Below are 90,004 nucleotides of genomic sequence, written 5' to 3'. Positions count from 1 at the left end.
AGACTTCCTCCACACCTACAACCACCACCGCTGCCACACCGCACTGGACGGACACCCGCCCATCAGCCGCGTCAACAACGCTGCGGGTCAATACACCTAGCGCGTGTCTCTTTGATGGGTTGATCAGTTGATCGCATGTGCCTGTCCGATTGATGATCACCGATGCGATGTGGGACCGTTTCGAGCCGCTGATGCTGGCGGATCCGGTCCGCGGGCGGCGATGGGCCGACCACCGCCGCACTCTTGAGGCCATCGCGTGGAAGTACCGGACCAACTCCCCCTGGCGGGACATGCCCGACGAGCTCGGCTCGTTCAAGACCGCCCACAAACGGCTGATCAGATGGGCCCTCGACGGCACCTGGGAGATGATCCTCGCTGCCGTCCTGGCCGCAGCGGACGCCGACAACGACATCGACTGGACGGTATCGGTGGACTCCACGGTCGTCCGGGCCCACCAACACGCCGCCGGAGCACGCAAAAAGGGGCGGTCCACGGCGAGCCCGCCGATCACGCGATCGGACGTTCCCGCGGCGGGCTGAGCACCAAGGTCCACTTGGCCGCAGACGGACGCGCACGGCCTCTCGCCTTCACCGTCACCGCAGGCCAGGCAGGTGATGCACCCGCCTTCGAAACGGTGATGTCTCACATCCGCGTGCCCCGAAGAGGGCCGGGCAGACCCCGGACCCAACCCCAGGCCGTCCTGGCCGACCGCGCGTACTCCTCGCGCGCCATCCGCAGCCACCTGCGGCGCCGGGGCATCCATGCGGTCATCCCGCAGCCGTCCGACCAAGTCGGCCACCGCCTGCGGCGAGGCCGGCTCGGCGGCCGTCCGCCCGGCTTCGACGCGGAGGCATACAAGCAGCGCAACGCCGTCGAGCGGTGCATCAACCGGCTCAAGCAGTGGCGCGGCCTGGCCACCCGAACCGACAAGCTCGCGATCACCTACCAGGCCGCACTCCACCTCGCGGGCATCCACATCTGGACCCGGCGCTGACCAAAGAGACAGAACCTAGGGTTCGTGCCACGGGGCCGGACTCCGTCCACCCCAGCCCCACCGCAGCAGGAGGACCCCGACATGAAGCGCCGCACCCTCGTCGGCGGGATCGCCGCGGCCGCCGCCGCAGCAGCCGCGCCCGGCACCGCATCCCCTCGCCGCATCGGCATGAGCGACGTCAACCGACTGAACAAGCGCTTCGCCGAAATCATCGCCAGCGACCACCGCCACGGCGGCCAACTCGGCATCGAACAGCGGGCCGCCGCGCTCGCAGACGAGGCCCTGAACCTCCAGAACGCCGGCAGCGCTAGCCAGCGTGTACGCAGCAGCCTCTATGCCTCCGCAGCCGCCTTCCGCTCCTCGGCGATGTGGGCAGCCATCGACGGCCGGCGCTACGACATCGCCAAGGCGCACATGCGTGAGGCCCAGGCGCTCGCCGAGATGTCCGGCGACCAGGCGATCAAGTTCCGCATCTGGAGCCACGCCGGCACCATGTACCGCCACATGGGCCGACCCGCCGATGCATTCGCCGCCAACGACGTCGCCCGCAACCTGCACCTCACCCGCCGAGACCCCCTGTTCGCATCCCTCGGCCTGGCCCACCAGGGCGCCATCCACGGCACGGCACAGGACCGACACCGGCACCCGCCGCGCCTTCGAACAGGCGCAGGACGCCATGCTGCGCGCCGACCCCGCCGACTACCGGCCGGTGTGGATGCTCGCCTTCTACGACCAGGCCGAGCTGGACTCCCTGGCCCTCTCCGCGCACTTGGCGCTCGGCGACTACTCGACCGCTGAGTACCACGCCCACCGCTGCCTGTCCGCCCTCCGCCCCCACATGGTCCGGTCCCGCGCCATCACCACCACCCGGCTCGCACACGCCCAGCTCGCCCAGGGCGCCCCCGACGCCGCCACGGCCACTGCGATGAAGGTCTCTGCCGAGGCCGCTACCCAGCACGCCCGGGTCACGCGCATGCTGCAGGAGTTCGGGGCCGCACTGCGCGCCACCGCGCCGGGCAGCTCCAGCGTGCAGACCTGGACCGAGCACACCGCCACCTGGAGGATGACCGCATGACCACGGCGCCCGCCATCGAACTGCGCACGTTCACCACCCTGGACACCGCCCGCGGCGACCTCCTCGACGTGTACGCCGACGTGCGCGCTCCACTCCTCCACCTGCCGAACTACGCGGTCACCGCGTTCGGCGAGCGCCTGGACCGGCACGGCGCCGAGCCGGGGTTCGTCGCTGTCCTCGCATACGCGGACGGACATCCGGTCGGCTACGCCTACGGCAACACCATCGAGCACGGCGACCGGTACTGGCAGCGCACCAGCCCGACGCCGGCCGAGAAGTACACAGATCGTCCGGCCGTAGCCCTGAAGGAGATCGGCGTCCGGCCGGCCTGGCGGAAGACCGGCACCGCCCGGCGTATCCACGACGCACTCCTCGCCACACGCGACGAGCCGTACGTCACGCTCATGGTCAACCCGGCCGCTGGGGACGGAAAGGTCCATGCGCTCTACCAGTCGTGGGGGTACGAGGACATCGGACGAAGCCAGCCGTCACCAGCCTCGCCAGTCCTCACCGTGATGATTCGCGCCAGCCGCTAACTGGCCCGTCCGCGAGCGCACCCCCACCCCGGCACGAGGATCACTCGCCCCTTTGTGGGTGCATGCTCTGGTCTCGGTTTTGGTCTCATTCACCCACGTCCGGCGTCGTTCGAAGCCTCCTCCATCACTCGCTCCGCCGCAGGTCAGGACGCTCCTGATCAATCCCAGACCCCCAGATGAACATCGAGGATGACGTTGGCACTGAAATTGATCTTGCGCAGGCGTCCGGCTGACTTAGCGCCGGTTTCCAGTCGGCCGTCTCTCCCCCGCCTGCAGCGATAAGTCGGTACCGTGCCTATGGGCAGAGTGATCACAGCTTGGGGGAAGCCATGGATCCGACTCAGATAGGAATTCGGCTCGCGTCGAGCGCGATCGCTCCGCTGGTCAGGAAGCTGTTCATCTCTGACGGCACCGGGGCAGGGATGGTGGACAAACCCGTGCGGCTGTCGTCGCTCGTGTCCTTTCGCGGCGAGAAACGCACCCTGTCCGAAGCTGACCTGCGCAAGGTGGCAACTGAGCTGGTAAAACGTGCAGTACGTGCTGCAGGGCCACATGATCCACTGCTTGAAGATGAGCAAGAAGCTGTCGCTGAAGCGCTGACGCTGACCCTCCACAGCCTCGGAGATCTTGATCTTGACGACTTGCAGGCTGTGCAGTTGGGCCACCAACAGCTGGCGCATGCACTGTACGCCCAGGCCCGTGGCCCTGAACTCATTCGACTTCTAAGTACAGATGCTGTGCACGTGTATTCGAATGTGTTGCAGGCGGCCTGCCTGCACATCCTCAACTTCTTCACGCAGCGCTCGACGTTCATTCCACGGACACTTGTTGCGCAGAGCCGACAACTAAGCGAGCTGGTAGAAGCTGTCGATCTACTGGTGGAGCGCGTTCCCGCCCAATCAGCCGAGGACACCGAGTTTGAGGAGCGCTATCGAGCATACGTTTGCAAGAAGCATGGGCGGCTGACCATCTACGGTGTCGACCTCAACGAAACAGCCGAATGGCAGCTGGACAGCGCCTACCTGAGCCTCGGAGCCATAGCCAGCGAGCACCGCCACGCAGCTGAGAACACGGACGAAGACCGTTCAGACGCCCTGCGGGTGGAAACGTGGCGTCCAGTGCGTCAGGCGGTCGAGCATGCACTGGCCAACCACCAGTCCATCCTCCTGCGCGGTGCGGCCGGTTCGGGCAAAACGACACTCGTGCAGTGGCTTGCCGTCACCACCGCGCGGCAGTCAGAGCTGCACGGACAGCTGGCCTACCTGCTGGGGCGGATCCCCTTCGTGCTGCCCCTGCGCACGCTAACTCGGGAGGCAACCCGGCTGCCTGCCCCAGAGCATTTCCTGGAGGCTTCCGGCTGCCCTCTCGCCGGTTCGGCACCCAACGGATGGGCCCACCGCGTCCTTTCAGCAGGCCGCGGCCTGTTGTTGGTCGACGGCGTCGATGAGATCCCTGCGCAGGAGCGCGAGCAGGTACGTCGCTGGCTGCGAGATCTGTACGAGGCGTTCCCTGACAATCGGTGGCTCGTCACCTCCAGACCCTCCGCCGTGCGTCAACACTGGCTCGCCAATGACGGCTTCTTCGAATACGACCTCGCCGCCATGACCCGCGGAGAGGTCGAGTCCTTCGTGGTCCGCTGGCACGATGCAGCGGCGGCAGATGCCTTCCTGTCGGCTGCCCTATTGCAGGCTCTGCGTACCAAGAAGGATCTCGGCCGCCTTGCGGTGAACCCGCTCATGTGCGGACTGATCTGCGCCCTGCACCGCGAACGGAGAGGGTTCCTGCCTCTGAGCCGCAAGGACCTGTACGAGGCTGCCCTGTCCATGCTCCTGGAACGCAGAGACCGAGAGCGCGCGATGCACCGCCCCGGCGCGCTACTCCTGCCCAAGGAGCCCCAGATCCAGCTTCTCCAGAAGCTGGCTTACTGGATGATCCGAAATGGTCGCTCCGAGATGAGGCGCTCAGACGCTCTTGCAGTGCTCGCTGATGCCCTTGTCGCCATGCCCTACATCCAAGCCCCCGCGGAGGAGGTGTACCAATACCTGCTTCTGCGCTCCGGGCTCCTGCGTGAACCCGTCATCGGTGCGCTCGACTTCGTCCACCGAACCTTCCAGGACTACCTTGGGGCGAAAGCAGCCATCGAATCGCGTGACATCCCGCTGCTGGTGGCTCACGCCAACCAAGACCAGTGGGAGGACGTCATCCGGCTCGCCGTCGCGCACGCTCGGATGGACGAGCGGGCTGAGATCCTCGATGGGCTTCTCGCCCGGGGAGAGCAAGAGACCGATCATCGCACCCGGATGTACCTACTCGCCGCAGCTTGTCTGGAGCACTCGACGGAACTGCATCCCAATAAGCGGCGCAAGGTAGAGGACCACGCCCAAGACCTGGTCTCGCCGGAGGCATTAAGTAAGGGCAGCCATTACGACCTCGCCCAAGCAGGCCCTGTCGTCCTGGAATTCCTTCCAGGGCCCGACCAACTCGACGACGCTACGGCAGCCCAGGTCGTCACCGTCGCAGCGGCCATCGGGACTGACGCCGCAATCGGCGTACTCACACTGTTCCGTCATCACCCGGACCACGCCGTGCGCAGTGTGCTTGCCGGGGCCTGGTCCCGCTTCGACCCCGAGGAATACGCTTCGGAGATCATCGGCCACCTGAACCCAGAGGGCATCGCCTTCCCGGTGCACTCTAATGCGGCACTCGAGGCTCTCGTCGCCCTGGGCGGCCGTTCTCGCGTGGTAATCCACGGGAACCTCAACCTGAATCTACTGTCAGCAGTCCCAGACGACGTCGTGACCGAACTGACCATCAGGCGGGACACAGACTCAGACACGGGCGACCAGGCCGACATCGACCTCCACGGCCTGGAGCACTTCCGTCGGCTTGAGCGCTTGATCATCGCTCCGTGTCCGGGCTTCGTCGATCTCAGCCCACTCGCGCGCATCCCAACCTTGCGAGAAGTGGTGATTCGCGAAGCGGCCCTTGTGACCGGGGCCAGCAAGCTTCCCTACGCCGAAATCGATTCTGAGGTCGCGTGGGGAGATTGAGCCGTGGACGTCGGCTGATCCTCGCATGACGACTCTCGGCCATGTGGCCCGACATCACCTTGAAGAGCATCGCCCGGCAGGGACAACGTGGCTCTCTCTGGTCTCAGCTTTGGTCTCATTCACCCCCGTCCGGCACCGTCCGAACCTCCCACCATCATTCGCTCCACCCAGATCAGAACGCCCCTATCCCACCCCGGACACCCAGACGAACATTTGGAAAGCGTGTTGGGGGCAACCCCTCACGGGTTCGAATCTCGTATCCTCCGCAGCCGCCCACCAGGGCAAACGAAGGTCCCGACCGCTCAGCGGTCGGGACCTTCCTTGTTCCGTGGTTGCAGTTTTGGTCGCAGTTGCCGTGATCGGACCGGCACGGACTTCCGCGAACGTCCGAGGTCCGTGGTCAACGGTGACAGGTGGCCCGCTCTTCAAAGAGATCGAAGCCGCGCCGCATCATCGCGACGGTTCGGTCCGTGGCCCAGAACAGCACCTTGGGCGAGCTCGTGATCTGTGTGAGGTTCACACGCGCCCGGGTGTCGACGACGTTGCGCTCCAGGATGCTGAGCGTGCCGTAGATGTCGCCGTGCGCCAGCGAGCTGCAGCTGCTCCATACGACCTCGGCCTCGCCGGCACCCATGGGCGTCAAAGCACCCGCTTCGCGCACGATCTCCGAGTACGGCGCGGGCTTGAGTGCCTTCTTGGCCTCGTCGGGGTCCGTTCCCGCCCTGACAACGAGGTCCGTCAGCTGCTGCATCCGCACATCCAGGGGCCGTTTGGGCTGTTGCTGGATGAGCGCTCTCATGCGGTCGGAGTTCTTGTGCTCGCCGGCCTGCATGCAGAGTCGGCGCTGCACGCGTACGAGGCGCTGGCGGGGTCCGAGCATCCATACCGCGCGGGCGCTGTTCTCGAAGGCACCGCGCAGCAGCGAGTACTGCCCGTGGGTGTGCAACGTGATCGACACCGAGTTGTCCTGCGGGTCGCCCGCGAAGGTGGAGCGGAAGCAGTGGAGGTGGTCGACGGCCACGCTCAGGGCGTTCCAGGCGTTGTGGGACAGCTGATAGGGGTCGGTCTTGGCATCGTCACCCGCCAGGGCGCTGCCGGGCTGGACGTTCCACTGCTTGGAGTCGGACTGGGTGAGGCTCTCGTACGGCCGGGCGCTGTCCAGCAGCGCCAGTATCCGTCTGAGGTATTGGTCTTCCTCAGTGGTGGTTGTCACCTCATGAGCGTAAGGATGAGGCTCGCATCGATGCGCGGCATTTACACATGATGCCGAATCGTCAAGTTCGGAGAGCCGGGGCGACCTGGCGTCGATCGCGAGCAGGTCGCCCCGCCTCTCCAAGCGGGTCAGGTCGATGCGGCGGCCGAAACCAACTCGGCGCTACCGTCAGCAAGCGCGGCGAGGTACCGCTCGGCGTCCAGTGCGGCCTGGCAGCCGCTGGCGGCGGCGGTGATGGCCTGGCGGTAGGTGTGGTCAACAACGTCGCCGGCGGCGAAGACGCCGGGGAGGTTCGTACGGGTCGACGGTGAGGCGACCTGGAGGTAGCCCTCGTCGTCCAGGTCCAGCTGGCCCGTGAACAGCTCGGTACGCGGGTCGTGGCCGATGGCGATGAACAGGCCGGTGACGTCGAACCACCGGCAGCGTCGACCGTTTCCGAGGAAGCCGCGACCGTCGGCCTTTCAACGTAAAACGGGCTTCACCCGGCTCTGTGCACGTGCGAAGGCGTTGCCAACTGGACGTCCGACCGAGCCCCGCCCAACACAGCGACCGTCCGTGCACGTGCTCTGCGCACCGGTCTTTGCGCCACGTGCCCATAGCGTGCCCGTAAGAGCGGACAACCACGGTCAACAGCGCTGTGATCAGGCCGCACGCAATGGAGCCAGCACGACGAAGCAGCGCAGGTCAGCGTTCATCCGGGCGCGCAAGCGCCATCGCTTCCCAAGCTGAGGGCGCGAGTTCGATTCTCGTCACCCGCTCCATGAAGAAGGCCCAGGTCAGAGACCCGGGCCTTTTTGCTGTGCGCGGTTGTCAGGACGGGACACCTTCCAGTCCGCCGCCAACTGCCTCTCCGACGGCACCTCGTCACCCGCTCGCGGGTCGCCCCGAAGGATCTGATCCCGGATGTGGTGAGCGATCTGGAGACACTTCGGCTGCGCCTCCTCGATCTGCGGCACGTTCCCTCCTCGTCCAAGTGGCTATGGCCTCTGGCCAATATAGGGTGAGTGGTAAATACCAGAACCCGTAATGTTGACCACATGACGCGGTTGATCGTCGCAGCAGGAGGAGGGGGCGACGCAGTCGCCGCCGCAATGCTTCACGCCGCCCTGTACGGTGACGAGGACCAGGCGGTGATCCTCACGTACGCGTGGGACCGCCTACTGATCGACCCGGTACCGGGCCCGCGCGGCGCGCACGACTTCACCGGCCTGGAAGCCGTCACCCCGTCCGTGTGGTCAGTGCCGGCGACCGCCCGCCCAGTCGCTCCGGCAGGGTCGACGCTCCCCCGCCTCGCGTCCGAACTTCCACAGACACTCGCCCTGCTGGACCCCTCCCACGGAGTCGAGGGCGTGACGCGCCAGATGGAAGAACTGCTGGCCCACCTGGCGCCCGAGTCGATCGACCTCCTGGACGTCGGCGGAGACATCCTCGCCCGCGGCGACGAACCGACCCTGAGAAGCCCGCTCGCCGGCGCGGTGACGCTTGCCGCGTGCTGCCAGGTGAACGCCTCGGTCCGGCTCCTGGTCGCCGGCCCCGGTCTCGACGGCGAGCTGTCGGCGGAGGCTCTCCGTCCGCTGCTGGGCCCTGTCGTCCACACCCTCACGGCACAGGACGTGGCCCGGGTCGACACCGTCCTGGAATGGCACCCGTCCGAAGCCACGGGGATGCTCGCGGCGACGGCCCAGGGAACGCGCGGCATCTGCGAGGTACGCGACGCCGGCCTACCGGTGCCGCTCACGGACGAAAGCCCGCGTGTCCACGAAGTCGACCTGGACGAGGCCCTGAGCCACAACACCCTCGCCCGAGCCATCATGGCGACGACGGCCCTGGACGAGGTCGAGACCCACAGCCGCGAAATCTGCGGCTTCTCGGAGATCGACTACGAACGCAACAAGGCCCTGTGGTTGAAGGACCAAACGCCGGCTCCGCTCGACGAGGGGGCGGTACTGCGCCAGGTCGACGAGTTCGAGTCGGAAGCCCGCGCCCGCGGAGTCACGCACACGACGTTCCGCCACCTCACCGAGGTCCTCAACCTCAACGGCTCCCAGCGCAGCGACCTGCGCCAACTCCTGCTCACTAGACGCTCGGAGCAGTACGCAGCCCCACTCTGGCGCATCCCAGACGCCACCTGAGTTACAACCTTCTTTACTGGTTCAAGGCCCGCGCACGGCGCGGGCGCGCGCCGCCTCTGCGGCGCGCTACGTGCAACGGGCAAAGCAGGGAAGTCACCCGCGAGCCAAGAACATGCCTCCGACGGGGGCGCTCAGACTCCGAGATGGCGGGGGCGCCACTCGCGGGTGCCGGCCGAGGGTGGCGTGCGAGGGGAGCTCCCATCCCGTCTGCCGTCGACCCAGGCAGAGCCGAGCAGACGCGGCCCAGGGCGTCAAGGTCGTTCGTACAGTGGCGCGCTCCGCCTGGACGCCAGGAACCACGCCCGCTCCACGGTGTGTGGGTCGACGGCAGACGAGATGGGAGCTGGGGTAAGTGGTGGTTTCTGTGCGGAACCCGCGATCCGGGCAACCCTGATCTGACAAGATCTGACAAGATCTGATGATCAGTGATAGCTCCTGGGGGAGGAGACATTTGCCTGTCAACGCATGGTGGAAGGGTGACCCTGCCGAACGATTTTGGCTGGAGATCACCAATAGGCAAGACATCGGACACGATCTGCTCGCGCCAAAGGTCAACGACAGTGGCGCTGATTATTGGTCATATTCGCTAGTTCAATATGCCCGACCCGGCGACTTTGTCTTGCACTGGGACAAAAATCACGGTCCCGGTATCGTCGGTTACTCGCGTGTCGTAGGGGAGCCGTTCTCTTCTACGATTACATGGCAGAGCCGCGGTACGTATGGTCGTCAGCGCACCGCGTCCGGTCCCGAACCGGCATGGCAAGCGCCTCTCGGTGGCTACCAGCGACTCAAAGTACCTCTAAATCAGGAGCGCTTGCGGGCGCTTGAGCCTGCGATACGCCGGGTGCGAGCGCTGCTCGCTGCCTCTGTCGAGGGTCCGATTTACTTCCCATTCGCCATCTCTGAAAATCGACCCGTTAGAGCGGCTCAGGGATACCTGACCAAGTGGCCCCGGGCTCTCGTAGAGGCTATTCCGGTGCTATCGGAGCTACACCAGTCCGCCGCATCCGAACCATACGAGTCAGAGTCCTCGACGCGCATCCGGGCGTCCGGAAGGAAACCGAGCAGCAGTGGGTACGGACGGCAGCAAAACACTGCGCGTCGGAGAGCTGTTGAGCGTTATGCGGTAGACCTCGTGATGAACCACTATGAGTCGCTTAGCTACGAAGTTGCTGACGTAGGTGACCGATGCCCGTGGGACGTCACAGCCCGCCGCGACGGAACAGAGCTGCACATAGAGGTGAAAGGCAGCACGACTGAGCGGGAAGTCATCGACCTGACGGAAGGCGAGGTTCGCCACGCAGAGGACAGTTCCACATGCCTCATAGTCATAGACCGTATTGAGATCGACAGTGAGCTACACTGCTCAGCCGGCCGGTGGCGAGTCTGGCAGAACTGGACGCCGGCGCGTGATGCTCTGGTCCCCACGGCCTACCGTTACCCACTACCCAACGGTGGGATATCTGGCCCACCATCAGGGTGAACCGGGCAGTATCCCAGGCCAAGGCCCCTCCAGAACCGCTTCCTATACAGCAGCGAAGTACAGCAACCACCACGACCCCAACTGACTGTCATCTACCTTAGGCGACCGGCTGACCAGCTGAGCCGACCTCAGCGATCGTCCCGCCCGTAGTTCGCATCTAGGGGCAACGTCACACAACGCCTGCACGGGGCGCCGTTCTCAACCTATGAGCGGCGCCCCACAGGCTTGACTCGGTCATTGGGACTCCACTGACCTTAGGTTCGTCGAAAACGTGTGCACGCCCCAAACTGTCAGGCAAGATCGGGTCGGCGGTAATTAAGCCCAGGGGAGGGCGTGTGAGGGCAAAGAAGAACGAGTGGTTGACGCATGAGTACTTTCGTACGTACCGGATTGCCAATGCAGTGGACACTATCATGCGCGACCCGTTCTCCTATTTGCGTCACCTGGAAGGGCTGACGATAAACAGCGGAATTTACGATTTTCTTCCGCATTGGCAGAAAGATTCCGCCCTTCATGCATTCATCCGCTACGTTGCTGATGAAATCCTGATGAATGATACTGACGGTCCAACACGGGTACCATTCGGTCCTGATCCCCTCTATCCCGATTGGATTCTTCCTGTTGATGCCGCGATGTTGCAATATGGACTCATCGGCGAGCCCTTGTTCTTCATCCCTGACGAGCCTGCCCCTGGGGGTGCCCCTGGCAGTGGAGGCGACTCGCCAGAATCCATCGATCCGCACTATGTCGTTAATGCGTGCTACGACTACCTTTTGAATCTACGATGGACTCAGGTTTACGAAGACCTCATGTCTCGCATTACCGACGAAGTTTTTTATGTGATGTTTCTGAACCGGCGAGCCTTGGCTAATTTGAACCAATTTCTTGCCGGGCATGTCGGGGAGGTCGCTAGTGACGGTTTCGATGCAGACGAAGCGTCATTGACGGACCTCTTTGCGCGTGACGGGGAACTGAAGCGAGTTCACCCCCCGATGTGGGCGCGTAGAGCCGTCTTCTATCGCGATCGCGGTAGATGTACGGCTTGCGGAACAGATTTGTCCGGGCTCATTGATACATTGAACGTTGGCAATTATGACCACATGATGCCGCTTGCGCGAGGCGGATTGAATGACGTGACCAATCTTCAGCTCCTCTGCGAGAACCGTAATGCCAAAAAATCCGACAAAGTTGAGGACCCTAGTAATCGGTATCGTCGCTGGTATTGATCCAGATGGTCAGGGTGGTGTCGATGAAACTGACGGCGAAGCATCGGGCCTGGGCCGTCCCTGGGCCGTCCGAGGCCGACCAACGTTGACAGCCAGCACCCACGGGTGACCACCCCACCCCGCTCTGGCCTGGGGTCCCGCGGATGATCTGCCACACTGGACGTGTTATGCCTGCACCCGGAGATTGCTCATCGCTAGGCATACTCAGCGACGAACTCCGGGCGGTACGTGGCTTGGTAGTCGTCGAGCGCCCGCCGAAGCATGGCGGCCCCACGGGGGACGCCGGCCGCGAGCTGCTCCCAGCCAAGGAAGCTCACATGATCCGGGATGTTGACCAGGCCGGTGACGGCGTCCCAGTTCATGCCGTAGAAGTCCGGGAAGCCCAGCTCTCGCTTCAGAAGCAGGTGCAGGGCGCGCTCGTCGGTCACCTCGCCGACGTCTATGGTGATCATGGCGCCCTGCTTGCACGTGGTTGCACCGTTCTGACATCCACGAGTGACATCAACGACGCCGCAGGCCAGCAGTCTTAGGCGGCCCTGCATGGCCAACGTGGCCCGGTGGCTCCCCGGCAACGCCGAGGAGAGCGGATGCCGCCTCTCAACGTCTCGACAGGAGCCATGCCCAGGACGAGCGGACTCAGCAGAGGCACCTCTGTCCGTCAGGTGCAGGTGACGCGGGTTACAGATCACGCTCCGCTGCCGTTCAGAATGCACCTCAGCACGTGAGCGGACCTGGGCCGAGTACGGCGGGCCGTAGCCATGAGGACGCGGCCCGCCGTACCCTTAAGTTGTCCTGACGTAGAGGGCGTCTACCTAACGAACAGGACGTAGTAGCCCACGGTTACGACGATGGCAGTCGTCGTGATCAGGGACTTCAGGCGGGCGGTCCGGGACTCGTCGGCAATTGCGAACCGGACCGTCTGCCCAACCTGCGTGAACAATTCGCGCACCAGCACCTCCATTGATTATTTAACTCCCGGGTGGAGCTTCTAACCTTCTCCGTAGCGAAACAAGAAAAGCCCGACTTCTAATCACTCCGGCACTAATGCGCCATCGTCGCGAAAAGAAATCAGGCTTGCGATTTCACGATATGGATTTATAAATCTTCGAGCTTTGATTCATCCTCTGGCGGCGTAGAGCCCACCCCCTTGATGCCACAGCTCAAGGTGCGAAGAGATCAAGCACCAGAACTGTATCACAGCCTATGACCTGCAACTTTGCCTACCTGTAGGCAAGTTCGGCACCCCGGACACCCCGCCCCAGGGACTGTTCCCGCTGACTGTAGAAGCGTCAGGCCGTGCCAGTTGCGAAACACACCGTCTACCAGCACCGGACGGGCGAATGGCGCATCGTACCGAGTGCGCGCTGCGGGCTCGGCACGCAGGAGGCTTGGGCGAAGGTACGCAGTGAGTTCGTCGCCGCTTTCACAACTGCCACCGCGGGAGCGTACGAGTGCATCGACGAACTCACCTCGCTCACCTACGGTCAAGCATTGACCACCACATCCCTGGCGGTCTACTTCCCTCACGCGTTCCTGCCGATCTTCTCCGCCGCGCATATCCGATGATTCACCGCCCTGCTGGGAGGTCGGCCCCGTAACGCCTACTCCGCCGGCGTGCCGACCTGGCGGGCCAACCGCGAGCCCTCCTGGAGGCGGGAGGTCGCCGGGTTCCGGCTCAGTGGGCGGGAACCCGGCGGGGTCAGCGGACGTCGACGTAGTCGGCCGGGGATGTGGCGGGGGCTGTGGTGGAGGTGGTGGGGGAGGCGAAGCGCCAGTAGCCGTCCGTGGTTGCCTTTGCCGTGGTTTTCAGGGTGCCGGAGCTGTTGGTGGTGGTCGTCTTGAGCGTCTTGTAGGTGGTGGTGCCCTTCTTGCGGAATTGGAGCTTCACCTTCTGGCCGGAGTAGCCGTGGTAGCCACCGCGTGTCTCCCAGTCCGCGCGGGCGAGTTTGCCGGTGATGGTGAGGGTCTTGCCCTTGGTGACCGGTTCGGGGGCCGCGTTGGCCGTGAGCGTCGCGTCCCGTACGACGGAGGCCGACGTGGCGGCGTGCAGGTCGGCGTGGCCCGTGCCGTCCGCGGACTCGGCCCAGGCGGCGAGTTTCCAGGTGCCGGCGAGGGAGTTGCGGCCCAGGGAGAAGCGCGGGTGGATGTAGGCGAAGTGCGCCTCGCAGGTGGCGGTGGTCGCGCCGGTCTTGGTGCAGGTCGCCGGCCAGGTGCCGTAGAGGACGGCGTCGGGGGTGTCGTACGAGCCCTTGTAGAGGTACATGTCCCCGCTCGCGATGCCCGACGGGTCGGTGGCGGTGAACTTCGCCTTGAAGTCCTGGAGCGGTTCGTCGGTCAGCTCGACCCGCTTGCCCCCGTTGACCACGGCGTGGGAGATACGGGTCGCCCCCGCCGTCTCGTCGCCGTGGGGTGCCGGACCCGCGAACGCCCTGGTGATGACGCGGCTGAGGCGGCCGCCCTGGTCGTCGGCGGCGGTGACGCGCAGGGAGACGAAGGAGGCGGTGGCGGGGAGGTCGAGCGTCGCCGAGCCGTCCGCCGCGACGTCGAGGTCGGTCCAGGTGGCGCCGTCGTCGGTGGAGTAGGCGAGCCCGGTGATCCGGGTGCCGGGCGTCGCCGCGTCCTGGTCGCGGGTGGTCGCGCTCGCCCGGATCTGGACCGGGCCGGTTGTCGCGCGGCCGTAGTCGTCGAGGCCGGGGACGCTCAGTCGGGCGTCGATGAGCGGGAGTTCGCCGACGTCCGCGTAGCTCGAACGGAACGTCCACACGGTGTGGACGTCCGTCGAAAGCCGGGAGTACGGGACACGGCGGTGCACGGTCTGGTCGAGGGTGTACGTCTGCTGCGCCGAAGGCAGGCTGGTCGACGTCAGCCTGTCGTACACGTCGAGGCCGTCGGCCTGGGCGTAGGTGACGCCGTCGGCGGAGGTGAGCTGGTACGCGTAGGTGGCGCGGCTGTCGACCGCCGTGTGGCCGGCCGCGTCGCCGAAGGCGTACGGCTCGGACACCCGGATCTTGCCGGAGTCGCGCTGCGAGCCGCCCCACTGCGAGCGGTGCGGCTGCGAGGGAGCCGCGCCCAGGGTCTCGCCCGCGCTGGTCCCCGCGGGCAGGGTCCGGTCCGGCAGGTCCAGGGTCAGCTCGCCGCTCCCGTAGGACAGCAGCCGGCTGTAGGTGACGCCCGGGGTGGCGTACTCGGTGACCGAACCGGTGACGGGTGCCGCGGAGCCGACGTAGACGCCCGCCGATTCGCCGAGGGCCGGGGCGGTCTGCAGGTAGGCCGTGGTCCGGGTGCCCGGGGCGCGCATCTCCGTGACGGTCCTGGCCAGGGTCGAGGCCCGGACCGTCACCACGGGGGTGGCGGGCACGGTCTTGGTGAAGCTGTGGGTGAGGTCGTAGCGGTAGGGGCTCGGCACGCTCGCCGAGGCGCCCTTCTTGACGAGCACCTCGTGCAGGCGCAGCGAGACGCCGCTGACCGAGAACGGGGTGACGTACACCTTGTCCGTCCCCCCGCCGGCGAAACCCGCCAGGTCGCCGCCCGGCACGCTGATCCACACGGCGGAATCGTCCCGGGTGGCGGTGGTGTCGTCGGTGCGGAGGGCGGTCTCCTTGGCCGCGCGCTGGTCGAAGGTGACCGTCTTGGCAGCGGAACCGACCGTGAAGGTACGGGTGAGCAGGTAGCTCGGCTGCGTCCAGTCCATGTGCAGCGCGACCGAGAAGTAGTCACCCGGCGGCAGCTTCACGGTCGACGAGGCGCCCTCGGTGTCGCTGTCGACGGCGTAGTACGTCCAGGTCTCGCGGTCCCAGACGTAGAACAGCTTGGACTGGACGTCGGCGTGCGTGATGCTCAGCTTGACCGGGTACGTCGACGCGGCGGCGGCGTACGTCGTCCGGAGGGCGCCCCGGGTGTCTTCGGCGCGCGCGGTCGGCCGCAGTTGCGCGGTCGGGCGGTCGGCGGTGGTCTCGCCGGCCGGCCGCACGGACACCGTGCCGTCCAGCGATGCGACGGAGTAGCGGGGCAGGGTGGCGCCCGCCTCGTCCGCCGTCACCCGGATGTCACGTCCGTCGACGACCTCGACGCGCCCGAGGTCCCCCAGCTCGGCGCTCTGCCCGGAGCGGGCCGCCGTGCCCTCCGCGGGCGTGACCGTCCCGGTCGTGACCGTCCCGGTCGTGGCCGGTCCGGCGTCCGACGGGGACGGCGTCGCCGTCGCCGTTCCCGTCGCCGCGGAGGTGAGCAGTGCCGAGGCGGTCAGCACCGCCCCGCACAGTCCCGCCACCGCGTGTCTTCGTATCCGGCTCATACGGACCATGGACGACATCTGTCCCCCCTCTTGGCGTTTTCCCCTGGGATCGTCCCGGGCTCATGCGTCACGGGAGACGATCGGCTCACTTTAAGGGGTGGTACCGACACTGCCGAGGGGGTTCCCGTGCACTGGAGTACACCCACCGGAGTGCACCGGAGTGCCAGGGGTGCGGTCAGACCGTGTCGAGGTCCCGGCGGTTGGTTTCGGGGAGGGCGAGGGCGCACAGGAGGGAGAGGAGGGCCATGGCGCTCATGAACCAACCGCCCACGGAGGCGCTGTAGTTCTCCGCCAGCGCGGTGACGATCAGCGGGGCCGCGGCGCCGCCGAGTACGCCGCCGAGGTTGTAGGAGAAGCCGGCGCCGGAGTAGCGCATGCGGGTGCCGAAGAGTTCGGGCAGGTAGGCGCCGGCCGGGCCGTAGATGATGCCCATGCAGAGCAGGGCGCCGCTCAGGGCGACGGCGATGAGGGCGTAGTCGCCGGTGTCGAGCAGGGGGAAGAGGACGGCACCCCAGACGACGCCGAAGGCCGCGCCGCCGATGATGAGCCGGCGGCGGCCGACCCGGTCCGACCAGCGGGCGACGAGGTAGGTGGAGACGCCGAGGACCGCCACGGCGACGAGGGTCAGCAGCAGCATGTCGTTCTTGGGGATGCCGAGGTCGTCGGTGGTGTAGGTCATGCAGTAGGTGGCCGCCGTGTAGAACATCACATACACGACGGTGATCACCCCGGCGCCGAGCAGCATCTCCCGGGGGTGCTTGCGGAACGCCTCCACCAGCGGTGCCTTGGCCGTCTCGCGCTGGGCGGTGACCTTCGCGAAGGCGGGTGTCTCGGCGATCTTGAGGCGGATCACCAGGCCCACGGCGACGAGGGCGAAGGAGATCAGGAACGGGATGCGCCAGCCCCAGCTGTCGAAGGCGTCGTCGTCCAGGAGCGACGACATGACCAGGAAGGTGAGGGTGGCGGCGAAGTAGCCGACGGGGGAGCCCATTTGGGGAGCGGCGGCGTACAGGCCCCGCTTCTCCTTCGGGGCGTGTTCGACGGCGAGGAGGGCGGCGCCGCCCCACTCGCCGCCCAGGCCGAGGCCCTGGACGACGCGCAGCAGCACCAGCAGGACCGGTGCCGCGACGCCCAGGGTGTCGTAGCCGGGCAGCAGGCCGATCAGGCCGGTGGACAGGCCCATCATCAGCAAGGAGACGATCAGGACGGCCTTGCGGCCGACCCGGTCGCCGAAGTGGCCGAAGACGGCGGCGCCGAGGGGACGGGCGGCGAAACCGACCGCGAACGTGGACAGGGTGGCCAGGGTGCCCGCGGTCTCGGAGAGTTCGGGGAAGAAGGCGTCGTTGAGGACGAGGGCGGCGGCGGTCCCGTAGATGTAGTAGTCGTAGAACTCGATGGCCGTGCCGATGAAGCTGGCGGTGGCGATGCGGCGCATGGCGGTCGGGGGTGTGGCGGGGGCGGGTGCGGGTGCGGGGGTGGTGGCGGGCGCGGAACCGGGGGCGGGGGCCGGGTCGGGGGCGGATTCCGGGTTGGGGGCGGTGGCCGGGTCCGGGGCGGTGGCCGGGTCCGGGGCGGTGGCCGGGTCCGGGGTGATGCCGGGCTGCGGGGTGCCGGGGGGCACGGATGAAGGCATGGCTGGCCTCCGGAGGGAGCGGTGCGGGACAGGGACGCCGTCGCGGAACGCGAACAGGGTGTGAACCTAAGCCGACCGGTGGGTCCCGCCTCTTGTCCGCCCGGACAGTGCTCGGGCCGCCGGTGTGTCCGTCCCGACAATGCCCCCGGCCCTCCCGGCAACGCTGCCTGCCTTCCTGGCGACGCCGGGCGTACCTGGCTAGACCTCGGGGAACGCCGTGTCGGTGTGGTCCCGGGCGTTCAGGTCCAGGCGGAGCTGGAGGGTGGCGGCCAGCCGGTGTTCGGGGTCGGCCAGGTCGAGCCCGGTCAGCGCCACCGCTCGGCGGACGCGGTACCGCAGGGTGTTGGGGTGGACGTTGAGCCGTCCGGCCACCGCGGTGACGTCGCCGAAGCCGTCGAGGTAGAGCAGCAGGGAGCGGGCCAGGTCGGTGCCCTGTTCGCGGTCGCGGGCGGCGAGGGCGGCCACCGCGGGGAAGCGGAGCCGTGGTGTCCGGTCGAGCAGGTCCAGGACGTCGTCGACGAGCAGGGCCGGGGCGAGCCGGGTGTGGGTGCCGACGGCTTCCTCGGGGGTGCGGGCGAGCAGGCGCAGGGCGTGGTGGCCGCGGAGTTTGACGGACGGTACGTCGGACAGCCGCTCGGCGCGGCCTGCGACGGCCGCCTGAACGGGGGTGCCGGTCAGGCGGCGCAGCGTGGCCACCAGTTCGCCGGCCCAGCGCACCAGGTGTCCCTCGTCGGCGGGGTCCCGCGGGCCGTCCGCCGTACGGGTCCGCGCGCTCCCCGCGGGCGTCGGCAGGATGGCGTAGAGCTGGCCGCAGGCGTGGACGACCAGGGCGTTCTCCCGGAGGGCGGCGGCGTGTACGGACATGATCCCCGCGGCCTCGGCACGCCGGGTGTCCGCGGCGGGCCGGGCGGTGCCGTCGGCCGGTTCGCGCAGGTCGACGGCGACCACGTCGGCCCCGGCGGCCGGGTCGATGCCGAGGTGGGCCGCGAGGGCGGAGGCTTCGAAACGGCCGGTCAGCAGGGAGTGGCTGAGTTCCTCGCGGGAGGCGAGCCGGGCTCCGGCGTCGCCCTGGAAGTAGTGGTCGACGAGTTGCGTCGCGGCGATCCGGGCGGCGCCGCGCAGCAGGTCAGGGGCCTGCTCGGCCAGTGGCCCGGCGCCCTCCTGCACCCAGATGGTGCCCAGCGGGCGGCGCCCGGCGTTGACCCCGATGACCAGCCGCCGGCGCGCTCCCATCTCCGGCTGCTCCGCCACGACGACCACCTCGCCGCCCTCCCGGACCCGCTGGTACACGCCGAGCCGCCGCAGCAGGGCCAGGTAGGGCTCCGGGCAGCTGCGGCCGAGGATGGAGCGGCGGCGCAGTTCGTCGGCCTCGTCGCCGGAACCGGCGTACGCCATCACGCGGTGCGCGCCGTCCTCGATGCTGACCACGCCCTGGGTGAGCGTCGCCACGGTCTGCGCCAGGGAGAACAGGTCGCCGTCGCGGGCCGCCGCGAACACGCCGGCCGGTGCGGCGAGGGCCGTGCGTATCTCGGCCTCCGCCCGGTCCCAGCGCAGCCCCCGCGGCAGGCCCAGTACGGCGACCCCGGCGTCCTGCGCCGCCGCGCGCACCTCGGGCGGCAGCCCGTCGTCGCCGACCCGCACGGCAACGGCGACGGCGCCCGCGGCCGCGGCCTCCGCCACCGTCGCCGGTGCCTGCGCCGCCCGTGTCCCGACCGCGAGCACCAGGGCGCCGGTCACCCCGTCGAGGGGTTCTCCCGGCTCGGCGATGGCCACGTCACCGATCACGCCGTCGTCGGGGCCGCAGAGGACCGGTCCCGGTGACAGGGCGTCGGCGAGCCGGCGCACCACCGCGCCGACCGTGGCACCGCCGCGGGCGGGGGCGGCGGGCTCGGCGGTTCCCAGGAGGATGTCGTTCACGGGAGCAGAGTAGGCACGCGGCGCCTGGACGGGACGGGACGGGTGCCGGTGCCCGGTCGGTGGGTGACGGCCGGGTACGTGCGGCACGTACCGTACGTGCGGTATATACGGTATGTACAGCCCGTATCCTTACATACCGTACATACGGCCGAAGTCCGCCTAGCCGTAGACCACCGACCACGGGCGCGGGGCGTCGTCCGGGGAGGGCGAGGTGCTGCCGTGTCGTGTCGTCGCCGTGTGGTCGCGGGCCAGGACGTCGGCCGCGAGTTCCGCGAAGCGGCGGGCGGCCGGGTGGGCTCCGCGGCCGATGGGCCAGGCCCCGCCGATGCGCGAGGCGAGGGGGCGGCCGGCCAGCGGGCGCCAGGCGACGCGGGGCTCCTTGCGGGCCATCGGCCCTTGGTCGAAGGCGACCGCGTGGCCCGCCGCCACCATGGCCAGCAGGAACTCGGGGTGGGACGCATGGCGCAGGCGGCCGGGGACGAAGCCCTCGGCGCGGCACACGTCGAGGATGCGGTCGTACCAGCCGGGTGCGTGGGCTCTCGGGAAGAGCACCAGGTCGTGGCCGGACAGCTCGCCGAGCGTCACCTCCGGCGATCGCGCCAGGGGCGAGGGACGGGGCAGGACGACCCCCAGGTCCAGCGAGGTCTCGGGACCGAGCCGGAGTCCGGTGGCGTCGACGGGGTGGTGCACGAGTCCTACGTCCAGCCCGCCGGAGGAGAGCAGCCGCACCTGCTCCTCGGTGGTGACCTCCCGCAGGTCGACCGAGAGCCCCGGAGCGTGGTCCGCGCAGGCGGCCAGCAGGGCGGACAGGACGGCTGCGGTGATGTCGGGCGGTACGCCCACGCGCAGGGTGCCGGTGTCGCCGGCGGCGGCGCGGCGGGCCAGTTCGCGCAGTCGCTTCTCCCGGGCGAGGAGTTCGTGCGCCTCTTCCAGCAGGGCCGCCCCGGCGACGCTCAACCGGACGCCGCGCTGGGAGCGGTCGAACAGCTCCGCGCCGAGGTCCTTCTCCAGCCTCCGTATGGCCTGGCTGAGCGGCGGCTGTGCCATGCCGAGCCGTTCGGCGGCCCGGCTGAAGTGCAGCTCGTCGGCCACGGTGACGAAGAGACGCAGGTGGCGTAGGAGGTCCACGGGCCGGATCGTACGTGAAGCCGCCGCGACCGCCGAGCCGGCGAGGGGCGGGCCGTCGGTGGCTTCCCCGGGTTCAGGGAGAATCGGCGGCATGGGGGGGCAGATGATCGAGGAGCGGATCCGGCGGGTCTTCGCCGGTGCGGGCGCCGAGGGGCAGTTGCACGCCGTGCCCGTACGTCTGGGCGCAGGGGTCCCCGGGGAGACCGGCGTCGAGCCGGAGGCCCATGAGGTCGCCGTGGGGGCCGACGATCTCGTCGTGATCGCCTCGGTCTTCAAGGTGCTGCTGGCGCTGGAATTCGCCCGGCAGGCCGTCGCGGGCCAGCTCGATCCGCGGGAGCGGGTGCGGGTGACCGCGGCCGACCGGCTCGGCGGCTGGGGCACCGCCGGCTGCCTGGACGATGTCGAACTGTCCCTGCGCGACCTGGCCCACTTCGCGCTGTCGGTCAGCGACAACACGGCGGCCGACCTGCTGCTGGCCCGGGTCGGCCTGGACACCGTACGCCTGCTCGCGGAGGAACTCGGACTGGAACGGACCCGGATCGTGGGCGGTCCGCGCGACCTGCTGGAGTCGATGCTCCGGGAGGTCGGCGCGCGCGACGAGCGGGAGTTCGCCGTCCGCTACCCCGCCCTGCCGGAGGACCGCAAGAGACGGCTGGCCGTGCTGGATCCGCACCACACCACGGCGAGCACGCCCCGCGAGATCACCCGGCTGCTCCGGCTCGTCTGGAGCGACGCCGCCGGGCCGCCGGAAGCCTGCGCGCTCGTGCGCGATCTGATGGCACGTCAGGTGTTCCGGCACCGGCTGGTGTCGGGCTTCCCGGACGACGTGACGGTCGCGGCCAAGACCGGGACCCTGCCGGGGCTGCACATGGAGGCGGGCGTGGTCCGCTACCCCGACGGCGCGCACTACGCGGTCGCCGTCTTCGCCCGCACCCGCGACCTGGCCGCCTCCCGCCCCGCGGTGGACGCCGCGATCGGCAGGACCGCCGAGATGGCGGTCGGGTTCCTCCGCGGAGACGGAGGAGGAGAAGGAGAAGGACAAGGAAACGGAGAAGGAGACGGTGACGGTGACGGTGACGGCCGGTGACCGGGGCGCATATGCGTTCACGTATCGCCAGGGCCGTGTTCCGGTCTTGGACGCGCGGTTCCGGTTCCTGTTCTCCTGACGCCATGACCCAGGACACACATGTCACGGGCGGCTCGGGCATGCCCTCCCGCCGCCGGTTCGACCGTCGTACGGTGCTGCGCGGCGCCGCGCTCGGCGCGGCTTCCCCGCTGCTCCCGGCCACCGCCGCCACCGCCTCGGCCGGGGGCGGTGACCGGGGCCGGGGCGGCCCGGGCGCCGGTTCCGTGTCGTTCCGCTGGCTCGGCACCGCCGGCTGGCGCATCGACGTGGGGGAACGGACCGTGCTCTTCGATCCGTACCTCAGCCGCTTCCCCACGGGCCTGTTCGACGGCGCCTTCGACCCGCGCACCCCGCTGCTGTCCCGGCCCACGGCCGTGGACCCGCACATCGGCCGCGCCGAACTCGTGCTGGTCAGCCACTCCCACTGGGACCACCTCGCCGACGTACCCCACATCGCCCAGGCCACCGGCGCCCGCGTCGTCGGCACGGAGACCACGTACCACCTGCTGGTCGCCCTCGGCGTCGACGCGGGGCAGATCTCCGTCGTGAAGGGCGGCGAGGTGCTGGACTTCGGGGGCATCACCGTCGAGGTCGTGCCGAGCCTGCACAGCCGTAACAAGAAGTGCTCCTACCTCGCCCCGGGCACCCTGAACAGCCCGCCCGCGACGCCCCCGAGCACCATCGGGGACCTGCCCGAGGGTGACACCCTCGCCTTCCAGGTCACCGCCGGGACGGCCGGCCCGTCGGCGTTCCTCATGGGGGCCAGCGATTTCTCCGAGCGGGCGGTGCAGGGGCTGCGCCCCGACCTCGCGATGATCGCCGTACCGGCCGGCACCGCGACCCACCGCTACGTCCCCCGGCTCCTGGGCGCGCTGGACCACCCTCGTGTGGCCGTGCCCGTGCACTGGGACAACTTCGAGGTGCCGTACGGCGGTTCCCCCGAACGGGACCCGGCCATGGACCTGGACGCGTTCGTCGCCGAGGTCCAGCGGGTGTCCCCGGCGACCCGGGTCGTCGTCCCGGACTACGGCACGGTGTACGACGGCGACCTGCGCCCGAGGAACTCGGCCACGCCGAGCACGCCGAGCACGCCACGATGAGCCGGCCTGGACAGCGGACGCTCCGTGGGTCATTGACCTGAGAACGCTCTGGGGCCTGGAGCGCGCCCGCGGGCTTCAGCCACGGCGACGGTTCGCCGCGCGCCGTATGCGGTGGCCCGCGGCGAGAGCCACGAGCAGGGCGACGCCGACGGCCGTCGCCGCGCGGCGCGCGGACGCGTCGGCCGTCGGCAGGGCGTCGCGCAGCCGGTCGAAAGCGCTCAGGGGTACGCCCGCGAGTGCGTTGCCGGGTGGCCGTCGGGGAACGGCCGGATGCGGATGGGTGGGGGCGGTGCGTCGCACGGCCTCCCAGACGGCTCCGACCCGGCGCAGTCGGCGGTCGTCCAAGGCGTCGCGCAGGCGGGGCAGGAGTTCGTCCTCCTCGTCCCGGATGTCCTGCCGTACGAGCCGGAACGCTGCCTCGGTCCATTCCTGACGCTCGGCGTCGTCCGCGCTCCTCTCGACCCGGGCGAGCAGGTCGTTGACGGCCTGGTGCTCCTCCTCGACCCGGGTGGTGAGGTCCTCTCCGTCGGGGACGAGGCGCCGGAGCAGGGGCCACAGGACGGTCTCCTCCGCGAAGGCGTGACGGAAGACGAGGTGCGTGAAGTCCCGCCAGATCTGTTCCCGGCGGGTGTCGCGGGCGTCGGCTGCCCGGTAGGCGTTCATCAGCCGGTCGAGTTCGGCGTGATCACGGCGCTGGCGGAGCAGCAGGCTGCCCGGCCCGCCCAGGTCCGCGACGCTCTGCCGGGCGATCGAGACGGTCACGGCGTCTCCCCGGTCCGCTCCGCGTGCGCCTCGGACGGCGGCCGGACTCGGTCCCGGTCCCGGTCCCGGTCCCACTCCGGGGGTACGGCGTGTGCGGCGTGTGCGGCGTGTGCGGCGGTCACCTGCTCCGGCGGACCGGTGACCCGGGTGTTGTGCTCGGACATCGTGATCTCCCTGGGGGCGGTCCGGACCGCTCTGCCCGGCGGCACCCGCCGAGTACCCGACGCCCGCCCGGCCTACCCGGCGCCCAGGGCCACGGCCCGCACCGGCCGGTCGCCGGGACGCGACACGACATCCCTCGCCGGCCGCGTCTGCCTCGGCTCGTCGTGGCCGACGCGCCCCGAGGCGCTCGTCCGGACGGACCACCGCCGGTTTCCGTGCGACGTGCGCTCCGGCCGTTCCGGCCGTCACCGTCCCCTGACCGCGCCGGGCCCTCGTCGAAGGGTGGACTGAGGGCTGAGTTCCGGCCGGCGTGCGGGCGGCGGGAAACCGGTGGGGGCTCCGCGTGCGTCCTGGCGTTCATGGCACAGGGCGGGAGCACCATGGGTGAGGAGCCGACGTGGGCGGAGCTGCTGCTCACCTTCTTCCTCGTAGCGGCCGTCCCCACCGTCGTCGGCGGGGCGGTCGTCGTCTCCCTCGTCGGTCTGACGATGTGGGTGACGGCGCCGCTGCGCAGGCGCAGGCGGGAACGGAAGGCCCGGACGGCACGGGTCCGGTGACCCGGGTGCGGACGACAAGGCGGGGCGGGTGGGTCAGAATTTCCGCAAAGGCCGGTTTCCGCCCCCGCCCGTGAGGGGTCCGACGTGCTCGATGTTCCGTTCTGGCTGTGGGCGGTGTTCGCCGTCACCGTGGTCGTGTCGCTGGCCGTGGACCTGCTGGCGCACCGGCAGGCGCATGTCATCGGGTTCAAGGAGGCCGCCGCCTGGAGCGCGGTGTGGGTCGGCCTCGCCCTCGTCTTCGGCGCGGTCGTCTTCCTGGTGCTCGGCACCACGCCGGGGGTGGAGTACACCACCGCGTGGCTGCTGGAGAAGAGCCTGTCCGTCGACAACCTGTTCGTCTTCGCGCTGATCTTCGCCTACTTCAAGGTGCCGCGCGCCTACCAGCACCGCGTGCTGTTCTTCGGCGTCATGGGCGCGCTGGTGTTCCGGGGCCTCTTCCTGGCCGCCGGTGTGGCCGTGGTCAGCCGGTTCACCGCGGTGCTCTTCGTCTTCGCGGCCATCCTCTTCTACAGCACCTACAAGATCCTCAAGGGCGAGGAGGAGAGCTTCGACCCGGGCCGGAGCATCGCCGTGCGGCTGCTGCGCAAGGCGGTGCCTGTGCGGGACGAGTACGCCGGGATGAAGTTCTTCGTGCGGGAGGCCGGCAAGCGGGTCGCCACTCCGCTGCTCGCCGTCGTGGCCGCGATCGAGGCGGCCGACCTGGTCTTCGCCGTGGACAGCGTGCCCGCCGTCCTCGCGGTCAGCGACGACGCCTTCATCGTCTACACCAGCAACGCGTTCGCCATCCTCGGCCTGCGGGCGCTGTACTTCCTGCTCGCCGGGCTGCTGGACCGGTTCCACTACCTCAGCAAGGGGCTCGCGCTGATCCTGTCGCTCATCGGCGTGAAGCTGATCCTCCAGGCGTCGCACAAGATGTTCAGCAGCAGCATCCCGGAGATCCCGTCGCTCATCAGCCTCGCGGTCATCGCCACGATCCTGGCCGTGTCCGTCGTCCTGAGCCTGTGGCGGCCCGCCCCACGGGACTCCGGTGACCGGCCGCCGGAGGACGGCTGACCCGCACCGTCGGATTCGTAAAATTTATCCCATATTTCGCTTATCGGCGTACCGTGGACCTATGGGTAGAGACAAGCATGCGAACGCGCCGCAGGCCGAGCATGAGTGCCCGGCCTGCCACCACTCCGTCGGCGAAGAGATCAAGCGGCACAAGACGATGGGCGTCTACGTCCCCGTCTGGCGGCCGGGCCACTGCCGAAACCCGAACTGCCCGGAGTACACCCGGGCCTCCGCCCCCGAGCCGCACGGTCACCACGGTCACCGCTGAGCACGACGTACCGGTCGGGGCCGCCCCGGGGCGGACGGCGGGAGCCCGGCAGAGAATCTCCCGCAGACATGTGTGAATGCCTACAAAACAGTCACTCTTCAAGAAAACCGGCTTACCGACGCGTCAGCGTGTGTCGAAGAGGAGCGGCTGATGAGTGACGCAGTGCAAGGCAACGCGACGAGGTTGCAGCAGACCGGAGAGACGGCCAGGGCGGAGGCCTCGGCCACGGCCGGGCAGGCCAAACAGGCCGCGGGCCAGGTCGCGGGTACCGCCGCCGATCAGGCCAGGGCGGTGGCGGGGGAAGCGCAGCGTCAGGCCGGCGTGGTCGCCCAAGACCTGTGGAGCCGCGCCTGGGACGAGGCCGACGCCCAGGCCAAGCGGGCCGCCGGGACGCTGCGCCACTGGGCGGACGACCTGGCGGGAATGGCCGAGAAGGCCGAGAGCGGCTCCCCTGCCCGCAGTCTCGCGACCCAGGCTGCCGACGGCGGTCACCGGGCGGCCGACTACCTGGACCGCCAGGGAGTCGAGGGCGTCATGTCCGAGGTGCAGGACTTCGCCCGCCGTCGCCCCGGCGCCTTCCTCGGCGGCGCGCTGCTGGCGGGGCTGGCCGTCGGACGCCTGGTCAAGGTGGCGGCCAAGGCGGACCAGTCCTCCGGAGACGGACAGCGGACGGCCTCCGGAGACGGGCAGCCGTCGTTCCGCGGTGACGGGCAGCCGTCGTTCTCCGGAACGCCGGGTACGGCGCGGGGCGCCACGCGGAACGTGTCGCAAGGCGCCACACAGGGGCCGCCGGTCGCGCCGCCGTCCGTCGGCACCCCCGCGCGCGAGACGCCGGGCCGTCCGTATCCGGAGGTGTGAGATGGCCTCCATCTCGCCCGACCGCGTCCGCGTCAGGACGCGTGACGACGACAGCTCGGTGGGTGAACTGCTGTCCGCCGTGACGTCGGACGTCCAGACCCTGTTCCGCCAGGAAGTCGAACTGGCCAAGACCGAGGTCCGGCAGGAGGCGACCAAGGCCGGCAAGGCGGCCGGCATGTACGGCGGCGCGGGGTTCGCGGGCTACATGGTGCTGCTGTTCCTGTCGCTGGCCGCCGTGCTGGGACTGGCCAACGTGGTGGACGGGGGCTGGGCCGCGCTGATCGTGGCAGCGGTGTGGGCCGTGGCCGCGGCCGTCCTGTACCAGCGGGGCCGTACCCGGATGCGCACCGTGGCGCCGAAGCCCGAGCAGACCGTCGAATCGATCAAGGAGAACGCGCAATGGGCACGTCACCCGACCAGATGAGGGCCGAGATCAACGCCACTCGGGAGCGGCTGTCCGCGGACGTGGACCAGCTCGCCGACCGGGCCGCCCCACGCCGCGTGGTCCGCCGCCGCGCCAGGAGGATGCGGGGCGCCGTCTCGGGCGTACGTGAACGGGTCATGGGGTCCGCCTACGACACCGCCCACGGGGTCAGGAACAGTGCCCAGTCCGCGGCCGGTTCGCTCCAGGAGGGCACCCACCAGGCGGCCGACACGGCACGCGAGGCGGCCGGAACGGCGCGTGAGGCGGCCGGGACGGCCGGGGAAGCGGTACGGCAGGCGCCCGACCAGGCGATGCGCCGGACCCAGGGCAGTCCGCTGGCCGCCGGTCTGATCTCCTTCGGCCTCGGCATGCTGGTGTCCTCGATGCTGCCCGCCTCCCAGGCGGAGCGGGAGAAGGCCGGCGACCTGATGCAGCGGGGCGGCGAGGCGCTGGAGCCGGTGAAGCAGGCGGCCGCCGACTCCGCGCAGCACCTGAAGGAGAGCGCCAGGGAGGCCACGCAGAGCGCGGCGCAGGAGGTGAAGGACACCGCCGCGGAAGGGGCCCGCGCCACGCAGGACGAAGCGCGCGACCAGTCCGCCCGGGTGACCGGCCAGGCACGCGAGTCGGGCCGGCAGGTCGCCGACGAGGCCAGGCACCGGTCCGGACCGGCCTGAACCCCGTGAGTCCGCGGACTCCGCAGAGCCCGCAGGGTTCGTGGAGTCCGCAGGGTCCGTGGAGTCCGCGGGTCCGTGGAGTCCGTGGAGTCCGCGGGTCCGTGGAGTCCGTGAGTTCGTGAGAACAGGACCGGCCCGAGCTCCGTGGGAGCCGGGCCGGTCCGGTCGCGGTGTCCGGCTGCGGATCAGACGGAGACGCTGACGCCGACGTAGGCGCACTGGCCGACCGTGGCCAGCACCTCGTCCGTGGCGGCCCCGGCCTGCGCCACCACGTCGGCGCCGACGACGACACCGGCCTGCGCGTTCAGGCCGCCGGCGACGTTGTCGAGGTCGGCGTCGGAGATCTCGGCGGTCTCGATCCCGGGGGCGGAGTTCATCATGAAACTTCCCTTCGTATGGGTCATCCACAAGGGGGGTGGCCCCGCTGGAGGCAGCCTGCGGGTCGTGCCGTGGACGCGCGGACCGGTCGCCCGGAACTCCCGCCCGCCCTTCGCGGCGCAGGGATCAAAACACGCCGTGCACCGCCGTATCCAGCCGGCCGGCCCGCACCCCGGCCCGGCCCGGCGGACACGCGGCGGGTCCGTGCAGGCAGGCACACGGCGTGGGGGCACCTTCTCCACATACCGTGCGGTACTCGGACGCGACGTCCACAGTGACCAGGTGCGCGAAGAGGACACTCCGGACCGCTCCGGATGAACGGAGCGTCACCCTTCGGTCACTTGTGGAGATCTCCCGGTGACCGGGCCGGGGTTGCGCTTTCGGTGTGCAAGTTCATGGAACGCCCGTCCGCGACCCCGCCGGTCGACCTCGCCGATCGACCCCGCCGACCGACCCCACCGACCGACCCCACCGACCGACCTCACCGGTCGACCCGGCCGGCCCACCCCACCAACCCGTGTGACGCAGCTCACCCCAGAGGGAAAACCCGCGGCCCGGACCGGGCGTCTAGCGGGTGTGAGAGCAGTCAGGAAGGCACCGGGCGAACCGGACGAGGAACGTCTCGTCCGGCGGGTGGCCAAGGGCGACCGCGCGGCGTTCGAGGAGCTGTACCGGCGCACCGCGCCGTGGCTGGCGGTGCGGTTGCGCCGTCGCTGCGCCGATGAGCAGATCGTCGCCGAGGTCATGCAGGAGACGTACCTGGCGGTGTGGCGCGCGGCGGGCGCGTTCGCGGGCGACGCGGTGGGCGGCACGGCCGTCGGCTGGCTGTGGACGATCGCGGCGCGCCGCCTCGTCGACGCCTTCCGGCGCCGGGCCCACCACGCCGAGCCGCCGTCGGCCGCCGCTCCGGCCGCCGCGGCGCCGGCCGCCGAGGAGGAGGCGCTCGCGGCCACCGTCGGCGGGGACGTCGGGGACGCGCTGCGGCGCCTGGCACCGGAACTCAGAGACGTACTGCAGGCCTTGGTGCTCGACGGGCTGTCCGTCCGGGAGACCGCGGTCCTGCTCGGGCTGCCCGAGGGCACGGTCAAGACCCGTGCCCGCCGGGCCCGGATCGCGATGCGGAAGGCGCTGGTATGAGGGTGGAACACGCGTCGTCGCGGGACCTCGACGCGTACGCGCGCGGCGGCACGGACCTCGCCGCCGACGACGTATGGGCCCTGGAAGCCCATCTGGAAGCGTGCCGGGTCTGCCGTGACCGGCTGTCGGACGCCGTCACGGCCCGGGCGCCGGCCGTGGCGGCCCTGGTCGGCACCGTGTGGTCCGGCCTCGAACCCCGGCTGGCCGCCGTCGCCCCGGCGCCGCGCCGACGGTGGTGGTCGGCGCGGCGGTCGAGCCTGCTGACGCCCGCGATGGTGCCGTGGCTGGCCATGGTCGTGAGCGTGACCGTACTGGCGCTGCTGCTCGACCTGGCCGATGCCGGCACCCGCATCGGCACCGGCACCGGCACCGGCACCGGCACCGGCACGGGTTCCGGCTCCGGCGACGTGTCCCTGGTCCTGCTGCTCGCCCCGGTCCTGCCCGTGCTCGGCGTCGCGGCGTCGTGGTCGCGCGGGCTCGACCCGGCGTACGAGCTGACGGCGTCGGTGCCCAGGGCCGGGCTCCACCTGGTGCTGCGGCGCACCGCGTCCGTGCTCGCCGTGGTCGTCCCCGCCCTGCTGGGCGCCGGCCTGCTGACGGGGGTGCCGGGCGTGACGGCCGCGCAGTGGCTGCTGCCCTGTCTGGCCTTCACGGTGACGACCCTGGCGCTCGGCGGTGTCGTCGGGGTGTCCCGGGCCGCCGCCGCGCTGGTGGCCGTATGGGCCGCCGCGGTCCTCGCGCCGACCCTCGCCGCGAGCCGCGCGACCTTCGTTCTGCAGACGGGCGGCCTGCCGGTGTGGGGGCTGGTCTGCGCGCTCGGCATCGGTGTCGTGATCGCCCGCAGAGGCGCGTACTCCGTGCTGGCAACCCATCGTTGACCCTCGTTGACCCTCGTTGACCCTCGGAAAGGACCACCACATGACGTCCGCGGTGAGCGCGGCCGACCTCGCGCCGACGCCCTACGCCTGGGAGATCCGGGCCACCGGGCTGCGGGTCAGGGCGGGCCGGAAACGGATGGCCGTCGACGGCCTCGACCTGTCGCTGGGCACCGGCGTGCACGGCCTCCTCGGCCCCAACGGGGCGGGCAAGACCACCCTCATCCGCGCGCTGGCGACCGTACTGCGGCCCGCCGGGGGCTCCTTGGAGCTGCTCGGCCGGCCCGTGAGCGGCACGAGCGGCGCGGGCGGCACCGGCGAGCAGCGTGCGCTGCGCCGCCGGATCGGCTATCTGCCGCAGGAGTTCGGGTACTACAAGCGCTTCACCGTGCGCGAGTTCGTCGAGTACATGGCGTGGCTGAAGGAGGTGCCCAAGGCGGAGATCCCGGCTGCGGTGCAACGCGCCGTGGAGCGGGTGGGCCTGGCGGACCGCGCCGATTCCCGGCTGAAGACGCTGTCGGGCGGCATGGTGCGGCGGGTGGGCATCGCCCAGGCCATCGTCAACGATCCGGCGGTCCTGCTGCTGGACGAGCCGACGGCCGGCCTCGACCCGGCGCAGCGGCTGCGCTTCCGCGAGCTGTTGCAGGAGCTGGGCACGGACACCTGTGTGGTCGTCTCGACGCACCTGGTCGAGGATGTCGCCGCCGCCTGCACCGACGTGGTGCTCTTCGCCGAGGGCCGGCTGGTCTTCCAGGGGACCCCGGACCAACTCGCCGCGGCGGGCGGCCCGGAGCACGTGGGCGACAGTCCGCTGGAGCGCGGCTACTCGGCGCTGCTGCTGGCCCCCGAGCGGGAGAGGGGCACCTGGTGACCATCCGTGTCCTGCGCACCGAGCTGCGGCGCTCCGTCGCCCCGTGGGCCGGGGCCGTGGTCCTGACGTCCGCGCTGGCGTTCCTGTACCTCGTCGACGGGGCGTGGTGGCGGGGCAGTGCGGCGTGGACGGCCCAGTGGACGTCCCTGGCCCTGTGGACCCGCGGCCTGCTGTTCTACCTGTGGCCGCTCACCGTGGGGCTCGGGGCGCTGCAGGGCCTGCGCGACCACCGCTGCAGGATGACCGAGCTGCTGACGAGCACCCCGCGGCCCGCCCGGCACCGCGCCGCCGCGCTGACCGGTGCGACGGCCCTCACCCTGGCCGCGGCCTTCGCGCTCCTCGTCCTGGTGGGCGCCGTCCAGGTGATCGCCGGCTCCGGGTACCCGCACCTCGGGTGGCTGCCGGTCTCGCTGGTGGGGGCGCTCTTCCTGGTCGCGGGTGCCGTACTGGGCATGGGCGCCGGGCGGGCCCTGCCGTCCGCGCTCACCCCGCCCGCGCTGGCCATGGGCGCCTTCGTGTTCACCGCCCTCCTCCAGTCGACGCTGGGCCGCACGGAGACGACCACGGCGGACGGGTACCCGGCCACGGAGCCGAACCGGCTCTCCCTGCTGTCACCGGCGGTGCAGGAGGTGCGCGACGTACTCGTCACGCTCTCCGTGCCCGTGCACGTCGGGCAGACGGTCTGGCTGCTCGGCATGGCCGCGACCGGCTTCGCCCTGCTGGTCGCCGCGACCCCGCGCGCCCGGCTGACCGCCCTGGTCCCCGTCGTGGCGGGCGCGGCGCTCGCCCTGCTCGTCCTGCCCTCCGACCCGCGCCGGATGTACGTCGTCGACGAGGCCGCCGCGGAGCTGGTGTGCGACGGCCCGGTGTGTGTCTCCCGGGCGCACCAGGCGCGGCTGGCCGGTCTGGTGGGTCCCGGCGAGGAGGCGCTGCGGCTGCTGCGCGGCGCCCTGGGCGACCGGGCGCCGGTCTCGGTCCGGGAGGACACCGCCGTACTGCCGGACGGCACGGTGCCGCGGTGGTCCCGCACGACCGTGCTGTTCGACTTCGACGACGACGTGGTCGCCGCCGCCTCGACGGACCGGGAGCTGACCCGGGCCCTGGTCGCCAAGGGCATGGTGCCGGGGTGCGCCCCGGCCGGCTGGAGCCGCTTCGGGCGGGAGACGTTCGCGCGGACCGCCGCGGTGGGCTGGGTCCTGGGGGATCTCCGGGCGCTTCCCGGTAGCGGCCCGGCGAGCATGCGCCACGAGGCCGACGCCGAGGCCCGCCCGGTGTGGAAGGAACTCACGGCGCTGCCGCGGGCCGAGCAGCTCTCGCGGATCGAGGCGATGCGCGCCGCCGCGTTCTCCTGCGAGGGCGACGCGTTCGACGCGCTGACCGGTGGTGCGGACCGGTGAGCCGGCTGACGGGGCCCGCGCGGTGGCTGACGCGGTACGCGGGACGGCTGACGCGGTACGCGCGACGGCCAGCCCCGTACACGCGACGGCCAGCCCCGTACACGCGACGGCCGACCCCGTACGCGGCACGGCTGACCCCGTACACGCGACGGCCGGCCCCGTACACGCGACGGCCGACCCCGTACGCCCCGTGGCCGGCGCTGTACGCGCGCTCGCGGCAGGTGCCCGCGTCGCTCGCCGTGGTGGTGACCGGTGCGGTGGCGGTGGGGGCACTGGCCCGGGGCGGGGCCGGGGAGCAGGGTGATCCCCGGCTTCCCGCGCTGGTCCTCGCCCTGGGGGTGATGGCCGCGTCGGTCGGGCTGAGCGGGCAGGACCTCGCGCTGGACCGCACGGCCGCGGTCCGCTGGGCGCCCCGCAGGGCGGCGCACGTGCTGCTGGCCGGCGCGGTGGTCGCCGCGGTCGTCGGCGTGATGGCCGCCGCCGTGCTGCCGGACGTGCGGACGGCGGGCGGGGAACAGGCCACCGCCGCGTTCGTCGTCCGGGACGCCGCCGGCCTGATGGGCCTGGCCGCCCTGGGCGCGGCGCTCGCGGGCGGACGGTACGCGTGGACACTGCCGTTCGCCTGGCTCTCGTTCGCGTTCTTCGCCCCGCCCGCCACGAGCACGCCGACGCGGGTGGCGACCTGGCTGCTGCTGCCGCCCGGCACACCCGCGGGCACCTGGACGGCCCTGGCCCTCGCGGTCACCGGCACCGCGGCCTACGCCGTCGCGGGCCCGCGGCGGTGACGTCCGGCGCCGCTGCCCCGCTGTCCGTGTCCGCGATCTCCCCCGGAACTGTCCGTGATCCGTAACGGACGCATCCCCGCGCCGCCTTCCCTCGTCCTGTCAGGTGATCACGGAACGACCGGCGATCGACGGGCACGGGGAACCACGGGAGAGCGGGGCGGGCATGGCACGGCACAACGGCGGGCGGCGCTGGTACGGCAAGGTGTTCGGGGCGGCGCTCGGGGTGACGCTGCTCGCCGCCGGCGCCTCGGTGTGGACCGCGCAGGCCGGTTCCGCGGGCGGCGCCTCCCCGAAGGCGACCGCGTCGGCCACGCCGGCCGGCGTCGAGCCGGTCTCGGTGACCATCGCGCACGCCTCGGACGCGGGGGCGCGCGGCGTCAACATCACCATCGACGACGGCCCGGACCCGGTGTGGACCCCCCAGGTCCTCGACGTCCTGCGGGAGTACGGGGTGAAGGCCACGTTCTGCATGGTGGGCACGCAGGCCGAGGCCCACCCGGACCTCGTGAAGCAGGTCGTCGCGGAAGGGCACCGGCTGTGCGACCACACCGTGTCGCACGACACCGCCATGGACCAGAAGACCCCGGCCTACCGGGCCAAGGAGATCCTCGACGCCGAACGCATGATCACCAAGGCGTCCGGGGGCGTACGGCCGCTGTACTACCGCGCCCCCGGCGGTGCCTTCACCCCCGACAGCCGCAAGCTCGCCGCCTCCCGGGGCATGCGCCCGCTGGGCTGGAACGTCGACACCAAGGACTGGGAACTGCCGGGCGCGGACGCCATCGTCGCCACCGTCGAGCAGCAGCTCTCCAACGGGCCGACGCTCCTCTTCCACGACGCCGGCGGCGACCGCGCCCAGACCGTGGAGGCCCTGCGCCGCGTCCTGCCCTGGCTCAAGGAGCAGGGGTACTCGTTCGGCTTCCCGGTGCGCTGAGCCGCGTCCCGGGGGCCTGGGTCCGGCTTCAGTGCCCGGCCGCGAGTTCCTTGAGCGCGACGTTGAGTTCGAGCACGTTCACCCGGGGCTCGCCGAGGAAGCCGAGAGTGCGGCCCTCGGTGTGCGCGGCGACCAGCTCCCGGACCCGGGCGGCGGACAGCCCGTTGCGCTCGGCGACCCGGTGGACTTGCAGCTCCGCGTACTCCGGGGAGATGTGCGGGTCCAGGCCGGAGCCGGAGGAGGTGACCGCGTCGGCGGGCACGTCGGCGGGGTCGACGGTGTAGCCGGGTACGGAATTGTCCTCGACGACGGCGGCCCGGGCGGCCCTGACCCACGCGACCAGTTCGGCGTTGTCGGCGGAGCGGTTGGTGGCGCCGGAGAGGATCAGCTCGTACTGGGTGTTGACGCTGTTGGTGCCCAGTCCGTTGGCCGGCCGGCCCTGGAACCACTGGAGGTCGGGTTCCGGAGTCTCCTGACCGTCCTTCAGCGGCAGGTTGTACGCCTGCCCGATCAGGGACGAGCCGACGACCCGGCCGCCCGACTCGGTCTCGGAGCCGTTCGCCCGGCCGGGGAACAGGCCCTGGGCGATGCCGGTGACGGCCAGCGGATAGACGATGCCGGTGACCACGGTCAGCACGAGGAGGGCGCGCAGGCCCGCCCCGAGCAGCCGGGCGGTGGCGGTGACGGAGGTGTTCATGGCGTTCAGCCGATCCCGGGGATGAGCGAGACGAGCAGGTCGATGAGCTTGATGCCGACGAACGGGGCGATCAGCCCGCCCAGCCCGTAGACGGCGAGGTTGCGGCGGAGCAGCTGGTCGGCGCCGGCCGGCCGGTAGCGCACCCCCTTGAGGGCGAGCGGCACCAGCACGACGATGATCAGCGCGTTGAAGATCACCGCCGACAGGATCGCGGAGTCCGGCGAGGACAGGCCCATGATGTTGAGCTTGTCCAGGCCCGGGTAGACGGCCGCGAACAGCGCCGGGATGATCGCGAAGTACTTGGCGACGTCGTTGGCGATGGAGAACGTGGTCAGCGCGCCCCGGGTGATCAGCAGCTGCTTGCCGATCTCGACGATCTCGATCAGCTTGGTCGGGTCGGAGTCGAGGTCGACCATGTTGCCGGCCTCCTTGGCGGCCGACGTACCGGTGTTCATGGCCACGCCGACGTCGGCCTGGGCGAGGGCCGGGGCGTCGTTGGTGCCGTCGCCGGTCATCGCGACCAGCTTGCCGCCGGCCTGCTCCCGTTTGATCAGGGCCATCTTGTCCTCGGGGGTGGCCTCGGCGAGGAAGTCGTCGACGCCCGCCTCGTCGGCGATGGCCTTGGCGGTCAGGGGGTTGTCCCCCGTGATCATCACCGTCCGGATGCCCATGCGGCGCAGTTCGGCGAACCGTTCGCGCATGCCGTCCTTGACGACGTCCTTGAGGTGGACGACGCCCAGCACGCGGGCGCCGTCAGCGTCCTCGACCGCGACGAGCAGCGGGGTGCCGCCCGCCTCGGAGATCCGGGCGACGGTCGCCTCCGCGTCCTCGGCCACCGTGCCGCCGCGCTCCTGGACCCAGGCGATGACCGAACCGGCCGCGCCCTTGCGGACCTTGCGGCCGTCCACGTCGACGCCGGACATCCGGGTCTGCGCGGTGAACTCGATCCACTCGGCGCCGGCCAGCTCCCCCTGGTGGCGTTCGCGCAGCCCGTACTTCTCCTTGGCGAGGACGACGACCGACCGGCCCTCGGGCGTCTCGTCGGCCAGCGAGGAGAGCTGGGCGGCGTCCGCCACCTCGGCCTGTGTCGTCCCGCGCACGGGCACGAACTCGGCGGCCTGCCGGTTGCCGAGGGTGATCGTGCCGGTCTTGTCCAGCAGCAGCGTGGAGACGTCTCCGGCGGCCTCGACCGCCCGCCCCGACATGGCGAGCACGTTGCGCTGCACCAGCCGGTCCATGCCCGCGATGCCGATCGCGGAGAGCAGGGCGCCGATGGTGGTCGGGATCAGGCAGACCAGCAGCGCGACCAGCACGACCATCGTCAGCCGGGTGCCGGCGTGGTCCGCGAAGGACGGGAGCGTGGCGCAGGCCAGCAGGAAGACGACGGTCAGCGAGGCCAGCAGGATGTTCAGGGCGATCTCGTTGGGCGTCTTCTGCCGGGCCGCGCCCTCCACCAGGCCGATCATCCGGTCGATGAAGGTCTCGCCGGGCCGGGTGGTGATCCGCACGACGATGCGGTCGGAGAGCACCCTCGTACCGCCGGTGACGGCGGACCGGTCGCCGCCGGACTCGCGGATGACGGGCGCCGACTCACCGGTGATCGCCGACTCGTCGACGGACGCGACGCCCTCGACGACGTCGCCGTCCCCGGGTATGACGTCCCCGGCCTCGCAGACGACCAGGTCACCGACGGTGAGGTCGGTGCCGGGGACCGTGCTGCCGTCGACCCGCCGGGCCACCGTGTCCGTCTTGGCCCGGCGCAGGGTGTCGGCCTGCGCCTTGCCGCGGCCCTCGGCGACCGCCTCCGCCAGGTTGGCGAAGAGCACGGTCAGCCAGAGCCAGGCGCTGATGGTCCAGCCGAACCAGTCGCCGGGGTCGGTGAAGGAGAACGCCGTGGTCAGCACGGACCCGACCAGGACCACGAACATGACCGGCGACTTCACCATCGCCCGCGGGTCGAGTTTGCGGAAGGCGTCCGGCAGCGAGGTGACCAGTTGCCTCGGATCGAAGAGGCCCGCGCCCGCACGGCCGGTCCCCTCGGACGTACGGCCGCCGGGGGCGTCGCGGTGCGGCGCCCGGGCCGGGGTGGTGGTGGACATCGAGTCCTCGTGCTCCTGCGTGTCGGTGGTCATGCCGCCAGCCCCTCGGCGAGCGGGCCCAGCGCCAGCGCCGGGAAGTAGGTCAGACCGGTGATGATCAGGACGGCGCCCACCAGCAACCCCGTGAACAGGGGCTTCTCGGTGCGCAGGGTGCCCGCGGTGGCCGGCACCGGCCGCTGCCCGGCCAGTGAGCCGGCGAGCGCCAGGACGAACACCATCGGCAGGAAGCGGCCCAGCAGCATGGCGAGGCCCAGGGTGGTGTTGAACCACTGGGTGTCGGCGTTCAGCCCGGCGAAGGCCGAGCCGTTGTTGTTGGCCGCGGAGGTGTAGGCGTACAGGATCTCGGAGAAGCCGTGCGCCCCGCTGTTGGTCATCGAGTCGCCCGGGGTGGGCAGGGCGACCGCCAGCGCGGTGCCGACCAGGACCAGCGCGGGGGTGACGAGGAGGTAGCAGGCGGCGTACTTGATCTCCCGGGTGCCGATCTTCCGGCCCAGGTACTCCGGCGTGCGCCCGACCATGAGCCCCGCGATGAACACCGCGATGACCGCCATGACCAGCATGCCGTACAGCCCGGAGCCGACGCCGCCGGGGGCGATCTCGCCCAGCATCATGCCGAGCAGGGTGATGCCGCCGCCGAGGCCGGTGAACGACGAGTGGAAGGAGTCCACGGCGCCGGTGGAGGTCAGGGTGGTGGACACCGCGAACAGCGACGAGCCGCCGATGCCGAAGCGCAGCTCCTTGCCCTCCATCGCCCCGCCCGCGAGCTCCAGCGCCGGGCCGTGGTGGGTGAACTCGGTCCACATCATCAGGGCGACGAAGCCGGCCCAGATGGTGCCCATGGCCGCGAGGATCGCGTACCCCTGCCGCACCGAGCCGGCCATGACGCCGAAGGTCCGGGTCAGGGCGACCGGGATCAGCAGGATCAGGAAGATCTCGAAGAGGTTGGTGAAGGGGGTGGGGTTCTCGTAGGGGTGGGCGCTGTTGGCGTTGAAGTAGCCGCCGCCGTTGGTGCCCAGCTCCTTGATGGCCTCCTGCGAGGCGACCGCGCCGCCGTTCCACTGCTGCGTGCCGCCGGTGAACTGGCCGACCTCGTGGATGCCGGCGAAGTTCTGGATGACGCCGCACGCCACCAGCACCACCGCGGCCACGGCCGCGAGCGGCACCAGGACGCGGACCACGCCGCGCACCAGGTCGGCCCAGAAGTTGCCCAGCTCACCGGTACCGGAGCGGACGAAGCCGCGTACGAGGGCCACGGCGACGGCCATGCCGACGGCCGCCGAGACGAAGTTCTGCACGGCCAGACCGGCGGTCTGCACCACGTGGCCCATGGCCTGTTCGCCGTAGTACGACTGCCAGTTGGTGTTGGTCACGAAGGAGACGGCGGTGTTGAACGCCTGGTCCGGGTCGACGGACGCGAACCCCAGCGAGCCGGACAGCACGCCCTGGAGCCGCTGGAGCAGGTAGAGGAAGAGGACACCGGCCAGGGAGAAGGCGAGGACACCGCGCAGATACGCGGGCCAGCGCATCCGCGTGTCCGGGTCGGCACCGATGCCGCGGTAGATCCACTTCTCGACCCGCAGGTGCTTGGGCGAGGAGTAGACCCGGGCCATGTGGTTGCCGAGGGGTATGTGGGCGAGCGCCAGCGCGGCGACGAGCGCGAGCGACTGGAGCACGCCGGCGAGGACGGGGCTCATGGGGCGCTCTCAGAACCTCTCCGGGTGGATCAGGGCGAGGACGAGGTAACCGAGCAGGGAGACGGCCACGATCAGGCCGACGACGTTCTCGACGGTCACAGCTTCGTCACCCCCTTGGCGACGAGAGCCACGAGCGCGAACACCGCGATCGTGGTGACGACGAAGGCCACGTCGGCCATCGCGAGCTCCTAATGAGGTGCGGAGAAGAATCTGCCACGTCGAGGAAAGCCCCTCTGTGGCCGGATTCGTACCGTCGTTGATGGCTCCCTTACGGCGGCGCGGGGACCTTTGACGCTTCCCTGACGTCGCTCACCGCCGCGTCTCCTGCGGCTGCGTCCCGTCTCCCCGGCCGACCGAGCAGCCGACTGCCGACTACCGACTACCGACTGTCGGCTGTCGGCTGTCGGCTGTCGACTACCGACTGGAACGGACGCGCCCCGCCCGCGCTACCGGACCGCCGGCATCTCGGGCCGGAACGGCGACGGGGCCCGCTCCGCCGCACGAGCTGGGACGTGCCAGGCCGCCGTACCGCTGTGTGATGAACTGTGGCCCGGTTCCGGGATGTCGATCTCGTCTCGGACAAGACAGTGGGAGTGACCGTGGGCCTTGGTGGGGGGACGTGGCAGCGGCTGACCGCCGTGGTGCTCGTCCTGGCGGTGGCGGCCGGGTGTACGGGGCGGGGCGAAGGCGCGGGCGGCGGAAGCGACGAAGACCTGCTGCGGAACCACGACTGGACGCAGATGCCGGGCACCACCGCGCGGAACGGCATCCTGCGGGTCAGCGCACTGGACCGGCGCATCGTGGAGCAGGACTCCTCCGGCGGCCGGCCCAACCCCCCGCTGAACCTGGCCGGCCCGCACCTCAGGTCCGACGGCGACTTCACCGTCACCGCGCGCATGTCCGGTGTGGGTGACGATGCCGGTGACTCGTGGCTGCGGCTGTACGGACGGGTACCGGTCATCTACGACGAGTGGCGCCAGGAGCGGCCCTCGCTCCGCGTCGGCGTGACCGCCGACGGACGCGTGAGGGTACAGATATGGGACGGCGAGGGGGATGAGCCGGCCACCTCCAAGGATTTCGACTGCGGCTGCTCCGGGACGGTGACGCTCGCCGTGTCGAGCATCGGTGACACCTTCCACGTGAAAGCCGACGGGCGGCGGCTGGGAACCGTGCGGGACCCGGGAGTGTTCGCCGAGGGCACTGTCTGGTTCGGCCTGGAGGCGGACGCGGGCGAGGACGAGCACCGCGAGGGATGGCGTCTGACGCAGCTGATCGCGCGGGCGGAGAGCGGCGACCCGCTCCGCGTGATCAAGGCGCCGCGGCTACGCCAGGAGCAGTCCGACGACTCGCTGCGCGCGCGGGCCGCAGACGTGGGGCGGCCGTTCGACGTCGGCACCGCTCTGGCCGAGAACCCGCTGCTCACCGACGCACGCTACCGGGCGCTCGCGGGGAGCCAGTTCTCCATGCTCACTCCGGAGAACGCGTTCAAGCCACAGTTCCTGCACCCGCGCCGGGACGTCTACGACTTCCGCGACGCGGACCTGCTCGTACGCTTCGCCCGCGCGAACGACATGAAGGTGCACGCGCACACCCTCGTCTGGCACGAGGCTCTGCCCGACTGGATGCGGGAGAACGACGACCCCGAAGAGGTGCGCCGGACCATGCTCCGGCACATCGCCATGGTCGCCGGACACTTCAAGGGAAAGGTCGCGGAATGGGATGTGGTCAACGAGCCCATGTCCGACGACGAGAAGAGCTACACCAACGGGGATCTCGGTCTGCGCTCCGAGCAGAGCCCGTGGTTCGAGGCCCTGGGCGAGGAGTACATCGACGAGGCGTTCAGGGCCGCCCACCGGGCCGATCCGCAGGCACGGCTGTTCCTCAACGAGTACGGCGTCGAGGAGGAGGGCGAGCGGTGGGACGCCCTTTACGCTCTGGTCGAGCGGCTCAAGGAACGCGGCGTACCGATCGACGGCGTGGGGTTCCAGAACCATGAGTACGCGCCCGGCGACCGCATCGACCCGGAGACCTTCCGCAGCCATGTGCGGGATCTGGCGGAGCTGGGGGTTCAGGCGCGGGTGTCGGAGATGGACGTCCCCATAGGTGAGGACGAGGAGGACGGGCGGCAGACCCAGGCTGACGAGATGGCGGGCAAGCTGCGGGTCTGCCTGGAGGAGCCGAACTGCACGTCGTTCTCCACATGGGGATTCACCGACCGGTACGGTTCCACCGCCGACACCGAGATCTATCCTCCGCGCACGGCCGATTCCCTGCCGTGGGACGCGGACCTGCGGCCGAAGCCGGCGTACGAGCGCCTGCTGGAGACCTTCGACGGGGCGTGAGCAAGAAGCTCACGTCGCGCTGCCATCTCGGCAACAGGTGCGCGTCGCCGGGGTTCTGCGAACCAGCAGGACGGTGTTCCGTCATCGTGCTCCCCGCCCCGGACGGCGCACCGACCGTCCCCCTACCCCGCCGGAACCAGCCGGGGCACCCGTCAAATCCCCCCGAAGGGGCCCGAGTCGACGGCTCGGGCCCCTCCGTCGTACCCGCGTCCCCCCTGCCGTCCCCCACGTGAGCCACAGGCAAGTCCGCCCCACGGGGTGACGATCCCGGGCCGCCGTTTCCCTAGATTTCAGGTGTGGCCGCCGGAGACCGGAGAGGCCGCTTCCCCCCTCCTCCCTCGGTCCTTCTTGGAGTTCCTCATGCTGCGCACGATCAAGGCAACCGCGATGGCCGCGCTGTGCTGTGCCGTGGCCGGCACCGGGCTCGTCGCCTGCGAGGAGACGCCCACGGTGGACGGGAAGGCCATCGAGGAGAGCGTCGACGCGGCCGTGGGCGACGTCCTCGACGACGCCGACGCCGTCATCGGCGCCACCTTCACCGGAACCAAGAAGATCAAGGCCGGGGGCCGTTCCGTGAACCTCTCCTGTGCCGGCGCCCCGGCCGACGGCCGGCCGGTGATCGTGCTCCTGGCCGGCGCGGGCGACGGCCTGGACAAGATGGCGGACCTGCGGAAGACGCTCGGCGAGCGGGACCGGGTCTGCTCCTACGACCGCCTCGGCGAGGGCGCCAGCGACCAGCCGGCCGGCACCCAGCGGCAGGCCGACAGCGGGAAGGTCCTGACCGCCGTGCTGAACCACGTCGCCGGTGACGGGCCGGTCGTCCTGGCCGGTCACTCGCTGGGCGGACTGATCGCCGCCCGGTACGCCCCCGACCACCAGGACCGGGTCAAGGGGCTGGTCCTGATGGACGCCACGATCCCGGCCCTCGCCGCGGGCCTCGCGAAGGCCGTCCCCGACGCGGCCACCGGCCCGGCCGCCGAGCTGCGGGACCAGACCCTCGCGGCCAACCAGGGCCAGAACCCGGAACGGTTGGTCATGGAGGACGCGAAGGTCCGCTCCGCCGGGGACATTCCCGTAGCGGTCATCCAGCACGAGACGCAGTTCGCCGAGGTCCCCGAGTACGGGCCCGCGCTGGAGAAGATGTGGTCCGCGGGCCAGCAGCAGTGGCTCGCGCTCTCCTCCCGCAGCAAGCTGACCACCGCCGCCGGGAGCGGCCACTACATCTACACCGACCGCCCCGACCTCGCCGTCGAGGCCGTCCGCGACGTCACCGCCCAGGCCGCCGCCGACCAGCGCTGACCGCCCCCCACACCCCGAGGAGAGTTCTCATGAAGTTCGTCTGGCAGCTGCTGACCGTGGTGGTCGTCTCGATGGCCGGGGGCCAGGCCCTCATGGCCGTGGAGGACAACCCCTGGCTCCAACTGGCCGCCGGAGCGGTGACCGTCTCCCTCGGGCTGTACCTCTACGGGTGGGTGGTACGCCGCACCGAGCACCGCCCCTCCACCGAAGTGTCCCTGGACGGTGCCGCGCCCGCGTTCGGGCGGGGCCTGCTGATCGGGGCCGCGGTCTTCGGCGCCGTCATCGCGAACCTCTACACCGCCGGGTACTACGAGGTCGACGGCCTGGGGTCGCCGACCGGCGCGGTCGGACTGCTCGGCTTCATGGCCGGGGCCGCCGTGACGGAGGAACTGCTGTACCGCGGCGTGCTGTTCCGCTACGTCGAGAAGCTCACCGGCACCTGGCTCGCGCTGATCCTCACCGGCCTGCTGTTCGGCGCGTCGCACCTGCTCAACCCGAACGCCAGCGTGTGGGGCGCCGTCGCCATCGCCATCGAGGCCGGCGGCATGCTCACCGCCGCCTACATCGCCACCCGCCGGCTGTGGGTCCCCATCGGCCTGCACTTCGGCTGGAACTTCGTCGCGTCCGGCGTCTTCAGCACCGAGGTCTCCGGCAACGACACCCCGCAGGGCCTGCTCGACTCCGCCACCTCCGGCCCGGCCCTGCTCACCGGCGGCGACTTCGGCCCCGAAGGCAGCGTGTACTCGGTGGTGTTCGGCGTCATGGTCACCATCGTGTTCATGGCGCTGGCCCACCGCCGGGGCCACCTGATCCCCATGCGGCGTGCCGACCGCAAGGCCGCGACCGCTACGCTCGCCCGGTGAGCGCACTGCTGAACGCCGTACCGGCCCGGCTGCGACACGCGGCCGGGCGGTGGCGCGGTGTCGACGTCACCGCCTGGTACGTCGTGCTGGGCCCGCTGCTCCTGGTCACCTCGTTCATGCCGTCCCTGCACCACCACGGCACGCAGATCGGCGGGGTGGCGGACCGGCCCTTCGACGCGCTGGCGGTGCTGGCCGTCGCCCTGCAGTGTCTCCCGCTGACGGTGTGCCGGCGCTGGCCGGCCGCCTGCCTGGCCCTGGCGTCGGCGGGCTTCGCCCTCGACCAGCTGCGCGGCTACCACTCCGTGGCGGGCACCGCGTTCGCCTTCGCGCTGCTGGGCGCCGGGTCCCAGGTGGAACGGCACCGGCGGACCACCGCACTCGCCTGCACGGTGGCGTACGTGGCGCTGGCCGTCACCCTCGCCCACCTCGGGTCGGTCGACGCGGTCAGCGAGTACGCCCTGTTCTACGTGGTGACGGCCCTGGTGTGGGGCATGGGGTCGTGGCTGCGCTCCGCCCGGCACGCGGAGGCGGAACGCCGGCTGCGGGTCGTCGAGGAGACCCGTACCGCCGAACGCACCCGGATCGCCCGCGAGTTGCACGACGTGGTCACCCACCATGTGACGGCGATGGTCGTGCAGGCCGAGGCGGCCCGCTATCTGACCGCCGCGCCCGACCGCCTCGACCAGACCCTGACCGCCGTGTCGCAGACCGGCCGGCAGGCCATCAGCGACCTGCGGCACCTGCTCGACCTGCTCAACCCCGACCACGGCACCCGGTCGCCCGAGGACCGGACCCCGCACGTCGGTACCCTCGGCTCGCTGGTCGAACAGACCCGCCGGGCGGGCCAGCCGGTGGAGTTCACCGAGGAGGGCACCGCGCCGGAGTCGACCGGCAGCGCCCACCTGGTGGCCTACCGGGTGGTGCAGGAAGCCCTGACGAACGCCCTCAAGTACGCCCACGGCATCCGCACCTCGGTCGCGGTGCGCCACGGCGAGAAGGAGATCACCGTGGAGGTCAGCACGGAGGGGGCCGGCGACCGGTCGGCGTCCCCCGGCGGCAGCGGACGCGGCCTGGCCGGTCTGCGGGAGCGGGTCGATGTGCTGGGCGGCGAGTTCAGCGCGGGCGGCCGGCCGGGCGGCGGCTTCACGGTGCGGGCCCGCATCCCCTCCGGGAGCCCGTCGTGAGCACCCCCGCCGCCAAGGGGCCGGCGGCCCCGACGCGGGTCCTGGTCTGCGACGACCAGGTACTGATCCGCACCGGCCTGGTCACCATCATCGACGCCCAGCCCGACCTCTCGGTGGCCGGCGAGTGCGGCGACGGACAGGCCGCCGTCGACCTCGCCGGCCGGCTGCGCCCGGACGTCGTGGTGATGGACATCCGCATGCCGGGGATCGACGGCATCGAGGCCACCCGGCTGCTGGCCGGGGCCGGGGTGGAGCATCCCGTCAAGGTCCTGGTGGTGACGACGTTCAACCTGGACGAGTACGTCTACGAGGCGCTGCGCGCCGGCGCCAGCGGCTTCCTGCTGAAGGACGCGCCGCCCGACCGGCTGCTGCACGGCATCCGCACCGTCGCCACGGGCGCGGCCCTGCTGGACCCCGAGGTGACCCGGCGGCTGGTGGGCCGCTACGCCACCCGCATCCGCCCCGCCGAGGAGAGCGCGGACCCGGACGTCCCGCTGACGCCCCGCGAACTGGAGGTGCTGCGCCTGATCGCGGACGGCCTGTCCAACACCGAGATCGCCGCGGCGCTGCTGATCAGCCGGGAGACCGTCAAGACGTTCGTCTCCCGCATCCTCACCAAACTGGGCCTGCGCGACCGCGTCCAGGCCGTCGTGTACGCCTACCGGCACGGACTGGTGACCTGACCGCGGCCGGCCGGCCGGTACTTTCGGCAGTGTCCGGCGGCGGCCCGGCTGCCTAGGGTCACCTCCCGTGAGGGAACTGATCAGGTCGGGGACGCCGCTGCTCGTCGTGGCGGCGGCCACCGTGCCGCTGAGCACGGTGAGCCCGTGGTGGGCGGTGGCGACAGCGGTGCTGTCGGGCGTGGGCGGCGCGCGTCCGGGCACCGCCCGTGCGGCGGCCGGGGTGCTGGCGGGCGCGGTGGCCGCGGCCGTGGCGGCGGTGGGTGCCGTCCCGTCGTGGATCGTGCACGGCGACCGGTTCGTGGCCGTACTGGCCGGGGCGGGCGTACTGCCGTGGTGCGCGGGCCGGTTCCGGCGCCAGTACCGCGCGCTGGTGCGGGCCGGCTGGGAGCGGGCCGAGCACCTGGAGCGGGAGCAGCGGCTGATCGCCGACCAGGCCCGGCTGCGCGAACGCGCCCGGATCGCCCAGGACATGCACGACCTGCTCGGCCACGACCTCAGTCTCATCGCCCTGTCGGCGGGCGCGATGAAGCTGGCGCCCGGACTGCCCGACGAGCACCGGGAGGCCGCCGCCGGCATCCGGGCCCGGGCCGCCGCCGCGGTGGACCGCCTCGGCGAGGTGATCGGCGTGCTCCGCGAGGACGACGCGGTGCCGTCCGGCGCCCACGTGGCGGACCTGGTCGAGGGCGCCCGCACGGCCGGGCTGCCGGTCACGCTGACCGTCGAGGGCGAGCCGGGCGAGCTGCCCCCGGTCACCGAGCGCGCCGTGCACCGAGTGGTGCAGGAGTCCCTGACCAACGCCGCCCGGCACGCGCCCGGCGCGACGGTGACGGTGACCGTCGGCCACACGGCCGACGAGGTCCGGGTACGGGTGGCCAACGGACCGGCACCGGCACCGAGCGCCGGGGTCTCGCCGGGCGGCGGGCGGGGGCTGACCGGGCTGGACGAGCGGGTCCGGCTGGCCGGCGGCACGCTGACGTACGGCCCGGACGGCGGCGGCTTCGCGGTCGGCGCCCGGCTGCCCCGGGTCCCGGGTCCGCCTCCGCCGCGGTCCGGTCCGGAGCCGGCGGAGGGCCGATGGCGGAACCAGGCGCCGCCGGTGGAGCCGGTGGAGCCGGTGGCGCACCGGCGCGCACGGCGGCGGCTGCGGCGCGTCGCCTGGGCCGCCGTCCTGGTGCCGACGGCCGCCGTCCTGCTGCTCACCGCGGCGCTGCGCGGCTGGGACATGTACCTGGTCCGCGCGTCCGTCCTGACACCCGGCGCCTACGCCCGCCTACAGGTGGGCCAGGACCGCGACCGGCTCACCGGCCTGCTGCCGGACCACCAGACGCCCCACCGCCCGCCGGTACCCGACGGCGACCCGCTCCCGGCGGGCGCCCGGTGCGAGTATTACGCGATGACCGCGAACCCCTTCGCCGACGACTCGGGCGACGCCTACCGCCTCTGTTTCCACGCGGGCCGGCTGGTGCGCAAGCAGGTGCTGTCCCCGTGAGCCGGACGATCCGTGTCCTGGTCGCCGACGACGAGCCCATGGTCCGCGCCGGCGTCCGGGCCGTGCTGTCCACCGCATCCGGCGTCGAGGTCGTCGCCGAGGCCGGTGACGGCCACCAGGCGGTGGAGCTGACCCGGCGTCACCGCCCCGACGTGGCCGTCCTGGACATCCGTATGCCGGGCCTGGACGGGCTGGGCGCGGCGGCGGAGATCCGCCGGGCGGTCCCCGGCACCGGCGTCCTGATGCTAACGACGTTCGGCGAGGACGAGTACATCCTGCGCGCCCTCGGCGACGGCGCCGCCGGTTTCCTCGTCAAGTCCGGCGAGCCGGAGGAACTGATCGCCGGGGTGCGGGCCGTGGCGGACGGCGCCGCCTGCCTCTCGCCCAAGGTCGCGGCCCGGGTGATCGCCCACCTCGCCGACCGGGGCGCCGGTGCCGAGGCCGGACGGCGGGCCGCCGCCCGTCGCCGGGTCGAGGCCCTCACCCCCCGGGAGCGGGAGGTGCTGTCCTTCCTCGGCGCCGGGCTGACCAACGCCCAGATCGCCCGCCGGCTACGGCTGGTCGAGGGCACGGTCAAGGCGCACGTCAGCTCCGTCCTCGCCCGGCTGGCCGTGGACAACCGGGCGGCGGCGGCCGTGGTCGCCCACGAGGCCGGCCTCGTCCCGCCGTCGGGTACGGCCGCCGAGTAGCGCGGTCGCGGCACGGGCGCCGAGCGTCGCTGTCGCCGTACGGCTGCCGATCAGCGCGGTCGCCGTACGGCTGCCGAGCAGCGCGGTCGCGGCCCTGGCGGCGGGCGGTACGCCCACCAGCACCAGCGCCGTCGCCACCGCGGCCCCGAGCGCCGCGCCCGCCACCACGTCGTGCGGGTAGTGCACGCCCGCCGCCACCCGCGCCACCGCCACCGCCGCCGCGAGCGGCAGGGTGACGGCGGCCAGGCGGGGGCGGAGCACGGCCAGGCCGACGGCGAGCCCGGCGGCCAGCGTGGCGTGGTTGCTGGGGAAGGCCCAGTCGCCCGCCCCCGGGCACTCGGCGACCGGCTCGGCACCCGGTACGGCGCGGCAGGGCCGTTCCTCGTCCACCACCAGCTTCAGCGCCTCGCTGACCGCGTACGCCACCGTCGTACCGGCGACGGCCAGGACCGTCCCCGCCGCCGTACGGACGTCACGGGCGCGCAGCGCGGTCCGGCCCAGGTACGCGGCCAGCAGCCCGAGGACGAGCAGCAGACCGTCGCCGGCCCCGTCCGCCAGCGCGCCCGCCCAGGACGGCCCGCCGGCCACCGCGTCGTTCACCTCCCGGAACACCGAGGCCGAGACACCGCCGGTCACCCGTACCGGCCCCGCCTCACCGAGCCCGCCGGGGTACAGCAGGGCGACCACGCCACCGCCCACGACCAGCGCGGCCACCGCGCCGCCGGTCCGGAACTTCCTTGCAGGGGACTTCGCTTCCATGGGACCCGACGCTAGGAACGCCGGCCCGCCGGCACCCGGGCCGAAGGGCAGGCCCGGCCCCCGACGATCGTCAGGGTCGACACGGCCGACAGGGCGGACAGGGCGGACGGGGCGGACGGGACGGGCCCGGCAGGACCGGCAGGGTGGTCATCTGATGTCGTCGGGATCGAGGTCCGCCCCCACCACGAGCGTCACCACGCCGCCTGCCGATTCCGATTCCCCCTCCCCCTCCTCCTCGTCCTTCGCCCCGGGGAGACGGGAGGCCAGGGACGCCGCCTGGCGGGACAGGGACGCGGTGTGGGTGACCGTGGTGCGGTCGGTCGCCGGGGCGTTGCCCGTCCCGACGACGGCGTAACCGGCCTCGGTCAGCTTCTCGGCGACGGCGGCGGCCCGGCCGGTGACGCCGGTGCCGTTGAGGACCTGGACGCGGACGGCGGAGGCGTACACCGGGTCCTTCGCGTCCGCCGTCAGCCGCTCCTTGTCGACCTCCTCGTCCTCGGCCAGGGCGGTGAACAGGTCGGCGGCCTGCGGGTACTGCCAGACCACGTTCGCCTTGTCGGTGGCGACGTCGGCCTCGCGGGGGTAGTTGGGGACGGTGAGGAAGGTCAGCCGGTCGCCGGGGATGCCCTTCAGCTGGGAGGCGAGGCTGTAGAGGGGTTTGATGCCGGCCAGTTCCGCGTCCGTGGTGAGCGACCCGGTGGCGGACTCCAGGAAGCCGTACAGCGCGGTCGGGCTGGTCAGTTTCGCCTGCGCCTTCTCCACCAGGGCCCGCATGAACTCCTGCTGGCGGCCTATGCGTCCGGTGTCGGAGCCGTCCCCGATGCTGTAGCGGGCGCGTACGTAGCCGAGCGCCTCCTCGTCCTCGACGGTCTGGCAGCCGGCCGCCAGGTCCAGGTGGGCCTTCTCGTCGTGGATGGCCTCCTCGGGGCAGACCTCTATCCCGCCGAGCGCGTCGACCATGCCCTTGGACCCCTGGAAGTCGACGGACATGAAGTGGTCGATGCGCAGCCCGGTGTCGGCCTCGACCGTCTTGATGGTGCAGGCCGCCGCCACGGAGACGTCGCCGCCCGTGCCGCCGATCGCGAACGCCTCGTTGATCTTGAAGTGGTGGGGGGCGGAGGTGCCGCCGTCGCCCTTCTCGCAGGCGGGTATCCCCACCCAGGAGTCGCGGGGGAAGGACACGACCGTGGCCCACTCCCCACTGGCCGGCACGTGCAGCACCATCAGCGTGTCCGACTGCATGGTGGTCAGGCCCTTGCCGTACTTCGCGTTGTCGCCGTCCCGGCTGTCGGAGCCCACGACCAGGATGTTCCGCGACCCCGGGCTGAGGTTCTCGGGCCGCTCGCCGCCGAGCTTGCCGTCGAGGTCGGCGGCGTGGATGTTGCCGTCCAGGTCGTGGTAGACCCAGGCGCCGACACCCGCCACGGCCAGCAGGAGCACCGCGCACACCCCGGCGCTCCACGCCACGACCCTGCCCCGCCGCGTCAGCCCGCCCGGCTCGCGGCCTCGCCCCCGGGAGCCTTCCGGCGGACGGCCTTCCGGCCGACGGCCTTCCGGCGGAGTACGCCGCCGCTTTCCCCTGCTACCGCTCACTGAGGGTCGCTCCTCCACAGAATCTACAGACGTGTAGAAGTTAGGCTGTCCGGAGTCGCCCCCACAAGCGGGGGCAGCGATGAGGAGCGTGGGAGAGATGAGCATCGTCGCCTGGCTGGTACTGGGCCTCCTGGCCGGAGCGATCGCCAAGGTGATCCTCCCCGGACGCGACCCCGGCGGCTGCGTCGGCACGACGGTGACCGGCATCGCGGGCGCCTTCCTGGGCGGCTGGCTCTCGGCGGCGCTGCTCGACCGCCCGGTGCAGCGCGACTTCTTCGACGCCGCGACCTGGGGCTCGGCCATCGCCGGCGCCCTGGTCCTGCTGATCGGCTACCGCCTCCTGTTCGGCGACTCGCGGGACTGAATCCGCGTATTTCTACAGCCATGTAGTTTTGAGCGGGTAGCGACGGACAACCAACTGACACCGCACGAGAAGGAGTACGTCATGGGAGTTTCCCTGGCCAAGGGTGGCAACGTCTCGCTCAGCAAGGAGGCCCCCGGCCTGACCGCGGTCCTGGTCGGCCTCGGCTGGGACGTGCGCACGACGACCGGCACCGACTACGACCTCGACGCCTCCGCGCTGCTGCTGGACGCCTCCGGCAAGGTGCTCTCCGACCGCCACTTCGTCTTCTACAACAACCTCACCAGCCCCGACGGTTCGGTCGAGCACACCGGCGACAACCTCACCGGCGAGGGCGAGGGCGACGACGAGACGGTCAAGGTGAACCTGGCCGCCGTACCGGCCGACGTGGACCGGATCGTCTTCCCGGTCTCCATCCACGACGCCGAGAACCGCGGCCAGAGCTTCGGCCAGGTGCGCAACGCGTTCATCCGGATCGTCAACCAGGCCGGCGGCGCCGAGATCGCCCGCTACGACCTGAGCGAGGACGCCTCCACCGAGACCGCGATGGTCTTCGGCGAGCTGTACCGGCACGGCACGGAGTGGAAGTTCCGCGCCGTCGGCCAGGGGTACGCCTCGGGCCTGGCGGGCATCGCCGCCGACTTCGGCGTCAACGTCTGACGCGCCCCGCCCGGCACGGCCGTCCGGGACGCGGGAGGCATACGACCGCGCTTCCCGGGCAGGCGCCCCCGGTCACCGCTCGTGAAGCCGGCAGAGGGGAAGCGTCTCCGTCCATGGCCGAGACACCGGACTCGACGACCTCGCGCACGATCGACCCCGGCACGGGTGACGCCCCCGGCAGACCCGCCGCCCCGGCGGCCCGGCCCCACCAGGCCCACGGCCACCGGGGCTTCCCGTCGGCGCTCGCGCGGCCGGGCCGGATCGACGGACTGGACGGACTGCGCACCCTCGCCGTCGCGCTGGTCGTCGTGTACCACGTCGAGCCGGGCCTCATGCCCGGCGGCTCGGTCGCCGTCGACCTGTTCTTCACCATCAGCGGCTTCGTCATCACCCGGCTGCTGCTCGCCGAGTACGTCCGCAGCGGCCGGATCGCCCTGCTCGCCTTCTACCGGCGCCGCTGGGCCCGCCTGGTCCCCGCGCTGTGGACGGTGTGCGCGGTCTGCGCGGTCCTGGGCGCGGCCACCTCGCTGTGGGCCTTCGACGGCGCGTGGCAGGCGGCCGGCCTGGCTGCCGTCTTCGTCGTCAACCTCGTACGCGCCGGCGAATCCGGCCCCTACTCCGACCTCACCGCGCCCCTCGCCCACACCTGGTCGCTCGGCGTGGAGGAGCAGTTCTACCTCCTGTGGCCCCTGCTCCTGCTCGCCCTGCTGCACCGGCTCCGCCCCCGCACCGTCCTGCTGTGCGCGGCCGCCCTGTGCGCGCTGCCGGTCCTGTGGCGGTGCGCCCTGTGGGCCCCCGACGCCGCGCACCGCGTCTACAACGGCACCGACACCCGCGCCGACCAGCTCCTGGCCGGCGCCCTGGTCGCCGTACTCCTGGCCCGGCTGCGCGCCGACGACCCCCGCCTGGCGCGGCTGCGCGCCTGGGCGGCCCGGCTGGCCTGGCCCGCCCTCGGGCTGCTCCTCCTGGCGGCCTGGCGGATGCCGGTCACCCAGGACGCCGGCGTCTGGACGGCCGCCTGGTACACCGCCGGCCTCCTCGCCGTGGCGGCCGTCTCCGCCACCCTCGTCACCGACCTGGAGCTGCGCCGCGACGGCCGCCTCGCCCGCCTGCTGTCCCTGGCCCCGCTGTCCTGGACCGGCCGCAACCTCAGCTACGGCCTCTACCTCTGGCACTACCCGGTCGTCCGCTTCCTGGCCTCCCTCGGCATGACGGAGGGCCGCCTGGCGGCCACGGTCCTGCTCACCGGCGTACTGGCCCTGCTGTCCTACTACGTCATCGAGGCGCCGGTGCTGCGGTGGGCGGCGCGGCGGCGAGGTACCGCCGGTTCTCGTCGATGAGCCGGTCGAGAACCGTCGGGAAAGGGCCTGCCCCGCCGTACGCCCACCCCCTACGGTGACGCCATGAGCGATCACCCGGAGACACCTGTCGCGCCCGTCGAGGCCTACGAACCCCCGTACTACGTCGCCGTGTTCACCACGGTGCGCACTCAGGACCAGGAGGGCTACCGCGAGACCAACGCCCGCATGGAGGAGCTGGTGAAGGACATCCCCGGGTACCTGGGGATGGACCACGCGCAGACCCCCGGCGGGCTGGGCATCACCGTCGGCTACTTCCGCGACGCCGACGCCCTCACCGCGTGGCGGACCGACGCCGAGCACCGCGCGGCACAGCGGCGCGGGCGGGACGAGTGGTACGAGCGGTACACGCTGCACGTGGCGAAGGTGGAGCGCAGCCACGGGTTCGTGCGGCGGCGGGACCGCGACGCCGAGTAGACCGGCAGCCCGACGGCCGCCCGACAGCCGAGGGCCGAGGGTCCGGGGCCGCCCGCAGCCGTCAGTTCCCCGCCACCGGCACCAACCGGTACCCCTCCCCCTCCGCCACCACCCGCCCCGCCGTCGGCGGGGGGAAGTGGGTGCCCAGGAGGAGGGTGTCCGTACCGGCGAGGGAGGCGAGCAGGGCGCGGCGGGTGGCCTCCGAGCGGGCCGGGTCGATGTCGACGCAGGCGCCGAGGGCCGGGTGGGCGAACTGCACCGGGTGGTGGACGCAGTCGCCGGTGATGAGCGCGGTGGCGCCGCCGCTGGTGAGCCGGACGGCGACATGGCCGGGCGTGTGGCCCGGCGTCGGCAGCAGGCGCAGGCCGGGGGCGAGGTCGGTGCCGTCCGGCGGGACGTCGACGAGGTCGAGCAGGCCCGCCTCCTCCACGGGAAGCACGGAGTCGGCGAACATCTGCCGCCGGGACGCGTCCAGGGCGTGCCCCGCCCAGAAGTCGCGCTCGGCGCGTGCGGTGACGTAACGGGCGTTGCGGAAGGTGGGGACCCACGCGCCGTTCACCTCGCGGGTGTTCCAGCCGACGTGGTCGGTGTGCAGGTGGGTCAGGACGACCAGGTCGACGGTGTCCGGGGCGAAGCCGGCGGCGGTGAGCCGGTCGAGGTAACCGGTGCGCAGGCCGTGCCAGGCGGGGTTGGCGCGGGTCTTGCCGTTGCCGATGCCGGTGTCGACCAGGACGCGCCGGCCGTCCGGCGCCTGGAAGGCGAAGCTGTGGCTGCCCAGGCGCAGGACGCCCGCCTCGTCGGCGAAGTCCGGGTGCAGCCAGTCCTGTTCGCGGACGAGGCCGGCGGTGGCACCGGGCAGCAGCCAGGCACCGGTCGCGGGCGGCAGCGGGGTCTCGTCGACGCGGTGGACGGTGAGGTCGCCGACGGTCCAAGTGGGGGCGCGCACGGGAGGACTTCCCTTCAAAAGCTAATCGTTTGCTTTTAGCCAGGCTAGGGCCTACGGTCAGCTAACGCAAACGCTTAGCTTTAACGTCGATGCCCAGGGAGAGACACAGGTATGTCCGCCCCCGCCCCCGATCCCGCCCCCTCCCCGGCGGCCCGCCAGGCCGCCCGGCACATCCACGCCGTCGTCTCGGTCCTGCGCGAGCTGGACCTCGGCGACACCCCGCCCGCCGCCGCCTACCGCGCCGAGGAGCCGAGCCGTGACGCCCGCTGAGCTGACCCTCGCCGCCGCCGCGGACGCGATACGGGAACGGCGGCTGTCGCCCGTGGAGTTGCTGGAGTCCGTACTCGACCGCGTCGAGGAGGTGGACCGGGACCTCGGCGCCTACGTCACCGTCACCGCCGACCGCGCGCGCCGCGCGGCGCGCGCGGCCGAGGCGGAGGCCGCCGCCGGACGCCTGCGCGGCCCGCTGCACGGCATCCCCATGGGGCTGAAGGACCTGATCGACGTGGCGGGGACGGCGACGTCCGCCAGTTCCCGGGTCCGGGACGGCCACCTGGCCGACGCCGACAGCACGGTCGCCGCGCGGCTGACGGAGGCCGGCGCGGTCCTGGTCGGCAAGACCCACACGCACGGGTTCGCCTACGGGCTGACCACCCCGCAGACCCGCAACGCCCGGGACCGGGACCGGGTGGCCGGCGGTTCGAGCGGCGGCTCGGCGGTCGCCGTGGCCTCCGGTACGGCGACCTTCGCGCTCGGCACCGACACCGGCGGCTCGATCCGCGTCCCCGCCGCGCTCAACGGCGTCGTGGGCCTGAAACCCACGTACGGCCTCGTCCCCCGCCACGGCGTGACCTCGCTGTCCTGGTCGCTGGACCACGTCGGCCCGATCACCCGCACCGTCGAGGACGCCGCCCTCGTGCTGCCCGCCCTGACCGGCCACGACCCCCGCGACCCGGCCTCCGTCCCCGCCCCGGCCCTCCACCGCCCCGGGCCGGACCCGGACCTGACGGGCCTGCGCGTCGGCGTGCCGCGGAACTTCTACTTCGACCACGTCGCCCCGGAGGTGGAGGCAGCCGTCCGCGGCGCCGTCGACCGGCTCCGCGACCTCGGCGCGCGGCTGACCGAGGTCGAGATCCCGCTGGCCCGCTACGTCCAGGCGGTCCAGTGGGGCCTGATGGTGCCGGAGGCCACCGCCTACCACGAACGCACCCTGCGCGACGTCCCCGACCGGTACGCGGACGACGTCCGGGTGCTGCTGGAGGCCGGGGAGCTGATGTCCGCCGGGGACCATCTGCGCGCCCAGCGCGCCCGGACGCTGATGCGCCGGGAGTGGGCCCGGCTGCTGACGGACGTCGACGTGATCGCCGCCCCGACGGTCCCGCTGACCGCCGTGCCCTCCGGCCGGGAGACGGTCACCTGGCCGGACGGCACGACCGAGACCGTCTCCGACGCCTACGTACGCCTGTCCGCCCCCGCCGACATCACCGGTGTCCCCGCGCTGACCTTCCCGGTCGGCCGGGACGGGGACGGACTGCCCATCGGGATGCAGCTGCTGGGACGCCCCTTCGAGGAGGCGGTGCTACTGCGGGCCGGGCACGCCTACGAGCGGTCGGCGCCGGCATGGACCTCTCTCGGCACTCCCTCCCTTGACTGACTGACCACTCTCCTACATGCTGTACACATGCCCAGGCCCAGGAGCGACGACAAGCGCGCGGCGATCATGACCGCCGCCACTCGGATCATCGCCGCTCAGGGGCTGGGTGCCGCGACGGCGGCGATCGCGAAGGAGGCCGGCGTTTCGAACGGGTCGCTGTTCACCTACTTCGCCACGAAAGCGGATCTGCTCAACCAGCTGTACCTGGAGCTGAAGGGGGAGATGGGGGCAGCCGCGCTCGGCGGCCTGCCCGCGGCCGACGCCCGCGCCCAGTTGCTGCACATGTGGTCACGCTGGATGGACTGGGCGACGGCCCATCCGTACAAGCGCCGCGCCCTGGCCCAGCTCCAGGTCTCCGACGAGATCACGGCGTCCACCCATGCGTCGGTGGGCCGGACCATGACGGGCATCGGGGAGATCCTGGAGCGCGGCCGGGCGAACGGCCCGATGCGCGACGCCCCGGCGACCTTGGTGTTCGCGCTGTGCAATGCCGTGGCCGAGGCCACCATCGACTACATCCTCGGCGACCCGGACCGCGCGGACGAGCACAAGCGGTCCGGTTTCGAAGCGCTCTGGCGCATGATCGGCTGACCCGCCCCGGCTCCGCTCCCTCCCCCACCCCTCCCCTCCCTCCCCTCCCTCCCCTCCCCTCCCCTGTCGACGCACACCCACCGATGACTGATCAGTCAGTCACCTAAGTTGCACTGAGGAGTGCCATGCCCGGCAAGGCCTACGTCATCACCGGCCCGACCTCCGGTTTCGGCCGCCGCACCGCCCTCGAACTGGCCCGGCACGGCACCGTCGTGCTGGTCGGGCGCGACGCCGCCAAGCTCGACGACGTACGCGCACGCGTCGAAGGCAGGGGCGGCGAGGCCGTGACCGTCGTCTGCGACCTCGCGGACCTGACGAGCGTGCGACGCGCCGCCGCCTGGATCACGCAGCTCGGCCTCCCGATCGCCGGCGTGCTCAACAACGCCGGCATCTTCCCCCACCGCCCCGGCACCAACGCCCTCGGCTGGGACATCGTCTACGCCACCAACCACATCGGGCCCTTCGTGTTCACCGAGACGCTCGCGCCCCACCTCGCGGACGGCACGCAGGTGGTGTTCGTCGTCTCGGCCGTGGAGGACCCGGAGCGCAAGCCCGCCACCCTGTCCGGTTTCCGCGGCGCCCGGTACATCTCGGCCGAGGCGAGCGCCCGTGGCGAGTGGCGGCCCGGCGGCTCGAAACTGCCCGGCGGAGACGCCTACGCCACGTCCAAGCAGGGCAACCTGGCGACGGTGCTCGCCTTCGCCCGCGAGACACCCCGGCTGCGGTTCAACGCCGTCGAACCCGGCTTCGCCCCCGGCACGAACCTCGGCCGTGACGCCGGCCTGTTCCTGCGGCTGCTGTCGAAGTACGTGCTCTCGCCCCTGGCCCCGCTCATCAAGTACTGGACCAACCCGGGCACCGCCGCTCGCGTGCTCACCCGGATACTCACCGACGAGTCGGACGCCACCGGTGTCTACTACGACGAGAAGGGACGTCCGATGCGGGGTTCCGCCCAGGTGCACGACCCGGCCTTCAACGCGCGGGTGGTCGCCGAGACCCGTGCGCTGCTGGAGACGGTTCCCGCCTGACCGGCCCGCCACGGCATCACTCACTAAAGCCAGACGTTTGCGTTAACGCCGTAGGATGAGCGGGTCGCCACGCGGTCGAGCAAGAGGTGGAGTCATGAGTCGCCGGCAGATGGTCCGGCCGGGCGGTCGCAGCGCCCGGGTCCAGGAGTCCGTCCACGCGGCGGTACGGGAGCTGGAGGCCGAGGTGGGCCGGGACGCCCTCACCGTGCCGCTGATCGCCCGGCGCGCGGGCGTCACCCCGTCCACGGTCTACCGCCGCTGGGGCGACCTGCGGGAACTGCTCTCGGACGTGGCCGTCGAGCGGCTGCGCCCCGAGACGGAACCGGAGGAACTCGGCGACCTCGCCGCCGACCTCACGGCCTGGGCGGAGCTGTTCCTCGACGAGATGGCCTCCCCCGCGGGCCGCGCCTACGTCCGCGACGCCCTGCTCGGCGACCCGGACGGCAGCAACGCCGGCCGGTGCTCGGCGTACGCGGCCGAACAGATCGACGTCGTCCTCGCCCGCGCGACCGCCCGCGGCGAGACCGTCCCCGACGTCGAGACGGTCGTCGACCGCGTGGTGGCCCCCCTGATGTACCGCATCCTCTTCCGCCCGACCGGCCTGGACACCGCGTACGCCCGGCGACTGGTGGCCGGGGTGCTGGGGCCGTCCGGTCACTGAGGAGGTCCTGCGCGAAACGGCCCCGGTACGGCGTGCCGGGTACCGTCGTTACCCCGTCAGAGGGCCGATCTCGACCGGGCGAGGGAACAGACTGTGCGTACCGCCACCGTGCCGGCCGACGGCGACCGGATCCGCCGGGCCGAGCGGCCGGGCCGGGCGCCGTCCCCCGTCCACGCGCACGGTCCGGCGGCGACGTCACCCGCCCGCTCCGCCGGGGCCGGGGCGTCCGTGACCGAGCGCCCGGACCGCGAGCATCCCGTCACGCTGGACCATCCGGCGGTCTTCGCCCACACCACCCCGGCGGCACTCGATGGCTGACGCACACGACTGGACCCCCGACCCGGCGAGTCACGTCTACGTGTACGTGCAGGTCGTGCACCACATCGCCGAGCAGATCCGGTCCGGGCGGTTGCCCGTGGGCGCGCGGCTGCCCGCCGAGCGCGACCTCGCCGAGCAGTACGGCGTGGCCGTCAACACCGTCCGCCGCGCCATCCGCGAGCTGCGCGACCGGGGCCTGCTCATCACCGTCCCCGTCAAGGGCACCTTCGTGCGCGCGGAGGAATCCCCCGCCGACCCGCCGCAGGACGCAGACGGCGACGCCGGCTGACTACCCGCGGCGGCCCGCCGCCGGGACTCCTGACGTCTCTTCCCGCCCCAGCTCCTCCTCCAGTTCCGCCAGCGCCCGCCGCGCCGCCTCCACGCGGCGCAGCAGCAGCCGTTGCCGTTCCTCGTCCGCCCGCTCCGGCGGCCCCGCGTCCCGGCCGTCCAGCTCCCGGGCCTCCTCCAGGGACGTGATGACGACCCCGATCAGGACGTTGACCAGCACGAACGAGGCGAGCAGCACGTAGGAGCCGTAGTAGAGGAGGCTCCAGCGGGAGATGTCCAGGCCCGCGTGGACCGCGTCGCCGATGCCGTCCAGGGTCATCAGCAGGAAGAGGGTGAGGACGGCGCGGCCGATCGAGCCGTAGTGCTCGGGGTCGTGCCGGCCGAAGAAGACCCAGCCCACCATGGCGTAGACGTAGAGAAGCAACGCGCCGACCAGCAGGAAGCTGAGCGTGCCGGGCAGGCTGCGGGCCACCGCGACGAGCACGACGCGCAGTTGCGGCAGGAAGCGGGCGGTGCGCAGCACGCGGGCCAGGCGCAGCAGCCGCAGGACGGTGGTGTTCTCGCGGACGACCGGCAGGAACGCGCACAGCACGACGGCGAGGTCGAAGAGGTTCCACGGGTCCTTGAGGAAGTCCCGGGGGCGGTCGGCGTGCGCGGCGAGCCGCAGCGCGATCTCGGCGGTGAAGGCGGCCAGGCAGACGTGCTCGGCCAGCCATAACCAGGGCCGCCACGCCGCCACCAGCCCGGAGTACGTCTCGACGCCCAGCAGTGCCGCGTTGGCGAGGATCAGGGTGAAGACGGCGACGGCGAACCACCGCGCCTCGACGACGGCACCGCACCGCCGGGCCAGGACCGTACGGGCCGCCCTGCCGGCCGGGGGAACGTACTGCTCGGACATCCTGCCGCCTTGCCTCCTCCACACGCGCTACCACCTCGCGTGATCATGCTCCGACCAGGCAATTTCTACAGCACTGTAGTGGGCGACGTAGGCGATCTTCGTCTTCCGTTCACCGGACCGTCGGCCGGAACCCGTCCCGGGGTGGCACCATCCGGCTTCCCAGTGGACGTATCTGGACGTACCGGAGGAACGATGCTGCCGAAGAGAACCTGTGCCGCGCTCGCCACGCTGGCCGTGACCGCGGGCACCCTGGCGGGTACCGCCTACGCGGGGACGGGGAAGGGCGCGGATCACGGCTCGCGGCAGCAGTCCGCCTTCGCGCGCACCGCCACCTACCCGGTCTTCCAGAACCGGCCCGCCGGTGAGGACGCCACCGCCCAGACCGTCGCCGAGATATCCGCGGTCAGCGAGGACGGCCGTACGCAGGTCTACACCGACGCCGCCGCGGGGCGCATCGGCTTCCTCGACATCTCCGACCCCGCCGCCCCCAAGGGCCTGGGCACGCTCTCCCTCGCCGAGCTGGGCGACGCCGAGGACGAGCCGACGTCGGTCACGGTCGTCGGCCCGTACGTGCTGGTCGTCGTCGACACCAGCGCGAGCTACACCGAGCCCTCCGGCCGCCTGGACGTCATCTCCCTGCGCGACCGGAAGCGGGTGGCCTCCCACGACCTGGGCGGGCAGCCCGACTCGATCGCGCTCAGCAAGGACAAGCGGTACGCCGCCATCGCCGTCGAGAACGAGCGCGACGAGGAGGCCACCCCGGCCGGCGGCGAGGAGGGCGACCTGCCGCAGGCACCCGCCGGGTTCGTGCGGATCGTCGACCTCAAGGGGGCGAAGCCCGCCGCCTGGGGCCTGCGCACGGTCCCGCTGACCAACGCCGACGGCTCCGCCCTCCCCGCCCTCACCGCCGCCGGGATCGCCGCGCCGACCGACCCCGAGCCCGAGTACGTCTCCGTCAACAGCCGCGGCCAACTCGTGGTCACCCTCCAGGAGAACAACGGGATCGTCCTCGTCGACCTCCCCACCGGCCGCGTCACCAAGGCGTTCAGCGCCGGCACGGCGACCGTCACCGGCATCGACACCGTCGAGGACGGCGTCATCGACCAGACCGGCTCGATCACCGGCGTCCCCCGCGAGCCGGACGCCGTCGGCTGGATCGACGACCGCTACCTGGCCACCGCCAACGAGGGCGACTGGAAGGGCGGCACCCGCGGCTGGACCGTCTTCGACAGCCGCACCGGCAAGGTCGTCTGGGACGCCGGCAACAGTTACGAGCACCTCGCCGCCCGCTACGGCCTGCTGAACGAGGGCCGTTCGGAGAACAAGGGCACCGAGCCGGAGGGCCTCGCCGTCGCCACGTACGACGGTGTCCGGTACGCCTTCGTCGGCTCGGAGCGCTCCAACTTCGTCGCCGTGTACGACGTCAGCAAGCCCACCGAGCCGGTCTTCAAGCAGGTCCTGGAGACCACCAACGGGCCCGAGGGCCTGCTGCCGATCCCCTCCCGCGGCCTGTTCGCCGTCTCCAGCGAGGAGGACGACGCCGACGCGGGCGTCCGCGCCACGGTCACCCTCTTCCGCCTGGGCAAGGCCACGGCCGCGAACACCGCCCCCACCCTCTCCTCCGCCACCTCCTCGGGAACCCCCGTCGGCTGGGGCGCGCTCAGCGGCCTGTCGGCCGTGCCGGGCCGCGCCGACGAGGTGTACGCGGTCACGGACGCGGCCTACGCCGACACCCGCATCCTCACCGTCGGCACCCACGGCAAGCAGGGCGCCGTGATCAAGCGCGCGCTGACCGTCAAGGACGCGGACGGCGAGGCCACCGGCTACGACGCCGAGGGCGTGTACGCCCGCCCGCGGGGCGGCTTCTGGCTGGCCGTCGAGGGCGAGACCGGTGCCGGCAACAAGCTCGTCCGCCTGGACCGCCACGGCGTCACCCGCCAGACCGTCGCCCTCCCCGCGGACGTCGCCGCCGGCCTCGGCTCGCAGGGCTTCGAGGGCGTCACCGCCACCACCGACGCGCGCGGCCACGAGATCCTCTGGACCGCCCTCCAGCGCCAGGCGAAGGGCGACCCGGAGAACGTCGTCCGCCTCGGCCGCTACGACGTGACGGCCGGCACCTGGAGTTGGTACGGCTACCGGCTCTCCACCACGACCACGGACGGCGACTGGATCGGCCTCTCCGAGATCACGGTCGTCGGCGACAAGCTCGCCGTCGTCGAGCGCGACAAGCTGAACGGCCCGGCCGCGAAGGTCAAGCGGGTCTACACCGTCCCGCTCCCCAGGACCGCCGCCCCCGCCGGCACGCTCCCCGTCCTCCCCAAGACCCTCGCCCACGACGTCCTGCCCGACCTGCGGGCGACCGACGGCTGGACCCAGGAGAAGCTGGAGGGCCTGACCGTCGCCGGCAACGGCCGCGTCTACGCCGTCACCGACAACGACGGCCTGGACGACTCCACCGGCGAGACGGTCTTCCTCGACCTCGGCAGCCGCCGCCAGGTCTTCGGCCGCTGACCTCCTGCGCCTCCCCCGGGTCGGTTAGCGTGTGGACCCGCTGATCCGGTCCGGGGGGGGACTCAGGTGAGAAGGCTGTTGCCGGCCGGCGTGCCGGTGTCCGACGTCGGCGTCGCGCTGCTGGTCCAGGCGGCGATGACGATGCCGTTCGTGGTGCCGCGCGGGCCGGAGCTGGAACCGGCGACCTGGACGGCGTACGGGGTGAGTTCGCTGAGCGTGCTGCCGCTGGTCTGGCGGCGGTACGCCCCCTTCGCCGTGCTGATCGCGGTCCTGGCGGCCGGCGGCGTCTACGGGCTGGCCGTGGAGGGCCCTGGGCAGCCGCTGCCGTACGCCGGGCTCCTCGCCGTCTACACCGTCGCCGCGCTCAGCCCGCCGGCCAAGCGGGTGGCCTGCGGGCTGGTGCTGCTGACGGCGGTACCGGTGGGCGTGTGGTTCAACACCCGCTCGGCGCGTGAACTGGGCTTCACCGCCATCGTGTTCGTGGCGGCCCACGCCTTCGGGCGGCTGACCGACGCCCGCCGCCGGGCGACCCGCGTCGAGGCCGAGCGGGCCGCCGCGCGGGAGAGGTCCCGGATCGCCCGGGAGATGCACGACATCCTCTCCCACGCGGTGAGCCTGATGATCGTCCAGGCGGAGGCCGGACCGGTGGCCGTGCGGGCGGCACCGGAGCGGGCGGAGGCCGCGTTCGAGGCCATCTCGGAGACGGGCCGCGACGCCATGACCCAACTGCGGGCCATGCTCGGCCTGTTGCGCGACGACGACGTACCTCAGGAGGACGACGACCCGCGCACCCCGCAGCCCGGTCTCGCGGACCTGCCCGCGCTCCTCGACCGCGTCCGGTCCGGCGGCCCGGCCGTGGTGTACGAGACGGCCGGAGACCTGCGCCCGGTACCGGCCGCCACCGGCACCACCGTCTTCCGGATCGTCCAGGAGGCGCTGACCAACACGGTCCGGCACGCGGCGGCCCGCACCGTGACCGTACGCGTCGCCCGTGACCGGGACGGCCTGCACGTCCGCGTGACCGACGACGGACGCGGCCCGCGCCCCGCCACCGGCCCCACCGGCTCCGGCGGCCCCACCGGCCCCGGCGGGCACGGGCTGACCGGCATCCGGGAGCGGGCGGCGGCCCACGGCGGCACGGCCGCCGCCGGACCGGGCCCGGACGGCCACGGCTTCGAGGTGAGCGTCCGGCTCCCCCTGCCCGCACCGACCCCCGTGGAGGCGACCCGGTGACGACGATCCGTGTCGTGGTCGCCGACGACCAGGAACTGGTGCGCGGCGGCTTCGCGATGATCCTGGACGTCCAGCCCGACATCGAGGTGGTCGCGGAGGCCGGCGACGGCGCCGAGGCGGTCGAGGCGGTGCGCCGACACCGGCCCGACGTGGCCCTGCTCGACATCCGCATGCCCCGCGTCGACGGCATCGAGGCATGCCGCGCGATCAGCGCCGCCGGGGGCTGCCGCACGGTGATGCTGACGACCTTCGACTCCGACCGGTACGTGTACGACGCGCTGCACGCGGGCGCCAGCGGCTTCCTGCTGAAGGACGTCCGCCGGGACGACCTCGTGCACGCGGTCCGGGTGGTGGCCCGGGGCGACGCGCTGCTCGCCCCGTCCGTCGCCCGCCGCCTGGTGGAGCAGTACACCCGCCCCGCCACCCGGCCCCGGCGCACCGACCCCCGCCTGGACCTGCTGACCGCACGCGAACGGCAGACCCTGCTGCTGCTCGCGCGCGGCCTGTCCAACGCCGAGATCGCGGCGGAGCTGGTGATCAGCGACCACACGGTCAAGACCCACGTCGGCAACGTGCTGGCCAAGCTGGGCCTGCGGGACCGTATCCAGGCGGTGATCTGCGCGTACGAGACGGGCCTGGTCACGGCCGGGGATCCCCCGCCCGGGGGAGTTCCCCGGCCCTGACTCCCGCCCGCGCGGGCGATCCGCCGCCGGCCGCCGTCCCGGAGGGTGGTGTCCGTCCGAACCACGGCCCATCTCACGGGAGTCGACCATGTGGAGCACCACCCGAACCCTGCTCGCCGCCGCGCTCGTCCTGGGAGTGGCGGCGGGCCCGGCCGCCGCCGCCCCGGCCGTCTCCGTACGGGCGTCGGCCCCGTCCGTGCGGGACGCCCTGGCCGGCGCCCTGGCCGGACTGCCGGCGGCGCACACGACGGCGGCCCTGGTACGGGTCGGCGGCACCGACGGCACCTGGCGGGGCAGCGCCGGCGTGCACGACCTGGAGACCGGCCGCCCGGCCGACCCGGACGGCCGCTTCCGCGTCGGCTCCGTCACCAAGGTCTTCACGGCCGCCGTCGCCCTGCAACTGGCGTCGGAGGGCCGGCTCGACCTCGACCGCACCGCCCGCTCCTACCTCCCGGACCTGATCCCGGCCTCGTACGCGGACGTGACCGTACGGCAGTTGCTGAACCACACCCACGGCATCCCGGCCCCCGACCTCCCCGGCTCCACGGTCGAGGAGGCGTACGCCAACCGCTTCCTCGTCCACGACGCCGAGGCGATGGTCCGCTCGGCGGCGTCGAAGCCGCGCGAGTTCGCCCCGGGCGAGGCGCAGCACTACCTCAACATCGGCTACACCGTCACCGGCCTGCTCATCGAGCGCGTCACGGGCGACTCCTACGAGCATCAGGTCACCCGCCGGATACTCGACCCGCTGCACCTGCGCGACACGTACGCCCCCGGCGCCGACCCGCGCATCGCCGGTCCGCACAACCACGGCTACCAGACGATGACCCTGGACGACGGCACGACCGGCCTGCGCGACGTGTCCGTGTGGGGCTCGACGGACGCCTGGGCGGCCGGGGACCTGATCTCCACCACGGCCGACCTCGAACGGTTCACGAAGGCCCTGTTCCGGGGCCGGGTCGTCCGCGGCCCCCTGCTGGAGGAGATGTTCACCCTCCCCGAGGTCGCCGACCACGAGACCGGCGACCCGGCGGCGTACTCCGTCGGCCTGTCGATGAAGAGGCTCGGCGGGCGCGAGGTGTGGGGCAAGACCGGCGGCCGGTGGGGCTACAACGCGGCCGTCTCCGCCACCCGCGACGGCTCCCGCACCCTCGTCTACGGCGTCCACTCCACCGACGCGAAGGGCGAGGGCATGAACCAGGTGGCGGAGGCCCTGATGGTGGCGGCCTACGGCAGGCCGTGAACCGGCCTACTCCACCACGGTGGTGTAGACCTTGCAGTCGGCGCAGCCCTTGTGCTGCGCCTTGCGGAACTTGCCGCTGGGGCTGGTGAGGGTCTTGCTGGTGGCGCCGTGCTTCCAGGTGCCCCAGCTGTCACCGAGGACACGCAGCCAGGCGTGCCCGTCGCACCATCCGTCGTTGCCCTTCGCCGTGACCGCCTTGGTCCTGGTGACCGTGCCGCTGTACGACGTCGCGCAACTGCGCTGCCAGTAGGCGAAGTTGCCCTCGTCGACGATGACCGTGTCCGCGGACGCCGTGGTCGTGGTGAGCATCAGGGCCGCGGCGGTCGCGCCGAGGACGGTCGCTATGCGCTTGCGCATGGGTTTCCTCCCGTTGGTGTGCGGTGCGTGGTGGGTGGCGCGTGGTGGGTGGCGCGTGGTGGGTCAGACGCAGGTGCGCTTCTTGTACGAGGCGGCCTTCCAGCCGCCGTCCAGGTGGAACCCGTGCCGCCCGCGCTCGTCGCGCCGCACGGTGAAGCGATGGGCGGCGCCCCGGTACGTCAGCTCCAGCCGCTTGCCGTCGGCGGTGCTGCCGGAGGCGAACCGCAACCGGCCGGCGGCCTCGGTGAAGGTGGCCTTGTCGGCCTTGCCGCTCGTGGGTATCCCCCAGCGGGACTGGAGCTGCCCGGTGCGGGCGCGGGTCTTGCTGCCGAAGGAGCCGTCGACCTCGGCGTTCCCGAGCAGGCCCTCCGCCCACAGCACCTTCTGCCACAGGCAGGCGGCGTTGGAACGCGGGTAGTAGCCGGTGTGCACGGTCTCGTCGGACCAGTCGTTGCGGAAGGCGCCGCTGCCGCTGACATAGCCGTCGGAGACAGCGGCGGAAGCGGGCGGTGTGCCCAGGGCCAGGGTGGCCCCGAGGGTGCCCACCACGACGGCGACGGCCGCACGCGGCCCGGCGGTACGGATGGTCATGTGTTCTCCCCCGTTGGTGTTCCGGCCGCCGGGGCGGCGGCCGGAGGGGGAGCCGGGCAGGGCGGGGCAGGGGCGTCAGCTCCCCCTGTTTCCCGCGCCCGCGCTATCCCCCCGGACGGGACAGACCATAGGGAGCGCCGTCGAGGGCGGACAATGCGCACACTGCGCAAGTGCGGGGCGGTGACTGCTCACGGTGCACGGTCGGCGCGGTCGGCGGCGCGGAAGGCGTGCACCAGTTCGTGGATGCCGGGGCCCGGGGCCAGGAGGCTGCGCGCGAGGAGCCGTTCGGCGGTGCACAGGTGGGCGCGCACGGTGGCGCGGCTGATGCCGAGGTCCCGGGCGGTCCGCTGGGCGTCGGTGCCGGCCTCGATCCAGGCCCGCAGGGTCCGGCGCACGGTACGGTCCGCGCCGGTCCGCAGGGGTTCGAGGAAGCCCCGGGCCCAGGTGACGGCCGCTTCGGTGGACAGCAGGGCGTCCACCGTGGGCCCGGCCCCGGACTCGGCCACGGTGGCGCCGTCGGGGGGCGCGTCGGGGGGCGGGAGGTCGGTGACCGCCAGGGCCAGGGCGAGGTCGGCGCGGTCGCGGGGGTCCTGGAGGTCGAGGCCGAGGGCGTGCTCGACGCGCCGGAGGTGGGCGGTGACGGTGTTGCGGCTGACGTCGAGCAGCCGTGCCACGCCGGAGCGGGGGAAGTGCAGGGCGAGACCGGTGATGTCGAGGGTGAGCTGGGGTGCCGCCCCGACCGGCGCCAGGAAGGCCCGCGCCCAGGCGAGCGCCGGCCGCCGGGGGAGCAGCCCGGCCAGCGGAGGGCGGCCTCGGTGGTCGGCGATCCGCTCGGGCGTGTGGCGGGCGACGGCCAGGGCGTGGCGGGCCTGGTCGTAGGCGCGTGCGGTGCCCGGCAGAGGCACGGGGGCGCTGATGCCCAGGGCGTAGTGCGGGTTGTCCCGGACCAGCGCCCGCAGGTGCGCGGCCAGGCCGGCGTCCGCGCCGTCGCCACCGCCGGGGTCCAGGGGCAGGAGGCCGATGACGTGGTCGTCGTAGACGGGGCAGCGCACCATCAGGGCGGGGCCGTGGTAGCCGGACGCGTCCTGGTGGGCGTCGATGAGCCTGCCGCGGTCGGCGGGCGGGCAGCGCAGCAGGTGGACGCGGAGGCGTTCGGCGTCCAGCAGCGGCGGGACGGCACCGGCCGTCATCCGGCGGGCCAGTGTCGGTTCTCCGGTCATCAGGGCCATGAAGACCGCCAGCCGCAGCCGTGCCGCCGCCTGCTGATAGCGCAGTGCGAGGTCGTCGGTCTGCCGGGCGCGGCGCACCACCTCGACCATGGCGCCGACATGGGAGGCCAGCTCCAGCGACTCGCGGGTCAGCGGTGCCGGGCCGGCCACCACCAGCACCGGGCGCGGCACCTGACGGCCCAGCGCTTCGCACCGTACGTGGACCGCGCCCACCTGCGCGGCGACGGCGGCCAGGTGCCCGCCCGACAACCGCGCCAGCACCGGCCGGACACCGGCCAGGAGGTCCGGCGCGAGCCGGGCGGTGGCCACCTCCACCTCGCCCGCGCGGTCGATCAGCGCGACCTCCGCGCCGAGCTGCCGCCCCAGCCAGTCGACCAGCGCCCGCACATCGGCGTCGGCGTCCCGGCCGCCGCCCCGGGCCCTGAGCTGACGCAGCAGCTCATCGAGCAGCCGGGGCGCCGGCATGACCCTCCTTCGCCGGGGTCCCGGACGGTGTGCCGACGTCCTCGAAGTTCGCCACACGCCCAGTGTGGCGAACGTGCTTGCGGAGGCGAGGGTCAATACGGCCAACCTTGACCGTCGTCCCCCGGCCTTCGACCGGCCGTCCCCCGGGCGTCCCCCGGCCGGGACCGGCCGGGACCTGCCGGTTCCGCCGGTGGACGGCGGGGCCGCTCAGTTGTGGTGCGGGGACGTCAGGTAGTGCTGGCGGAGCAGCTCGCGGCCGTAGTCGTTGCCGTTGGGCGTGCGGATGATGGAGTGGACGTGCAGCTGGGTCGGGGTGCCCTGGGTGGAGTCGTAGGCGCCGGCCAGCGGGCCGGGGGCCTGGCAGTCGACCTCGATCCAGACGACGGGGCTCTGGACGCGGACGTAGAAGGCCGAGTCGTCGGCGATGCCGCCGGCCCAGGTGACGTACGTGTCGTCGAGGTGCTGGCCGATCTCGGCCATCCGGACCTTCGCGGCGTCCGCCTTGGCGCGGTCCACGAACGCCCCGGCGATGGCGAGGAGCTTGGTGCGCTGGGCGGCGTTCAGGGTGTTGCAGCGCAGACCCTCGTACGCCTGGACCGCGTTGTCGGAGAACGCGCCGGCCTTCATCGACTCGGACGACTTGGTGTCGGAGGCGATGGCGGTCTTCTGCTGGGCGGAGGAGAGGGAGTTGATGAAGGCGAGGCTCGCCTCGACCTCCTCGTGACAGACCTTCACGGTCGTCCCGTCGATCTCCATCTCGGTCGGCTCCGAACCCCAGAAGCAGGGGCTCATCACGACCTGGTCGCCGAGCACGAAGTAGTTGATCACCAGGTGGTGGCCGTCGAACTGGAAGCCCCAGGGCTCGGTGGCCGACGGGGTGCCCATCACGGTCCAGTAGTAGGCGTCCTCGTTGAAGGCGTCCGTGTTGCCGATCGCCTCGCCGGCCGCCTGGTTGATCTGGCGGATCTTCTCCGTCGTCTCCAGGCCGTCGGCGCTGAGGGCCGACTTCAGCAGGGCGGTGCCCAGGGCCTTCTGCTCGTCGGTGAGGTCGGCGAGGGAGACGCCCTGGCGGGAGTAGCCGTCGACGTTGCTCCACAGGCGCCACTCGGTGGAGTGGACCGTGAACTGCGTCGACGTCCGCTGGTCGTCGGTGAGACCGGCCAGGAACGCCTCGGCGGCGGCGATCACCGGGGCCGTGGCGACCTTGGTGGAGTGGATCGAGTACAGGTCGTCGATCCGCTTGCCGTCGGTGGTCAGGCCGAAGAAGTCCTCGGTGATGGTCTGGTTGCCGGGGCCGCCCGCTCCCCCGCCCGGGGCGCCGCTCGGCGCGGCCGAGGGCGAGGCGGAGGCCGAGGCGTCGGCCGTGGTGGTGTCGTCGGCCAGAGCCGCCCAGGCGCCGGCGCCACCCATCGTGGCGACGGCCGTCGCGCCGGACGCGAAGAAGACCTTGCGCATGAAGGAACGGCGGTCCGCGTGGGCCCGGCGGCCCGTCTCCCGCTGCGGCTGTTCCCCGGTGTCGAGCTCGGTCATCGTCGCTGGCTCCCTTCAGTCCCGGCCCGCCCCTGCGGCCGGCCGCCTGATCGCCACCCTGGTCCGCCCAACTGAGTCCTGGCTGAAATCCCCGGACATTCACAGGTGGTGGACAGCGGGGCGGCGCCCGGCAGCGTCACCGTGAACTCGGTGCGGCCGGGCTGGCTCTCGACGGTGACCCGGCCCCCGTGCGCCCGGGTGATCGCGGCGGCGATGGCCAGGCCCAGCCCGGAGCCGCCGTTCTCGCCCGGCTTGCGGGAGCGGGAGGTGTCGGCGCGGGTGAAGCGTTCGAAGACGGACGGGAGCAGGGCGGGCGGGATGCCGGGCCCGTCGTCCCGTACCCGGACCAGGCGGGTGCCGGCCGGCGTCGCCTCCACGGTGACGTCGACCCGGGTGCCGGGCGGGGTGTGCGCGCGGGCGTTGGCGAGGAGGTTGGCGACGACCTGGGTGAGCCGGGCCGGGTCACCGGTCACCACGGCCGGGCCGTCCACGCGCAGCGCGAGCCGCCAGTCGTGGCCGGCGCCCGCCGCCCGCGCGTCCCACACCGCCTCCGCGACCAGGGTGGCGAGGTCGACCTCGACCGCCTCCAGCGGCCGGCCCTCGTCCAGCCGGGCGAGCAGCAGCAGGTCCTCGACCAGCCCGGTCATCCGGGCGGACTGCGCGGACACCCGGCGCCACGCCAGGCCCGGCTCGATGTCCGCCGCACCCCGGCCCATCAGTTCGGCGTACCCGGCGATCGAGGCGAGCGGGGTGCGCAGTTCGTGGCCGGCGTCGGCGAGGAAGCGGCGCATCCGCTCCTCGCTGCGCCGCCGCCCGGCCAGCGAGGACTCGACGCGGTCGATGAGGTGGTTGAGGGCGGCGCCCACCTGCCCGGCCTCGGTGCGCGGGTCGGTGTCCCGGGCGGGCACCCGGGTGAGGCGGACGTCCTCCCCGCACTCCAGCGGGGCGCCCGCCACCGACGCGGCGGTCGCCGCCACCCGGCCCAGCGGGCGCAGTTCACGGCGGATGACCACCGCGCAGACACCGCCCGCGGCCAGCAGCCCGGCGCCGGCGATGACCGCCTCGGTCACGGCCATGTGGTCGACGGCGTGCTGGACGTGGTCCATCGGGAGCCCGGCCAGCACCGGCGCGGTCTCGCCCGCGACGGCGGTCACCCGGTAGGTGCCGAGGCCGGGGACGGTACGGGTGTGCAGGGTGCCGTCGGCGGCGAGGCCGGCCAGCGCGGCGCGCTGCGCGGCGGTGAGGACCGTCCGGTCGCCGTCCCCGGTCACCACCTCGGCGGCGGTGACCCGTCCGGTGTCGTCGGCCGGGTCGAGGCGGGCCGCGACGGCACCGGTGGTCTGTCCCTCCTCACTGAGGTAGCTCAGGTCGGTGGCGCCGCCCGTGCGGTGGCGGGCGGCGCCCTGCGCGTGCTCGGCGGCGTCCCGCACCCGCTGGTCCAGGTCGGCCAGCAGGTGGGCGCGCTGCACCAGGATCGTGGTGACGCCCATCGCCGCGCACACGGCGCACAGCACCACGGAGGTGAACAGCACCAGCCGGGCTCGCAGCGACAGGCTCTTCGACCGGGGGAGCTTCGGCAGCGGGCCTTTCAGCAGTGGAAGCTTCGGCAGTGGGAGCTTCAGCAGCGGGAACTTCGGCAGTGGGAACTTCAGCAGCGGGTCTTTCAGCCGCGGTGACCGGCCCTTCAGCCGTCCCGGCATGGGCCCCGCGCCGAGGCCGGGGCCCCGCCACCGGCCCGGCACGACGCTCATGTGCCGTCACCGGCGGCCCGCAGCACGTAGCCGGCGCCGCGTACCGTGTGGATCATCGGCGCCCGCCCCTTGTCGATCTTCGCGCGCAGGCCGTAGATGTAGACCTCCACCAGGTTCCCCTCGCTGTCGAACGCCCCGCTCCACACCTCGCCGAGGATCTGCGCCTTGCTGAGCACCTGGCGCGGGTGCCGCATCAGGAACGCGAGCAGGTCGAACTCCTTGGCGGTGAGCGCGATCGGCTCCCCGGCGCGCTGCACCGTCCGGGTCTTCACGGACACCACCAGGTCGCCGAGGGCCAGGACGGACCCGTCACCCGCCGTCTCCTCCTCGGCGCCGGACCGGCGCAGCAGCCCGCGCAGCCGGAGCATGACCTCCTCCAGCGAGAACGGCTTGGTCACGTAGTCGTCGGCGCCCGCCGACAGCCCTTCGAGTCGGTGGTCCAGCGCGTCGCGGGCGGTCAGCATGAGCACCGGCAGCCGCGCGTCCTCGTAGCGCAGCCGCCGCAGTACCTGGAGGCCGTCCAGGTCGGGCAGCATCCAGTCCAGGACGACGGCGTGCGGGGCGCAGCCGCGGGCGAGGGTGAGGGCGCTGCGGCCGTCCCGGGCGAGGAACGGCCGCCAGCCGGCCTCGGTGACGGCCCACGCCAGCAGTTCGGTCAGTTCGGGCTCGTCGTCGACGATCAGGACCCGGACCGTGCCCGGGCGGGCGGTGGGGACTCCACGGACGGCAGGCATACTCACACCCTGTCCCGGAACGCTGAGAGCGCCCTGTGGGCCACCCGTCGCACGGCCGTGAAGCGGGCCGGCGCCTGAGGGGTCACCCGGGTGGGCGGCTGGGGCGCCTGTGGCGTTTGTCTCGCCGGGGGTCGGGTCCCGGGCCGGCCCGCACTCCCGTCCCCGGCCCCGCGTCCGGGGGCGTCGCGCGGGCGTCGTGGGAGGTCACGGCCGTACGGGCACGGGCCGGGCACGGGCCCGGACCGGCGACCCTGCACCGGGAGCGGAGCAATATCTGTGCCGGCGACGTAAGAATTTTTCGCGACGTCCGGTGAATATTCCCGGAAAGGGTACGCGGACAGCCCCCAGCTGCGGAAATCCCCGCCCCCTGCGCCGATCGTGCCGTGCTAGTGTCGACATCAGTTGCAGTTGGTTGCCAGTCTTTCCGACGGGGTGATCATCGCGGCGACCGAAGTGCACACAGGGTGTGCTTCGTGCACCGTCCTCCAAAGGAGATTCTCATGGCTTCCGGCACCGTGAAGTGGTTCAACGCCGAAAAGGGCTTCGGCTTCATCGAGCAGGACGGCGGCGGCCCCGACGTCTTCGCCCACTACTCCAACATCCAGGCCCAGGGCTTCCGCGAGCTCCTGGAAGGTCAGAAGGTGACGTTCGACATCGCGCAGGGCCAGAAGGGCCCGACGGCGGAGAACATCGTTCCCTCCAACTGACGACGCCGTCAGTCAGCTGACGCGTACTTCACAGCTGGGGCCCGCACCGTGGGGTGCGGGCCCCAGCTCATTGCATTCCGGGGATTTCAGGGGGTACGGGGTTCCAGGGGTTCGGGTTCCTGGGTTTCAGAAGTCTCGGGTTCTTCCGAACTTCCAGAGCCTTCAGGGAATTTCAAGGATTTCCCTCCCGTTCAACGGAACGGACTCGACCACCGGTCGCCGGTCCGTGTATCCATCCCCCTGTCCCCTCGCCTCCCGGCCCCATCGCTCCCGGCTCGTTCTCGCGATTCTCTGCGCCGTTTCACCGCTGCGGGAATTCCCTGGCACGTGCCGCGTCAAGGAAGGTTCCGTATGAACCGTGCACGTGCCGACCGCCCGTACGACCGCTCCGGCTCCGCCGGCAAGCGCTCCGGCGGGCCCCGCCGCCGTCCCCAGGGCGGAGGCGGACGCCGTCCGGCCGCGTCCCAGGGCGGCGAGTTCGCGCTGCCCAAGACGATCACGCCCGCGCTGCCCGCGGTCGAGTCGTTCGCCGAACTCGAACTGCCCCCGCGGGTGCTGGCCACCCTCACCGCCGAGGGCATGACCGTCCCGTTCCCCATCCAGGCGGCCACCCTGCCGAACTCCCTGGCCGGCCGGGACGTCCTCGGCCGCGGCCGGACCGGCTCGGGCAAGACCCTGGCCTTCGGCCTCGCGGTGGTCACCCGCACCCAGGGGCAGCGCGCCGAGTCGAAGCGTCCGCTCGCCCTGGTCCTGGTCCCCACCCGGGAACTGGCCCAGCAGGTCACCGACGCGCTCACCCCGTTCGCCCGCTCGGTCGCGCTGCGGCTGGCCACCGTGGTCGGCGGCATGTCGATCGGCCGGCAGGCCGGGGCGCTGCGCTCCGGCGCCGAGATCGTCGTCGCGACGCCGGGCCGGCTCAAGGACCTCATCGACCGCGGCGACTGCCGCCTCGACGACGTCGCCGTCACCGTCCTGGACGAGGCCGACCAGATGACCGACATGGGCTTCATGCCCCAGGTCACCGCCCTCCTCGACCAGGTGCGCCCGGACGGGCAGCGGCTGCTGTTCTCCGCCACCCTGGACCGCAACGTCGACCTGCTGGTCCGCCGTTACCTGTCGGACCCGGTGGTGCACTCCGTCGACCCGTCCCAGGGCGCCGTCACCACGATGGAGCACCACCTGCTCCACGTACTGGACGACGACAAGCAGCGCACGGCCACCGAGATCGCGGCCCGCGACGGCTCGGTGATCATGTTCCTGGACACCAAGCACGCGGTGGACCGGCTCACCAAGCACCTGCTGAAGAGCGGCGTGCGCGCGGCGGCCCTGCACGGCGGCAAATCCCAGCCGCAGCGCACCCGCACCCTGGCCCAGTTCAAGAGCGGCCAGGTGACCGCGCTGATCGCGACCAACGTCGCGGCCCGCGGCATCCACGTCGACAACCTCGACCTGGTCGTCAACGTCGATCCGCCCGGTGACCACAAGGATTACCTGCACCGCGGTGGCCGCACCGCCCGTGCGGGCGAGTCCGGCAGCGTGATCACCCTGGTCACGCCCGGTCAGCGCCGGGAGGTCAGCCGGCTCCTGTCGGCGGCCGGGATCGTCCCGCAGGTCACCCGGGTGCGGCCGGGCGAGGAGGAGCTGAGCCGGATCACCGGCGCGCAGGAGCCCTCCGGCGTCCCCGTCGTCATCCCCGCGCCCACGCCCTCCCCGGAGCGTCCGCGGCGTGCGCAGTCCGGCGGGGGGTCGGGTTCCGCGCGGCGCGGCCGTCGCCGTTCCGCGGCCGGCGGCCGGACCGGCGGCGGTGCGCCGCGGCGGCAGGGGACGGGCGGCACCCGCTGACCCGTACGGCCGCGACGCAGCGGTTCATCGGTTCGATCAGTTTGATCGGTTCACCGGCTCGTTCGGTTCACCGGCTCGTTCGGTTCACCGGCTCGTTCGGTTCACCGGCTCGTTCGGTTCACCGGCTCGTTCGGTTCGATCGGCTTGATCTGCTTCATCGGTTCATCGGTCTGAGTAGCTGAAGTCGCCTACGGTCCAGGCGCTGACGTCCCTGATCGCCACCCGGTACATCCCTCCCGTCTCGGGAATCCCGAGACTGCCCTGGAGGATGCGCGCGAGGTGGAAGTGCAGATGCGTCGGCGCCTGTTCGCCGGGCCGTTCCCGCTCCTTCTCCCGCTGTCGGACGAAGGCGTCGGAGAACGGGCTCAGCCGGTCGGAGGCGCGCAGCACCTCCGCCACCCGCTCCCTCCAGGTGGCTTCCGGAGCCAGGCGGCCGGTGATGACGGCGCCCTGGGCGACAACGGTCAGTGACATCTGATTGCTCGGCTCCGACTCCACCATGGCGGCGATGGAGACGAGCAGCTCATCAGGGTTCGGCATGGGATCGAGTCTATGGGTCACCCGCGGGGGCCCGGCCGCCGCGGCGGCTTTGCGGCCCGATGGTGTTGAATTCCCCAGGGGCCCGGCGCCGTACGGCGCCGGGCCCCTGGACGCGTTGCACTACGAGGTGACATGACAGCAGGCAATCCGCTCAGCGAACGGCTGGACGACGACGACTACCCCGCGTACACCATCGGCCGGGCCGCCGAGATGCTCGGCACCACCCCCGGCTTCCTGCGGGCCCTCGGGGAGGCTCGTCTGATCACCCCGCTCCGCTCCGGGGGAGGTCACCGCCGGTATTCGCGCTACCAGTTGCGGATCGCCGCACGGGCCCGCGAACTCGTCGACCAGGGCACCCCGATCGAGGCCGCCTGTCGCATCGTCATCCTGGAGGACCAGCTGGAAGAGGCGCAGCGCATCAACGCGGAGTACCGGCGCGCGGCCGGCGAGGAGACGGGCGGCACCGGCTGAAACGGGCGCCCCGCCTCTCGCCCCGGTCGGGGCGGGAGACGGGGCGGACGTGCCCGGAGGTCAGACGCCGGCCGGGTCCCCGGCCCGCGGGGCCGGCGCCGGGGTGCCCGGGGCGGCGGGCCCGGCCGCGGAGCGGTGGGTGACCAGGAGCAGCGCCACGAGGATCAGCTGCATGCCCATGATCAGGGCCTGGGTCACCGGGGTGTCCACGCCCAGCAGGATCATCGTCGTGTTGACCGCGAAGTGCACGGCGATCGAGGCGACCACGCCGGCCCGCTGGTAGGCGCAGGTGACCAGCATGGCCATCGGGATGTTGCCTGCGGCGAAGAGCACGCCGCCGGGGGTGGCGAGGCCCAGGTCGTGCTGGACGGTCCCGTCGATGAAGAACAGCGGCAGGTGCCACACGGCCCAGACGACACCCAGGATCAGGGTGACCGGGAAGAGTCCCATCGTGGCGCGCATCCTCGGGTACGCGGTGCCGCGCCAGCCCGGTTCCTCCGACAGGGGGCCGGAGACGATCATGCTGACCAGGAACGCCGCCGGGCCGCCCATGCCGTTCATCACGTCCTTGGCGTCCGTCCAGCTCGGCGCCGGGCCGCCCGCGGCGTTCCCGATCACCGCGGCGGCCAGCACGGCCGCCGAGGCCAGCACCATCAGCAGCAGCGCCCAGGGCAGGGCGGCCGGGCGGTAGCGCACCGCGTGCGGCGGGACCGGCTCGCCCCGGCGGCGGCGCCGGACGCGGATCACCAGGGCGCCGATCAGCGGGCCGAAGGCGCCGAGGAGGAAGGGCGCGTACGCGGGCTCGCCGCCCGTCGCCGGTCCGCCGATCGCCATCGCGCCGCCCCAGCAGGCCCAGCTCACGGCGAAGGCGATGACCATGAAGAGGATCAGGTCGGCGCGGCGGCGGTCGGGGGTGGTCGGGGTCTGGGGGGTGGTGGGGGTCTGGGGGGTGAGGGACGTGCGTGAGGTGGGCATGCCAAGTAATCCTTTGCCGGGTGTCCGGAGAGGTTTGTGTGGGGTGGGGGGCGCGCGCGGGGGCGTCCGAGGTCAGGAAGCGGTCGTGCGCCCCTCGGCCGGGGATGCCGCCGGGGCCGCGTCCAGACGGCGGGCGAGCCACTCGGCGACGAGGTCGAGCAGGCCGGCGTCGACCGGCTCGCGCAGCAGCCGGCGGTAGCCGTTCAGGGTGGGGCGTCCGGGGTCGCGCCGCAGGACGTGGGTGAGGTCGGCGACGCGGTGGGTCTCGGCGCCGCCGGGGACCAGCCGGGCGATCTCCTTCAGGTCGTCCGGGTCGACCTGGAGGTCCTTGTCGCCGGTCACGGCGAGGACGGGGGCGTCGATGGCGGCGAGGTCGTCCCGGCTGTCGTGGGCGAGCAGCTCCCGCAGCCAGCGGGCGTTGACCTTGCTCCCGGCCACCCGCGCCACATCCGTACGGGTCCTCTTCACCCGGGCGAGGACCAGGCCGCCCAGCCCCGCCAGCGGCCGGCGCAGCAGCCGGACGGGGGCGGGCATGCTCGCCACGACGGAGCGGCCCTGCCAGCGGAAGGCGTCCTCACCCGCGTCGGCGAAACCGGCCAGCAGCACCACCGCCCGCAGGTCCGTGCGGGCGGCCAGGGACATGGCGTGCAGCGCGCCCTCGCTGTGGCCGATCACGCCGACCGCGTCCGCGCGGACGTCGGCCCGGTCCGCCAGGGCGCGCACGGCCGCCGCGGCGTCCCGGCGGTTGTCGGTGAAGCCGGCGGTCCGCCAGTCGCCGGGGGTGGCACCGCTGCCGCGGCGGTCGTAGCGCAGGGTGGCGATCCCGCGGGCCGCGAGGGCCTCGGCCACCGGCCGCGCCAGGTCCATCCTGAGCTTCGGGGCGTTGCCGTCCCGGTCCAGCGGGCCGGAGCCGTGCAGCAGCAGGACGGCCGGGTGCGGGCCGGGACCGGCGGGCAGCGTCAGGGTGCCGGCCAGCGGGGTCCCGTCGTCCGCGGTGACCGTCATGTCGATGTCGGGCAAGGCTCCGCCCCTTCGTCGCGCGGTTCGTCGTTCGTTCGTACTTCGTCGTGCGCTCTTCGTTCTCAACAACGAGAACGTTATCAGATGTGAGACCATGAAGTCATGGCTACCGCGAACCTCCTCCTCCACCCGGTCCGGATGCGCATCCTCCAGACCCTGGTCGGCGCCGGTGAACTGACCACCGCCCAGCTCCGGGAACGCCTCCCGGACATCGCAGCGGCGACCATGTACCGGCACGTCGCGACCCTCACCAAGGCCGGCATCATCGAAGTGGTCCAGGAAAGACCCGTACGCGGGACGGTCGAACGCAGTTACCGGGTCCGGCAGGACGCGGCCCTCGTCGACCAGGACGCCCGCGCGGCCATGACCAAGGACGACCACCGGCAGGCCGTCACCGTCTTCACCGGGGCGCTGATGGACGGCTTCGACCGCTACCTCTCCCGGGACGACGCCGAACCCGCGCGCGAGGGCGTCCTCTACCGGCAGGGCGCGGTGTGGGTGACGCCCGAGGAGTTCACGGACCTGGTGGCCGAACTGGAGGCCCTGGTCGCCCGCCGCACTCACCACACCCCCGGAGACGGCCGTATCCGGCACATCATCAGCCTCGCCCTGGTGCCCGACAAGGCCGGGGAGACGGAGGAGACCGGGGAGGCCGGGGAGGCGCGGGAAGCCGGGGAGCGCGAGGAAGCCGGGGAGCGCGAGGAAGCCGGGGAGCGCGAGGAAGCCGGGGAGCGCGAGGAAGCCGGGGAGCGCGAGGAAGCCGGGGAGTGCGAGGAAGCCGGGGAGGCGGGCCGGGCGCCGGGTGCGGAAGGGTCGCCTCCGCCGCCCGCTGGCTAGTCTGCGCGCATGACCACCGAGCTGGTACTGCTGTCCGAAGTCCGTTGCCGCGGGCGGGAGATCACCGCCCCGCGGCCGCGCGGTCTGCTGGCCCTGCTGGCGGACGAGGTGCGCACCGGATGCGGCACGGGCCGGCTGGTCGAGGGCCTGTGGCCGGACGAGCGGCCGGAGCGGCCGGCCAAGGCCGTCCAGGTACTGGTCTCCCGGCTCCGCTCGCAGCTCGGCGCCGACCTGATCGTGAGCACGCCGACCGGCTACCGGCTGGCGCTGGACGAACGGCAGGTCGACAGCTCCGCGCTGCTCCTGCACGAGGCGGCGGGCGCGGAACGGGCCGCCGCCGGGGACCACGCGGGCGCGCTGCGGGAGGCCGAGGCCGGTCTCGCGCTGTGGGACGGCACCGTCGGCGCCGGCGCGGGCGAGGACCTGCGCGATCCGGTGGTGGCGCTGCGCACGGCGCGCGCCGGGGCGTACCGCTCCCTGGCCCGCACCCGTGCGCTGGCGCTCGCCCGCTGCGGGCGCCGGGCGGAGGCGACGGCACCGCTGGCGGAGCTGGCCGGCGCTGCGCCGTACGACGAGGAGGTGCTGGCGGAGCTGCTGCGCTGCGAGGCGGCCGGCGCGGGCCGGGCCGCCGCCCTGACCCGGTACGAGAACCACCGCCGTAGGCTCCGCGACGAACTGGGCACCGACCCCGGGCGGGAGCTGAAGTCCGTCCAGCGGGAGCTGCTGGCCGCGGACGCGCCGCCGGTCCGCCACGGCGTGCCGCACGACCCCAACCCGCTGCTGGGCCGGGACGCCGACATCACCGCCGTGTCCGCGCTGCTGCGCACCGCCCGGGTGGTCACCGTCGTCGGCCCCGGCGGGCTCGGCAAGACCCGGCTCGCGCACGCCGTGGCCCGGGCGGCCGAACAGCCCGTCGTGCACTTCGTGCCGCTGGCCGGGGTCACCGACGGTGCCGGCGTGGCCGGCGAGGTGGCCTCCGCGGTGGGCGCCGGGGAGGGACGGCAGTTCGCCGGGGGCGGCCCGGACGTGGTGGGCGGCATCCTCACCGCGCTGGGCGCGGGGCCCGCCCTGCTGGTGCTGGACAACTGCGAGCAGGTGATCGACGGCGCCGCCGACCTCGTACAGGCGCTGACGGCGCGGTCCGCGCGGCTGCGGGTGCTGGCCACCAGCCGGGCCCCGCTGGGGCTGTCCTCCGAGTCCCTGTACGCCCTTCCCGAACTCTCCCCGGCCACCTCCGCCGAGCTGTTCGCGCAGCGGGCGCGGGCGGCCCGGCCCGGCGTGGAGCTGGACCCCGGCGCCGTCGCCGAGATCTGCCGCCACCTGGACGGGCTGCCGCTCGCCGTTGAACTGGCCGCGGCCCGGGTGCGGGTGCTGTCCGTGCCCGACATATCCCGGCGCCTGAGGGACCGTTTCGCGCTGCTGCGCGGCGGTGCCCGGGACGCGCCCGCACGGCACCGGACCCTGCGGGCGGTGGTCGAGTGGAGCTGGAACCTGCTGGAGGACGACGGCCGGGCCGCGCTGCGGGCGCTGTCGGTCTTCCCCCGGGGCTTCACGGCGGAGGCCGCCGAGTATTTCCTGACCGGCACCGGCACCGGCACCCACACCGGCACCCACACCGGCATTGGCACCAACACCCACACCGGCGATGCCCTGGACCTGCTGGAGCGGCTCGCCGGGCAGTCGCTGCTGAAGGTGGACGACAGCCCCGCCGGGGTGCGCTTCCACATGCTGGAGACGCTGCGGGAGTTCAGCGCCGCCCGGCGCGCGGAGGCAGGCGAGGAGGAGGCGGTCACCGGCCGGTTCCTGGCCTGGGCGCGGGACTTCGGACGCGCCCACCACGACGTGCTGTTCAGCGGCGACCCGGTGCCCTCCTGGCACCGCATCCGCGCCGAGCAGGACAACCTCGTCCTCGCCCTGCGGTACGCCCTGTCCCGGTCCGACGGCCCCGCCACCGCCGCCGTCACCGCCGTACTGGCCTCCCTGTGGGCCACCGACACCCACTACGAGCGGCTCGCCGCCCTCGCCGCCGACACCGGCGGCCCGCTCTCCCGGTTCCGGCCCGGACCCGAGGACGTCGAGCCGGCCCGCACCGCGGCGACGGTCTGCGCGGCCAGCCTCTTCATGGGCTACGGCCCGCACGCCGTACGCCAGCTCGTCACCCTGCGCCGGCTACCGCCCGCCCCGCCGGACACGGTGCTGCGGGCGATGGCCCTGGTGCTCCGCGCGTTCCCGGAGATGCGCCCGCCGCGCTACGAGCGGCTGACGGAACTGTGCGAGGCGGACGAACCGCTGCTGGCCTGCCTCGCCTCCGGCACCGCCAGCTACCTCTGGCAGTCCCGGAACGAACCGGAGCGCGCCCTGGAGTACGCCCGCCGGATGCTGGAGGCGCTCGGGCCGCTGGAGAACCCCGCGGTACGGCTGCTGTGCCACGGGCGGATCAGCGAACTGTGCCTGCGCGGCGAGCGGGGCGAGGAGGCGTACGTCCATCTGCGGGCCGCGCTCGACGCGTTCGGCGGGTCCGGGGACTGGACGGACCTGATCGGGGTCCGCTGGGGACTGGTGCTGGCCTGCCTCCAGCGCGGGGAGCCCGACGAGGCGGAGTACTGGCTGCGGCTCGCCTCCCTGGACCGGAGCGCCTCGGACCCCGCCACCGTCTACACCCCCGACCTCGTGGCCCGCGCGGAGATAGCGCTGGCCCGGGGGCTGACCGAGGTGGGGCTCGGGCTGTGGCGCCAGGCGGTGGAGCGGCTGCGGGAGGACGGCTCGCAGTACGCCGGCGATCCGTTCATGGACCCCTGGTCGCTGGAGGTGCGGTCGGCCGCGGTGGCGGCGCACGCGCTCCAGGGGCGGCCGGCACCGGTCGCGGGGCTGGTGGCGGAGTTGCGGGGGGAACTGCTGGGGGTGCTGCCCGGGGCGGGTACTGGGGCGGGGACGGGGACGGAGACGGAGACGGAGACGGAGACGGGGGCAGGATCGGGGGATGCCTCCCCCGACGGGGGTCCTGCCGACGCCCCCGGCGGTGGCCCCGGTGGTGGCCCCGGCGGTGCCCCCGCCGGTGGCCCCGCCGAACTGCCGCCGTACGGCACGGTGCTGCTGGCGCTCGGGCTGGCCGGGCTGGCCTCGGGGGACGCGGCGGCCGTGCGGCTGGTGGCGCTGGCGGAACGGCTGCCGCTGGTACGGGAGTTCCCCGCCCTGTCCGCCGCCCGGGCCCGGCAGGCCGCCGAGGACGCCGACCGGGCGGCGTACACCGAGGCGAGGTCGGCGTACGCCGCCCTGGGGCGGGAGGAGCTGTGGGCGCGGGCGGCGCGGGAGCTGCTCAGCGCCGCGGCTCGCGGGTGAACAGGGCCCTGGACCACAGGTACCCGAGCACCACCAGCCCCAGCGACCAGCCCAGCGCCAGGACGGCGTCGGCCGTCCCGATGCCCGTGCCGCACAGCAGGCCGCGCAGCGTCTCGATGACGGGCGTGAACGGCTGGTACTCGGCGAACCAGCGGAACCAGCCCGGCATCGCGTCCACCGGCACGAACGCGCTGCCCAGCATCGGCAGCAGCACCAGCGGCAGGCCGAGGTTACTGGCGCCCTCGGCGTTGGGGCTGGCCAGTCCGATGCCGACCGCGATCCAGGTGACGGCCAGGCTGAACAGGGCCAGCAGCCCGGCCGCCGCCAGCCACTCCACGGGCGTCGCGCCGGACCGGAACCCGAGGGCGAACCCGAGGGCCAGCACCAGCACCAGGGCGCCCAGCGTCTGGATCACGCTGCCCAGGACGTGGCCGGTCAGCACCGAGGAACGGGAGATCGCCATGGTGCGGAACCGGGCGATGATCCCCTCGGTCATGTCCATCGCCACCGACACGGCGATGCCCAGGGCAGTGCCGCCGACGGTCATCAGCAGGATGCCGGGGAGCAGGTAGGCGAGGTACTCGGCGCGGTCGGGACCGCCGCCGTCGATGCCGGCGCTCATCACGTCGCCGAAGACGTAGACGAAGAGCAGGAGCAGCATGACCGGGGTGAGCAGGAGGTTCAGGGTGAGGGAGGGGTAGCGGCGGGCGTGCAGGAGGTTGCGCCGCAGCATGGTCAGGTTGTCGCGCAGGGCGTGGCCGGAGGGCGTGCTCATCGGACGGTCTCCTCGGTCTTGTCGGTCTTGGCGGTCTTGGCGGGTACGGCGTTTCCGGTCAGGGCGAAGAACACGTCGTCCAGGTCAGGGGTGTGCACGGACAGCTCGTCGGCCTCGATCCCGGCCGCGTCCAGCCAGTCCAGGACCGCGCGCAGCTCGCGCTGGCTGCCGTCGCTGGGGATGTGCAGGGTGAGGGCCTGGTCGTCCCGCGTCGTCTCGCGCAGCGCCTCCGCGGCCCGCCCGTACGCCACCGGGTCGGCGAACCGCAGCCGCACGTGCCCGCCCGGCACCAGCCGCTTCAGCTCCTCCGCGCTGCCCTCGGCGACGAACCGGCCGCCGTCCAGGACGGCGATCCGGTCGGCGAGCTGATCGGCCTCCTCCAGGTACTGGGTGGTGAGGAAGACCGTCGTACCGCCGGAGACCAGGTCCCGGATGATCTGCCACATGGTGTGCCGGGAGCGGGGGTCGAGCCCGGTCGTCGGCTCGTCCAGGAAGATGATCCGCGGGTCACCGACCAGCGTCATGGCGATGTCCAGCCGCCGCTTCATGCCGCCCGAGTAGGTCGAGGCCGGCTTCTTCGCCGCGTCGACCAGGTCGAACCGCTCCAGCAGCTCGGCGGTGACCCGCCGCCCCTCCCCCGGGGACAGGTGGTGGAGGTCGGCCATGAGCAGCATGTTCTCCTCCCCGGTGATCAGTCCGTCCACGGCGGAGAACTGCCCGGTGACCCCGATCGCGGCCCGCACCGCCTGCGCCTCGGCGACCAGGTCGTGCCCGGCGATCCGCGCCTGTCCGGCGTCGGCGGAGATCAGCGTGGAGAGGATGTTGACCACCGTGGTCTTGCCGGCGCCGTTCGGTCCGAGCAGGGCGAACACCGAGCCGGCGGGGACGGCGAGGTCGATGCCGTCGAGGACGGTCTTGTCGCCGTAGCTCTTGCGCAGCCCGGCGGCGGAGATGGCGGGCTCGTGGTGCCCGGTGGGGCGCTCTGTCGTCGTCATGCGAAGAGCGTGCGGGCGGGCCGGTTCAGAAGGGCTTCCGTCCGGTTTCAGCCGGGCCGGCGGCCGCGCGCGGCGGTGAAACCGGCTTGGGGAACGGAGGGCACTCCGGGCCGAAGTGCCCTCCGTTCCTCCAGGTCCGGGGCGTTCCCGCCGCCGGTCAGCCCACCGGCTCCGCCGCCGGGCCCACCAGTTCCGTCAGGACGTCCTCCATCGTCACGAAGCCGAGGACCGTGCCCGTCTCCCCCGTCACCGCCGCCAGGTGGCTGCCCGTGGCGCGCAGGGCGGTCAGGGTGTCGTCCAGCGGGGTGTCGATGCGGACGCGGGTGACCGGGTGCAGTGCCGTGCGCGGGAACGGGCGGTCGCGGTCGGTCAGGCCCAGGGTGTCCTTGATGTGGAGGTAGCCGAGCAGCGTGCCGCTGGGGCCGCTGACCGGGAAGCGGGAGTAGCCCGCCTCGGCGGCCAGCCGCTCCAGCTCGGCCGGGGTGACGGTGTGGGTGACCGTACGCATCTGCTGCGGCGGGACGAGGATCTCGCCGACCGGGCGGGTACCCAGTTCCAGCGCGTCGCGCAGCCGTTCGCCGTCGGCCGGGGCGAGCAGCCCGGCCTCGCTGGCGTCGTCCACCATGCGGGCCAGCTGGTCGTCGGTGAAGACGGCCTCGACTTCGTCCTTCGGCTCGACCTTGAGCAGTTTCAGCAGGGTGTTCGCGAAGGCGTTGATGCCGAAGATCACCGGCTTGAGCGCCCGGGTGAGGGCGACCAGCGGCGGGCCGAGGACCATCGCGGTGGCGGCCGGGGCGGCCAGCGCGATGTTCTTCGGGATCATCTCGCCGATCAGCATGTGCGCGTACGTGGCGAGCGTCAGGGCGATCGCGAAGGCGATGGGGTGCACCAGCGCGTGCGGGACGTGCACCGCCTCGAAGGCGGGCTCCAGCAGGTGCGCGATGGCCGGTTCGGCGACCGCGCCCAGCACCAGCGAGGAGACGGTGATGCCGAGCTGGGCCGTGGCCAGCAGCGCGGAGATGTGCTCCAGGCCCCACAGCGTCATCCGGGCCCGCTTGTCGCCCTCCTGGGCACGCGGCTCGATCTGGCTGCGCCGTACGGAGATCAGGGCGAACTCGCCGCCCACGAAGAACGCGTTGGTCACCAGCGTCAGGGCGCCGATGAGCAGCTGCACGACGGTCATCGGACGGCCTCCGTACGGTCCTGGCGGTCCTGGCGGTCCTGCCGCTGCTCCTGCTGTTCCTGCCGCTGTTCCTGATGCTCCTGCCGCTGCTCCTGATGCTCCTGCCGCTGTTCCTGCGCGGGTACGGCCGGCGGCGCGGTGATGCGCAGCCGGTCGGCGCGGTGGTGGTCGACGCCGAGGACGTCCAGCCGCCAGCCGTCCAGCTCCACGGCGTCGCCCTTGGCGGGGATGCGCGTGAGATGCGTGGCGACCAGTCCGGCCAGGGTCTCGTACGGTCCCTCCGGCGCGGACAGGCCGATCGTGGCGAGCTGGTCGATGCGGACCGAGCCGTCCGCCTCCCACGCCCCCTCGCCGGCGGGCTGGAGGTCGGGGGCCTCGACCGGGTCGTGCTCGTCGCGGACCTCGCCGACGACCTCCTCGACGATGTCCTCCACCGTGGCCACGCCCGCCGTGCCGCCGTACTCGTCGATGACGACGGCCATGGTGCGGGCGGCGCGCATCCGCTCCAGGAGACGGTCGGCGGGCAGGCTGTCGGGGACCAGGAGCGGGGCGGTGGCCAGCTCGGTGACCGGCGTGGCCGCCCGCCGCTCCGGCTCCAGGGCCAGTACGTCACGGATGTGGACGGTGCCGATGACCTCGTCCAGGCTGTCCCGGTAGACCGGGAAGCGGGACAGGCCGGTGGCGTGGGACAGGTTGGCGGCGTCCGCGGCGGTGGCGCGCGCCTCCAGGGCCTTGACGTCCACGCGGGGCGTCATCACGTTCTCCGCGGTCAGCTCGCCCAGGTGCAGGGTGCGCACGAACAGCTCGGCCGAGTCCGCCTCCAGGGCGCCCTCGGCGGCCGAGTGCCGGGCCAGGGCGACCAGTTCCTCGGGGCTGCGGGCGGAGGCCAGCTCCTCGGCGGGCTCCAGGCCGAAGCGGCGTACGACGCGGTTCGCGGTGTTGTTCAGGTGGCTGATGAACGGGCCGAAGGCGGCCGTGAAGCCGCGCTGCGGCGTGGCCACCACCTTGGCCACGGCCAGCGGCCGGGAGATCGCCCAGTTCTTGGGGACCAGCTCGCCGACGACCATCAGCACGACGGTGGAGACGGCCACGCCGAGCACGGTCGCCACGGTGGACGCGGCACCGCCCAGGCCGATCGCCTCCAGCGGGCCGCGCAGCAGCGCGGCGAGCGACGGCTCGGCGAGCATGCCGATGACCAGGGAGGTGACGGTGATGCCGAGCTGGGCGCCGGAGAGCTGGAGGGTCAGGCGGCGTACGGCCTTCAGGGCGCCGTCGGCGCCGCGCTCGCCGTTCTCGGCGGCGCGCTCCAGGTCACCGCGCTCGACGGTGGTGAGGGAGAACTCGGCCGCGACGAAGACGGCGCACAGCAGGGTGAGGAGGACGGCCAGCAGGAGCAGCAGGACCTCGGTCACCGCGCCACCCCCGCTCCCACGAGGTCCGCGGTGCTGTCACCGGGAGTATCGGGAGTATGGCTACGGCCGGTACTGGGAGGTTCCATTACGGAACGGGGCTCCTTTGACGGGTATCGAGGGAATGATGCGTCCCATGGTAAAGGACGGGCAAAGCTTTGGGGAGGCTCTACTCGACTGTAGAGAACGGTCCGGCGGGCCCGCTTGTTCCCGGCATTCCCTGGTAGCTTCTACATCACTGTAGAGGAATGGAGTGCTCATGGCCCTGTGGGACCGCCTCAAGGAGTCGGCGTCGCAGATGCAGACCCAGCTCGTGGCGAAGAAGAACGACCTGAAGAGCGGCGCCTTCCGCGACGCGAGCATGGCCATGTGCGCCCTGGTCGCGGCGGCTGGGGGCACCTCCCGCGCTTTCGGCAGCGGGGGAGGCACGGTCGACCCGGCCGAGCGGCAGCGGGTGGCCCAGCTCATCGCCACCAACGACGTGCTCCAGAACTTCCCCGCCGACGACCTGCGCCGCCGCTTCGAGCAGAACCTGGACAAGTTGACGGCCGACTTCGCGTTCGGCAAGGTCAGCGTGTTGCAGGAGATCGCCAAGGCGAAGAAGAAGCCCGCCGAGGCACGTGCGGTGGTCCAGATCGGCATCGTCATCGGCGGCGCCGACGGGGACTTCGACAAGGACGAGCAGGCGGTGGTGCGGGAGGCGTGCTACGCCCTCGACCTGCCGCCGCACGAGTTCGATCTCTGACCGGCCGGGACCCAGGAACCGGACGCGGGAACCGGACCCAGGAACAGGGGGCGCAGTGTTCGGACTGAGCGAACTGGCGGTCATCCTCATCGTCATCGCCGTCGTCGTGGGCGTGAAGAAGCTGCCGGAACTGACCCGCTCGGCGGGCAAGTCCGCGCGCATCCTCAAGGCCGAGGCGCGCGCGATGAAGGAGAGCGAGCCGCCGGGCGAGCCGAAGGTGATCCGGGGCGAGGCGATCCGCAAGGACCCGCCGGGGAACGGCGAGGGCTGACGAAGGAGCGCCCCCCTCACCCGTCGTTGTCCCGCCACCGCCCGCCGGCCGGGGCCGCGTCGAACCGGGTGGCCGAGGAGCCGTTGCCGCCGAAGTCGTTGCCGCAGACCCGGCCGCCCGCCCAGACCGCGTCCTCGGTGATCCACAGGGCGTGCGCCTGGGTGCGCGGGTGCCCGTCGTCGCGGACGCGGTTGCCGTGTACGCAGGGATGGGCGACGGGCGCGGCGACGGTGAGGCCGGCCCGGGGAGCGGGGGCTTCGGGAAGCGCGTAGGCGGAGCCGTCGGCGGGGGTGCCGTCGGGCCAGGCGGTGGGCGCGCCCGGCCGGGCGGGGGCGAGGGTCAGCTCCGTCGCGGTGTTGCCCGTGACGAGGGCGGCGGTGTCCCCCACCGCGACCCGCTTCCCCAGGTGGCCGTCCGGCGGCCAGTCGGCGCCGTCGTCGGTCAGGGACAGCGGCCCGTACCGCACGCCCGCGCCGGCCCCGGACGCCGCGGGGGCGGCCCGGCGGCCGTTGTCGCGGACGCGGTTGCCGAGGAAGGCCGGTTCGCGCAGCGCGGCGTCGACGCGGACGCCGTCCAGACCGTTGCCGCGGATCTCGTTCGACTCCAGCACGATGTCGGTGGCCGGCTCCTGGTCGCCGCCGGCCAGGTTGTGCTGCCAGTACCCGTACCGGCCGTTGCCGCTGATCCGGTTGCCCCGGAAGGCGTACGGCCCCGGGGTGTTGCCGAGCGCGACACCGTCCTGGACGTTGCCGTCGACGACACACCCGGTGACGATGCCGCCCCGCCCGCCGACGCTCGTCGTCCCCTGCGCGGACACGTCGAAACCGGCGACGTGGTTGCCGACCATCACGCACCCGGTGACCAGCAGCCCGTCGGCGCCCCAGTCGGAGATGCCGTAGCGGTTGTCCTCGGTGTGGCAGGCGGTGACGCGGATGCCGCGGGGCGGGGTCCACTCCTCCTGCTGGAGTTCGAAGAAGATCCCGTTGGTGCCGTTGCCGGTGGCGGTGCAGTCGGTCACGGCGAGCCGCTCGACCGGCCCCCACCCCCCGATGCCGATGCCGATCCCGGCGCCGCCCCACCCCTCCCCCGGGTCCTGCCGCCCGCACCGCTCGACCAGCAGCCCCTCGACGACGGTGTCCTGGAGGAAGTCGCAGCCGAACCCGGTGGCGGCGGTGTCGTGGATGTACAGGTCACTGAACCGCGCCCGCCGCACGTACTGCATCCCGAGCCCCTTGGCCAGCACCTCGTACCCCTCCGTGCGCACCCCCGACCCGTCGATCTCGAAGTGGGCGAAGGTGAGGTCGGCGAGGTGGTTGCCGGGACCGGCGCCGTGCTGGGCGGCGGTGAACCAGGCCAGCGGCACCGGCGCCGTCGGGGCGCCGGGGTTGCGCAGCACGAAGCAGGTGGCCCCGCGCCCCGCCCCCACCAGCGAGACACCGCTGCGCCACACCACCGCCCGGTCCTGGACGACGTACCGCCCGGCGGGGACGTACACGGTGCGCGGCCGTCCGTCGGCGGCGACGGCGTCACCGAGCGTGTCCACGAGCTGCTGCAACGCCGGCCCGTCGTCGGCCGAGCCGTCCCCGACGAGGCCGTACGCGCGGGCGTCGGCCGTGAGCGGCACAGTCAGGACACTCATAGGGCCTCTCCTTCCACCGCCGCCCGGGTACCAGCACCCCGCCCTCCCCAATCCCGGTGCACAATCCCGACTTTCTATCGCTTTTCACCCGTACTGGGGCGATAATCACACCATGAGTACGGCAACGTATGAACTGCTGGCCGCAACGCAGCACACGCTCAACATGACCGCGGCCTTCCTCGGCGGGCTGGTGATCGCCGGCGCGCTGATCTGGGCCGTACGCGTCGGCATGCGGGTCCTGGACCGGGACACCAGCCACCCGCGCCCCGACGAACAGCCCAGGCTCCCCCTCACCGGCCCGGTGCACGAGGAACGGGAGATGCGGGAACCGGACGACGTCCCCGTGATGGCCGACGGAGGCGCACGGCTCATGCCGTACGAACTCCACCCCGCGAGCACCCGCCGAGGCAGGGACCAGACCCGGCGCCGCTGGCTGCCCGGCTCCACGGGCTCCTTCGGCGGCGGCGGCCTGCCACGCGGTCTGTGAGCGGGAACAGCACCCGCACCCTTGTCCTCGCCCCGCTCCGATGAGCGGGGCGAGGCCTTTTCCGCCGGCGGAGGCGGGCCGGGCGGTACGGGCGCCTACAAGGCCAGCCACACCGTCGTGTCGGGGCCCAGCCGGCCGTCCACCAGGGGCGCGCTGCTCAGCAGCACCTCGCCCGCCGGGAGGTCGACCACCCGGTCGGAGAGGTTGGCGACGCAGCGCCAGCCGGGTGAGCGGTCGAAGCGCAGGACGCCCGGCGGGACGTCGTCCGACCAGGTCAGGGTCTCGCCGTCGAGGAGCTTGCGGCGCAGGCGCAGGGCCGTGCGGTACAGCTCCAGGGTCGAGCCCTCGACCCCGTCCTGGGCCTGGACGGCGTACGCCGCGAAGGACGGCGGCTGCGGCAGCCAGGCACCGGCCGCGCCGAAGCCGTACGACGGGCCGTCCGTCGTCCACGGCAGCGGCACCCGGCATCCGTCACGGCCCTTGCGGACGTGCCCGGTCTGCTCCCAGATCGGGTCCTGGAGGACCTCGGTGGGCAGGTCCGCGACCTCGGGCAGGCCCAGTTCCTCGCCCTGGTAGAGGTACGCCGAGCCGGGCAGCGCCAGCATCAGCAGGTTCGCGGCGCGGGCGCGGCGCAGGCCGGCCGCCTCGTCGAGGGCGGGGGCGGTGCCGCCGGACAGCAGCCAGGCGTCGGGGTCGGTGCCGGGCGGGAGCATCAGCCGGGAGACGGGGCGGACCACGTCGTGGTTGGCCAGCACCCAGGTGGCGGAGGCCCGGGCGGCGGCCGCGTCGGCGAGCGAGTTCTCGATGACCTCGCGCAGCTCGGCGGCGTCCCAGGCGGCCTTCAGGTACTCGAAGTTGAACGCCTGGCCCAGTTCGTCCGGGCGGGCGTACAGCGCGCGCCGGGCGCCCGGCACCCACGCCTCGGCGACCGCCATCCGGGGCGGGGTGTAGGCGTCGAGGATCTTGCGCCAGTCGCGGTAGATCTCGTGGACGTCGTCCCGGTCGTAGAAGGGGTGGGTGCCGGGCTCGAACTCGCCGAGCGCGGCCTCGTCGCTCAGCTCGGGGGCGCCGAGGTCGCGCAGCGGTTCGGTGAGGTCCTTGGCGAGGGCGTGCGCGACGTCGACCCGGAAGCCGTCGACGCCCCGGTCCGACCAGAACTTGAGTGTGGTGCGGAAGTCGGCGCGGACCTGCTCGTTCTCCCAGTTCAGGTCGGGCTGCTGGGGGGCGAACAGGTGCAGGTACCACTGCCCGTCGGGCACCCGCCGCCAGGCGCTGCCGCCGAAGACGGACTGCCAGTCGGTGGGCGGCAGTTCGCCGCTCTCGCCGCGTCCGTCGCGGAAGACGTAGCGGTCGCGGGCGGCCGAGCCGGGCCCGGCGTCCAGCGCCTCGCGGAACCAGGGGTGGCGGTGCGAGGTGTGGTTGGGGACGAGGTCGACGATCACCTTCAGGCCGAGGCGGTGCGCCTCGGCGGTCAGCGCGTCGAAGTCGTCCAGGGTGCCCAGGCGCGGGTCGACGTCCCGGTAGTCGTCGACGTCGTAGCCGCCGTCGGCCAGCTCGGACGGGTAGAACGGGCTCAGCCACAGCGCGTCCACGCCGAGCGCGGCCAGATGGGTGAGGCGCTGGGTGATGCCCTTCAGGTCACCGAGCCCGTCCCCGTCGGCGTCGGCGAAGCTGCGCGGATAGATCTGGTAGATGACGGCCTGCCGCCACCAGTTGGGGTCCTGGGACGACAGGTCGGGGGTGCCGGATGCGGTGCGTACGGTCACTCGGTTCCCTTCGCGGTGCGTGCGGGCGACACGAGTAGGTCTGTCCACATCGCCGGAAAGGTGAAC

General features: G+C 72.4%; 82 protein-coding genes and 5 pseudogenes. 53 read left to right on the top strand and 34 right to left on the bottom strand.

The genetic code is table 11. The features are described 5' to 3' along the window. The 5 genes and pseudogenes from ACIQR3_RS17010 to ACIQR3_RS16990 all read left to right on the top strand — a co-directional run. Positions 1-100, top strand: a pseudogene (locus ACIQR3_RS17010) (IS481 family transposase); the annotation flags it as partial. 52 nt (positions 101-152) lie between these two features. Then, positions 153-994 (top strand): IS5 family transposase gene (locus ACIQR3_RS17005; RefSeq protein WP_403539258.1). Its coding sequence is split into 2 segments (ribosomal slippage): positions 153-492 and positions 492-994, totalling 843 coding nucleotides; the frame shifts between segments, so codons are not numbered across the junction. Between the two features lie 168 nt (positions 995-1,162). Further along, positions 1,163-2,069 (top strand): annotated as a pseudogene (locus tag ACIQR3_RS17000) (hypothetical protein). Then, entirely contained in the window at positions 2,066-2,605 is a 540-nt protein-coding gene (locus tag ACIQR3_RS16995) for a GNAT family N-acetyltransferase (RefSeq protein WP_403539255.1), read from the top strand. The pseudogene ACIQR3_RS17000 and the gene ACIQR3_RS16995 overlap by 4 nt, the downstream one beginning before the upstream one ends. A gap of 329 nt (positions 2,606-2,934) precedes the next feature. Next, positions 2,935-5,655, top strand: a complete 2,721-nt coding sequence (locus tag ACIQR3_RS16990; RefSeq protein WP_403539253.1) for an NACHT domain-containing protein — start codon at positions 2,935-2,937, stop codon at positions 5,653-5,655. A 400-nt stretch (positions 5,656-6,055) separates the two neighbouring features. Here ACIQR3_RS16990 and ACIQR3_RS16985 read toward each other — a convergent pair whose 3' ends face one another. From ACIQR3_RS16985 to ACIQR3_RS16975, 3 genes and pseudogenes are all read right to left on the bottom strand, one after another. Continuing rightward, complete coding sequence (locus tag ACIQR3_RS16985) at positions 6,056-6,868, bottom strand: hypothetical protein (RefSeq protein WP_403539252.1); 813 nt, start codon at positions 6,866-6,868, stop codon at positions 6,056-6,058. A 128-nt stretch (positions 6,869-6,996) separates the two neighbouring features. Beyond that, positions 6,997-7,296 (bottom strand): annotated as a pseudogene (locus ACIQR3_RS16980) (NAD(P)/FAD-dependent oxidoreductase); the annotation flags it as partial. Between the two features lie 384 nt (positions 7,297-7,680). Beyond that, positions 7,681-7,824 (bottom strand): annotated as a pseudogene (locus ACIQR3_RS16975) (GntR family transcriptional regulator); the annotation flags it as partial. A gap of 81 nt (positions 7,825-7,905) precedes the next feature. Here ACIQR3_RS16975 and ACIQR3_RS16970 point away from each other — a divergent pair. From ACIQR3_RS16970 to ACIQR3_RS16960, 3 genes are all read left to right on the top strand, one after another. Further along, a complete protein-coding gene (locus ACIQR3_RS16970) occupies positions 7,906-9,000 on the top strand; it encodes a DUF1152 domain-containing protein (protein WP_403539249.1) in 1,095 nt (364 codons plus the stop codon). A 418-nt stretch (positions 9,001-9,418) separates the two neighbouring features. Next, positions 9,419-10,483, top strand: coding sequence for a protein NO VEIN domain-containing protein (locus tag ACIQR3_RS16965; protein WP_403539246.1), 1,065 nt, complete (start codon positions 9,419-9,421; stop codon positions 10,481-10,483). A gap of 335 nt (positions 10,484-10,818) precedes the next feature. Beyond that, the gene (locus ACIQR3_RS16960) at positions 10,819-11,709 is read left to right on the top strand and encodes an HNH endonuclease (RefSeq protein WP_403539243.1); all 891 of its coding nucleotides are present in this window, start codon (positions 10,819-10,821) and stop codon (positions 11,707-11,709) included. 194 nt (positions 11,710-11,903) lie between these two features. Here the strand turns inward: ACIQR3_RS16960 and ACIQR3_RS16955 are convergent, their stop codons facing one another. Beyond that, the gene (locus ACIQR3_RS16955) at positions 11,904-12,161 is read right to left on the bottom strand and encodes a barstar family protein (protein ID WP_403539240.1); all 258 of its coding nucleotides are present in this window, start codon (positions 12,159-12,161) and stop codon (positions 11,904-11,906) included. An 844-nt stretch (positions 12,162-13,005) separates the two neighbouring features. Between ACIQR3_RS16955 and ACIQR3_RS16950 the strand changes: the two genes are divergently transcribed. Continuing rightward, positions 13,006-13,275, top strand: a complete 270-nt coding sequence (locus ACIQR3_RS16950; protein ID WP_403539238.1) for a hypothetical protein — start codon at positions 13,006-13,008, stop codon at positions 13,273-13,275. 133 nt (positions 13,276-13,408) lie between these two features. Here ACIQR3_RS16950 and ACIQR3_RS16945 read toward each other — a convergent pair whose 3' ends face one another. From ACIQR3_RS16945 to ACIQR3_RS16930, 4 genes are all read right to left on the bottom strand, one after another. Then, positions 13,409-16,018: a hypothetical protein gene (locus ACIQR3_RS16945; protein WP_403539235.1), complete on the bottom strand. Its 2,610-nt coding sequence runs from the start codon at positions 16,016-16,018 to the stop codon at positions 13,409-13,411. A gap of 157 nt (positions 16,019-16,175) precedes the next feature. Next, positions 16,176-17,633 (bottom strand): MFS transporter, encoded by a 1,458-nt coding sequence (locus tag ACIQR3_RS16940; protein ID WP_403539233.1) that lies wholly within the window; start codon positions 17,631-17,633, stop codon positions 16,176-16,178. 198 nt (positions 17,634-17,831) lie between these two features. Then, complete coding sequence (locus tag ACIQR3_RS16935; protein WP_403539230.1) at positions 17,832-19,550, bottom strand: PucR family transcriptional regulator; 1,719 nt, start codon at positions 19,548-19,550, stop codon at positions 17,832-17,834. A 159-nt stretch (positions 19,551-19,709) separates the two neighbouring features. Continuing rightward, positions 19,710-20,678, bottom strand: coding sequence for a LysR family transcriptional regulator (locus tag ACIQR3_RS16930; RefSeq protein ID WP_403539228.1), 969 nt, complete (start codon positions 20,676-20,678; stop codon positions 19,710-19,712). A gap of 103 nt (positions 20,679-20,781) precedes the next feature. Between ACIQR3_RS16930 and ACIQR3_RS16925 the strand changes: the two genes are divergently transcribed. Both ACIQR3_RS16925 and ACIQR3_RS16920 read left to right on the top strand, forming a co-directional pair. Continuing rightward, a complete protein-coding gene (locus ACIQR3_RS16925) occupies positions 20,782-21,765 on the top strand; it encodes a serine hydrolase (RefSeq protein WP_403539295.1) in 984 nt (327 codons plus the stop codon). Positions 21,766-21,848: 83 nt separating this feature from the next. Next, complete coding sequence (locus ACIQR3_RS16920; RefSeq protein ID WP_403539225.1) at positions 21,849-22,904, top strand: MBL fold metallo-hydrolase; 1,056 nt, start codon at positions 21,849-21,851, stop codon at positions 22,902-22,904. Positions 22,905-22,979: 75 nt separating this feature from the next. Here the strand turns inward: ACIQR3_RS16920 and ACIQR3_RS16915 are convergent, their stop codons facing one another. Next, positions 22,980-23,666, bottom strand: a complete 687-nt coding sequence (locus ACIQR3_RS16915; protein ID WP_403539222.1) for a hemerythrin domain-containing protein — start codon at positions 23,664-23,666, stop codon at positions 22,980-22,982. Then, a complete protein-coding gene (locus ACIQR3_RS16910; RefSeq protein WP_403539221.1) occupies positions 23,663-23,830 on the bottom strand; it encodes a hypothetical protein in 168 nt (55 codons plus the stop codon). Before ACIQR3_RS16910 ends, ACIQR3_RS16915 begins: the two co-directional genes overlap by 4 nt. Before the next feature lie 378 nt (positions 23,831-24,208). Here ACIQR3_RS16910 and ACIQR3_RS16905 point away from each other — a divergent pair, with 378 nt between their 5' ends. The 6 genes from ACIQR3_RS16905 (at position 24,209) to ACIQR3_RS16880 (ending at position 27,662) form a co-directional block, all read left to right on the top strand. Further along, the gene (locus ACIQR3_RS16905) at positions 24,209-24,385 is read left to right on the top strand and encodes a hypothetical protein (protein ID WP_403539218.1); all 177 of its coding nucleotides are present in this window, start codon (positions 24,209-24,211) and stop codon (positions 24,383-24,385) included. 84 nt (positions 24,386-24,469) lie between these two features. Beyond that, positions 24,470-25,438, top strand: a complete 969-nt coding sequence (locus tag ACIQR3_RS16900) for a TerC family protein (protein WP_403539215.1) — start codon at positions 24,470-24,472, stop codon at positions 25,436-25,438. Between the two features lie 61 nt (positions 25,439-25,499). Further along, positions 25,500-25,706 carry a hypothetical protein gene (locus tag ACIQR3_RS16895; RefSeq protein WP_403539213.1) on the top strand — a complete coding sequence of 69 codons (207 nt, stop codon included), beginning with the start codon at positions 25,500-25,502 and terminating at the stop codon, positions 25,704-25,706. Positions 25,707-25,856: 150 nt separating this feature from the next. Continuing rightward, positions 25,857-26,564 (top strand): hypothetical protein, encoded by a 708-nt coding sequence (locus tag ACIQR3_RS16890; protein WP_403539211.1) that lies wholly within the window; start codon positions 25,857-25,859, stop codon positions 26,562-26,564. 1 nt (position 26,565) lies between these two features. Next, a complete protein-coding gene (locus ACIQR3_RS16885; protein WP_403539208.1) occupies positions 26,566-26,988 on the top strand; it encodes a phage holin family protein in 423 nt (140 codons plus the stop codon). After that, positions 26,964-27,662 carry a DUF3618 domain-containing protein gene (locus ACIQR3_RS16880; RefSeq protein ID WP_403539206.1) on the top strand — a complete coding sequence of 233 codons (699 nt, stop codon included), beginning with the start codon at positions 26,964-26,966 and terminating at the stop codon, positions 27,660-27,662. Before ACIQR3_RS16885 ends, ACIQR3_RS16880 begins: the two co-directional genes overlap by 25 nt. A 185-nt stretch (positions 27,663-27,847) precedes the next feature. Here ACIQR3_RS16880 and ACIQR3_RS16875 read toward each other — a convergent pair whose 3' ends face one another. Beyond that, the gene (locus tag ACIQR3_RS16875) at positions 27,848-28,042 is read right to left on the bottom strand and encodes a hypothetical protein (RefSeq protein WP_403539204.1); all 195 of its coding nucleotides are present in this window, start codon (positions 28,040-28,042) and stop codon (positions 27,848-27,850) included. A 574-nt stretch (positions 28,043-28,616) separates the two neighbouring features. On the opposite strand from ACIQR3_RS16875, the gene ACIQR3_RS16870 reads away from it, so the two are divergent. The 6 genes from ACIQR3_RS16870 (at position 28,617) to ACIQR3_RS16845 (ending at position 34,039) form a co-directional block, all read left to right on the top strand. Next, a complete protein-coding gene (locus ACIQR3_RS16870) occupies positions 28,617-29,177 on the top strand; it encodes an RNA polymerase sigma factor (RefSeq protein WP_403539202.1) in 561 nt (186 codons plus the stop codon). Beyond that, positions 29,174-30,055, top strand: a complete 882-nt coding sequence (locus ACIQR3_RS16865; protein ID WP_403539199.1) for a zf-HC2 domain-containing protein — start codon at positions 29,174-29,176, stop codon at positions 30,053-30,055. The genes ACIQR3_RS16870 and ACIQR3_RS16865 overlap by 4 nt, the downstream gene beginning before the upstream one ends. A 40-nt stretch (positions 30,056-30,095) precedes the next feature. Beyond that, a complete protein-coding gene (locus ACIQR3_RS16860; protein ID WP_403539197.1) occupies positions 30,096-30,923 on the top strand; it encodes an ABC transporter ATP-binding protein in 828 nt (275 codons plus the stop codon). Beyond that, positions 30,920-32,320 (top strand): hypothetical protein, encoded by a 1,401-nt coding sequence (locus tag ACIQR3_RS16855; protein ID WP_403539194.1) that lies wholly within the window; start codon positions 30,920-30,922, stop codon positions 32,318-32,320. The genes ACIQR3_RS16860 and ACIQR3_RS16855 overlap by 4 nt, the downstream gene beginning before the upstream one ends. A 221-nt stretch (positions 32,321-32,541) precedes the next feature. Next, positions 32,542-33,105, top strand: a complete 564-nt coding sequence (locus ACIQR3_RS16850; RefSeq protein ID WP_403539192.1) for a hypothetical protein — start codon at positions 32,542-32,544, stop codon at positions 33,103-33,105. Between the two features lie 163 nt (positions 33,106-33,268). Beyond that, on the top strand, positions 33,269-34,039 hold the full coding sequence (locus tag ACIQR3_RS16845) for a polysaccharide deacetylase family protein (protein ID WP_403539189.1): 771 nt from the start codon (positions 33,269-33,271) through the stop codon (positions 34,037-34,039). 28 nt (positions 34,040-34,067) lie between these two features. On the opposite strand, the gene ACIQR3_RS16840 is transcribed toward ACIQR3_RS16845, so the two are convergent. From ACIQR3_RS16840 to kdpF, 4 genes are read right to left on the bottom strand one after another with little or no spacing between them, the layout of a single operon-like run. Next, positions 34,068-34,736 carry a potassium-transporting ATPase subunit C gene (locus tag ACIQR3_RS16840; RefSeq protein ID WP_403539187.1) on the bottom strand — a complete coding sequence of 223 codons (669 nt, stop codon included), beginning with the start codon at positions 34,734-34,736 and terminating at the stop codon, positions 34,068-34,070. Positions 34,737-34,741: 5 nt separating this feature from the next. Continuing rightward, on the bottom strand, positions 34,742-36,868 hold the full coding sequence (gene kdpB / locus ACIQR3_RS16835) for a potassium-transporting ATPase subunit KdpB (protein ID WP_403539184.1): 2,127 nt from the start codon (positions 36,866-36,868) through the stop codon (positions 34,742-34,744). Then, on the bottom strand, positions 36,865-38,529 hold the full coding sequence (gene kdpA / locus ACIQR3_RS16830; RefSeq protein WP_403539181.1) for a potassium-transporting ATPase subunit KdpA: 1,665 nt from the start codon (positions 38,527-38,529) through the stop codon (positions 36,865-36,867). Before kdpA ends, kdpB begins: the two co-directional genes overlap by 4 nt. Before the next feature lie 9 nt (positions 38,530-38,538). Then, entirely contained in the window at positions 38,539-38,628 is a 90-nt protein-coding gene (gene kdpF / locus ACIQR3_RS16825) for a K(+)-transporting ATPase subunit F (RefSeq protein WP_403539178.1), read from the bottom strand. A 500-nt stretch (positions 38,629-39,128) separates the two neighbouring features. On the opposite strand from kdpF, the gene ACIQR3_RS16820 reads away from it, so the two are divergent. From ACIQR3_RS16820 to ACIQR3_RS16790, 7 genes are all read left to right on the top strand, one after another. Further along, a complete protein-coding gene (locus ACIQR3_RS16820; RefSeq protein WP_403539176.1) occupies positions 39,129-40,871 on the top strand; it encodes an endo-1,4-beta-xylanase in 1,743 nt (580 codons plus the stop codon). A gap of 360 nt (positions 40,872-41,231) precedes the next feature. Then, positions 41,232-42,170 (top strand): alpha/beta fold hydrolase, encoded by a 939-nt coding sequence (locus tag ACIQR3_RS16815; protein ID WP_403539173.1) that lies wholly within the window; start codon positions 41,232-41,234, stop codon positions 42,168-42,170. A gap of 29 nt (positions 42,171-42,199) precedes the next feature. Next, positions 42,200-43,033 (top strand): lysostaphin resistance A-like protein, encoded by an 834-nt coding sequence (locus ACIQR3_RS16810; RefSeq protein ID WP_403539170.1) that lies wholly within the window; start codon positions 42,200-42,202, stop codon positions 43,031-43,033. Further along, the gene (locus ACIQR3_RS16805; protein ID WP_403539168.1) at positions 43,030-44,217 is read left to right on the top strand and encodes a sensor histidine kinase; all 1,188 of its coding nucleotides are present in this window, start codon (positions 43,030-43,032) and stop codon (positions 44,215-44,217) included. The genes ACIQR3_RS16810 and ACIQR3_RS16805 overlap by 4 nt, the downstream gene beginning before the upstream one ends. Further along, positions 44,214-44,900, top strand: a complete 687-nt coding sequence (locus ACIQR3_RS16800; protein WP_403539167.1) for a response regulator — start codon at positions 44,214-44,216, stop codon at positions 44,898-44,900. The genes ACIQR3_RS16805 and ACIQR3_RS16800 overlap by 4 nt, the downstream gene beginning before the upstream one ends. 67 nt (positions 44,901-44,967) lie before the next feature. Continuing rightward, complete coding sequence (locus ACIQR3_RS16795; protein WP_403539165.1) at positions 44,968-46,389, top strand: sensor histidine kinase; 1,422 nt, start codon at positions 44,968-44,970, stop codon at positions 46,387-46,389. Then, entirely contained in the window at positions 46,386-47,078 is a 693-nt protein-coding gene (locus ACIQR3_RS16790) for a response regulator (RefSeq protein WP_403539163.1), read from the top strand. The genes ACIQR3_RS16795 and ACIQR3_RS16790 overlap by 4 nt, the downstream gene beginning before the upstream one ends. 129 nt (positions 47,079-47,207) lie before the next feature. On the opposite strand, the pseudogene ACIQR3_RS16785 reads toward ACIQR3_RS16790, so the two are convergent. Together ACIQR3_RS16785 and ACIQR3_RS16780 are read right to left on the bottom strand one after the other, a co-directional pair. Further along, positions 47,208-47,837 (bottom strand): annotated as a pseudogene (locus ACIQR3_RS16785) (phosphatase PAP2 family protein); the annotation flags it as partial. A 147-nt stretch (positions 47,838-47,984) separates the two neighbouring features. After that, complete coding sequence (locus ACIQR3_RS16780) at positions 47,985-49,304, bottom strand: LCP family protein (protein WP_403539161.1); 1,320 nt, start codon at positions 49,302-49,304, stop codon at positions 47,985-47,987. A 223-nt stretch (positions 49,305-49,527) separates the two neighbouring features. Between ACIQR3_RS16780 and ACIQR3_RS16775 the strand changes: the two genes are divergently transcribed. The 4 genes from ACIQR3_RS16775 to ACIQR3_RS16760 all read left to right on the top strand — a co-directional run bounded on the left by ACIQR3_RS16775 (position 49,528) and on the right by ACIQR3_RS16760 (position 52,226). After that, entirely contained in the window at positions 49,528-49,794 is a 267-nt protein-coding gene (locus tag ACIQR3_RS16775; protein WP_403539159.1) for a GlsB/YeaQ/YmgE family stress response membrane protein, read from the top strand. Positions 49,795-49,875: 81 nt separating this feature from the next. Further along, positions 49,876-50,451, top strand: coding sequence for a TerD family protein (locus ACIQR3_RS16770; RefSeq protein ID WP_403539156.1), 576 nt, complete (start codon positions 49,876-49,878; stop codon positions 50,449-50,451). A gap of 113 nt (positions 50,452-50,564) precedes the next feature. Next, the gene (locus ACIQR3_RS16765) at positions 50,565-51,791 is read left to right on the top strand and encodes an acyltransferase family protein (RefSeq protein WP_403539154.1); all 1,227 of its coding nucleotides are present in this window, start codon (positions 50,565-50,567) and stop codon (positions 51,789-51,791) included. A gap of 63 nt (positions 51,792-51,854) precedes the next feature. Beyond that, a complete protein-coding gene (locus tag ACIQR3_RS16760; protein ID WP_403539151.1) occupies positions 51,855-52,226 on the top strand; it encodes an antibiotic biosynthesis monooxygenase family protein in 372 nt (123 codons plus the stop codon). A 61-nt stretch (positions 52,227-52,287) separates the two neighbouring features. On the opposite strand, the gene ACIQR3_RS16755 is transcribed toward ACIQR3_RS16760, so the two are convergent. After that, positions 52,288-53,172: an MBL fold metallo-hydrolase gene (locus ACIQR3_RS16755; RefSeq protein WP_403539149.1), complete on the bottom strand. Its 885-nt coding sequence runs from the start codon at positions 53,170-53,172 to the stop codon at positions 52,288-52,290. 111 nt (positions 53,173-53,283) lie between these two features. Between ACIQR3_RS16755 and ACIQR3_RS16750 the strand changes: the two genes are divergently transcribed. The 7 genes from ACIQR3_RS16750 to ACIQR3_RS16720 all read left to right on the top strand — a co-directional run bounded on the left by ACIQR3_RS16750 (position 53,284) and on the right by ACIQR3_RS16720 (position 57,713). Next, positions 53,284-53,442 carry a hypothetical protein gene (locus ACIQR3_RS16750; RefSeq protein ID WP_403539148.1) on the top strand — a complete coding sequence of 53 codons (159 nt, stop codon included), beginning with the start codon at positions 53,284-53,286 and terminating at the stop codon, positions 53,440-53,442. Then, complete coding sequence (locus tag ACIQR3_RS16745; protein ID WP_403539147.1) at positions 53,429-54,826, top strand: amidase; 1,398 nt, start codon at positions 53,429-53,431, stop codon at positions 54,824-54,826. Before ACIQR3_RS16750 ends, ACIQR3_RS16745 begins: the two co-directional genes overlap by 14 nt. 27 nt (positions 54,827-54,853) lie before the next feature. Then, positions 54,854-55,417 (top strand): TetR/AcrR family transcriptional regulator, encoded by a 564-nt coding sequence (locus ACIQR3_RS16740; RefSeq protein ID WP_403539145.1) that lies wholly within the window; start codon positions 54,854-54,856, stop codon positions 55,415-55,417. Positions 55,418-55,542: 125 nt separating this feature from the next. Further along, a complete protein-coding gene (locus ACIQR3_RS16735; protein WP_403539143.1) occupies positions 55,543-56,445 on the top strand; it encodes an SDR family NAD(P)-dependent oxidoreductase in 903 nt (300 codons plus the stop codon). Between the two features lie 94 nt (positions 56,446-56,539). Further along, entirely contained in the window at positions 56,540-57,106 is a 567-nt protein-coding gene (locus ACIQR3_RS16730) for a TetR/AcrR family transcriptional regulator (protein WP_403539140.1), read from the top strand. A 93-nt stretch (positions 57,107-57,199) separates the two neighbouring features. Next, positions 57,200-57,424 (top strand): hypothetical protein, encoded by a 225-nt coding sequence (locus ACIQR3_RS16725; RefSeq protein WP_403539138.1) that lies wholly within the window; start codon positions 57,200-57,202, stop codon positions 57,422-57,424. Then, a complete protein-coding gene (locus ACIQR3_RS16720; RefSeq protein WP_403539135.1) occupies positions 57,417-57,713 on the top strand; it encodes a winged helix-turn-helix domain-containing protein in 297 nt (98 codons plus the stop codon). Before ACIQR3_RS16725 ends, ACIQR3_RS16720 begins: the two co-directional genes overlap by 8 nt. On the opposite strand, the gene ACIQR3_RS16715 is transcribed toward ACIQR3_RS16720, so the two are convergent. After that, positions 57,714-58,610 carry an ion transporter gene (locus ACIQR3_RS16715; RefSeq protein ID WP_403539134.1) on the bottom strand — a complete coding sequence of 299 codons (897 nt, stop codon included), beginning with the start codon at positions 58,608-58,610 and terminating at the stop codon, positions 57,714-57,716. Positions 58,611-58,802: 192 nt separating this feature from the next. Here ACIQR3_RS16715 and ACIQR3_RS16710 point away from each other — a divergent pair, with 192 nt between their 5' ends. From ACIQR3_RS16710 to ACIQR3_RS16695, 4 genes are all read left to right on the top strand, one after another. Next, positions 58,803-61,121: an esterase-like activity of phytase family protein gene (locus tag ACIQR3_RS16710; protein WP_403539132.1), complete on the top strand. Its 2,319-nt coding sequence runs from the start codon at positions 58,803-58,805 to the stop codon at positions 61,119-61,121. A gap of 75 nt (positions 61,122-61,196) precedes the next feature. Beyond that, positions 61,197-62,354, top strand: a complete 1,158-nt coding sequence (locus tag ACIQR3_RS16705) for a sensor histidine kinase (RefSeq protein ID WP_403539293.1) — start codon at positions 61,197-61,199, stop codon at positions 62,352-62,354. Between the two features lie 56 nt (positions 62,355-62,410). After that, the gene (locus ACIQR3_RS16700) at positions 62,411-63,037 is read left to right on the top strand and encodes a response regulator (RefSeq protein WP_403539290.1); all 627 of its coding nucleotides are present in this window, start codon (positions 62,411-62,413) and stop codon (positions 63,035-63,037) included. An 88-nt stretch (positions 63,038-63,125) separates the two neighbouring features. After that, the gene (locus tag ACIQR3_RS16695; protein WP_403539130.1) at positions 63,126-64,280 is read left to right on the top strand and encodes a serine hydrolase domain-containing protein; all 1,155 of its coding nucleotides are present in this window, start codon (positions 63,126-63,128) and stop codon (positions 64,278-64,280) included. Between the two features lie 6 nt (positions 64,281-64,286). On the opposite strand, the gene ACIQR3_RS16690 is transcribed toward ACIQR3_RS16695, so the two are convergent. The 6 genes from ACIQR3_RS16690 to ACIQR3_RS16665 all read right to left on the bottom strand — a co-directional run bounded on the left by ACIQR3_RS16690 (position 64,287) and on the right by ACIQR3_RS16665 (position 70,937). Beyond that, positions 64,287-64,637, bottom strand: a complete 351-nt coding sequence (locus ACIQR3_RS16690) for a hypothetical protein (protein WP_403539128.1) — start codon at positions 64,635-64,637, stop codon at positions 64,287-64,289. Between the two features lie 63 nt (positions 64,638-64,700). Further along, entirely contained in the window at positions 64,701-65,228 is a 528-nt protein-coding gene (locus ACIQR3_RS16685) for a peptidoglycan-binding protein (protein WP_403539126.1), read from the bottom strand. A 188-nt stretch (positions 65,229-65,416) separates the two neighbouring features. Then, positions 65,417-66,922 carry a helix-turn-helix domain-containing protein gene (locus tag ACIQR3_RS16680; RefSeq protein ID WP_403539124.1) on the bottom strand — a complete coding sequence of 502 codons (1,506 nt, stop codon included), beginning with the start codon at positions 66,920-66,922 and terminating at the stop codon, positions 65,417-65,419. A 207-nt stretch (positions 66,923-67,129) separates the two neighbouring features. Then, positions 67,130-68,452 (bottom strand): DUF3500 domain-containing protein, encoded by a 1,323-nt coding sequence (locus ACIQR3_RS16675; RefSeq protein ID WP_403539122.1) that lies wholly within the window; start codon positions 68,450-68,452, stop codon positions 67,130-67,132. Then, the gene (locus tag ACIQR3_RS16670; RefSeq protein WP_403539119.1) at positions 68,449-70,203 is read right to left on the bottom strand and encodes a sensor histidine kinase; all 1,755 of its coding nucleotides are present in this window, start codon (positions 70,201-70,203) and stop codon (positions 68,449-68,451) included. The genes ACIQR3_RS16675 and ACIQR3_RS16670 overlap by 4 nt, the downstream gene beginning before the upstream one ends. Continuing rightward, positions 70,200-70,937, bottom strand: a complete 738-nt coding sequence (locus tag ACIQR3_RS16665) for a response regulator transcription factor (RefSeq protein WP_403539116.1) — start codon at positions 70,935-70,937, stop codon at positions 70,200-70,202. Before ACIQR3_RS16665 ends, ACIQR3_RS16670 begins: the two co-directional genes overlap by 4 nt. A 500-nt stretch (positions 70,938-71,437) precedes the next feature. Between ACIQR3_RS16665 and ACIQR3_RS16660 the strand changes: the two genes are divergently transcribed. Beyond that, the gene (locus tag ACIQR3_RS16660) at positions 71,438-71,644 is read left to right on the top strand and encodes a cold-shock protein (protein WP_215168069.1); all 207 of its coding nucleotides are present in this window, start codon (positions 71,438-71,440) and stop codon (positions 71,642-71,644) included. A gap of 351 nt (positions 71,645-71,995) precedes the next feature. Then, on the top strand, positions 71,996-73,486 hold the full coding sequence (locus ACIQR3_RS16655) for a DEAD/DEAH box helicase (protein WP_403539114.1): 1,491 nt from the start codon (positions 71,996-71,998) through the stop codon (positions 73,484-73,486). A 162-nt stretch (positions 73,487-73,648) separates the two neighbouring features. Here the strand turns inward: ACIQR3_RS16655 and ACIQR3_RS16650 are convergent, their stop codons facing one another. After that, positions 73,649-74,026 (bottom strand): hypothetical protein, encoded by a 378-nt coding sequence (locus tag ACIQR3_RS16650; protein ID WP_403539111.1) that lies wholly within the window; start codon positions 74,024-74,026, stop codon positions 73,649-73,651. Positions 74,027-74,158: 132 nt separating this feature from the next. Between ACIQR3_RS16650 and ACIQR3_RS16645 the strand changes: the two genes are divergently transcribed. Then, complete coding sequence (locus tag ACIQR3_RS16645) at positions 74,159-74,497, top strand: MerR family transcriptional regulator (RefSeq protein WP_403539109.1); 339 nt, start codon at positions 74,159-74,161, stop codon at positions 74,495-74,497. Positions 74,498-74,557: 60 nt separating this feature from the next. Here the strand turns inward: ACIQR3_RS16645 and ACIQR3_RS16640 are convergent, their stop codons facing one another. Beyond that, positions 74,558-75,472, bottom strand: coding sequence for a lysostaphin resistance A-like protein (locus ACIQR3_RS16640; protein WP_403539106.1), 915 nt, complete (start codon positions 75,470-75,472; stop codon positions 74,558-74,560). A gap of 72 nt (positions 75,473-75,544) precedes the next feature. Next, positions 75,545-76,492, bottom strand: coding sequence for an alpha/beta hydrolase family protein (locus tag ACIQR3_RS16635; protein ID WP_403539103.1), 948 nt, complete (start codon positions 76,490-76,492; stop codon positions 75,545-75,547). A 102-nt stretch (positions 76,493-76,594) separates the two neighbouring features. Between ACIQR3_RS16635 and ACIQR3_RS16630 the strand changes: the two genes are divergently transcribed. Both ACIQR3_RS16630 and ACIQR3_RS16625 read left to right on the top strand, forming a co-directional pair. Beyond that, the gene (locus ACIQR3_RS16630) at positions 76,595-77,329 is read left to right on the top strand and encodes a helix-turn-helix domain-containing protein (protein WP_403539102.1); all 735 of its coding nucleotides are present in this window, start codon (positions 76,595-76,597) and stop codon (positions 77,327-77,329) included. Between the two features lie 9 nt (positions 77,330-77,338). After that, positions 77,339-80,668, top strand: a complete 3,330-nt coding sequence (locus tag ACIQR3_RS16625; protein ID WP_403539100.1) for an ATP-binding protein — start codon at positions 77,339-77,341, stop codon at positions 80,666-80,668. Here the strand turns inward: ACIQR3_RS16625 and ACIQR3_RS16620 are convergent. The 4 genes from ACIQR3_RS16620 to ACIQR3_RS16605 all read right to left on the bottom strand — a co-directional run bounded on the left by ACIQR3_RS16620 (position 80,646) and on the right by ACIQR3_RS16605 (position 85,033). Then, positions 80,646-81,443 (bottom strand): ABC transporter permease, encoded by a 798-nt coding sequence (locus tag ACIQR3_RS16620; protein WP_403539098.1) that lies wholly within the window; start codon positions 81,441-81,443, stop codon positions 80,646-80,648. The two genes, ACIQR3_RS16625 and ACIQR3_RS16620, sit on opposite strands and share 23 nt — an antisense overlap. Then, positions 81,440-82,438 (bottom strand): ATP-binding cassette domain-containing protein, encoded by a 999-nt coding sequence (locus ACIQR3_RS16615; RefSeq protein WP_403539096.1) that lies wholly within the window; start codon positions 82,436-82,438, stop codon positions 81,440-81,442. The genes ACIQR3_RS16620 and ACIQR3_RS16615 overlap by 4 nt, the downstream gene beginning before the upstream one ends. Positions 82,439-82,595: 157 nt before the next feature. After that, on the bottom strand, positions 82,596-83,621 hold the full coding sequence (locus ACIQR3_RS16610) for a hemolysin family protein (RefSeq protein WP_215168080.1): 1,026 nt from the start codon (positions 83,619-83,621) through the stop codon (positions 82,596-82,598). Next, entirely contained in the window at positions 83,618-85,033 is a 1,416-nt protein-coding gene (locus ACIQR3_RS16605; protein WP_403539093.1) for a hemolysin family protein, read from the bottom strand. Before ACIQR3_RS16605 ends, ACIQR3_RS16610 begins: the two co-directional genes overlap by 4 nt. 256 nt (positions 85,034-85,289) lie before the next feature. Between ACIQR3_RS16605 and ACIQR3_RS16600 the strand changes: the two genes are divergently transcribed. Both ACIQR3_RS16600 and ACIQR3_RS16595 read left to right on the top strand, forming a co-directional pair. Next, positions 85,290-85,775, top strand: coding sequence for a tellurite resistance TerB family protein (locus ACIQR3_RS16600; RefSeq protein WP_403539091.1), 486 nt, complete (start codon positions 85,290-85,292; stop codon positions 85,773-85,775). 55 nt (positions 85,776-85,830) lie between these two features. After that, positions 85,831-86,046 (top strand): twin-arginine translocase TatA/TatE family subunit, encoded by a 216-nt coding sequence (locus ACIQR3_RS16595; protein WP_403539088.1) that lies wholly within the window; start codon positions 85,831-85,833, stop codon positions 86,044-86,046. A 16-nt stretch (positions 86,047-86,062) separates the two neighbouring features. On the opposite strand, the gene ACIQR3_RS16590 is transcribed toward ACIQR3_RS16595, so the two are convergent. Then, positions 86,063-87,685, bottom strand: a complete 1,623-nt coding sequence (locus tag ACIQR3_RS16590) for a right-handed parallel beta-helix repeat-containing protein (protein ID WP_403539086.1) — start codon at positions 87,683-87,685, stop codon at positions 86,063-86,065. A 112-nt stretch (positions 87,686-87,797) separates the two neighbouring features. Between ACIQR3_RS16590 and ACIQR3_RS16585 the strand changes: the two genes are divergently transcribed. Beyond that, positions 87,798-88,172, top strand: a complete 375-nt coding sequence (locus ACIQR3_RS16585) for a DUF6479 family protein (RefSeq protein ID WP_403539083.1) — start codon at positions 87,798-87,800, stop codon at positions 88,170-88,172. A gap of 95 nt (positions 88,173-88,267) precedes the next feature. Here ACIQR3_RS16585 and ACIQR3_RS16580 read toward each other — a convergent pair whose 3' ends face one another. After that, a complete protein-coding gene (locus tag ACIQR3_RS16580; RefSeq protein WP_403539080.1) occupies positions 88,268-89,938 on the bottom strand; it encodes a glycoside hydrolase family 13 protein in 1,671 nt (556 codons plus the stop codon). Positions 89,939-90,004 lie beyond the last annotated feature (66 nt).

The organism is Streptomyces sp. NPDC090994, from assembly GCF_044768905.1.
Lineage (GTDB): Bacteria > Actinomycetota > Actinomycetes > Streptomycetales > Streptomycetaceae > Streptomyces.
The sequence above is the reverse complement of the archived record's forward strand: the minus strand, read 5'-3'. Positions and strand labels throughout refer to the sequence as shown.

Bases quoted from the DNA above. Each gene is read 5' to 3' on its own strand.
- ACIQR3_RS16890 (WP_403539211.1), top strand. From the start codon at position 25,857: ATGAGTGACGCAGTGCAAGGCAACGCGACGAGGTTGCAGCAGACCGGA.
- ACIQR3_RS16955 (WP_403539240.1), bottom strand. From the start codon at position 12,161: ATGATCACCATAGACGTCGGCGAGGTGACCGACGAGCGCGCCCTGCAC.
- ACIQR3_RS16640 (WP_403539106.1), bottom strand. From the start codon at position 75,472: ATGCCCACCTCACGCACGTCCCTCACCCCCCAGACCCCCACCACCCCC.
- ACIQR3_RS16715 (WP_403539134.1), bottom strand. From the start codon at position 58,610: ATGTCCGAGCAGTACGTTCCCCCGGCCGGCAGGGCGGCCCGTACGGTC.
- ACIQR3_RS16720 (WP_403539135.1), top strand. From the start codon at position 57,417: ATGGCTGACGCACACGACTGGACCCCCGACCCGGCGAGTCACGTCTAC.
- ACIQR3_RS16700 (WP_403539290.1), top strand. From the start codon at position 62,411: ATGATCCTGGACGTCCAGCCCGACATCGAGGTGGTCGCGGAGGCCGGC.
- ACIQR3_RS16995 (WP_403539255.1), top strand. From the start codon at position 2,066: ATGACCACGGCGCCCGCCATCGAACTGCGCACGTTCACCACCCTGGAC.
- ACIQR3_RS16965 (WP_403539246.1), top strand. From the start codon at position 9,419: ATGATCAGTGATAGCTCCTGGGGGAGGAGACATTTGCCTGTCAACGCA.
- ACIQR3_RS16775 (WP_403539159.1), top strand. From the start codon at position 49,528: ATGAGCATCGTCGCCTGGCTGGTACTGGGCCTCCTGGCCGGAGCGATC.
- ACIQR3_RS16680 (WP_403539124.1), bottom strand. From the start codon at position 66,922: ATGCCGGCGCCCCGGCTGCTCGATGAGCTGCTGCGTCAGCTCAGGGCC.
- ACIQR3_RS16665 (WP_403539116.1), bottom strand. From the start codon at position 70,937: ATGCCTGCCGTCCGTGGAGTCCCCACCGCCCGCCCGGGCACGGTCCGG.
- ACIQR3_RS16695 (WP_403539130.1), top strand. From the start codon at position 63,126: ATGTGGAGCACCACCCGAACCCTGCTCGCCGCCGCGCTCGTCCTGGGA.
- ACIQR3_RS16770 (WP_403539156.1), top strand. From the start codon at position 49,876: ATGGGAGTTTCCCTGGCCAAGGGTGGCAACGTCTCGCTCAGCAAGGAG.
- ACIQR3_RS16690 (WP_403539128.1), bottom strand. From the start codon at position 64,637: ATGCGCAAGCGCATAGCGACCGTCCTCGGCGCGACCGCCGCGGCCCTG.
- kdpB (WP_403539184.1), bottom strand. From the start codon at position 36,868: ATGACCACCGACACGCAGGAGCACGAGGACTCGATGTCCACCACCACC.
- ACIQR3_RS16610 (WP_215168080.1), bottom strand. From the start codon at position 83,621: ATGACCGTCGTGCAGCTGCTCATCGGCGCCCTGACGCTGGTGACCAAC.
- ACIQR3_RS16840 (WP_403539187.1), bottom strand. From the start codon at position 34,736: ATGAACACCTCCGTCACCGCCACCGCCCGGCTGCTCGGGGCGGGCCTG.
- ACIQR3_RS16585 (WP_403539083.1), top strand. From the start codon at position 87,798: ATGAGTACGGCAACGTATGAACTGCTGGCCGCAACGCAGCACACGCTC.
- ACIQR3_RS16735 (WP_403539143.1), top strand. From the start codon at position 55,543: ATGCCCGGCAAGGCCTACGTCATCACCGGCCCGACCTCCGGTTTCGGC.
- ACIQR3_RS16990 (WP_403539253.1), top strand. From the start codon at position 2,935: ATGGATCCGACTCAGATAGGAATTCGGCTCGCGTCGAGCGCGATCGCT.
- ACIQR3_RS16765 (WP_403539154.1), top strand. From the start codon at position 50,565: ATGGCCGAGACACCGGACTCGACGACCTCGCGCACGATCGACCCCGGC.
- ACIQR3_RS16685 (WP_403539126.1), bottom strand. From the start codon at position 65,228: ATGACCATCCGTACCGCCGGGCCGCGTGCGGCCGTCGCCGTCGTGGTG.
- ACIQR3_RS16650 (WP_403539111.1), bottom strand. From the start codon at position 74,026: ATGCCGAACCCTGATGAGCTGCTCGTCTCCATCGCCGCCATGGTGGAG.
- ACIQR3_RS16660 (WP_215168069.1), top strand. From the start codon at position 71,438: ATGGCTTCCGGCACCGTGAAGTGGTTCAACGCCGAAAAGGGCTTCGGC.
- ACIQR3_RS16895 (WP_403539213.1), top strand. From the start codon at position 25,500: ATGGGTAGAGACAAGCATGCGAACGCGCCGCAGGCCGAGCATGAGTGC.
- ACIQR3_RS16845 (WP_403539189.1), top strand. From the start codon at position 33,269: ATGGCACGGCACAACGGCGGGCGGCGCTGGTACGGCAAGGTGTTCGGG.
- ACIQR3_RS16810 (WP_403539170.1), top strand. From the start codon at position 42,200: ATGAAGTTCGTCTGGCAGCTGCTGACCGTGGTGGTCGTCTCGATGGCC.
- ACIQR3_RS16880 (WP_403539206.1), top strand. From the start codon at position 26,964: ATGGGCACGTCACCCGACCAGATGAGGGCCGAGATCAACGCCACTCGG.
- kdpA (WP_403539181.1), bottom strand. From the start codon at position 38,529: ATGAGCCCCGTCCTCGCCGGCGTGCTCCAGTCGCTCGCGCTCGTCGCC.
- ACIQR3_RS16885 (WP_403539208.1), top strand. From the start codon at position 26,566: ATGGCCTCCATCTCGCCCGACCGCGTCCGCGTCAGGACGCGTGACGAC.
- ACIQR3_RS16670 (WP_403539119.1), bottom strand. From the start codon at position 70,203: ATGAGCGTCGTGCCGGGCCGGTGGCGGGGCCCCGGCCTCGGCGCGGGG.
- ACIQR3_RS16910 (WP_403539221.1), bottom strand. From the start codon at position 23,830: ATGTCCGAGCACAACACCCGGGTCACCGGTCCGCCGGAGCAGGTGACC.
- ACIQR3_RS16925 (WP_403539295.1), top strand. From the start codon at position 20,782: ATGATCGAGGAGCGGATCCGGCGGGTCTTCGCCGGTGCGGGCGCCGAG.
- ACIQR3_RS16945 (WP_403539235.1), bottom strand. From the start codon at position 16,018: ATGTCGTCCATGGTCCGTATGAGCCGGATACGAAGACACGCGGTGGCG.
- ACIQR3_RS16620 (WP_403539098.1), bottom strand. From the start codon at position 81,443: ATGAGCACGCCCTCCGGCCACGCCCTGCGCGACAACCTGACCATGCTG.
- ACIQR3_RS16730 (WP_403539140.1), top strand. From the start codon at position 56,540: ATGAGTCGCCGGCAGATGGTCCGGCCGGGCGGTCGCAGCGCCCGGGTC.
- ACIQR3_RS16655 (WP_403539114.1), top strand. From the start codon at position 71,996: ATGAACCGTGCACGTGCCGACCGCCCGTACGACCGCTCCGGCTCCGCC.
- ACIQR3_RS16920 (WP_403539225.1), top strand. From the start codon at position 21,849: ATGACCCAGGACACACATGTCACGGGCGGCTCGGGCATGCCCTCCCGC.
- ACIQR3_RS16625 (WP_403539100.1), top strand. From the start codon at position 77,339: ATGACCACCGAGCTGGTACTGCTGTCCGAAGTCCGTTGCCGCGGGCGG.
- ACIQR3_RS16865 (WP_403539199.1), top strand. From the start codon at position 29,174: ATGAGGGTGGAACACGCGTCGTCGCGGGACCTCGACGCGTACGCGCGC.
- ACIQR3_RS16710 (WP_403539132.1), top strand. From the start codon at position 58,803: ATGCTGCCGAAGAGAACCTGTGCCGCGCTCGCCACGCTGGCCGTGACC.
- ACIQR3_RS16940 (WP_403539233.1), bottom strand. From the start codon at position 17,633: ATGCCTTCATCCGTGCCCCCCGGCACCCCGCAGCCCGGCATCACCCCG.
- ACIQR3_RS16760 (WP_403539151.1), top strand. From the start codon at position 51,855: ATGAGCGATCACCCGGAGACACCTGTCGCGCCCGTCGAGGCCTACGAA.
- ACIQR3_RS16750 (WP_403539148.1), top strand. From the start codon at position 53,284: ATGTCCGCCCCCGCCCCCGATCCCGCCCCCTCCCCGGCGGCCCGCCAG.
- ACIQR3_RS16740 (WP_403539145.1), top strand. From the start codon at position 54,854: ATGCCCAGGCCCAGGAGCGACGACAAGCGCGCGGCGATCATGACCGCC.
- ACIQR3_RS16970 (WP_403539249.1), top strand. From the start codon at position 7,906: ATGACGCGGTTGATCGTCGCAGCAGGAGGAGGGGGCGACGCAGTCGCC.
- ACIQR3_RS16675 (WP_403539122.1), bottom strand. From the start codon at position 68,452: ATGACCGAGCTCGACACCGGGGAACAGCCGCAGCGGGAGACGGGCCGC.
- ACIQR3_RS16645 (WP_403539109.1), top strand. From the start codon at position 74,159: ATGACAGCAGGCAATCCGCTCAGCGAACGGCTGGACGACGACGACTAC.
- ACIQR3_RS16600 (WP_403539091.1), top strand. From the start codon at position 85,290: ATGGCCCTGTGGGACCGCCTCAAGGAGTCGGCGTCGCAGATGCAGACC.
- ACIQR3_RS16590 (WP_403539086.1), bottom strand. From the start codon at position 87,685: ATGAGTGTCCTGACTGTGCCGCTCACGGCCGACGCCCGCGCGTACGGC.
- ACIQR3_RS16860 (WP_403539197.1), top strand. From the start codon at position 30,096: ATGACGTCCGCGGTGAGCGCGGCCGACCTCGCGCCGACGCCCTACGCC.
- ACIQR3_RS16875 (WP_403539204.1), bottom strand. From the start codon at position 28,042: ATGATGAACTCCGCCCCCGGGATCGAGACCGCCGAGATCTCCGACGCC.
- ACIQR3_RS16815 (WP_403539173.1), top strand. From the start codon at position 41,232: ATGCTGCGCACGATCAAGGCAACCGCGATGGCCGCGCTGTGCTGTGCC.
- ACIQR3_RS16615 (WP_403539096.1), bottom strand. From the start codon at position 82,438: ATGACGACGACAGAGCGCCCCACCGGGCACCACGAGCCCGCCATCTCC.
- ACIQR3_RS16905 (WP_403539218.1), top strand. From the start codon at position 24,209: ATGGGTGAGGAGCCGACGTGGGCGGAGCTGCTGCTCACCTTCTTCCTC.
- ACIQR3_RS16630 (WP_403539102.1), top strand. From the start codon at position 76,595: ATGGCTACCGCGAACCTCCTCCTCCACCCGGTCCGGATGCGCATCCTC.